Source organism: Arthrobacter sp. LAPM80 (assembly GCF_046736435.1).
GTDB lineage: Bacteria > Actinomycetota > Actinomycetes > Actinomycetales > Micrococcaceae > Specibacter.
The window spans coordinates 57672-173014 of the sequence record NZ_JBCHVD010000006.1 but is presented as its reverse complement, the minus strand read 5'-3'; the positions used below and the strand labels follow the sequence as shown (position 1 = coordinate 173014).

The window sequence follows — 115343 nt, the reverse complement described above, 5'->3', positions numbered from 1 at the left end:
GGAGGCGCACTCCCTGGAGAACTACCTGGGGGATGCCGCGGCGCTTGACCAGAGTGAGGAACCGTCCGTTGCCGCTTCAGGTCGGGCTCTCAGGTCACTTCTGGGGGTTGGCGCCGCGGGGGTGGCCGTCGGCGGGACCAAATGGGTTTATCAGGGCCGCGACGTCGACGACAAGCCCGCAGTCAACAAGCCCGCCAGCGGCAAAGCCACAGACAACAAACCCGCCAACGCCAGGGACAGGCCCAGACCCGGTGCTCGCTAGCGGCGTGAGCCGGACTTGCCCAGGTTGCCGACCACCAAGGAAACCAGGCTGATGATCAAGGCGGCGAAAATCGCGGTCCAGAAGAAATCATCAATCGTAAGGTGCGCAGGCGTGAAGGAAGTGACCCAAGCGGTCAGCCACAGCATGGCGGCGTTGATGACAATGGTGAACAGGCCAAGGGTCAAAAACGTCACGGGCAGGCTCAAAAGCTTCACCACCGGCTTGACCAGGGCGTTGACCACACCAAAGACCAGCCCGATGAACAAGTACGCCAGGACGGTGTTGATGGTGTTCGCGCTGCCCTCGGTGCCGCCGACGTTGTTGGCAACAATCGTGGTGGAGGCAATATTCATCCCCGGGAGGATCCAGCTGGCAATCCACAGGCCAAGGGCATTGATCACTACTTGAAGGATGAATCTTTGCATGGGTTCATGATTCCACAGTCCGCTGACCGCAAGCTGGTGTGCCGGCACTGTCATAAGCTAGTGACATGACCGAGACAAAGAACACAGCACCTTCCGGCGTTCAGCCACGCCCCGTTGTGGGCCGACTGCCCAAATACGCGGCGGGGAAGCCGCCGGCGGCCGTGCTTGGTCTTGAAAGCTTTAAGCTCGCGTCCAATGAGAACCCGCTTGGACCGGTTCCTGCCGTCCTGGAGCTGCTGCGCAGCGGACTCGAAGTCCACCGCTACCCCGACACCAGCTCCACCCTCCTGCGCAACGCACTGTCAGACTTCCTTGACGTCCCAGCCGAGGACATCGTCACGGGTGCCGGAAGCCTGGGCGCGCTGAACCAGATCCTTGCCGCATTCTCCGGCCAGAACGAGGACGGCGCCCAGGACGAGGTTCTTTACGCATGGCGTTCCTTTGAGGCCTACCCCATCTGCATCGGCCTGGCCGGCGCAAAGAGTGTCCAGGTCCCGGTGCGCGCCGACGGAACCCACGACCTTGACGCCATGGCAGAGGCAGTCACCGAACACACAAAGGTTGTCCTTCTGTGCACCCCGAACAACCCTACGGGGCCGGCACTGCGCTCGCAGGAAACCGAGGACTTCATCCGCCGCGTCCCCTCCAATGTGGTGATCGTCATTGACGAGGCGTACCAGGAATTTGTCCGTGCCGACGATGCCGTGGACGGCGTCGAGCTGTACCGCAGGTACCCCAACGTCATGGTGCTGCGGACATTCTCGAAAGCGCATGGACTGGCCGGCCTGCGTGTCGGTTATTCCATTTCGCAGCCGGAGGTCACGCAGTACCTGCGCGCAGCGGCAACGCCGTTCGCTGTGTCGGGCATCGCCGAAAAGGCCGCCGTTGCATCGCTTGAAAACTACAGCCAGGTTGTGGAAAGAGTACAAAGCCTGGTGGATGAGCGCTCACGGGTCGTGGCCGGGCTCAAGGACCTGGGCTGGGACGTCCCGGACGCCCAGGGAAACTTCGTCTGGCTTGAACTTGGCCCGAACACGCAGGAGTTTGCGGCTTTGACCCTTGAGCATGCCCTTTCGGTGCGGGCCTTCGGCGATGAGGGCGTGCGCGTCAGCATCGGCGAAGTTGAGGCAAATACGCGATTCCTTGAAATCTGTGCGGCCTATACAAAACAGCCACGGCGTTCCTAGCGGTTAACGGAGGCATGGTTTGCCTATCTGTACCGCTACAGTTGTAAATCGAAAACGTATATATATGCGCTTTCGGGAACGTATTCCCGAAGGGGCATATATCGATACCAGCGAGTCGGGACAGGGCGCATGATGCCCCTGGGAATCGGCAGACGAGGAGACAGCATGGGCGCCGCCCATCAGGCTGCCAGTGATTCAGCCAGCACAGCTTCGGACGCACCAGTGCGCCCGCAGGCGGGGGAGTCCGCCGGCGTGCTGCAAGAGAACGCCGTAGGCCCGGACGAGGCCGTCCAGCTCCTTGACGAGCACGGGGAGCCCCGCCACGATGCGACCTTCAGCCCCTACATTGAGGCGCTGGACCCGGATGTCCTGCGCGGTTTTTACCGTGACATGGCCACCGTGCGCCGCTTCGACACCGAGGCAACCGCCCTCCAGCGCCAGGGTGAACTGGCCCTCTGGGTCCCTGTCGTCGGCCAGGAAGCGGCCCAGATCGGCTCCGGCCGCGCCATGAACAAGGCCGACTACGCGTTCCCCACCTACCGCGAACACGGCGTGGCCCTGACCCGCGGACTTGACCTGGCCGACCTGCTGAAACTGTTCCGCGGTGTCACCAATGGCGGCTGGGACCCCCGCGAGAAGAACTTCCACCTCTACACGCTGGTGCTGGCAGCCCAGACACCGCACGCCGTCGGCTACGCCATGGGCATCTCCCGCGACCTGGCTGCCGACCCCGCAACGGAACCGGCCGCCGTCGTGGCCTACTTCGGTGACGGATCAAGCAGCGAGGGCGACGTTCACGAGTCGATGATCTTCGCAGCCTCCTTCGACGCGCCCGTCGTATTCTTCTGTCAGAACAATAACTGGGCCATTTCCGTACCCTTCGAGGTCCAATCAAGGGTTCCGCTTGTCAACCGCGCCGGCGGGTACGGAATTCCGGGCATCCGCGTTGACGGAAACGACGTCCTTGCCGTGTACGCCGTGTCCAAATGGGCGCTTGACCATGCACGCGATGGCCACGGGCCGGTGCTGATTGAGGCCTCCACCTACAGGATCGGCGCGCACACCACGGCCGATGACCCCACCAAGTACCGCCTGAACGCCGAAGAGGAAGCCTGGAAGGCCAAGGACCCGCTGGCGCGCATGGAAACCTACCTGCGCGCCGAGAACCTTGCCGATGACGCCTTCTTTGAACAAGTCAAGAACGACGGCGACGAGCTGGCCGCCCACGTCCGCAAGGCAACGCTCGCGCTGGGTGGGGCCGACATCCGCCAAAAGTTTGCCACGGTCTACGCCCAGGCACACCCGCTGGTGGCCGAAGAGCTCGCCTGGTTTGAAAATTACGAGGCGTCCTTCGCCGACGCCGCACCACAGAATTCCAACACGCAGGGCGGTGCCGCATGACCACGATGACCATTGCCAAGGCCATCAACGAAGGCCTGCGTGCCACGCTGGCCAAGGACCCCAAGAGCTTCCTCATGGGTGAAGACATTGGTTCACTCGGCGGCGTCTACCGCGTCACCGAGGGGCTGAAGAAGGAATTCGGCGCCCACCGCGTCATGGACACCCCCTTGGCCGAGTCGGGCATTGTCGGCACGGCCCTTGGCATGGCCCTGCGCGGCCACAGGCCCATCTGCGAGATCCAGTTCGACGGCTTTGTGTTCCCGGCCTTCAACCAGATCACCACGCAGTTGGCGAAGATCCACACCCGTTCCGACGGCCAGCTGAGCGCCCCTGTCGTCATCCGCATCCCTTACGGCGGCGGCATTGGCTCGATCGAGCACCACTCCGAATCGCCCGAGGCGCTGTTTGCCCATACGGCAGGGCTGCGCATCATCACCCCCTCCAACGCCAACGACGCCTACTGGATGATCCAGCAGGCCGTCGAGTGCAAGGATCCGGTGATCTTCTTTGAACCCAAGCGCCGCTACTGGCTCAAGGGCGAGGTCGACACCGAGAACTCACCCGGCGACCCGTTCAGGGCCCACGTTGTGCGCCAAGGCACCGACGCCACCCTTGTGGCCTACGGCCCCCTGGTTCCCGTTGCCCTGGCCGCCGCCAATGCCGCGGCCGAGGACGGGCACAGCGTTGAGGTCATCGACCTGCGTTCCATCTCCCCGATCGACTTTGACACTGTTGAAGCATCGGTCAACAAGACAGGCCGGCTGGTGGTGGCCCACGAAGCACCCACCTTTGGCGGCATCGGCGGCGAAATCGCCGCACGCATCAGCGAACGGTGCTTCTACTCGCTCGAAGCCCCCGCCATCCGCGTCGGCGGCTTCCACATGCCCTACCCCGTGGCGCGCGTTGAAGAACACTACCTGCCGGACATTGACCGCATGCTTGAGGCGTTGGACCGCGCCTTCGCATTCTAGGAAGGCCGCACCATGTCTAAGCCGTCACTTTTCAACCTCCCCGACGTGGGCGAAGGCCTGCTCGAAGCCGAAATTGTCTCCTGGAAAGTCAAGGAAGGCGACGTCGTTGCCGTCAACGACGTCATTGTGGAGATTGAAACAGCCAAGTCCATCGTTGAGCTCCCCTCGCCCTACGCGGGAATCGTGGCCCAGCTGATGGTCGCCGAGGGCGAAACAGTGGATGTTGGCACGCCCATCATCGCCATTGGTTCAGAGGTTTCCGCCCCGGTCTCGCCTGCCGAAGCCGTTGCTGCACCCGCTGCCGCACCGTCCGTTGCCGCACCGTCCGTTGCCGCACCGTCCGTTGCTGCGTCGTCTGTTGCTGCACAGTCCGAGCCCGATGAGCCGGAGTTAAAGCCGCTTGTCGGTTCCGGACCCAAAGCCGACGCCGTCAGGCGCCGCCCGCGGATTGCGGCGGCATCCGCCGTGCCTGCCGCAGCGACGTCCCCCGCCCCGGTCCCGGCGTCGAACGTTGCGGTGCCCGTGACGGCCAAATCGAACCGCGTCCTGGCCAAGCCGCCTGTCCGCAAGGCCGCGAAGGACCTTGGCATCGACCTCAATGACGTTCCCGCGACAGGTGTGCGCGGCGAGGTCACCAAGAAGGACCTGTTCAGCTACCAGGACCAGCGCACCGCCGAGACCGGGCGGGCAGGATCGTTCTGGACGCCGTCGGCCGGCACTGCCATCCTCGATGACCCCCGCATTGAGCGCATCAAGGTCAAGGGCGTGCGCAAGGCGACGGCAAAGGCCATGGTTGACAGCGCGTTCTCGGCACCCCATGTAAGCATCTTTGTCGACGTGGACGCCTCGCGCACCATGGAATTCGTCAAGCGGTTGAAGGCATCGCGCGACTTTGAGGGCATCAAGGTCTCACCGCTGCTGATCCTGGCCAGGGCCGTCATCTGGGCCGCGGCACGCAACCCATCGGTCAATGCGACGTGGGCTGGCGATGAGATCATCGTCAAGCACTTCATGAACCTCGGCATTGCCGCCGCTACCCCGCGCGGGCTCATGGTGCCGAACATCAAGGACGCGCAGGACCTGTCCCTGAAGGAACTGGCCCTTGCGCTGAACGAGCTTGCCGCCACCGCGCGTGCGGGCAAGACCCGACCGGCAGACATGCAGGGCGGATCGCTGACCATCACCAACATCGGCGTCCTGGGCATCGACACCGGCACGCCGATCATCAACCCCGGCGAAGTGGCCATCGTGGCCTTCGGAACCATCAAGCAAAAGCCGTGGGTTGTCGATGGCGAGGTTGTCCCGCGTTGGATCACCACGTTGGGCGGCTCGTTCGACCACCGTGTGGTCGACGGCGACCTGTCGGCGCGTTTCATGGCCGACGTCGCCGCCATCATGGAGGAACCCGCACTCCTGCTGGACTGAACTGGCAGGATCTGCTGGATGGCGGCGGTTTCACAGCAAACATCCAGCGCACGTCCGGCAGCACCGCAAACAGCCGCCGCATTCTGGAACCATGAGAGGCAACCCTTTATCAGGGAAGGACCCTTCGGCGCATTCCAGATTGCGCCGGGGAGGTGCCCTGTCGCTTGCCCGGATCGTTGCCTGGCAGGGCCGGGCGGTACTGGCCGGTTTTGTGGTGGTGCTTGCGGTCGTGGGACTGGCTGCCGTCGCCTACGCCGACGTTCCGCCGTGGGGGGCCGTCAAATCCGTCCAGGTCGATGTCATTGGCGATTCGCTGAGCACGGGCTTCAGGACGCCCGGGGACACCTGGCCGGGGCAGGCGCAGGCGCTTGTCAAGAACATGGGCCTGAAGGCCGACATCACGAACGCCTCAGAGAACGGGGCAGGCTACGTCCAGCCGGGTGAGCTGGGCGACGTGTTTGAGGACCTCGTGAACAGGATCGTCAATTCACAGTCCCAGGTGGTGGTGCTGTTTGGATCCGACAACGACACCGGGGACCCCGGCCTGGCCGCAGCGGCGCAGGCGACGCTGGCACGGGTCAAGGAACTCGCCCCCCATGCAACTGTCATTGTGGTCGGGCCGACCTCCGAATCCGGGGACCCCGGTGAAACGCTGGGGGAGATCCGCCAGGTCGTGTCCCAGCAGGGGGCCGCCATTGGCGCCCGTTTTGTTGACCCCGTTGCCCTTGGCTGGTTCCAGGGAACCGCAGCACAGTTCCTCAGCAGCGACCTCGAGCATCCCAATGTCGCAGGCGAAACGTACCTTGCCCAGCATATGGGCGCCATCCTGGCGCCGGCCATCAAGTCGGCCATGCTCCAGGACCAGCTGCGCCGGAAGATTTCCACCGACGCCGTTTCAGCCGGGTTAGGGAAGCACAGGCGCCCGGCGGCCCAGCCTATTTTACCGTGATGGCCTCCGCCAGCACCGGCGCCAACCGTCTGACGCCTTCGTGCAGGGTTTCCGGCGGAACGGCGCTGAAGGCAAGGCGCAACTTGTTGCTGGGGCGTTGGTGGCTGGAGAAGGCCGCACCCGGAATGAAGACAACCCCCGCATCAATTCCCTTGTGCAGCAGCGGGTAGGTGTCGATGCCCTCAGGAAGTGTCAGCCACACAAAGAAGCCACCTTCGGGTCGGGTCCAGGTGACCCCTGCGGGCATGAATTCCTCCAGCGCCGACAGTAGTGCCGCGCAGCGCTCGGCGTAGAGGGCGCGGTAAGTGTCGATCTGGCCGCGCCAGTCGTAGTCGCGCAGGTACGCGCTGACAAGCAGCTGGTTGAACGTGGGTGGGCACAGTGTGACGGCCTCGCTGGCCAGGTAGTAGCGCTGCTTGAGATGTGCCGGGACCAGCGCCCAGCCAATGCGGAGCCCGGGGGCGAAGATCTTCGAAAATGACCCCAAGTACAGCACGTCATCGGGGTTTGCCGCGCGCAGGGGTGCCGGCAGGACGCCGTCGAACTTCAACAGGCCGTAGGGGTTGTCTTCAAGCACCATAATATTCGCATCGCGGCATATGTCGACGATTTCCTGGCGGCGCTCGGGTGCCAGCATCACGCCGGAGGGGTTGTTGAAGTTGGGGATTGTGTACAACAGCTTGATGCGCCTGCCCTGGCCCTGCAGGTCGGCGATGCGCTCCCGCAGTGCTGACGGGATGATGCCGTGCTCGTCGCCGGCGACAGCCTGGACATCGACCTCGAACGCCTCAAACGTATTCAAGGCCCCTACGTAGGTGGGGTCTTCGAGAAGGATGACGTCGCCCGGGTCGCAAAAGACCTTTGCGGCAACGTCCTGTGCCGATTGGGACCCGGCCGTGATGACCACATTTTCCGGATCGGCGTCGAGGATGCCTTCAGCTGCCATGACCTCGCAAATCTGGGTGCGCAGCTCAAGCGTGCCCTGCCCGCCGCCATATTGCAGCGCCTCAAGGCCGTGGTCGGCAATGATTGATGCGGCAGTGGCGGCTAGGCGCTCCAGCGGCAGCGACTGTAGGTACGGGTTGCCGCCGGCAAGCGAAACGAGACCGGGCTGCATGGAAATATCGAAAACATCACGCACCGCCGACTGCTTGATGTTCGCGGCCCGGGCCGACAACAGGGCTTCGTGCCTGTGGCTGCCGGTTTCGGGCGAGGCGGAGTGGGCCCGGGAGAGGGCATCGACTGCTTCTTCTGACAGGACTTCTGCGGCGGCGTTGGCGTCGGAGGCTTGAGTATTCACGTGCTCAGGATATAACCATTGTTGCTAAATAGGCATCAAAAGTTTTTTAGCAAGCGCCTGCCATTGCGGGTTCAGCGCCCTACTCAACGGTTTCCCGTTGATGGCGAGGCTGCCGGATCTCCCAATGGAGGACACTGCCACATCCTGACTTCTGCGACGCATTGCTCAGCCGCGGCCTGCCGTGCAGCGGCCACGCCGTCACTGGGAGGATGTTTCCGCAGGTGTGTCCTTCAGGAACCGGGCAATCCGCTCCGCCAGGACAGCCGGTTCCCAGCTGTGGTTGGCGGCCGGGATCCGCTCAAACTTGGCCCCGGGGATGTTCGCGGCGATGGATTCGGCGGCGGGGGTCATGATGGGCTCGGTTTGTTCGCCCACCAGGGCAAGCGTTCGCGCACTGATGGCGGAAAAGAGCTCGGCGCGCGGGGCGGACTGGGCCCAGGCCAGCGACTGAGAATCCGGCTCAAGTGACGGCCCCATGGACGTCATGACGGGCCAGCCGGGGCTGTGGCGGGCCCCGTCCAGCCATTCCGGAGGCATGTCCTTCATGAAGTACTCGATGGTTTCATCGGGCGTGCCGCTGGCAATCCTTTCGCGCAGCCCGGCCAAAAATTCGGCGCCGTCGGTGCCCAGCTCTTCGCCCAGTGGCACCTCAAAGAGCACGAGGCCCGAAATCCCGAGCCCCGCAGCGGCTGCTGCGAGGCTGATGGCGCCCCCTGATGAGTTTCCCACCAACGTTACGGGGCCCCCGGCAGTGGCGATGAGGGCGCGGAGATCCTCAATGGTGTCGGCCAGGGTGAACGACGGCGCGATGGCGCTTTCGCCGCGACCCCGCCTATCGAAATTGATCACCGTAAAACCCTCGGCCGCCAACAGTGCGGCCATTGCTGATGTTGCTGAATCGAACGCACGGAACTGCATTGCGCCCCCAACCAGTAGCACGACGGGACCTGCGCCCTGGGAGTCGTACGCGATGCGGGTTCCGTCCGCGGACGTGACATGGCTGCTCATCAAAGCTCCTTGACTGTTCGTGGCTGAGGCGTGCCGGCGGCCGTTCGGGTCGATTTGACGGGCAGCGCCCTTCACCAGTGACGCTACTGCCCGGGCGGGGTCATGTCCATGAATTCCCCCGGAAACGTCGTCGAATTGGGTAACGCAGAAAGGGCTCCGCTGGCAGTACCGCATTCCGGCCATGATTGCTACGAAGGCTGGCACAATCATTACCGCCTATGCCGGGCGCCTGGTGCAGGATTACATGGTGCGCTCTCGCTGTGCATCCGCCGACGAATGCGCACCCGACACCTTCGGCGCCGACGACGGACCCGAGCGCAGGCCCACGATTCGCTGCTGTCAGGCCGTGGATTGCTTTCGCTGCTGATCGGTGCGGACGCGAAAACTGACTAAATCAGCGACTTCCAGTCGTGGGACAGCACCAGGCCGTGCGCCGTCGCCACCGAATGGTGCGTGACCGATCCGCCCGCAACGTTCAGTCCGGCCAGCAGGACGGGATCGGAGCCAAGTGCCCCGCGGACGCCAAGGCTGGCCAAGGCCAGCGTGTAGCGCAGGGTGACATTGGTCAGCGCGTAGGTTGATGTGTTGGGGACGGCGCCGGGCATGTTCGCCACACAGTAAAACAGCGAGTTGTGGACCTTGAACGTTGGATCTGCGTGCGTTGTAGGGTGCGTATCGGCAAAACAGCCGCCCTGGTCAACTGCAATGTCCACCAAAACCGAGCCAGGCAACATCCGGGACACCAGTTCGTTGCTGACAAGCTTGGGGGTCTTGGCGCCGGGAATGAGCACCGATCCGATGACCAGGTCTGCCTGCACCAGCGACCGCTCGATCTCGAAGGCGTTCGAAGCCACGGTCTTCAACCGGCCCTGATAGTGGTCGTCGAGTTCCTGCAGGCGGGCGATGTTGATGTCCATGATTGTCACGTCGGCTCCGGCACCGATGGCCATGGCTGCGGCGTGCGTGCCGGAAACCCCGGCGCCGAGGATGGCCACATTGGCAGGCCGAACCCCGGGGACACCGCCCAGGAGCATGCCCTTGCCGCCGAACGGGGCCGTCAGGTACTGCGCGCCAACCTGCACCGACAGGCGCCCCGCAACGGCAGACATCGGCGCCAGCAGCGGAAGGGTGTTTCCAAGCTGCACCGTCTCATAGGCAATGGCGGTGACGCCGGAAGTGAGCAGGGCGTGGGTCAGCTCGGGCTCCGCGGCGAGGTGCAGGTAGGTAAACAGCACCAGCCCCTTGCGAAAGTGCACGTACTCGCTGCTGACAGGTTCCTTGACCTTGACCACCATGTCGGAGCGCGCCCACAGTTCCGCGGCGTCAACCACGATCTCCGCGCCCGCCGCCACATATTCGACGTCGGTGATGCCCGAGCCCACACCCGCACCGTTTTGGACCAGCACGGTGTGGCCGTTGCGGACCAGCTCATGCACCCCGGGGGCCGTCATGGACACGCGAAATTCATTGTTCTTCACTTCTTCGGGAACACCGATGATCATGATGGTACTTCCTCGCCAAAATCGTTGCCTGGATGATTGCCAAATTCACTGTTGCTGCCCGCCGATCCACGGCCCGCCGGTCCGCTGCCCAGCAGGCTGCGGGTCAGTGCCGCGCCGTCGGCCATAAGCTCGCTTGCGGCACGGCTGAGGTGCCCGTCCCCGGGGGACTGGCCTGTCAGGGATGCGGCGAGCACCGCCCGGCGGACGAGCTCCTTGGTGAACGACGCCGTTGTCCCTGCGGTCTGTGCCGCTGCCGCTGCCAACGCATCGGGGGAGAAACCGATCCCCTGCGAGTAGAGGCGCAGCAGTCCCTCACGCTCATGAAGGGAGGGCAGTGGAATCTCCACGGCCAAATCGACGCGCCCGGGCCGCTGCGCCAGGGCACGTTCAAGCATGTCCACGCGGTTTGTTGTCAGGACAAAGGCCACGTCGGCGTCGTTGGCGAGGCCGTCCATGGCATCAAGGACCTCGAAGAGCAGCGGTTGCGGACCGTAGCTGAAACTTCTGTCCTCGGCGATCAGGTCGCAGTCCTCCAAGACGATCATCGAGGGAGCAAGCGCACGGGCCAGCTTGGCCGCCTCGGATATCCGGGCCAGGGAAGCACCGGACAGGAGTACGGCGGTGGTGCCTTCGCTGCGGCTGAGCAGGTACCGCACAGTGTGTGTTTTTCCCGTGCCGGGCGGGCCGTAGAGAAGAAGTCCGCGTTTGAGGTGTTGGCCGTGGGCCATGAGGGCGGCCGCGTTCCGCCCGATCCCCAGGGTGTGCGCCTCGACCCGCGCCAGGACGCCGTCGGGCAGGATGACATCACCGCTGCCAAGGTCCGGCCGTGCATGGAAGGCCACCCCGCCCACGCTTGGCCCGTAGTCGCTGACAGCAAGGGATATGACCTGGCCCTTGAATACGCTGCGTGTCTCCATGCCTTCGCGCAGTTCCGTCAGCAGTGCGGCGGCAGTTTCGGGCTCAGCCGTGAGAACCTCAAGGGTGGCCTGCTGTCGGCCGAATTGCGGGTTCGCCGCGCGCTGCATCACCGCTGCGGGGGAGCCTGCGCGGCTGAACAGCCGCAGCCCGAGGGAAACCACCTGTCGCTGTTCGTCGGGGCCGACGGCAACATTGCTGTAGTCGGGCTGGGACAGCGGAAATTGGGCCCAGATCAGCGATTGCTGGATCATGTCGCTCAAGGACATGTGGTTGCGCTGGTCGCCGCCGCCGATTCCCACCAGCCGGCTACCCGGGTCCTCTGCCGCCATTTCGGCAAGCAAAATATCAAGATCGACCAGGCGGTGGGCCGGAAAATCCTCCACCACAACGCTCAGCCCGGCCGCGGGGGTGCCAAGGTGGCGCTCCAGGTCCCGCAGCAGCCGCGTGCCGTCGGGCACGGCGGTGGACGCCTGCCTGGCCAGGTCCGCAACTTCGTTGAAATCGGTGAAAAATTTCCCCAAGACATCGTCCATGGGGCTGACCCTAGCAGGGCGGACGGGGCAGCAGGACTATTCGCCCAGCTTTTGTGATGCCAGTTTTTGTGACGCAAGTTTTTGTGACGCAAGCCAGGCCATGATGTCCCGGCGGCTGATGCGCCTGTGGGAGCCGCGGTATTGGACGGCAATCTCACCCCTGTCGGTGAGATTGCGCAGGAACGTGTGTGATATTCCGGCCAGCTCGGCTGCCTGAGATGTGGTGAGAAGGTCGGCGACGCTTGACACCGTCACCGCATCGCCGCGGGAGAGCCGGTGCAGGAGGTCGAGCACTGCCCCGCGGGCGCCGTCGTCAAGGCGGTGGGCGGTGCCATCAACGAAGACGGTCACGTCGCTGCTGCCTGCAAGGGTGCGCGCCAAGGCTGCCTGCTCCCCTGGCGCGAGCGGGGACGTGACCTTGGTGGCGTCTAATGTCATGGAACACATAGTAGCGCGGCCTGTAGGGTATGACCCATGGCACAAGAAATCCGCACTGCACTCATGGGCTACGGCCACGCGGGGAGCTTTTTTCACGCCCCGTCACTGACCTCCGTTGACAAGTTCTCCCTGGATGTCATCGTGACATCGGATCCGCAGCGGCAGGCCGCGGCACGGACCGACCATCCGGGTGCCAGGGTGCTCAGCCGTGAGGAATGGGCCCGGGGCGGGGCGGACAGCTGTGCCGGTGGCGGCACGGGAATTATGGGAAACATAGACCTCGTGGTCGTGGCAACACCGCCGGCCACGCACGTCGGCCTCGCAACAGACGCATTGGAGGCGGGGTGTGCCGTGGTCGTGGACAAACCATTCACGCTCACAAGCTCCGAGGGGGATGCCCTGATTGCGCTGGCCAAGGAGCGCGGGCAGATCCTGACCACTTACCAAAACCGGCGGTGGGATGGGGAGTACCTGACCCTGCAAAAATTGTTGGCCGAAGGCTCCCTGGGGGAGGTGCGCCGCTTTGAGTCGAGGCTTGAACGCTGGCAGCCTGCCATCACAAAGGAGTGGAAGGCCCAATCAGGTGCGGCCGACGGCGGCGGGCTGCTTTTCGACCTTGGCACGCACCTGATCGACCAGGCGCTGCAGCTGTTCGGCCCCGTCAGGGGCGTTTATGGAGAACTCGCGGCCCGCCGCCCGGTGGAGCCGGCCGAGGACGACGTCTTCGTGGCTCTTGAACACGCCAATGGCGTCATTTCACACCTGTGGATGAATCTCAGTGCCGCCCAAAAGGGCCCAAGGCTTCGTGTCCTGGGGTCGAAGGCGGCCTATGTGAAGGAAGGTGCCGACATCCAGGAAAGTCAGATCCAGGCCGGCATCCTGCCCGGAAATCCGGGCTATGGCATTGATCCGCAGGAAAGCTGGGGTGCCCTGGGCAGGGACGGAAGCACCACCGCCGTGCCAACCGAACCGGGAAACTTCACGACCTTCTATGTGCTGCTTGCCGACGCAATTTTGAAAGGGGCGCCCGTTCCCGTGGATCCGGCGGATTCAGTGGCCGGGCTCCGCATCATTGAGCGCATCCGCGACTCCCGGAAACGGGCGTGTGCTAGCGCGTAAGCTGGAGCAAAAGTAGACGACAGCAGCATAACTACCGGGGAAGACGGAAGCCATCGTGAGGCGAAACGAGAGTGGCGGCTACGCCCCGCAACAAGCGGACAACCGCGCCCTGGCCGAACCAACAGCCAATGTCCGCAACCGGTGGACCACGTCCATTGTCGTGATCAACATCGGCATCAATGCCGCCTTCTTCGGCCCCATCCAGGTCTTGCTTGGACAACAGGCCGCAGCCTTCAGTGCGGCCGACAAGGAAGGTATCCTGGCCCTCGTCACCGGCGCAGGTGCCGCGGTGTCCCTTGTGGCCAACCCGCTGTTTGGCACCTTCAGTGACAGGACGACGTCGAGGTTTGGCCGCCGGGTTCCCTGGGTTTTCATCGGGGCGCTGCTGGGAGCCATCGGGCTTGTCGGCCTGGCCGGCGCACCGGGAGTGGCCGCCATGACCCTGCTGTGGTGCCTAGTCCAATTCGGTTGCAACGGGGCGCTCGCAGCCACCACGGCCGCCATTCCCGACCAGGTTCCCGTGCGCCAGCGCGGACGCGTTGGCGGGCTTGCCTCCATGGGCACCACGGTAGGAATCCTTGTGGGTGCGGCCATCGGTGCCGCAGTGGCCGGCAACTTCGCCCTTGGCTTCATCATCTGCGCCGTGGCATTGCTGGCCGGCATGGTGCCCTACCTTTTCCTTGCTAACGACCCCGTGCTTAGTCCACGGGACAAGGCGGCCTTCACCTGGCGCAACTTTGCCATGGGATTTTGGATCTCGCCCAGGCGCTACCCCGATTTCGGGTGGGCCTGGATCACCCGTTTTCTTGTCAACGTGGGCAACCACATGGTGACCCTGTACCTGCTGTTCTTCCTCACGGACGCCGTGGGCTATGCCAATCCTGAATTCGGGGTCCTGATCCTCACCGGGATATATGCCGTCCTGACGCTTGTCACGGCCGTCATCGGTGGACTGTGGACGGACAAGGTTGGCAAGCGCAAGCCGTTTGTCATTGCCTCATCCATCATCATTGCCATCGCCGCACTGATCCTGGCCTTCTTCCCCACTTGGACGGGTTCACTGATTGGTGCAGCCGTCCTTGGCACCGGCTACGGCGTCTACCTAGCCGTTGATTTTGCCCTACTCACCCAGGTGCTGCCGTCCGCGGCCAGCCGGGGCAAGGACATGGGGGTGATCAACGTGGCGAACTCGCTGCCGCAGGTCATCGCTCCTGTCATTGCATGGCCCCTTGTCACCATCCTTGGAGGCTACGTGACGCTCTACGTGGCCGCGGCCATCATCGGCCTGCTCGGCGCCGTCTTTGTCGTGAGGATCAAGGGCGTGGAATAAGCGAACAAGAATGTGACCGAAATCAGTGACAGTGTGTCATTAAGATCTTGACACAGTGTCACCAACTTTGATTAGCTAAGGTTATCATTACCTAATCACGGAGTCAGTCATGTCAGCACCTGCCGTTGCATCCGCACTGCCCAAGGCGCCCGCCGCCCTGTCGCAGGAGCTCAAGACCCACACCGCAGCAGCCCACATGGCCGCCGAGGACGCCGCGTTCGTGGCCGAGCTGATGGGCGGGACCCTTGACGTCGCGGCAATGGTGGCCCTGCTTGACCAGAGCCTGGTCATCTACCGAGCCCTGGAGACAGCCTTGGCCGCCCACGTCGACCACCCCCAGCTCGGTGCGTTCATTGATCCCAAGCTGGCACGAGTTGCTGCCCTCGAAGCGGACATGGCCTACCATCACGGCGCTGACTGGGAAGAGCAGCTCGCCGAGGGACGCATTGTCATTGTGCCCGCCACGACGGCCTACGCCGACGCACTCCTCACGCTGGGACGGGAGTCCATCGAGTTCCTGCTGGCCCACCACTACGTGCGCTACATGGGCGACCTCTCCGGCGGCATGATCATTGCCCGCATGGTGCAGCGCCACTACGGCATTGCCGACGAGGGCCTGAACTTCTACGCCTTTGACGGGATTGCCAAACCCAAGCCGTACAAGGACGCCTACCGCGAGCTCCTGGACACCACGGACTTCAGCCGCGCCCAGAAGAACGCGATCCTTGACTTCGCCGCCGAGTCGTTCGAGCTCAACCGTGCGGTGTTCGTTGACCTGGAGGCCGCCCGCAAGGCCGCATTGGCTGCCTAGCCGCACGCTTGAGTAAAGAACGACGGCGGCCCATAAGTGCCGGCGTCGTTCTTTCCCCAGGCGGGGGGTTGGGTAAGGGGCGCCTTGGCTACTGGCGCTTGGCGACCTGGTAGCGGGTGTCGGCGAAGACTGTGACGAAGCGGGAGCCGGGGAAGCGCTGCTCGGCCTCGGCGGCAGCGCTGGTGGGGGATGCGCCCTGGCGGCCGGAAACGTCGATCAGAACGTATTGGGGCGCAGGGTTCTTGTTGCCGATCCAGTACACCTCGGTGCGGTCGACAAGGTAGCTCATGAGGGAGATGTCGGTTTCCACCGTGACGCCGTCGGGCACGGCGGCCAAGGCGTTTTTAGCGGATTCCACGCTAGTGAGCGGGAAGCTCTTTCCCGGGTCGCCCAGCTTGTCAAAGGCGTACTGGCTGGTCAACACCACCGAAATCAGCAAGATGGTGGTGCCCAGGAGCAGCCTGAGCCGCTCGGAGTTCAGGACCTTGCGCCGGGACAGTGCATCGATGGTGGCGCAGAAAACCACTGGCATGAGCACCGCGCTGTACTGCCATTCCTGGCCCCAGTACACGGGCAGCTCGGAGAGAAAACGCCACGCCAGCGTGGGCAGGACGATCAGTGTCAGCGGCGAGAACAGGCACAAGCCTGCGGTGATTGCCGCCAGCAGGAGCACGGTGGTGACCTTGTCGGCCTGGAAGAGTGATCCCGGATCGCTGAGCAGCCCGCTGATGTTGAGCTGGCTTTGGTAGGCCCATGTGTCTCCCGGGTTCATCGCCGGCAAAATGACCTTCGTGGCCAGGACGAACCAGCCGACACCCCAGACTGAGAGCCACAGGCCCGCCGCGGTCCGGGCGCGCCAGGCCATGACCAGGCCGATGACAAACACTGTCAGGCCGAGGTCTTCCTTAACGAAAACAAGCAACGAGGCCCAAATCCAGGCCGACCGCCAACGCTCCTCGAGCAGGGCAACCAGAACCAGGGCCAGCAACGGCACGGCAAAGGCGACCTCGTGGAACTGCGATTCTATGGCGGATTGCAGGCCCCAGCTCAGCGCGTAGCCAACGCCGATGCAGGCGCCTGTGATGGTGCCGAGGCGCTTGATGGCAAGGTGGCAGACCACAACCACCGAAATGGCCAGCAGCATGTTTTGCACCACGAGCAGGGTGTAGGCGCTGGGGAACAGGCGGTAAAACGGCGCCAGCAGGACAAGAAGCGGGTGGAAATGGTCGCCGAGAAGGTTGTAGCCCTGCCCCTTGAGGCTGACGATGGGCGGCTGGAAATGAGCGTAATCCTTGGCCAGTTGGGTGAAGATGCCCAAGTCCCAGGAGCGGATGGTGAAACTTTGCCACTGGAGCCACGAGAACAGCGAATAGACAACGAATGCCAGGGCGCCCACGACGCCGGAAACAGCCAATGGCGTGGTGGTTGCGCGCCGGAAATCGGCCAGTCGGTGGTGGCCGGCCGGCGCTGGTGTTGGCGTGGCCCGGGGTCTGGTTTTCTGCTCTGTGGTCACAGGGAAAGTCTAGGCCGGGGCCGGGCTATTCCGGGCATTATTAAATGCGCCCGGATCCGCCTAACGGCGGGGGAGCACATCGGTCCTACCGCTCATAGATGGGCCATGACGTCGATCCCGAGCTGGTAGCCGCGGCCCATCGCAGGGCCAATTCCTCGGCGCGCCAGTGGCGTAGGCACCATTAACTACGACGCCGTCGACGTCGCCACCCTGGGTTCTGGTGCCTTCGTCGGCGACGGGCAGATGAATCGCACTGCGCTTTCCGCAGCTGTAGCGCTGACTCTTGCCGATTTCTACCGAGCAGGGACAGTCTTTGACCCGGTAACTTTTGCCGTTTCCTTCGCTGTTCCGCTGTTCCGGTTGTTCCGGTTGCGGTCCTGACCGTGACTGCACCGGAAACCACTGCCCCTGGGTGGGCTCCTTCTGTGACGGTTTTGCTGCTGATGGCCAGACTACATTGACGGGTGCTGTTGCCGAGGGCACGAAGATTGTTCTCACGGAAACTGGTTTTTTATCCTGCGGGCAATCTTGCTCCCGCTGGTTCGCGTCCGCTGATCGCTGCCAGGATGCGTGTGTTGACCTGGCCTGGGCCGATCCCTCCGCTCCCAGCATTGATCCAAAAATGCCCCCACCCTCCTTGGAGATGGGTGCCGGCAGTGTTTCGGCCGGTAGGCCGTGGTGCGCAAGGGAACCGGCTTCACTCCCGCAGCCGAGCTGTCCTTCGACGCCAAGGGAAACATCATAACCAGTGGCGTTGTGACCAACAATCCCAACTGATCCTTCCATTTCCCCGATGCAAGCTATTCCGGCCGTGCCGCTGACACCTGCTGCTCCGGTCCTTCCCGGTGATGCGAGGTGCACCAATGGCCGGGGCCCGATCAATCCGGACGGACGGTTTATGCCGGTTCTGGCGCAAAGGCCGCCCTGGGTGCATTTGAAGCGCTGGGTCATTTGAAGCGCTGGGTCACATGCGTTTGCCTGGCTCCTCAGCAAGGCGGGTCGCTGTTTTTGCCGTGCTGGTTGACGTAGCTGATGATGCGCTCTTCCAAGAGGCTGAACATGATGGTGTCAGCGCTGGGCGCGGTCTGGCGGAGTGCCTTGTTCAACCGCTTCTTCAGCCATTTGGGATACATAGTGCGTTGCGGCTCGGCGTAGGGGGGAGGTTCGTACGCTCCGGTGGGTGTAATCCACCCGACTCGACCGTCCGCCAATGGTTTCGGCGTCCATCCTCGCAGCTGGATGTCCGACCGCTGGGGCTCACGGATGCGCCGGTAGTTCCCGTTCCTGTCCTTGTCATCCTTGAAGTGCTTCAGCAGATGATGCTTGGCGCACGCCGGACGCAGATTCTCCAGGGTCGAGGGTCCGCCGAATTCAAAGGCCCGCAGGTGGTCGAGATCCGTGTCAGTCACGGGATTGGGGCAGTTCGGCACGTAGCAGGCACCTGCGATTGCCTGAAGCACGGCGCGCTCCGCCTCCCGCAGTGTGTAGCGTTGCGGGTTCAGGGGCAGGGGCTCTCCGGTGACAGGGTCCGTCAATACCCGCAGGAACGTGGCCGATCCGGCCAGAAGCTTCCGGGCGATCTCTTCCGGCACAGGACCTGCGGCGGTGCCGACGAGTTCGGCGGGTTCATCGGTGACGCCCAGCAATCCCAGGAACGGGACCTTGAGCAGGACTTCGGCCTGCGGCAGTGGCGGCCCTGACACCACCGCACCCAGGCGCAACAGCTCCAACTGGTCCAGGTATTCCTGCATCGGGTTCTCCTCGATGCCGTCGACCAGCCCATCGGCGTACCCGGAACCGTCGCCGAGTACCAATCCCGCCACAGGATCATCCTCCATGGCGATGTCCTGGTGCGCGATGTGTTCACCTGAAACGACCAGGCGAGGCGGAGCCGTGCCGGAGGTCAGCGCTCCGGGAGGGTGTTGGCCGTCGGTGGACTCAGTTTCGAAACCCGCGGGATCGGCTTCACCTGTGGATGTGAATGTCATTGTGGAAGCTGTGGTCGGGGTGTGTGGCGGTCCTGTCGGCCGGTCCGGAAGTTTGTGGGCCCACACCGGTTCCTGATCAATCAACACCACGCCAAATGCCGATGCCCCACCGAAAGGAAATCCGGGGGTGCTGTCTGTGCCGGTGCCAGTGTTGGTGCCGGTGCCAGAGGCGCGCTCGGCGGTGGAATAGCTATTGACGGGCAGATCCAGGCCCATGAGAAGGATCGCGGCGATGTCGACGCGCAGCTGCGCCAGCGTCCGAAACTCGCCGCCGCCGTCAGCGGTGGCACCTCCGCCCCCGTCAGCGGTGGTGTTCAGCTGCTGATTGCGGGCGTCTTCCTTGACCGCACGCGCGATCCTGGTGCACCGGGTCATGATCGACTCGGCTGCCAGGGACGGCAGATGCAGGGTCAGCCAGGACATGTTGTCCCTGCCGGGCTCATGGACCATCTTCCTTTTCGCGAAGGCCTGCCTGGTGCGGGTGGAAATCGAGGCCGGAAACATGGATTCACGGGCCCGCCGTGCCTTGCCTGAAAACGCCGACGCCGTAGTCCGCACAGCCAGTCGCAGCAACAGTTCCTCAAAGGAAGCCAACTGCTCAACGGAGACGCCCGGGGTTTCCTGCAGCGTGCCGATCTCATTGAGGACGATGCACGCATGCGGCCAGGTGAGTGTCCCGCTCTTTAGTGCGGCCAAGGTGTCCGGGTGGTTCCTGATGAGGTCCACGCTGTGGTGTGCCAGTGCTGAAGCGGTAAGTTCCGGGATCTGTAGTGCCACCGCAATATTGCTGGCGGCACTAGTCTCTGCAACGCTGCCCTGCCACGCATTCAGCTCCACCTCAGCCGCTTCGAGCACCGCAGCACCCATCACCCTTGCGGCCAGCTCCGCTTTGCACGCAGCCATCGCGTCCTCAAGCCGCTTCAAGACAGTCAAGGCGGCAATTCCTGCGTCATACACTGACCGGGCCACTTCCAGCCGCGTCACCACCCCCGGCACGGCGGGCACGATATACGGAGGAACGCCGGCCAAAACGGGACTGTCAGACCCGAAGGGTTCAATGGTGGGAAGAGCAATTCCGGCGAGGATCGCGGCCACATCCTGTGTGGCCCCGCCAGCCCGGTCCCCGGGGAAATCCTCCCGAATACTCATGTATCAAGCATAGGATCGGTGATATGGAAACGCAATAGTTTCCCAGATATATATTCCAATTAATTTTCATCGGCAGAGCGCTCTGATCGGCAGATGCCAAGGATCAATGGCACCATTGCAGGATGGATGCTCAGATCATATGGACGGTTGTTTGCGGCTTGGCCATCATGGTCGGCGTGACGGGGGTGGTCGTTCCGGTGCTACCCGGAAGCGTGCTGATAGGCATCAGCCTGCTGACGTGGGCCTTGGCGCTCGGATCACCGGTGGGTTGGATTGTCTTTGGCATCGGAGTGCTGTTCGTTGCTGCGGGCATGTCCTCCAGCGCGATATTGACGGGCAAGGCGATGAAGAAGCGCTCCATCCCCGGCCGCTCGGTGGCGTTCGGCCTGGTGCTGGGCATCGTGGGGTTCTTTGTGATTCCTGTGGTGGGCCTGCTGATTGGTTTTGCGCTAGGCCTGTTCCTCTCGGAACTGGCCCGGCACAAGGAGGTTCGCCCGGCAGTGGCTTCGTCCGTGGCGGCGCTGAAGGCCACAGGGCTGGGAATCCTGGTTGAATTTGGGTTTGCGTCACTTGCGGCGGGAATATGGACCGCAGGGGTGCTGGTGTATTTCCTGAACCGATAGCGGCGGCCTCAGCGCGGCCGGCTGAAAGGGAGCCGGCTGAAAGGGAACAGCAATAGGGGACGGTATTAGGGAACGGCCAGCACAACGTTGATGCCTGCCATGCGCCCGCCGCAGCGTTCGTCGCCACTTACGCGTGTCCAGTTCAGCGCCGTCGTCTGTGCGGCCAGGACATTGCCGCTGTGGTCATACACCCGAAAGCTCACGGCGGAGGGCGGCTGAGCCCCCACCGTCATAAGCCACGAACCGTCCAGCTGATGCGACAGGACGCTGGTGTTTCCCGTGGATTCCATCACGAACGCCGGCGGTGCGGGCACGCATTCCGCGCCCGTGCAGGCGGTGACGGCGGAGGCGTGGGCGGCGTCGGCCACGCTGCCGCTGAGGGAGAGTGAGACATGGTTGTCCCAGCTGGGCGAAGGGCACGGACTTCCCTCCCGATTCAGGACAATGGTTCCAATCACGACGGCCATACAGAAGGCGGCGACTAGGGGAACCAGGACGAGTTCCACACGGCGGCGGGTACTTGGGACTGCAGGCATGCAGTCATCGTACCCAACGACTCTGACCGTTTCCCGCAAATTTCCATTGCTCTTCCCGGCAGCCGTCGGCGGAAAATACTAGGATCTGTACATGCTTTCCGATGCTCCCTCCATCCCTGCCCAACCCCCCTATCCCTTCCCTGCGGTGCCGGGTCATGGTGGTGGCACCGCGGCCGACGGCGTCCGGCTGCGCCCGGTTGCCATGGCCGACGTCGCGGCGGTCAATGCGTACAGGTCGCTGCCCGAGGTTGCGCGCTACCTGCCGCACGGGCCACAGACAGTGGCCGACACCGAACTGACAGTGTCCTGCATGGTTGCGCAGCAGGGACTCACCACCCCGGGGCAGTGGCTGGACCTTGCTGTTGAACGCGGTCCCTCCCGTGAAGCGGTCGGGGAGGTCCTGCTGAAGTGGGATGCCGCCAATGTGCAGCTCGGGGAGCTTGGCTTCGCCTTCAACCCCGCCGTTCAGGGCCAGGGAATTGCCTTTGCCGCATGCACCGCAGCCCTCGAGATTGCCTTCAAAAATTTCCGCTGGCACCGTGTGGAGGGCATTTGCGATGACCGCAATGAAAAGTCCGCCGCCTTGATGGTCAGGCTTGGCATGCGGCTTGAAGCCACCTTTGTCGAGGCCGACTGGAGCAAGGGCGAGTGGATCACGCTGCGGCACTACGCCATCCTGAATCGCGAATGGCAAGCCCATGGGCGCAACTGAGACCAAACAGGCCCTCGCGGGCTCGGTGGTGGCGCAAAAGCTACGGGCATCCATCATGAATGGCGAGCTGCGCCCCGGCGCGAAGCTGTCCGAGACATCGCTGGGCGCGGCGCTGGGTGTTTCCCGGAACACGCTGCGCGAGGCATTCACCGTGCTGGGTGCGGAGCGGATCATCACGCGCATTCCCAACCGGGGCGTGTTTGTGGCCAGGCCGTCAGCCGCCGATGTGCGCGAGATGTACAGGATCCGGCGGGTGCTGGAGCCGGCGGCCCTGCTCCAGCCCGCCTCGCCGAAGGAGGCGGCGCAGGCCCTCGCCGACGCCGTGCAGCAGGGGCTTGCGGCCAGGGAGCGGCACGACGTGGCCGCAATGGCAGCCGCAAACCAGCAATTCCACGCCCGAGTCGTCGCCCTGGCCCAGAGTCCCAGGCTCGATGCGCTGATGGCCCACGTCCAGGCGGAAATGCGGCTGGTGTTCCACACCATGGCCGACGATCCCGGCTTCCATGCCCCCTTCAGCGTCGAAAATGCGCGGATTTTCAGCCTGTGGAGCGACGGACAGGCAGCCACGGCCGCCGTCGAACTCGGTGAATACCTTGACACGGCGCAGGCCCAAGTACTGGCAGCGATGCCAGCGGAAAGAGATCGATCCCTATGAACGATTCAACGAAAAAGCCCGACGTCGGACGGCGACTCACGCTGCAGGTGCCCATGCGCTGGGGAGACATGGACGCTTACGGCCACATCAACAATGTTGAGGTGCTGCGGATCCTTGAGGAGGCGCGGGTGCATGCCTTTGGGCCGCCCGCGGGGACGGGCATGCCGGGCATTGGCGTCGAGCTGCCCATCTTTTCCGACCTTGAGGCGGACATCCAGGCGTTGGTGGTCGAACACCGGGTGCGGTATCTTTCCCCGCTGAACTACCGCAACATTCCAGCAGCCGTGCACGTCTGGATCAGCTCCGTGAAAGGCGCCAGCTTTACCGTTGCCTACGACATTTACGATCCCGTGACCGAGACGAAATGCGTCATTGCCGAAACGGTCCTGACGTTCTTCCATGAGCCCAGCGGAACACTCGTCCGGCTTTCGCCTGACAAGAAGAATCAGTTGGAGTCGATGAATGGCCCTGCAAACTTCAAGGCCTGAGGGCCGCTGCCCTCGGTGGGAAGTGGAAAACTGTGCCCATTGGTGTTGTTTGCATTGCCGGGAACCGCGCGTGAGACTGGTCACTGACCGTGTTTGGGCAAGATGCGGTGTGAACAACACAACAGCGGTTGAATGACCACGAGGGGCATGAATGTCGGCGCGAACAGAGCAAACCACGCAAGAGGACGCGCTGGCCGGGCAGCTGCTGCTTGAGGTCACCGCCACCATGGGAACTGCCGAGCAAACAAAAACCCGCGCCCTTGACCGCCATGCCAACGCGCACGACGCCTCCCACTTCCTCCTGATCCCGCAGGCTGTGACCGTCCCGGCAAGCGCCGCGGAAGTCGCCAACCTGATGCGGGTCAGCGCCGCACGGGGCCTGCCGCTGACCCTGCGATCCGGCGGCACCAGCCTCAGTGGCCAGGCCGTCAGCGGGGGCCTGCTGGTTGATGTGCGCAAAAACTTCCGCTGCATCGACGTCCTCGACGGCGGAGCCAGGGTCCGCGTCCAGCCGGGGGTGACTGTGCGGGACCTCAATGCGAGGCTGCTGCGATACGGACGAAAGTTCGGCCCCGACCCTGCCAGCGAGGCGGCCTGCACCATCGGCGGGGTTGTGGCCAACAACTCATCCGGCATGGCCTGCGGCACCACCGACAACGCCTACAGGACCCTTGAATCACTGACACTTGTCCTGCCTAGCGGAACTGTCATCGACACGGGTGCCGCTGACGCGTCGGCGCGACTGTGCTCGCTTGAGCCCGAACTCTTCAAGGGCCTGGGGGAACTGGCCGAAAGGGTGCGCGGCAACCCCGCGTCCCGCGCCACGATTTTGCGCCAGTTCGCCATGAAAAACACCATGGGCTACGGGCTGAACTCCCTGCTCGACTTTGATGACCCCGTGGACATCCTGGCGCACCTGGTGGTGGGCAGCGAAGGCACCCTTGGATTTGTGGCCGAGGCTGTTTTCAGGACAGTTCCCCGCCTGGCCCACGCCACGTCGGGGCTGCTCGTCTTCGCGAGCCTCGAGGCAGCCAACACCGCACTGCCGGCGCTCGTTGACAGCGGCGCCGCCACCGTGGAACTCATGGACGCACTCTCGCTCAAGGTGGGCCAGGGGCTCACGCAGGTGCCCGGCGTCGTGCGCGATTTAAAGGTTGAAAACCATGCGGCACTGCTGGTGGAATACCAGGGCGGTGACAAGGACGAGCTGGCCGGGCTCAGCGCCGGGGCCGTGGCCCTTGCGGGGTCGCTGGGGCTGGACAGTGCGGCGGAATTCAGTTCCGACGCCACGATCCGCGCCGAGCTGTGGCACCTGCGCAAGGGCTTGTATGCATCGGTGGCCGGCGCCAGGCCGCAAGGCACCACCGCGCTGTTGGAGGACGTGGTGGTCCCAGTCCCCGCGCTGGCCCGGACGTGCCGTGAACTGAACGCCCTTTTTAAGAAGTACGCTTATGCTAATTCCGTCATTTTTGGGCACGCCAAGGACGGCAACATCCACTTCATGCTGACCGACAAGTTCGCCAGCAAGGGTGAGCTGGACCGCTATGCCGCGTTCACCGAGGATATGGTCGACGTGGTGCTCGGCGAGGGGGGCTCGCTGAAGGCCGAACACGGCACCGGCCGCGTCATGGCGCCGTTCGTGCGCCGCCAGTACGGCGATGAGCTGTATGGTGTGATGCGCAGGATCAAGGAACTTTTTGACCCGGCCGGCATGCTCAATCCCGGCGTTATTCTCGACGACGATCCCGTGGCACATCTGCGCCATATCAAGCTTGCTCCGCCCGCCGTCGACCCCGAGGTGGACCGCTGCGTATCCTGCGGCTACTGCGAACCCGTGTGCCCCAGCAAGAACCTGACACTGACCCCGCGCCAGCGCATTGTCACGCTGCGCGACATGGAACAGGCCCGCGCCGCCGGCAATGCAGCGCTGGCCGATGCCCTGGCCGCCGACTACGACTACGCCGGAGTGGAGACCTGCGCCGTCGACGGCATGTGCCAGACAGCCTGCCCCGTGGACATCAACACCGGAACGCTCGTCAGGCGCCTGCGCACCGACGCCGCCGGCAAGGTGGAAAGCGCCGTGTGGGGGAGTGCCGCCAAGCACTGGGGTGCGCTCACCCACGGGGCCGGGCTGGCTCTGGGCGTTGCCGCGAGGGTGCCGCCCGCCGTCGTGCTTCCCGTGAACAAGCTTGGACGGGCCGTGCTGGGTGCTGACACGCTGCCGATGTATTCCCCCGAACTTCCCGCGGGTGGGAAGGCGCGACGGCGGCCCGCGCCTGCCGGTGTTGCGGCGGCCGTGTATTTCCCGGCCTGCGTGAACGTGATGTTCGGGCCCGCCGGGGAGGATACGGCCGGGGTGCAGGCGAGTTTTGAGCAGCTGTGCGCCAAGGCGGGTGTGGAACTGCTGGTTCCGGAGGGCATTGAGAGTGCCTGTTGCGGGACGCCGTGGTCCTCCAAGGGCATGGCTGCCGGGTTGGCTGACATGCACGCGCGGACGCTGAAATTGCTGCGGGAGGCCACAGGCGACGGCGAATTGGACGTCATTTGCGACGCCTCAAGCTGCACCGAGGGGCTGCTGCACACCATTGAAAGCGAACAGCTGGCCCCCGCGCAGCGGCCGCTGCGCGTGGTTGACGCCGTCGCGTTTACAGCCGAACGGCTGCTGCCGCTCCTTGACGGGAAGTGGGCCCGGGTTGAATCGCTGGCACTGCACCCCACCTGTTCATCGGTGCGGATGGGGCTGAACCCTGCGCTGGTCCAGGTGGCGGAGGCCGCGGCGGAATCGGTGCAGGTGCCTGAGAACTGGGGATGCTGTGGCTTCGCCGGGGACAGGGGCATGCTGCACCCCGAACTGACGGAGTCGGCCACGGCGGCGCAGGCCGCGGATGTAGCGGCGATGGGCGCCGTCGTGCATGCCTCGTGCAACAGGACCTGCGAACTGGGCATGACCCGCGCCACGGGGGAGGATTACCGCCATGTTCTGGAAATCCTTGCCGGCGTAATAGGGGCGTAAGTTCGCCCACGTTTAGGCCTAAAAGTGCACATTTGTGGCTAAAGTGGGGGACAAGACAGGCACAAGCGCGCAATGCGCCGGTGCTTCAGTAGCAACCAAAGGATGAAAAAATGGCTGGAATCATCATTGTCGGCGTAGACGGCAACTCAACGTCCATGAAGGCTGCCCGCGTAGCCGCGGAGCTGGCCAAGGCCACGGGCCGCACCCTGCGTGTTGTCACGGCATTCGGGGAGGACAAGACCGAAAAGGTCGCCATCGGCAATGACGAATGGTTCCTCTCCACCGCGGATGAGGCTGAGCGTGTTGCGCAGCGTGTTGCCGAAGAGCTGAAGATCAGCGGCGTCAAGACCGAGTACTCCTCGGCACTGGGCAAGCCTGCCGACGTCCTGCTGGAAGAAGCCACCAAGCTCAAGGCTGAGATGATCGTTGTTGGAAACGTCCGCATGCAGGGCCTGGCCCGCGTTCTCGGTTCCGTTGCGAACGCTGTTTCACACAACGCCCCGTGCGACGTGTACATCGTGAAGACCGACGGCTAATCCCCTTCGCCTCGTAAAAGACCCCGGCAGCCGTCCGCCGAAAACGGGGTCAACCCGCGAAGACAGCGTATGTTGTGAGGTGTTTCGCGGGTTGACCCAGTCTTCGCCAAGCCACGGGTCAGCGGTAGGTGCGGTGCTGGTTTTCATGGGTTGATGGACCTGGCGTGGCGTCGGCGATCCAGGGACCGGTGCCTTCCGACGGATCGAGCACGCCCTCCTCAAGCCAGGCGAAGCCGCCAGCGAGCAGTTCGGCGCTCAGTGCCCTGTCGGCGTTGTCGGTGTTGTGCCACAGCTCGCTGAACAAGGCCTCCACACGCAGCCGCGACTGCCAGGCAAAGGCGTCGGCAAGCGTCAACGCCGACCGTCCCTGGGTTGCGTCCTTCAGGCGGAGCATTTCAGCCCGGGAGCAGCAGGCCGAAATGGCAAACAGCTCGGCGCCGATGTCAACGATCCGCGCCAGGAATGCCTGCTTGTATTCGAGCTTTCCCTGCCAGCGGCCCATGGCGTAAAACGTCTGCCGGGCCAGCTTCCGTGATTCACGCTCAACAAAGCGCAGGTGCTTGGAGAGCGGCCCGAACTCGTTGTAGGAGCGCGGGTCCATGCCCTTGCCGACAACGAGCTGCGGCAACCACTTGGCGTAGAAGCCGCTTGCACCCACGGCGGCCTTGCCCTTTTCGGCAAGCGTTGCCGTCGTGGAGGCCAGGTCGCCGGCTGCGGCAAGGTGGGCGTCGACCGCCTCGCGGGCAATGAGCAGGTGCATGATCTCCGTTGAGCCTTCAAAGATCCTGTTGATGCGCAGGTCCCGCAGGAGTTGTTCGGCGGGAACGGCCCGTTCGCCGCGGGCTGCCAGCGATTCCGCCTTTTCATAACCCCGCCCGCCGCGGATCTGGACCAGTTCATCGGCGCACTTGTAGGAGAATTCGGAGGACCACAACTTTGCCAGCGCGGCCTCGATGCGCACATCCTTCATGCCCGCGTCGGCCAACGCGGCCGACAGCTCAAACACCGATTCAAGGGCGAAAGCCGTGGCTGCCATGAACGCCAACTTCTTGCCGACTGCCTCATGCTGCCCCACGGGGAGTCCCCACTGTGTTCGGGCCACCGACCATTCACGCGCGATCTTCAGCGACCACTTCGCCGCCCCCGCAGCCATGGCCGGGATGGACAGGCGCCCGGTGTTCAACGTCGTGAGGGCAATCTTCAGGCCCTGTCCCTCCCGGCCCAGGCGATTTTCGGCCGGCACCCGCACCTGGTGGAAGCGCGTCACGCCGTTCTCAATGCCGCGCAGCCCCATGAATTCGTTGCGGTTCTCAACCGTGATGCCGGGGGAATTGGCCTCCACTACGAACGCGGTGATGCCCCCTGTCTTGCGCCCTGCGGGGTCCAGTCCCCGGGAGGGGACGAGTGCCATGACCACGACGAGTTCGGCGATGACGCCGTTCGTTGTCCATAGCTTCACGCCGTCAAGGATGTACTCCGATCCGTCATCCGACGGCACCGCCTGGCAGCCCATGCGGGCGGGGTCGGAGCCGACGTCGGCCTCCGTCAGCAGGAATGCCGTGACGGCCCCTGCCGCACAACGGGGAAGAAAACGCTGTTTTTGTTCAGCTGTACCAAAAACCTTGACAGGCTCGGGCACACCAATTGACTGGTGGGCCGAGACGAGGGCGCCGAAGGCCGGATGGACGCTGCCGAGGATGGCCAGGGCCCGCCCGTAGTAGGTCAGGTTCAGGCCCAGACCGCCGTACTCAACGGGGATCTTCATGCCAAACACGCCCAACTCTCCAAGCCCGGCCAGGTACTCGTCGGGAATCTTCGCATCACGTTCAACCCGGGCCCCGTCCATGGTCCTTGCGTAGGCCTGAACCTTTTGCAGGAAGGCATCCCCGGCGGCGGTGTCCGCGGCTGAGGATTGCGGGTGTGGATGGATCAAGGAGACGTCAAAGTCGCCGAGGTACAGGCCCTTTGCGAAGCTGGGGCGTTCCCAGCTGGTTTCCCTTGCGGCCTCCGCCGCATTTCTGGCCTCCTCGGCAGTGACTTGAACCCCACCCGTAGCAACATTGGTGCTCATGACGTCCTCATTTCCGCCGGTGGCGCGGACCCTGCCGGCTTGCGGATCTGGTTATCGCATTGCTTGCTGCGAGCCTACTCCCCGGTACGGGTCCCGGCTAGGGCCGTGATGGACCTACCCCGCTTGCGGGTTGCCGGGCGCGTGCACGTTCAGCCAGCGGCTTTCCGCAAGCGAAGGGTGAGGATTTGGAAAGGGCGGAGGGAAAGCTGGAAGTCGCCTGCGCCGCCCACCGGGGCACCCACGGTGACGGATCCGGCGTCGTACGGCTGCTCGAGGAGGTTGTTCTCCACGACGGAAGCGACCGGGAACGACGCCGACAACGTGACGGCAGCCCGCGCGCCCAGTGGTTCGTAGAGGCGCACAATGACATCGCCGCTGCGGTCATCGGCCAGCTTGACGGCCTCGATCACGGCGGCCTGCGAGTCGGTGCGGACAAGCGGCTCGATAGCTGTGCCGGAACCTTCGCCCGGAACGCCACGCCACGGCAGGTTCAGCGCATAGCCGGCGGCCACGGCATCGGCCACCTCGGCGCCCACCACTAAGCCGTACGCGAAGGAATGGGGCCCCTGGTCGGTGTTCGGATCGGGGAAGCGAGGCCCGCGCAGCAGCGAGAGCCGCACAGTGGTGAAGCTTGAGCCGCTGGTGCCGGGGTGGCGGGAGACGTCATGTCCGTAGGTGGAATCGTTGATGACGGCCGCCCCGAAACCGGGCTCACCCACGTGGACCCAGCGGTGCGCGCACACCTCAAAGCGGGCGTTGTCCCATGAAGTGTTCTCATGTGTGGTCCGCTGGAGGTGCCCGTATTGCGTCTCAAAACGCGCGTGGTCGGCGTGCACATCGAGCGGGAAGGCTGCCTTGAGCAGCGTCTGGTGCTCGTGCCAGTCGACGTCGGTGAACACGGTAATGACCTTCGAATCCGGAGAAATCCGCACGCGCTGGCTGATGTGCGACTTCCGGAAACTGCGCTTGATGGTGACCTCGACCAGGCCGTCCTGTGTTTCCACGTCCAGCGAATCGAGCTCGCGGATCTCGGTCACAGTGTTCTTATAAAACTCGTCAATGTCCCACGCGTCCCACATGTTGGGGAAGTCGGTGTGGAGCGCCAGCAGGTTGGCGCCCTGCCCGGCCGGCACCAGTTCGCGGTCCGCCGCAACATCGACGATGGAGTCGATGACACCGTCCGCACCGAAGCGGACGGTGATGATCCCGTTGCGTACGACGACGTCAGCACCGTCCCGCTCAACCGTCACCTCCGTTGTGGCCGGGGCCGGGATGCCGGCGCTGAGCGGGGCGATGCCGCGGCGCGGGTAGGGGGAGGCGTTGAAATGGACGAGGCTCCCGTAGTCAACCCCCGTGCCCGGCTGAAGATCCGGGGCCGGGGGCACCAGGACGTTCAGCGCCGCGGAGATGATCTCGTTGAGGTCCTCAGCAATCCGGGCGTATTGTTCCGCAGCTTCGCGGTGCACCCACGCGATGGATGAACCGGGCAGGATGTCATGGAACTGGTTGAGCAGGACAATTTTCCATATCCGCTCCAGCTCGTCATAGGGGTAGTGGATGAGCCCGCGCGCGGCGGCCGTGGCGCTCCACAGCTCTGCCTCGCGCAGCAGGTGTTCGCTGCGCCTGTTGCCCTGTTTTGTCAGTGCCTGTGATGTGTAGGTGCCGCGGTGCAGTTCGAGGTACAGCTCGCCCTTCCATACGGGGGCGTTGGGGTATTCTGCCTCCGCCGCGGTGAAGAATTCCGCGGGACTTTGGATCGTGACTTGCGGGGATCCTTCCATATTGCGGGTGCGCTTGGCCCGGGCCAGCATTTCGCGCGTGGGCCCGCCTCCGCCGTCGCCCCAGCCGAAGGGGACAAGTGAATTCTTCGCGGCGCCCTTGTCGCGGAAATTGCGGACTGCGTGTGCCAGCTCGCCGCCTGAGAGTTGCGAGTTGTAGGTGTCGACGGGCGGGAAGTGTGTGAACACGCGGGTGCCGTCGATGCCCTCCCAGTTGAAGGTGTGGTGCGGGAACTTGTTGACGGTGTTCCAAGAGATTTTTTGCGTCAGGAACCACTTGGCGCCTGCCTGCTTCACGATCTGCGGCAGTGCTGCGGAGTATCCGAAGGAGTCGGGCAGCCACACCTCCTGGCACTGCATGCCGAAGTTTTCGCGGAAGAAACGCTGGCCGTAGGCGAACTGGCGGGCCATGGCCTCGGAGCCCACCATGTTAGTGTCCGACTCAACCCACATGCCGCCCACGGGGATGAAACGACCCTCCGCCACGGCGTCCTTCACCTTGGCGAACACCTCCGGCCTGTGCTCCGCCAGCCACTCGTATTGCTGGGCGGAGGACATCGCGAACTTGAACTCGGGGTTGTCGTTGAGCAGGTTCACCACGCTTGAGGTGGTGCGGGCGACCTTGCGGACAGTTTCACGCACGGGCCACAGCCACGCCGAGTCGATGTGCGCGTGCCCAATGGCGGTGATCTGGTGGGCGCTGGCGTTGGCAGGCTGGGCCAGTACCTCCGCGAGGTGTGTGCGCGCCGCGGCAGCCGTGCCGGGTATGTCTGAAAGGTCGACGGCGTCGAGCGCGCGTTCCAGCGCGTACAGGATGTCCCAGCGGCGCGGATTGCCCAGGTCAAGCTCGTTTTGGAGCTGGTCGAGGACCTCGAGGTCCTGGACGAGTTCCCACACGTCGGCATTGAAAATGTTGATGTCCGCCCGGGCCATGGTGTAGCGGGGGGTGTCGCCGGCCGTGGATTTCTCGCCCAGCTGCGTGGGGATGAAGGGGTTGTCCGTGAACACGAAGGGATTGGCCGCGGCCTCAACATAGAGGTCGATGCGCTCGCCGCCCCGGGCCTCGGAAGCGACGGGAACCCAGGTGTTCAGCGGATTCAGCCCCTTTACCGTGCTGCCGTCCGGGCGGTACACCAGCCCCTCGGCCTGGAAGCCGGGCCACGACTGGCTAAAGCCCAGGTCCACGACGAGTTCAACCTTCTCCCCGCGGGCTTCGGATGGGACGGTGCCCGTGAGATGGATCCAGCTGGTGCCCCACGGCGGGCCCCACATCTGGCCCACATGGAACGGCTCGTAGTTCGGTGAGCCGTCCAAAGCAGTACTTGGCGAAACAGGCTCGCCCTGACCGCCTTCCACATGCCAGGCCGACAACTCCAGCGGGGCCAACGGGGTGTGGATGGCGGGGACGATCCGCTCAACCAGGACCCTTTTGACCCTGTCCTGGATGAGGCCGTGTTTGTCATGCATGGGCGGAAACCTTCCAAACGTGGGAAAAGATCGGCTGTTGTGAAAGTCTAGTGCCGCACCTCACCTCCGGCCCGCATAAGCTGGGGTGTTCCAACGGCGAAGGAGAAAACGTGGACCCTGAGAACACCGTCCCCGACGGAGGAACTGTGTGGGATGCCTCGGAGTTCCTCGAGCGCCCGCTGCTTGAGTGCGCTGTCCCGGGAAGCCGATGGCACAACCTTTGTCATCACCGGCGACATCCCCGCCATGTGGCTGCGCGATTCCTCGGCGCAGATGCTGCCGTTCCTGCGCTTCCTGGGATCCGGCGGTTCCGAAGCCGGCGGTTCCGGTGAGCTGTATGACGTGATTGCCGGACTGTGCAGGCGCCAATTCCAATGCATCGCGCAGGATTCCTACGCCAACGCGTTCAACCGGGAGCCAAACGGCGCCTCCTACGACCCCGACGACGGGTGCGACGACCCCTGGATCTGGGAGCGCAAGTACGAGATCGACTCCCTGGCATTTCCTCTCTGGCTGGCCCACTCGGTGTGGCGCCGGACGTCGCGCACTGACGTTTTCGACGGATCCGTCCACGCTGTCCTGCGCACCATTGTGGAGCAGCTGCGGCTCGAGCAGGACCACGAGAACAACTCGACATACCGATTTGAGCGCAACACTGACCTGCCCAGCGAGACGCTGGCGCGCCAGGGGAGGGGCCCGGCGTCGGGCATCACGGGCATGACGTGGTCGGGGTTCCGGCCAAGCGACGACGCCTGCGTCTACAGCTTCAACGTGCCGGGCAACCTGTTCGCCGCCCAGGCGCTGCGCCTGCTGGCCGAAATTGCGGCCGAGGTGTACGGCGACGGCGGCCTCGCCGCGGAGGCAGCCGCGCTCGCGGGGGAGATTGCCGACGGCGTAGCGAAGTTTGGCGTGGTGCGCCACCCCGTGCGCGGGGACATGTACGCGTACGAGGTCGACGGATTGGGAGGTGCGCTGCTGATGGACGACGGCAACATGCCAAGCCTCCTCTCGTTGCCCATCACCGGCGGGATCGCGGCCCAGGATCCCCTGTACCTGGCCACCCGCGCCTTCATCCTGAGCGGTGAAAACCCGTTTTACTTCGAGGGTTCGCAGGCCGCCGGCATGGGCAGCCCGCACACTCCGCCCGGCTACGTCTGGCCCATCGCGCTCGCCGCACAGGGGTTGAGCACGCCGGACAGGGCCGAAAAATGGCGCCTCCTGCAGCTTCTGCGCGACACCACGGGCGGCACAGGTTTCATGCACGAGGGCTTCAACCCCGAGGATCCTTCCCAGTTCACCCGGCCGTGGTTTTCCTGGGCCAACTCCATGTTCGCCGAACTTCTGCTGGACTATTGCGAATTCGGCGCGATCGCGGCTTCGGCCCCTGAACCTGGCCGCTGGTCCTAGAGTGGAGCAATGAGCACACTTTCCAAAGGCTTGTCAGCACCCGCATTCGCACCCGTCAGGGACCTCTTTGACGCAATGCTCGACGCCGACCCCGGCTACAGCGCGCAGCTCGCCGTGTACGTCGGTGGAGCCAGGGTGGTTGACCTGGTGGGCGGCCCCGATTCCGCAGCCGATTCCCTGACGGGGGTGTTTTCCTGTTCCAAGGGTGTTGCCGCGCTCGCGTTCAGCCTGCTGGTCCAGGACGGGCTTGTCGATCTCGACGCCGCAGTGGCCACGTACTGGCCCGAGTTCGCGCAGAACGGCAAGGGCGCCATCACCGTCCGCCAGCTCCTGTCGCACCAGGCGGGCCTGGTCGGCGTGCAGGGCGGATTCGCCATGGAGGACTACAACGACCTGCCCGCCGTGGCAGACAGGCTTGCCGCCCTGGCGCCCATGTGGCGTCCTGGCAGCGGAACCTTTGGCTACCACGCGCTCACCATGGGCGTCTTCCTCGAGGAACTGTGCCGCCGTGTCACGGGTGAGCGGCTGCAGGACGTGTACAACCGCAGGATCCGGGTGCCGTATGCGGCGGACATGTTCCTTGGCCTGCCCGAATCCGAGGAGGGACGGTTCCGTCCCGTGCTGTTCAAGGACGAGGCAGCCCCGGCGTTCTTTGACCCATTTTCCATCGCGGGCGTCTCAGTCAACGTCCAGGCGGGGAACCTGCTGCCGTTTCCCAACATTCGCAGTGTGCGTGCCGCGGGCAGCACCAGTGGCGCAGGCGTTGGGTCGGCCGACGGGCTGGCCCGCGTGTATGCAGCTGCCATCACGGGGATTGACGGCCTGCCGGCCTATTTGACCCCCGAAACAGTCGCCCTCATGAGCGAGGAACAGGTCTGGGGCCTGGACAGGGTCTTTTGCAACACCAGCACGTTCGCCATCACCTTCATGAAATCCCACCCGCGCATGGACTTTGGCAGCGCGCAGGCCTTCGGCCACGAGGGCGCCAATGCTTCACTTGGCTACGCCGACCCAATGTACGGGATCGGTTTCGGTTATGTGCCAGCCTGTAACGAGGAAGGCGAGACGGCAGGCCGCGCCATGCAGCTCAGCGCAGCCGTGCGGAGTGCCCTGCTGGCGTCCTAGCCTGCGGGATTGGCGCACCCCGGCCAACGTGGACGCGCCAACCCAGTCTCCCCCCGACGCCGCTGACACTGCAACTCACCGAAGACGGGTTACTTCAGGGCGGCAAGCGCCTCCGGGATGGCCCTGTGGAACGTGGGGTACGCATAAATCATTGACGTCAGGGTGGACACCGGGATGCGGGCGTGCACGGCAAGGGCCAGCGCCGACAAAACCTCACCGCCTGCCGGTCCCATGGACGTGGCGCCCACCAACACACCCGTTGCGGTGTCTTCAATGACCTTGATGAAGCCCTGGCTGCCCGAGTCGTGGATCCAGCCGCGCGTGGACGCCGCCAACTCCGTCTGTCCCACCCTGATGGACAAGCCGGCCGCCAGGGCCTGCTTCTCCGTCAGTCCGACGGCGCCAATCTCCGGATCCGTGAAGGTCACCCGCGGCACGGCATGGGACTCGGCGGTGCCCCTGTCGGCCTGCTTATGATGCCGGGCCAAAATGTGCCCGGTAACAATGTTGCCCTGGTACATGGACATGTGGGTGAAAGCCCCGGCACCGGCGGCGTCGCCGATCAGGTACACCCCGTCGGCGACCTGCTGGTATCCGTCGAGGGCCGGTGCCGACCGCCCGTCCCAGGCGATGCCGGCCGCGGCCACGTCAAGTGCGCCCAGTGCCTGGGTGCGGCCCGTGGCGACAAGGAACTTCTCGCCCGAAAGTTGCGAAACCGCGGCAGCTGACGCGCCGGCTGGACCTGTCATCTTGATCCTGAACCGCCCGCGTGAATGCGCAACGGATGCGACGGACCTGTTCCGCAGGATCTTGATGCCCTCGCTGCGGAAAACGTCCTCCAGCAGACGCCCTGACTCGGGTTCCTCCTGCGACAAAAGCCCCGGCCCGCGCAGCAGCATTGTCACCTTGGTGCCAAAACGGGTGAACACCTGGGCCAGTTCGACCGCGATCGCCCCGCCGCCCCAGACAACAAGGGACTTCGGCGCGGTCTCGGCCTGGACGGCCTCCCTGTTGGTCCAGAACGGCGTCCCCGCCAAGCCGGGAACAGAGGGAATGGCCGGGTTGGATCCCGGATTCAGGACCACGGCCAGCCGGGCGCGAAAGGTGCGTTGTCCGCCGTCGGACAGTGAAACGGTGACCTCGCGGGGCCCGCTGAGCCGTCCCGTGCCGCGCACCAGCACCCCGCCCTTGTCGGTGAAGCGCGTGGCGGCGACGGCGTCGTTCCAGTTGTCCGTGGCCTCGGCCCGGATGCGCCGGGCCACGGGGGAGAAGTCGGGGGTCACCTCCACTGTGCCTGCGAGGCCGGGAATGCGCAGCGCCTCGGCCACCACATTGCCCGCCCGGATCATCATCTTGGACGGGACGCAGCCGTAGTAGGGGCATTCCCCGCCCACCAGCCGGGACTCCACCCCCACCACCGACAGACCTGCGGCGGCGAGTTCACCTGCCACGGACTCGCCGCCCGGGCCCATGCCGAGCACCACAACGTCAACTGTCTCCGGTTCATCCGAGGCGGCCATGGGAGCTCCTTACTTGGTGATGCCCTTGTCCTTGAGCCACTGTGCCGCAGCGGTCGCCGGATCCATCTTCTGGTCGCCCTCGACCTGGTCGCGCAGGGAGATCAAGTCCGCCGTGGTCAGGATCTTTGAGACGTTGTTCAGCGCCGTCTTGGCTGTGTCATTGATGCGGTCGGCCTTGACCAGCGGGAGCACCTGCTGGGCCAGCCAGTTGTGCAGCGGATCCTCAAGCACCACAAGCTTGTTGGCGGGAATGTCAGGGGACGTGGTGAAGATGTCGGCGACCTGGATTTCATTTTTCAGCAGCGCCTTGACTGTCAGCGGGCCGCCGCCATCGCTGACGGGGGTGAACGCCTTGGGCACGCAATTGTAGATCTTCGCCAGTCCTGGCAGGCCGTACGGGCGGGTCTTGAATTCCGGCGGTGCGCCGATCGTCAGCTGGTCGCAGACCTTGGCCAGGTCCTCAATGGTTTTCAGGTTGCCGTATTTAGCGGCGGTCTCGGCCGTGACAACCATGGCGTCCTTGTCCTCGGCCTGTGCTGCGTCCAGCACGCCAAGGCCTGCGGGGAGCTTGCCCGGCAGTGCGGCCACGATGCCAGCAGGATCGACCACTGTGTTGGTGGCATCCACGAAGCCAAGGAGGTTGCCGCTGTAGTCGGGCACCACGTCAACGGAGCCGTCCTTGATGGCGTTGACGTACACCTCACGGGCGCCAATGTTCAGTTTGGTGGTGGTCTTCACACCCGCAGCGTTCAGGGCGCCGGCATAGATTTCGGCGATGATGGCGTTTTCGGGGAAGTTCGCTGAGCCCACCACCAGGTCCCCGCCTGAACTGCCGGCTCCGGATGTTGTTGGTGTTGCTAGGGGGGTGCCACCGCACGCGCTCAGGGCAAGGGCCAGGGACAGCCCGGCGGCTGTGCCCAGAAAGATGCGGCGGGTAGGTACGGTTTTCTTCGTCATGACTTTTCTCCCACTAATACCGGATTGAATGCTTCACACTTATGGTGCCACGGCCGGGGAATCGAGCCCCGACCCGGGTGAAACTTTACGCAGCCCCGGCGAAACCAGTGCACGCTGCAGAAGCGCCAAAATGCCGTCCAGTGCGATTGCCACCACGGCAATCACCACCGCACCTCCCAATACCTGACCGTAATCCTGCACGGCGAGGCCGTCAATGATGTACCGGCCCAGACCGCCAAGGCTGATGAACGCGACAACCGCCACAGTCGAGACCACCTGCAGCACCGCCGAGCGGAAACCGCCCAGCATGACGGCAAGCCCGTTGGGGACTTCCACGCCGAACAGGATTTGCGGTTCGGTCATGCCCATGGCGCGCGCCGAGTCCACCACGTCGCGGTCAACCGCCGAAATTCCGGCATACGTGCCCGTCAGGATGGGCGGAACGGCAAGCAGCACAAGCGACCAAATGGCAGGCATGAGCGAGAGCGTGGACGTGGCGATCAGGGCAAACAGGGTCATGATGCCCAGTGTGGGCAGCGCACGCAGCATCCCTGCCATGGAAACCACGACGACGCGTCCCCGGCCGGTGTGCCCAACGTACAGGCCGATCGGTATGGCAATGGCAAGGGAGATCAGCAGGGTCAGGCCGGTGTATCCAAGGTGCTCCACCACGCGGGTGGGAATGCCTGCCGAACTCTGCCAGTTCACAGGGTCAATGAGCCACTGCCAGCCCTGGGTGAACGGGTCGGCCGAGGTGTAGGTCGTGGCGGGATATGAGCTGGCCGGTGCGGTGACGGGGAAACTCACGCGGGCACCGCCGTCGTACGCGGTGCACTCTTGCCGGTGCGCAGCCACGGTGTCAGCAGCCTTTGCACCAGCACCAGCACCACGTCCATCAGCAGAGCCAGCACAAGCGTGCCAAGGATGCCGACGACGATTTCAGTGGGGAAGTTGCGCTGCAGGCCGTCGGTGAACAGGAAGCCAAGGCTGGGAATGCCAAGGAGTGATCCCACTGTCACGAGCGAGATGTTGCTGACCGAGATCACGCGCAGGCCGGCAAAGAGGACGGGGATCGACAGCGGAAGGTCGACGCTCAGGAAGCGCGGCAGCGGCTTGTAGCCCATGGCGGTGGCAGCCTGGCGCAGGTTGTCATCAACCGAGTTCAGGGCATCCAGGGTCGAGCGGACAAGCAGCGCCACGGCGTAAATGGTCAGGGCCACGATGATGTTGGTGAAGTCCAAGATCCTGGTGCCAAGAATGACAGGCAGGACAACGAACAAGGCTAGTGAGGGGACCGTGTACAGAAGCGAGCCGGCGGAGAGGATGATGCCGCCCGCCACCTTGTTCAGCCTTGCCAGCTGCGCCAGGGGGATGGCGATGATGACGCTCAGGACCAGGGGGACCACCGCCTGCACCAGGTGGTAACCGGCGAGGGTAAGGACCTCGGAACGGTTATCAAGGAACCACTGCATCAGGGCCTGCCTTCCCGTGCGGCGTCAATGGCGGCCAGCACCTCCGGCGCCCTGACCAGGCCCCTGACCCGGCCGTCGGCATCGACTGCAACGCCAAGGCCCGAGGGGGAGGAGAGGGCGGCGTCGAGCGCATTGCGCAGTGAATCCCCTGTCTGGAAGAGCGAACCGCCGGGGATCAGTTCGGGTGTGTGTGGGCCGGCGGCGCGGGATCCGGGATGCGTGCCGGGAGCCAGCCAGCCGAGCGGGTAGTTGTCGGCGTTGACCGCCAGTACCCAGCCGGCGGCAGCAACGGCGTTGTTCCTCAGGGCATCGGCATCCCACACGACCCCGTTCGACGGGTGGATCGGCACCGAATCGGCGGTGCTGAACGCCAGGTGCCTGAAGCCGCGGTCCCTGCCCACAAAATTGGCGACAAAGCTGTCAAGCGGGGCACGCAGGATCTCCTCGGGAGGGGCGTACTGGGCGATGCGGCCGCCTGTCGCAAACACGGCAACGCGGTCGCCAAGCAGGGTGGCCTCATCGATGTCGTGGGTAACAAAAATAATGGTTTTCGCCAGCTCGCGCTGCAGCCGCAGCAACTCCTGCTGGAGCTCGGCGCGCACCACGGGATCAACGGCGGAAAAAGGCTCATCCATGAGCAAAACGGGCGGGTCCGCGGCCAGCGCCCGGGCAACGCCGACGCGCTGCTGCTGCCCGCCGGAGAGCTGGTTGGGGTAGCGGGAGGCCATGGCGGCGGACAGCCCCACGGTCTCCAGCAGTTCAAGGGAGCGCGTGCGGGCCTGCGCGCGCGGCACCTTGTTCAGGCGCAGCACGGTGGAGACGTTGTCGATGACAGTGCGGTGCGGGAGCAGCCCGGCGTGCTGCATCACGTAGCCCATGGAACGCCGAAGCTCATGGGCCGGGATGGTGCCGACGTCGCGCCCGCCAACAGTGATGGTGCCCGAGGTGGGCTCCACCATGCGGTTGATCATGCGCAGCGACGTGGTTTTCCCGCAGCCCGACGGGCCAACGAAGACGGTGATTTTGCCGGTTTCAACGTTGAGATTGAGGTTTTCGACGGCCGCCGCCTGGCCCTGGTAGACCTTGCTGACACCCCGAAATTCCACCATCGCGGTGCCGGCGGGTTGCCGGGCTGCGGTGGCGATGCTCTGTGCTGCGGCACTGGTTTCCTGGGCCGCCATGTGCGGGTCCTCACTGTTGGTGACACTAACCTGCTGCCTTCGATCATAGGCAGGGAAAAATTCGAGAGTAAAGCGGACGTCTGCACGCGTTGATCCCACGCCGCGATAATACCGGGGGCCTTCCCCCTGTACGGCTTCGCAGGAGCGTTCGGAGCGGAGGCCGTAGGCGGATTGGATGCGCCGGGAATAGGCTGGTGCCATGGACACACAAGGTCAGGCAGCGGAAGCGGAATTCAGCACCAGGGGCGCGTATGTGACAGGCGATGAATTCACCAGGGACACCCATTACATCGAAACCCGGATCACCCGCGACGGCGCTGACGGCTATCCGGTTCAGGCCGGCAGGTACCGGCTCGTGGTGGCCAGGGCATGCCCGTGGGCGCACAGGTCAACCATTGTGCGCAGGCTGCTGGGCCTTGAGGAGGCCATTTCCATTGGTGTTTGCGGACCCACCCACGATGTGAGGTCCTGGTCCTTTGACCTGGATCCGGGCGGGGTGGACCCCGTGCTGGGCATTGCGCGCCTGCAGGAGGCGCACTTCAAGCGCACGCCCAACTACCCCCGCGGCATCACCGTGCCGGCCATCGTGGATGTGCCAAGCGGGGCCGTTGTGACAAACAACTTCCCGCAAATCACCCTTGACTTCTCCACCGAGTGGAGCCAGTTTCACCGCGAAGGGGCGCCTGATCTGTACCCGCAGGCCCTGCGCGAAGAGATGGCCGTGGTCAACAAGCGGATCTTCACAGAGGTCAACAACGGTGTGTACAGGTGCGGTTTTGCCGGCAGCCAGGACGCCTACGACGCCGCCTATGTGCGCCTTTTCGCCGCGCTCGACTGGCTCGAGGAACGACTTGCCGGGCAGCGCTACCTCATGGGTGATTCCATCACCGAGGCCGACGTCCGCCTGTTCACCACGCTCGTCCGCTTCGACGCCGTTTACCACGGGCACTTCAAGTGCAACCGCAACAAGCTCATCGAAATGCCCGTCCTGTGGGCCTACGCCCGCGACCTGTTCCAGACGCCCGGCTTCGGAGATACGGTGGACTTTGAGCAGATCAAGGCGCATTACTACATCGTCCACACAGACCTGAACCCCACTCAAATTGTGCCGCTGGGCCCCGACACCTCGGGATGGACGACGGCGCACGGCCGGGAAACGCTCGGCGGCTCACCCTTCGGAAACGGAACGGCCCCCACCCGCCCAGTGGACGCATGAGGGGCCAATCACGCGGGGACGCATTCCGCCGTCGGACACCAGGGCGGCAAGTGCGGCACCGTAAGCGGTGACGATGTCCTTGGCGGCCTCGAACGGCACGGCCATGAAAAGATGGCTCCATGAGTGAGTTGGATTCGCAATGGTTGACCGTCGAGGAACGCGCCGCATGGCTGGCGCTGCTGTCCACCACCACGCTGCTGCCGGGGGCACTGGAGGCCCCGCTGCAGCAGGCCGCCAAGCTCTCCCTCTTTGAGTACAACGTCCTGGCCATGCTCTCGGAGGCCGAGTCGGCGACCCTGCCCATGAGCGAGCTGGCCGCCCGGACAAGTGCGTCCCTCTCAAGGCTTTCGCATGTGGTGCGGAAGTTGTCCGGGCGCGGATATGTGGACCGGTCGGTCCATGCCGACGACGCCCGCGTCACCTCGGTGACCATCACCGATGCCGGCCTTGCGCTGGTCCGTGACCTTGCCCCGGTCCATGTTGCGTCCGTCCGGTCCCTGGTCTTTGACCCACTGGACGCAAGGGATGTTGACGACCTGGCCCGCATTGGCCGCAAGCTCATGCGCGGCATCGACGAATCGCACTGGACGCTCCGCACACCCGCCCCGTAGCGGGTTGCACTTGTGGCGCGCCCGGGGCACGTCCACGTGCCGATGGTCACATGAAACAGGCGGACAATAGGTCAGTAAAATGTTCCCTATTGCACAATTGATCCCGTAAGGTAGGTAAGGCTTACATAATAAGTGAGCGCTAAATCGTGGGATCACCGTTAGGAATTGCTATGGAATTCTCTCGTCGCCAGGGCCTGAAGCTGGGCCTGATCACATCACTTGCAGCCCTGGGCGTTGGCCTGACCGGCTGCTCAACGGGTGCTGTCGGCGGGTCCGATCCACAGAAGCAAAACGCGGACGCGGCAACCGGTTCATTCCCCGTCACCATCAAACACATCTACGGTGAGACCGTCCTCAAGACGGCACCACAGCGCATTGCCACCGTCTCGTGGGTCAATGACGACATCTCCATCGCCCTGGGCGTGATCCCTGTAGGCATGCCCAAAAACGAGTGGGGCGGCAACGCCAGTTTCTCCACCGACTGGAAGGACGCCGCCCTGAAAAAGGCGGGTGCCGCCATCGGAACCGGCAAGGCCCCGGCGCAGTATTCGGAGGCCGACGGGATCAACTTCACCGAAATCGCCAAAACCAACCCGGACATCATCCTTGCCGCCTATTCGGGCGTGACGCAGGAAGATTACGACAAGCTCAGCAAGATCGCCCCCGTGATCGCGTACCCGAAGGCGGCGTACGGCACCTCGTGGCAGGATTCCACCACTATGATCGGCGCCGCCCTTGGCCGCCCAGAGGCAGCAAAAACGCTGATTGCCGCCACCGAAAAGACCGTCAGGGACCAGGCCGCAAAGTACCCGCAGATCGCCGGCAAGACCTTCATCTACGGCAACCTGGAGCCCGAGAAGAGCGACGGCGTCAACGTCTACCTCTCGGGCGACAACCGCCCCCAGTTCCTCACCAGCATCGGCATGGTCCTTGCCCCGGTCGTGGTGGAGGCTGAAAAGAAAGCAACAGGATTTTTCCTCCCGTGGTCGGCGGAGAAGGCCAATGAACTCGATTCCCAGGTGTTCCTCAGCTGGGTTCCCGACACCAAGACCAAGGACCAGATAGCCAAGGATCCTCTGCTGGGCCAGATCCCGGCCGTGAAGGGCGGCGCCTTCGTGGCCGACACCAACGAAATGCTGACCCTTGCCATCTCCGCCTCCTCCCCGCTGAGCCTGCCCTGGGCTCTTGACGCCTTCCTGCCGCAGCTGGCAGCTGCCGCAGACAAGGCCTAGGGACAGCCCCATGACAATCGGAGCACTTGCCACAAGGGAAGGTGCGACGCCGGCAACAGCCACGTGCCCTTCCCCTCCGGGGCCGCACGGGTACGGGGTGCCGCGCGGGTACAGCAGGCGCCGGCGCATCCTGTGGCTGGCGGCGGCCCTTGCGCTGATTGTCCTTGCCTCATTGGCCGTTGGCGCACGCAGCATCGCCCCGTCAACAGTCCTTGATGCCGTGTTCCACTTTGACCCGGCCAATGGCGACCATGCCGTGGTCGCATCGCGCGTGGTGCGCACAGTCGCCGGTCTCGTGGTCGGCATGTCCCTGGGCCTTGCCGGCACGTCGATGCAGGGCGTGGCCCGGAACCCGCTTGCCGATCCGGGCATCCTTGGCGTAAATGCCGGGGCATCCCTTGCCGTGGTGGCCGGAATTTTCTTCCTTGGTGCCGCGAGTGTGTCCAGTTACCTGTGGTTCGCGTTCGCCGGCAGCGCCGTTTCCGCCGTCGTGGTTTATGCGGTTGCCAGCCTGGGCCGCAGCGGCGCCACGCCCGTCAAACTTGCCCTGGCAGGCGCCGCGATTGCCTCCGGCATGGGCTCGCTCATGAGCGCCATGCTCGTCTCAAGCCGCGACTCGCTGGAGTTGTTCCGCAGCTGGCAGGTGGGCGCGCTTGTAGGAAAATCGTGGGATTCGATCCTTTCGGTGCTGCCGTTCGTCGGTGTCGGCACCGCGATACTGTTGTGCACCGGCAGGCTTCTAAACACGCTTGCCCTGGGCGAGGACATGGCCCGCGGGCTTGGCCAGCGTCCAGGGCTGGGCCGAGCCGTCTCCGCCGTCGGGATCGTGCTGCTGTGCGGCTCGGCCGTGGCGCTGGCAGGTCCCATTGCCTTCATCGGCCTGGTGGTTCCGCACCTGCTGCGCGCCCTGGTCGGGCCCGACTACCGCTGGCTGCTGCCCCTCTCGCTTCTCGCGGCGCCTGCCGTGCTGCTACTGGCAGACGTCATGGGCCGCGTGATCCTGCTGCCGGGCGAGGTGCCCGCCGGCATCCTCGCCGCCATGATGGGTGCCCCGGTGTTCATAGCCGTGGTGCGCCGGGGAAAGCGGGCCGAGCTGTGAGCACTGTGCAAAAAGCCGTGACCGGCGCCTGGGTGCGCGGGCAGCGCACGGCGCCCCGCCGCCGTCGTGCGTTCACGTTCCTGACGTTGGGCGTGCTGGTGTTTGGGCTGCTGGCCAGCAACATCCTGCTGGGCAGCTACACCGTCACCATTCCCGACTTTTTCGCCATGCTCGGCGGAAGGACCATCCCGGGTGCGAGCTTCATCGTCATGGAGAACAAGCTGCCGCAGGCCCTGCTGGGCTTGCTGGCAGGTGCCAGCTTTGGCATGGCCGGAGCGATGTTCCAGTCGATGCTGCGCAATCCGCTCGCCAGCCCCGACATCATTGGCATCAGCTACGGGGCCAGCGCCGCCGCCGTAGCCGCCATGGTGCTGTTCGGGGCCAGCGGGGCGGGTGTATCGGCCGCCGCGATCGTTGGCGCGTTGCTGGTTGCCCTGCTCGTCACGGCACTGGCGCGCGGCCGTGGCGGCACGGGGCTGATCCTGATCGGCATCGGTGCTGCGGCGTTCATGCAGGCAGCCGTCACGTTCCTGCTCTCGCGGGCAGAGATCAACAACGCCCAGGACGTCATGGTGTGGTTGACGGGTTCGTTGAACTCGGCCAACTGGGAGCGCGTTTCCGTCCTGGCTGTGGCGATTCTGGTGCTCGTCCCCTTCACCGCGGCAGGGTCGCGCAAACTGCGCGGGCTGTCCCTGGGTGACGACACAGCCGCCGGGCTCGGCTTCAACGTGCCGCGCGCCCGCCTGCTCCTGACCCTTGTGGGCGTCCTGCTCGCCGCCTTCCCCACAGCCGCCGCCGGTCCGATCGCCTTCGTGGCGTTCCTGTCCGGTCCCATCGCCAAGCGCCTGAACCGGGGAGTCGCCTCGCTGCCGCTTGCCGCCCTGGTGGGCGCCGCGATTGTCCTGGCCGCCAACCTTGCCGCGGTGAACGCGATTCCCGGGACGTCCCTGCCCGTCGGCGTCGTCACCGGGGCTCTTGGTGCACCGTTCCTGCTGTGGCTGCTGATCTCCGCCAACCGTGCCGACCAAGGAAGCTGAGATGACCAAGCCGTCACCGCGCACCTGCGATTCACAATCCCCCGCAACGTTGTCAGCCCGCGATCTCTCGCTCGGCTACGGCGAGCGTCCCATCGTGGAGAACCTGGGCGTGGAGCTGCCCGCCGGGAAGGTGACAATCATCGTCGGCGCCAACGCCTGCGGAAAGTCGACCCTGCTGCGGGGTCTGGCCAGGCTGCTCAAGCCAAGTGCCGGCGTCGTGCATCTGAAGGGACGGGACATCCATAAGGTCCCCACCCGCGAACTTGCCCGCGAACTGGGCATCCTGGCGCAAACCCCGACGGCGCCCGACGGCATCACCGTCGCGGACCTCGTGGGGCGGGGGAGGAGCCCGCACCAGGGCTGGTTCAGGCAGTGGACAACGGCCGACGACGGCGCCGTGGCCGCCGCGCTGAACGTCACGGGCACGGCGGACCTTGCCGGGCGCAGCATTGACGAGTTGTCCGGCGGGCAGCGCCAGCGCGTGTGGATTGCGATGGCCCTGGCGCAGGAAACCGATGTCCTGCTGCTGGATGAACCGACAACCTACCTTGACCTGGCGCACTAGGTGGAGGTTTTGGATGTTGTTTCCGAGCTGAACGCCCGCCGCGGCATCACCGTGGCCATTGTGCTGCACGATTTGAACCTCGCCGCCAGATACGCGGATCACCTGATCGCCATGAAATCCGGAGCCATCGTGGCCCAGGGCGCGCCGGGCGAGGTGCTGACGGCCGGGCTGGTGCAGGAGGTGTTCGGGCTGGAATCGGTGGTGGTTGCCGACCCCGTGGTGGGCACGCCCATGGTGGTGCCCATTGGCCGGCGTGCGGCGCTCCTGGCCGATGCGGCCGCACGGAAGATATCAGATTTTGACGTTGTTGCCGAAGCGGAGGAAGTGCGGGTATGAGTTCAATGGTCCAGGAAAGCACTGTCGCGGAGGAGGATGAGGTCCGGCCGCTCCGGGCCTTTGAGCTGCGTGTCAGTTCCGTGCACCAGCTGACCCCGCACTTTTGCCGGATCACGTTTACAGGTTCCGACCTTGAACTCTTCGGCTCCAACGCCGACGGGGAAACCCTGGACCTTCGGGTCAAGGTCATGATTCCCGCCCCGGGCCGTGAGCTGCCCGAACTCAACCATGTCCGCGGTTCCCTGAAGGAGGACTGGTACCAAAACTGGCGCGCCCTGGATGAGTCGGTGCGCGGGGTGATGCGCACCTACACGGTCCGCGCCCTGCGGCCGGGGGCTCCGGCCGGCGGTTTCAAGCCTGGTGTCCGCGCCGAACTGGACATTGATTTTGTGCTGCACCTCGAGGGCGGGTCGGGCCCTGCGGCCGAGTGGGCCGCAGGGGCGAAGCCGGGGGACACCATGAGAATCATCGGCCCCTGCGCGCGCTGGGGCGAGTGCGTTGGCATTGAGTTTGCCCCCGGCGACGCTCGGCGCCTCCTGCTCGTGGGTGACGAGACAGCCGTTCCAGCCATTGCTGCCATCGTGGAGTCACTGCCGGCCCACATCGGCGGTGAGGTGGTCCTTGAGGTGCCATCGGCGTCGGACTTCCTTGACCTTGCAACGGACTCAGACGTGAAAATTTGCTGGCTGGCCCGCGGGGACAAGCCCCACGGTGAACAGCTGTCCAGGCAGGTCCGTTCGATCATTGCACCCGCGGCGTGCGAGCGGGGCCAGGAGCCCGAGGACGTGGACATCGACGGCGGCATCCTGTGGGAGACCCCGGGCGCGTCCCCCGGCCATGGACTCTATGCCTGGCTGGCCGGGGAGGCCGCGACCATCCGGGACCTGCGCCGCTACCTGGTGCGCGAGGTCGGCATGGACAGGAACTCCGTTGCGTTCATGGGCTATTGGCGCCGGGGCCAGGCGCTGCCGTAGCTGCTGTGTTTCGCGCTGCGCCGCCTGAGGCTTTTTTGACATCCGCGCCCGTCCCCCGTTTATGCGCCCCGTGGACCGGGCGCATAAACGGGGGACGGGCGCGAAAAGTGGTTTCGGTGCTGGCATGGGTGCGCTCAGTCGTGGAGCTGGCCCAGGATTCTCGCCAGTTCGGCGCGGTCGTTTTCATTGAGACGGGAAAAGTACTCGTTGGCCTTGTCGCGCCGCTGCGCCTGCACGTCCGCGAAAAGTTCCTTCCCCGCATCAGTGGCAACGATCAGGGTGGCCCGCCTGTCTGTGGGGTCCGGGTCCCTGCGCACCAGTCCCTTGGCCTCGAGTTGGTCGACCACCTCTGTGGCCGAGCGCGGTGCGATGCGCAGCCGTTCCGCCAGGTCCTTGAGCCTGACATCACCGGAACCGGAGTCGGAACCGGAGCCGGCATCGCCGGGGACCGCCGCATGAGGCCGGCGCCGCATTAAGGTCATGAGCGCACGCCACTGGTGCGGGGTCAGTTCCCAGGGGGCAAGTTGCTCGGCCCAGGTGCGGCGCAATCCGCGGAATGCTGCGTGAAACAGGTCGCCAAGGTCGGGCGTTTCGTCGGTGGGTGCCATGCACGTAAGCATACTAAGTTTGACACCCAACCACATAGTGAGGTAACCTCTGCATTAGTTGGTGCGAGCAACGCGCCCCGCACACCATCTGGAGGTGGCGCCCATGACGGAGAGCATCCGCACACAAAAAACCCGTTCTCAAAAAACCGGCCGTGAAGACCCCGGCCCCACAAATTTCAACGCTCGCGGAGACCTCAACTCCCGCGGACCTGGCCGCATTAATCCCGCCGACAGGAAGCAGATCAGGCTTCACCCCGTTGGCTTGAAGCGCATCGCAGCCCTGTTCGCGCCGCACAAGGCGAGAATTGCCGTCGTCGTACTTCTCATCAGTGTCTCCAGCCTTGTTGGACTGGCGCAACCCTTCCTGGTCCGCGGCATCATCGACACCGCACTACCCACCAAGGACCTGCCACTGCTGGCCCTGCTGGCTGGCGCCATGATCGCCGTGGCAGCCCTGACAGCGTTTATCGGCGTTATTCAGACGTGGATGACAACGGACATGGGTCAAAAAATCATGCACACGCTGCGCACCCGGCTGTTTACGCACCTGCAAAAGCAGTCGCTCGCGTTCTTCACCAGGACCCGCAGCGGCGAGGTGCAATCGCGCCTGAACAACGACATCTCAGGCATGCAGTCCGTCATCACCTCAACCGCCACGGGCATTGCCTCGAACGTGACGACCGCCGTGGCCACCGCCGCGGCCATGATCGTGCTCTCCCCGCAGCTCTCCTTGCTGTCCCTGATAGTGATCCCGCCGTCGGTCTGGTTCTCCCGCCGCGTGGCCCTGCTGCGGCGCGACATTACCGGGGCCATGCAGGCCGAACTGGCCACCATGAACACCTATGTCGAAGAAGGCCTGAGCATCTCCGGGGTGCGCCTGGCCAAAACGCTCGGCACCACCGGCCGTGACGCCGCCCGCTACACCGAAAGTTCCCAGCGGCTGATCGGTTTGGAACTACGTTCACAGCTGGCCGGCCGCTGGCGGATGGCCACCATGGGCATCATCTTTTCCGCCATCCCCGCGCTGATTTACTTCGTCGGCGGACTGCCCGGTACCACGTTAAGCATCGGTACCATCGTGGCGTTCACCGCACTGCAATCCACCATTTTCCGCCCCATCATGGGCCTGCTCAACCTCGGCGTTCAGTGGGTCAGCGCCATGGCCTTGTTCAGCCGCATCTTCGAATACCTGGACATGGTTCCGGATATCACGGCCCCTGCCGCGCCGGTTGAGTTGGATCCTGCCACGGTGCGCGGTGAGGTTCGCTTTGACAACGTCCATTTCGCGTACGACGACGGCCCTGACGTCCTGCGTGGAATCGACCTTGCGCTTCCCGCGGGCACAACCACAGCCGTGGTTGGCCCCACAGGTTCGGGCAAGTCAACGCTGGGTGCGCTGCTGCCCCGTCTGCACGATGTCACGGCCGGGCGCGTCACGATTGACGGCGTGAACGTCAGGGACATCGCCCCTGACGTGCTGGCCCGGATTGTGGGCGTCGTGTCCCAGGAAAGCTACCTTGTGCACGCTTCTATCCGCGAAAACCTGCAGCTGGCTGCCCCGGATGCCGACGATGCAACCCTCTGGAAGGCCCTCGCATCGGCCCAAATTGACGACCTTGTGGCAGGTCTTTCCGAAGGGCTTGACACCCTGGTGGGAGCCCGCGGGCACCGCTTCTCGGGCGGCGAGCAGCAACGGCTGGCCATTGCAAGGACCATCCTGCGCAACCCCCGGGTACTGGTGCTCGATGAAGCAACCTCGGCCCTGGATAACACCACGGAGGCCGCAGTTCAGCTCGCCCTTGACCATCTGGCCCTTGGCCGCACCACGCTGACAATTGCCCACAGGCTGAGCACCGTGGAGGACGCGGACCAGCTCGCCGTGCTCGCAGGCGGGGAACTCGTTGAAGTCGGCACGCCGTCGGACCTGCAGGGTGCAGGGGGAGCGTACGCCGCACTCATTGCAGCGGGCGAGGAGCTCGAACCGGTCGCGTAAACGACCCGCCGAGGAGCCCATGACACCGAAATGGTCATCCGCGGTTGATATATCAGCAGCGGATGACCGTTTCGACGTCCCGGCTGTCCCTACGCTGCAGCCGCCCGCCGTGAGACGAGCACTGTCGCCAGGCCCAGGGCGCAGGCCACCGCGAACGCCATGATGTAGCCGGACTCGCCGATTCCGAGCAGGGCCGCAAAAATGGCCCCCACGACGCCAAGGACAGTTGCCGTCAGCAGGGTCTCGCTCAGCTGCAGCGCCGACGCGTTCGTGCCCTGCTCGCTCGGGGCCGACTCGGCCAGCACCAGCACCGACTGGGTCGGGTACGCAACACCAATGCCGAATCCCGCCGCGGCCCAGCCCACCCAGGCAATCCACACGGGCCAGCCGGGCAGCAGCACGAGCACGGAAATCAGCATGCCGAGCAGCATGAACGACGCGCCCCACCGAATGCACGTCCCGGGCGCGAGTTTTCCGCGGGCGCCGAGGCCGGCACCCACGGCCCAGGCCACCCCGCCCACTGTCAGCGACAAGCCCGCCAGCCACGCGGTCAGGTTCCGCTGGTCGATCATGAACAGCGGAAGGTAGACGTCGGCAACCGTGAATGCTGTGCCCATGAGCCCGCGCATCAGGATCAGTGACGGCAGCCCGCGCGCCGCCCGCAACGTGCCCTTGGGCAGGAGGATGTTCACCGCCACGGCAAGAAGCACGACGGCGGCGCCCAGTTGGGCGGGCCACCACGGTTGGGTGCGTGCGCTGGCATGGCCGAGCAACAGCACCGCCGCCGAGGCCACGACGGCCCACTGGGGCTTGCGCCACAGCTTCCTCGGACGGTCCCCGGCCAGCGGAACGGACTCGTTCATCCGCGTTCCACGGCTCCCTCGCACCACCATGGCCACGGCGACAAGGGCCAGGACCGGAACCGTGCCAAACACCCAGCGCCACCCAAAGTGGTCCGTGACAACACCGCTCAGGGCCGGCCCGATAACGGATGGCAGCAGCCAGGCGGCGGCAAGCGCGCCGAACATTTTGGGGCGCAGGTGGGCCGGGAACACCCGCGCGATGCCCACATACAGGGCCACGCCGTCGAGCCCGGAACCCAGCCCTGTCAGCGCCCGTGCGGCAACCAAAAATTCCATGGTGGGTGCGAACGCGGCAAGGAACATGCCGGCAACGTAAATGCCGACACCTGTCAGCAGCGGTTTCGCCGGCCCCGAGCTGTCAATCCACAGGGCCGCGAGCGTCATCGAGACAACGGAGGTTGCCATGGTGATGCCGAAGGCCAGTCCGTACAGCGGCAGTCCGCCTAATTCCCTGGCGGCCGCCGGCATTGCGGTGGTGATGGCCGCCGTTGAATAGGCGACCATGAAGGCCAGGCCGAAGAATCCCATCGTGGCGCCACGGTACTGGCTGCCCCAAATGGTGGCCGGGGAACTCACGCGGGGAATGAGAGAAACGAAGTCATAGGATTAGCCTAGTTAACGATTGGGCGAAAAAGAGACCGCACGTGGAACCGGCCCCGGGCCGGACCCGCGGCAAGGAGCAGCGTGGAATTCTCGGCACGGTACGTGGCATTGGGCGACTCATTCACCGAAGGCCTGGGCGACACCGACCCTGCCCTTCCCAACCAGGTCCGCGGGTGGGCGGACAGGACGGCCCAGCAGCTTGCCCTGGCCCACCCGGAGGAGTCCTTGGGGTACGCAAACCTTGCCATCCGCGGCAAGAAAATGAACCAGATCCTCACGGAGCAAATCGATGCAGCCGTGGCCATGAATCCAACACTTGTCACCATTTACTCAGGCATCAATGACATCCTGCGCCCCAAGGTGGACATTGATGCCATGATCGCCAACTATTCAGATGGCATCGCCAAATTGGCGGCGACAGGTGCCCGGATCCTCATCTTCACCGGGTACGACGCCAGCAGCTCCAAGGTGTTCGCGAGCATCCGGGGCCGCACGGCCGTCTACAACGAACTTGTCCGCGAAGTGGCCGAAAACCATGGCGCCGAACTTGTCGACTACTGGCGCTTTCGCGAGTACGACGACTGGCGCCTGTGGGGCATCGACCGCATGCACATGTCCACCCCGGGCCACGTCAACATGGCCAACAGGGTGCTTGAGCAGCTGGGTGAAACAGTGCACATCCCCATGCCCGCACTGCCGCCCATCACCGTCAGGACGACGGCGGAAACCCTCAGGGACAATGCCGCCTGGACCAAGGAATACGTTGGTCCCTGGGTGAGCCGGCGCCTGCGCGGGGTGTCCTCCGGAGATAACCTCAGCGCCCGCTGGCCCTCCCTGCGCCCGCCCACATTTCCCCAAGACTAAGGTGTGACGCCGGAGCCTGGCCTGTGCAGGGCCGACGGGGACATCACGTCAGCGCCGGCTTCCGCGTTCATCGGGCCGGTGTGGTATGCCAATTAGGGTAAAACGGCCCCCAGCAACTAGACTGGGTAGGCGCTAGGTAGCGCGGAGCGTGTGCAATTGCTCCGGTTTGCGGTGATTATGCTCCCGTTGGCCGGTAGTTAGGGGCTCAAGTTGCGTGCATTCGGGTATTCGCTTCGATGGCCTTTTCCTCATCATCATGTAAATGGCGGTTGGGAACAATGCTGTCCAAGGGCGGACGCTGCCTCGTTGCACGGTTTACAGCAGTGAACCGTTTCCATTCATTTTTTAGGAGTGATCATGGCAGCACATTGCCAGGTGACTGGAGCCGAGCCGGGCTTCGGACATAGCATTTCGCACTCGCACCGCCGCAACAAGCGTCGGTTCGATCCGAACATTCAGAAGAAGCGCTACTGGGTTCCGTCCCTGCGCCGTAATGTAACCCTGCAGGTTTCTGCACGGGGTATCAAGGTCATCGATGTACGCGGTATTGACTCCGTCGTTACTCAGATTCTGGCACGTGGGGTGAAGCTCTAATGGCGAAAGACAAGGACGTACGTCCGATCATCAAGCTCAAGAGCACCGCGGGTACCGGTTTCACGTACGTAACCCGCAAGAACCGTCGTAACACTCCGGACCGCTTGGTTCTGAAGAAGTACGATCCCAAGATCCGTCAGCACGTCGAATTCCGAGAGGAGCGCTAAGACTATGGCTAAGAAGTCCATGATCGCGAAGAACGAGCAGCGCAAGGTCATCGTAGAGCGTTACGCCGAAAAGCGTCTCGCCCTGAAGAAGGCCCTCGTTAGCCCGACCTCCACTCCGGAAGAGAAGGAAGCAGCCCGTTTGGGTCTGCAGAAGCTCCCCCGCAACGCATCGCCGGTACGTGTTCGTAACCGCGACGCCATTGACGGCCGTCCCCGTGGAACGCTCCAGAAGTTCGGCATCTCCCGTGTACGCTTCCGCAAGATGGCGCACGCTGGCGAACTGCCCGGTATCAAGAAGTCCAGCTGGTAATCACTGATTTTCAGCTCTAAAAGGGTGGTGACCGTAACGGTCGCCGCCCTTTTTGCTGCCCTTTTTTCAAAAACATGGGAATCTCCGGACCGGGCATCCATCATCATTTCGTGGTCGCTTCTTGGCAGGCCGTGCTGTGACGGGGCCGGCAAGCGCCGAAAAAGGACCCTAAAGGTCTCGGCTGAGAGCGAAATCTCCCTGCAATCCGGGAAATTTGTCTTTGAAAACGCTGAAAAACGCCGAAATTTACCGGAATGGCGCGGATTTGCTGGTAAGTTCGCTAGCAGTGGTTGACACGCAACCGCGTGGAATTGGATTCACTTTACGTCCAGGAGGACAAACATGGCTAAGAATCGTAGCGAACTGGTTGCTGAAGTTGCCGCAAAGGCCGAGACCAGCCAGACCGCAGTAAATGGCGTTCTGGATGCACTCTTCTCGGTATTCGAGAGCTCCGTTGCAGCCGGCGAAAAAATCACCATCCCGGGCTGGCTCTCCGTTGAGCGCACCGACCGTGCAGCTCGCACCGGCCGCAACCCGCAGACCGGCGAGACCATCCAGATCGCAGCAGGCCACAGCGTGAAGCTCTCCGCTGGTTCCAAGCTGAAGGCTGCTGTCAAGAAGTAATTTCTTCACAGAACCCAGGTGTGGGCGGTCGGCGAAAGCCGGCCGCCCACACTTGTCTAAGGCTCCGGCGGATGGCACCGCCACCGGGGACTGCGCAGCCTCCCCGACGCTTTTTTGGCGTCCCGGCACTTTCCTGAGAGATCGCTGATTCGCCCGATGTTCACCGGGTGCAGGAGAATAAAGGGGTGTCACCCCTAGATCCCTCCCCCGCCACCACTGTCCATCCTGCTCCCACCTCCCACGGAGGTGCCTTTGCCGACGGCATTCGCAGCCGGTGGTGGTGGTTGGGGCTGGTTGCCGCGGTGGCCGCCGTCGTGCTTTCCCTCCTGTGGACAGGTGCAACGGCCGTGGCCGAGCTGGCCGATCCGGGCGCCTTCACGCGGTGGGGGCTGCCGTTGGCAACCACCATCCACAACCTTGCGCTGTCTGCCCTGATCGGGTCCCTGGTGTTTGCCGTGGTGATCCTGCCCAAGGACCTCAAGGCGCACAGGCCGCGCTCCGGTGTGCACAAGGTCGACGCCGCCAAACGCGACCACATCCCCGAACACCCCGCCTTTGCCCGGGCCATGGCACTGGCAATGGTGGCCGGCGGGATATGGACTGTCTCGGCCATTGCCGTGTTGGTCCTGACCTACTCGAGCATTTCCGGGCTCCCGCTATCGGGCACCTCCGATTACACCAACATGCTGGTGTTCTTCATGACCGAGCTGCCTGTGGGCCAGGCCTGGCTCATCGTGACCATCGTTGCCGCCGTCGTCACCACACTCGTCATTGGCCTGCGCAACATCAGCGCCCTGGCTGTGCCGCTGGTGCTTGCCCTGCTGTCCTTCATCCCGCAGGCGTTGATTGGCCACTCGGCCTCAAGCGCCGATCACGAGGGTGCCGTGAATTCGCTGTTCCTTCACATCACGGGCGCGTCGCTGTGGGTCGGTGGAATCATCGCACTGGTGGTGGTTTCTGGTGTTCTTGGCAAGCTCACGGCCCAGACCATCAAGCGGTTCTCGGCACTGGCCCTCTTTGCCTTTGTCGCGGTGGTCGGTTCCGGGGTCATCAATGCTGCCATCCGCATCAACAACTGGCACGACCTCTTCTACTCCACCTATGGGCAGCTGATTCTTGCCAAGTTCGCCGCCACCATGGTCCTTGGCGTGATTGGTTGGATGCACCGCGAGTGGATCATTCCGCGCCTGTCCGGCGGAAGTCAAAGCAACGGCACCGCAAACACGCGGCGCCTGTTGTGGCAGCTGATCTTTGTTGAGCTGGTGATCATGGGCATTGTCAGCGGCATTGCCGTCGGGCTGAGCCGATCGGCCCCGCCCCGGTCGCGTGAGCTGTCGACGGAGGCACTGACCCCGGCCCAGATCCTCACCGGGTACCCGCTGCCGCCGGAACTTGAATTTTCCCGGTGGTTCAGCGAGTGGCGCATGGACTGGCTGTGGGCGGCCTTCGCTGTCCTGGCAGGCGCCGCGTACATCGCGGGCATTGTGAAGCTGCGCAAGCGCGGTGACAAGTGGTCGGTTCTACGCAGCATCTCCTGGTTCGTGGGACTTCTGGTCCTGGTCTACATCACCTCCGGTGGCCCCGCCGTCTACGGGGCAGTGCTTTTCAGTGCCCACATGGTTGAACACATGGCGCTGATGGTTGTTGCCCCGCTCTTCCTTGCGCTGGGTTCACCGATCTCCCTGGCCCTGCAGGCGCTGACGCCACGCAGGGACGGCTCCCGCGGCATCCGCGAATGGATTCTTGTCCTGGTCCATTCCAAGTACTCCAAGGTCATCACGCACCCGTTGTTTGCTGCGGCGAACTTCTCCGGCTCCCTGATCCTGTTCTACTACTCACCGGCATTCAACCTGGCCATGCGTTACCACGTGGGCCATGAACTGATGATCATCCACTTCACCCTTACCGGCTATATTTTCGTGCAAAGCATGATCGGTTCGGACCCGCTCCCCACCCGCGCACCCTACCCGCTGCGGTTGCTGCTCCTGCTGGCCACCATGGCCTTCCACGCGTTCTTCGGCGTGTCCCTCATGATGGCCACCTCACTGCTCTCGGGCGAGTACTTCGGCAACATGGGCCGCCCGTGGGGCGATGGGGCCCTCGTCGACCAGCAAACGGCCGGTGGCATTGCCTGGGGAGTGGGGGAGTTCCCCACCCTGATGATCGCCCTGGGCGTGGCCTACATGTGGTCAAAGTCTGACGCGCGGGAAACCAAGCGCAAGGACAGGGCGGCCGACAGGAATAAGGACGCCGAACTCGGCGCTTACAATGACATGTTTGCCCAGCTCGCAGCGCGCGACGCCGCACGGACGCCGTCGAACAGCGGCCCCGCCATGCCAAACCTGCCCCACATCACCAGCACCAGCACCAAGACCAGTGAGCCGGGAACCCCGGCCGGTACACAAGGAGAACCGAACTAGTGGAATCCTCAACGAAGACCAGCCCCGTCCGCGTCAGGGCATCGGAACTAGCTGGCCGCGGCTGGCTAAACACCGGCGGCGCCGAGCTGGACCTGGAAAAACTGCGCGGCAAGATCGTGCTCTTGGATTTCTGGACGTTCTGCTGCATCAACTGCCTCCACGTCCTTGACGAGCTGCGCCCCCTCGAGGAGCAGTACAAGGACGTCCTGGTCACTGTTGGCGTGCATTCGCCCAAGTTTGAGCACGAGGCCGATCCCGTCGCCCTGGCCGCTGCCGTGGAGCGCTACGACATCCACCACCCAGTCCTGGACGATCCCGAGCTCATCACGTGGCAGGCGTATTCCGCCCGCGCCTGGCCCACCCTGGTCGTCATCGATCCCGAGGGCTACATCGTCTCGCACCTTTCCGGTGAGGGACACGCCGCCGGCCTGGCATCCTTCATTCCGGAACTCATTGCCGAGCACGAGGCCAAGGGCACCCTGCACCGCGGCGACGGGCCGTACGTTGCCCCCGAGCCCGTCTCCCGCGACCTGCGCTTCCCCGGCAAGGTCCTGCCGCTGACCGACGGCAACTTCCTTGTTTCCGACACCGGCCACCACCGCCTGGTCGAGATGGGCCCGGACCTGACCACGGTGGTCCGCACCATAGGTTCCGGCACCAAGGGCTTCCTCGACGGCTCAGCCGCCGACGCGCAGTTCAATGAGCCGCAGGGCCTGGCGCTGCTTCCGGCCGGGCTGGCGGCAGAGGTCGGGTACGACGTCGTCGTGGCCGACTCGGTGAACCACCGCCTGCGCGGCCTGGACCTGTCCACGGGGGAGGTGCGCACCCTGGTCGGAAACGGCGTGCAGCGTCTTCTTGAGGCAGGCCCCGCCCGCGTGAATGACGACGGCGGATCCGCCTCCGAGACAAGGCTCGGCACCACGCCGCTACAGATTTCGCTCTCCTCACCGTGGGACGTTGCGTACTCCTCGACGCTGAAAACCATTGTCATCGCGATGGCCGGAACGCACCAGATCTTCGACTTCGACCCTGCCAGCGGCGCCGTCACGGTCGTTGCCGGCAACGGGCTTGAGGGTCTGCTTGACGGACCGGGCGGACAGGCGTGGTTCGCCCAGCCCTCCGGCGTCACGGAGGACGCACAGGGCAATATCTGGGTTGCCGACTCCGAGACCTCGGCCCTGCGCGTGCTGAAATTCGCCGACGACGGCGCCGTGAACGTCGAAACCGCCATCGGCGAGGGCCTCTTCGACTTCGGCTTCCGCGACGGCGATGCCGCCCAGGCCCGCCTGCAGCACCCGCTGGGCGTTGCCGTGCTGCCCGACGGCTCCGTGGCCGTGGCCGACACCTACAACGGCGCCGTACGCCGCTACGACCCCGCCAGCAAAACCGTCAGCACGCTGGCGCGCGGCCTGGCCGAGCCCAGCGATGTGCTGCTCGATGAGTCGGGTGAGGTTCCGCTGCTGATTGTGGTCGAGGCCAACAAGCACCAGCTCATCCGCCTTCCCCTGCCCAAGAACGCACTCCAGGTGGACGAAGGTGCAGCCCAGACGCAGCGCCCCAAGACGCCCATTGCGCCCGGGGAACTGGCGCTGAGAATCAACTTCGCGGCTCCCACGGGGCAGAAGCTCGATGACAGGTGGGGCGATCCCACGCAGCTGAAGGTGTCCTCCACGCCGCCTGAACTGCTGATCAGCGGTGGCGGCACCTCGGTGGGCCTGTCCCGGACCCTGGTGCTGGCGGGTGATGTGCCCGAGGGCGTGCTGCACTTCACGGCCCGCGCCGCGGCGTGCGACGGTCCCGAAGACGCCAATGGCGAGATCCCGGACCACGCAGCCTGCCACCTGTACCAGCAGGACTGGGGCATCCCGGTGCTCATGAGCGCCGACGGCGCCGACGAACTGGCGCTGGACCTGCGCGGGGTCTAGCCTCCCGCGAACGCTCCGTCGGACGACGCCGGACCGCCCGCCCGCCGTCGAACGTACAGTAGGTGGCAATGTTTTTCGAAAACATTGCCACCTACTGTACGTTCAGGCGCGGAGGGGTTCGCTCAGTAGCTGAGCACCGGGGTCACCGAAACAGTGTTTCCCGTGATGGACAGCTTGGCCGAGAAGCCGAATTCCGCAACGTTCTTGACCTCGGACTCGAGCCCCGTGAAAAGGTCCTGTTCCTGATATTGGACCTGGGTCTTCACGCTGAGCGGGGCAAGGATCCACTGGCCGCCGAAGGGTGAAATGGTGATGGCCGGGTACTCCAGGACTTTCCAGGCCACCGCTGACGTCACACGGTTGTCGGTGACATTGCTCATGGGGCAGCCGGTGGGCATCAGCACCGCCTGCTTGGCGCACGCGTCAAGGTACTTGCGGATGGTGCCGTCAACCTGCGCCAGGAGGTCGCTGGTGGGTCCGGTTGCAAGTCCGACGGCGGGAACCGGCATGTCCGGGCCAGTCACAGTGCGCGTCACCGGGGGAGCGGCGAAGAGCGGGGAACGGTATTCAAGTTCGTAGCTGCCCGGGTAAAACACGACAAAGGAGTTTCTGCTGTTGGGCATGTTGGCGTCGGCGCCGTTGATCCTTGCGGTGTTCGCGTTGACCACCGATGCGTTGATGGTTGGCAACGTGGTGGGAGTCATTTCCCAGCTGTCAAAGAACAGCCACTGCCTGGGGCCGCGGGTGAGCAGGAAATCAGTGCTCAGCGGCGCATCGGCGACCGTGTAACTGACTGTGACAAGTTTCTTGTTGCCGGGCGCGGCGACTGCCTCGGCGATGGTCACGTTTTTAAGTGGTTTCTGAGACAACGCCAGGGCCGCCCCGTTAAGGGCTGCGGCGTTGCCGCCTGGCACCTTGGCCCGCAGCAGGCCCAGAGCCTTGGCTCCGTTGCCTTCCTTCAAGGCGCCCAAGTAATTGGCAACTGTGCTTTCCGGGCCAAAATCCTTGCTGTTGACCATGCTGATGGTGACAATTGAGGCGGCCACGGCCAGCATGAAGATGAGCAGCCACGCGGCGGCAATCTTGATGAGCTGGGTCCCGTTCTTCACGCCGTCAACAATACCGGCATTGGGCCGCCCGCCCTGAATCGGGGCTTCTTTGACAGTACTCACCCGGCCGTCCCCGCCGTGTCATTCGTCACGGCTGTTCCCGCGCGGTTACCGCGCGCCCGGGTCAGCGCTTGCGCTTTCGCGGTGCCGTGCCAAACATGTCACGCATCAAGTTCCGGCCCAGGGAGCTGCCCATGGAACGGATCATGCTCTTGACGCCTCCACCCAGCGCCCCGCCCAAGGCGCCGATGACCTCCGAGGCCATGCCGCCGCCGTCGTTCGCGGGAACCGGAAGCGCAACCGGAGGCGGCGGGGGAAGCGGCGTGCCCACGGCCGGTCCCGTGCTGGGAACTGTGGCTGGCGCCTGCAGCTTTTCGTAGGCTGAGACGGGGTCGACGGCGGTACCGTACGTTGGCAGCAGGGCCGAACCGGCGATCACTGCCTTGATTGCGTCCTCCGTACTGGGTCCCATGAGCGAACCGGGGGCGCGCATGCGGGTGAGCGCAACGGGCGTCGGGGCGCCATTTTCATTCATGACTGTGACAACTGCCTCACCGATGCCCAGGGAGGTGAGGACCTCTTCGAGGTCGTAGTCGCTGGTGGGGAACGTTGACACCGTGGCCTTGAGTGCCTTGGCGTCATCCGGTGTGAAGGCGCGCAGGGCGTGTTGGACGCGGTTGGCCAGCTGGGCCAGGACGTCGCCGGGGACGTCCTTGGGGGTCTGAGTGACAAAGAAGATGCCAACACCCTTGGACCTGATCAACCTGACAGTTTGGGTGATGGCGTTCAAGAATGCCTTGCTGGCGCCTGTGAATAGCAGGTGGGCCTCGTCGAAGAAGAATACCAGCTTGGGTTTGTCGGCGTCGCCCACCTCGGGGAGGTCGCGGAAGAGGTCGGCCAGCAGCCACATGAGGAACGTGGAAAACAGCAGGGGCTTGTCCTGGATGCTGGGCAGTTCCAGGCACGTGATGACGCCGCGGCCGTCGGGAGCTGTGCGCAGTAGCTCGGCGGTGTCGAATTCGGGCATGCCAAAGAACTCACCCATGCCCTGCGCGTCGAGGGTGATCAGGTTGCGCAGGATGACGCCGGCTGTGGCCTTTGAGAGTCCGCCAAGTTCGGTCAGATCCGCCTTGCCTGGCTCGGAGGTCAGGAACTGGATGACGGCGCGCAGGTCTTTGAGGTCATACAGCTCAAGGCCTTTGGTGTCCGCGTAGTGGAACACCAGCTGCAGGCTCGATTCCTGTGTTTCGTTCAGGCCCAGCACGCGGGCCAGCAGGATGGGGCCAAACGATGTGATGGTTGCACGCACGGGTACGCCGTTGCCATTGCCGCCCAGGGCAAGAAACTCCACGGGGAACGCCTTGGATTCCCAGTGCTGGCCCAGCGCCTGCGTGCGTGCCGTGAGTTTTTCGCTGCCCTCCGCCGCAGTGGCCAGGCCCGTGAGGTCACCCTTGATGTCGGCCATGAAGACGGGCACGCCTGCCGTTGAGAGCTGTTCGGCCATCATGTGCAAGGTGACTGTCTTGCCGGTTCCCGTTGCGCCTGCCACGAGGCCGTGCCGGTTCATCATGGCAAGCGGCAGGGAAACCTGCGCCTCGGGTCGGGCCTGACCGTCCACGATGGCCGCGCCGAGGGCGATGGAGGAGCCGGTGAATGTGTAGCCGGCCGTAAGCGCCGCGATCAACTCTGCTGGGGTCTTGGTAGCCATGAGGAAATAGTACCGTGCATCACATTCGGTTGCCGGGAACGGCTCGGGCTGGCGGGTATTGTGGCGTGTCAGCCCAGCAGGAACGCCACGGCAAACATGGCGGGAATGGCCAGAACGGTGGTTGCGAGCACTGTGTCCTTGGCGACGGTGACACCCACCTGGTAGCGCTGAGCCGTGACGTAGATGTTCTGAGCCGTGGGCAGTGCCGCGGCAACCACGACGGCGAACAGCACGGCCCCGTCCATGCCGAGGAGAAAGTGCCCCAAAAGGTAGGCGAGGAGTGGGTGCACGACAAGCTTGAACGAAGTGGCGAGCAGGATGTCGCTCCGCCGTCCGTCGGCTGCCGACAAGGGCTTTCCGGTGCCCAGGGACATGCCGAAGGCGATCAGGATGGCGGGAATGGCGGCGCCCGCGATGAGGTGGAGCGGCTCGGCGACGAGGGTCGGCAGCTTCCATTGTGTGGCGGCAAGGATGAGGCCGGCAATGGTTGCCAGGATCATGGGGTTGCGGATGATCTGCACCAGCACCCGCCCCGGGGTGGCGCGGCGGCCGCTGGTGAGGCTGTCAAGGAGCATCAGGTAGCACGGGGTGTAAATGGCCAGCTGAAAAACCAGGACGGGCGCAATCAGCGCTGCGTCGCCCAAAACGTAGGCGGCGATGGGTATGCCGAGGTTTGCTGCGTTGGCCGTTGACGAGGACATGGCAGAAAGCAAGGATTCGGCCAGGGGGCGTTTGAGCCAGAATCTGATGATCAAAAGGAACACGCCGCCGGTGAGGAAGGCGCTGACGGCCGCGACAAGCAGGGGTTCGGCGAAAACCGTCCTCAGTTCGGCGCGGGACAGGGTTTCCACCAGGAGCGCGGGGCTGGCAACGAAGAACGACAGGCGGCTCAGGACCACTTGCGCATTCTCGCCCAGCACCTTTTGCCGGCCGACGAACAGGCCCACAAGGATGACGAGCCAGACGACGGAGAACCCCTCGATGACTGCCAGCACTGGGGTCCTTGTACCTGGGGGCTAGCGGCTTTGGGCCAGGGCCGGGCGCAACAGGCCCTCGGTGATCGCTTCCGCCGGATCGGTGCCAAGATGCACGATCCTGTTGTCCGCGTCGACGTGGACCACTGAAGGTACAAAGTCGAGGGCTTCGGCCGTTGTCATCTGGGCGTACGTCATCAAGATGACGAGGTCGCCAACACCGACAAGGTGGGCGGCCGCGCCGTTGATGCCGATGACGCCCGAGCCGCGCTCGCCGGCGATCGTGTAGGTCTCCAGGCGGGCGCCGTTGGTGATGTCCACGATGGCGACAAGTTCGCCCGGCAGGATATCGGCGGCGTCTAGCAGGTCCGCGTCCACTGTCACCGAGCCGACGTAGTGCAGGTCGGCATGGGTGACTGTTGCGCGGTGGATTTTTGATTTAAACATTGTTCGGATCATAACGGCACCAGTCTACCGCGCAAGGGGAAGAGGTTGCTGTGAGTGGGGTCACCGCCCGCCGACAGGGGTGAGTTTGCGGCCCATGATGGCCCGGGTCAGGGCGTCAACGACCTCGGTGTTGGCCAGCGGGTTGCGAATCAGCGTGAAGTCCACATCGCCCACCGGCGGCAGGTCAAAGCGTTCGGTGATGACCGTCAGGTCCGCCGGAACCAACGACGCCGGCATGACGGCAATGCCGATGCCGGCCCGCAGGGCTGCGAGGACTCCGCTGATTTGTTTCGTGGTGCATGTGACGCGCCAGGTCCGGCCGGCGTCCTCGAGTGCATTCAGGGCGAGTTTGCGGCTCAGGCTCGGCGCCGGGTAGGCAATGACTGGAACGGGTGCGCCCGGCTCGAGGACTGTTTGTTCCAGCCCCACCCAGGTGAAGGTGTCGCGCTTGACCACCTCGCCTTCCTGCGCGCCCGACACCCACTTCACAAACACCAGGTCAAGGGCGCCAGCCTTCAGGCGGCGGTGCAGCTGGTCGCTCTGGCCAACGGTGAGCTCGAGGTTGATCTGTGGATACAGTTGGCGGAATTCACGCAGGATCCGGGGCAGGCCCGTGATCGCGAGGTCGTCCGCCGTGCCGAAACGCAGCCGCCCGCGCATGGCGGCGCCGGAAAAGTACCGTGTTGCCACATCGTTGGCGGCAAGGATGGTGCGGGCGAAACCTGCCATGGCATCGCCGTTGTCCGTAAGCCGCACCTCACGGGTGTCCCGCGAGACGAGCATGCGCCCGGCCGCGTGTTCCAGCTTGCGCACGTGCTGGCTGACAGTGGGCTGGCTGATGCCGAGGCGTTCGGCTGCCCGGGTGAAATTGTGTGTTTCGGCCACGGCCAGGAAGCTCTTGAGCTGGATGGGATCGAAAATGGGGGCGTCTGTCACGGCGGAGTTCCTTGCAACTATTACGTATCTCAATAGTATTTATAGGCATCATACTCTTTCGACATAAATCGTCGCCGCCTAGGGTTGCAAGGGTAAGGCTCCATCCATCCCCCCGAATCTCAGGACCAACGCATTGAAGCCCGCACCAGCCCCGTCGAATGCCGCCCTGACAGCACCCATCAACCTAGTGACGACGCGCCCGCCGTGGAGTCAAACCTTCTCCTCGCTGAAAATCCGCAACTACCGCATCTTTGCCTCGGCGAACATTCTTGCCGTCATTGCCCTGTGGATGCAGCGGGTTGCACAGGACTGGATGGTGCTTGAACTCTCAGGCTCAGTCACCGCCGTCGGAATCACAGTCTTCATGCAATTCCTTCCCTCGCTGGTCCTGATGCCGCTGGGCGGAATATTGGCCGACAGGTACTCCAAGCGCCTGATCCTGATGCTCAGCCAGGGTGCCGCCGGTGTGCTTGCCGCCATCATGGCAGTCCTGGCGCTGACGGGGCATCTTCAGGTGTGGCACATCTATGTCATCGCCTTCGTCCTGGGACTAGTTGTGGTGGCTGACCAGCCCGCGCGGCAGGTATTCGTCAACGAGCTGGTAGGCCCGCGCCAGCTGCGCAACGCAATCAGCCTGAACTCCTCCATCTTCCAAATGGGCGGCATGATCGGCCCCGCCGTCAGCGGGGTGCTGATCATGGCCGTTGGCGGCGGCTGGGCTTTTGCCGCCAACGCGCTCGCCTGCACCATCACGGTGATGTCTTTGATGTTGATCCGCCCCGCTGAGCTGGTCAAGATGCCGCCGGTGAAGCGTGGCAAGGGACAGCTGATGGAAGGCATCCATTACGCACTGGGCAAACCGACCATTTTGTGGCCGGCAGTCATGGCAGCCGTCTTCGCCGTATTTGGCCTAAGCCTTGCGGTACTGATGGCCGCTTACGCCAACAACGTGTTCGACGCCGGTGCCGGAGGCTACGGCCTGCTGAACACTCTCGTTGCGCTCGGCGCCTTGGGCGGGGCGCTGGCCTCCACCCGCATTGCCACCTTGCGGTTGCGCGGGGTCATGGCGGCTGCAGGTTCCTATGGTGCGCTGCTGCTCATTGCCGCATGGGCCCCCACCATGGTCACCTTTGGTGTGGTCATGGTGGTGGCAGGATTCGCGTCGATGCTGTTCCTCACCAGCGCCAACCAGCTGGTGCAAATGTCCACCAACGTTGCCATTCGCGGACGTGTCATGAGCCTGTACATCATGGTGCTCATGGGTGGACAGGCGCTGGGGGGCCCGCTCATGGGCTGGCTGGCCGAACACGCCGGTGTGCAGTGGGCCATGGTGGTTGCCGGGACCATGCCGCTGCTGGCGGCATTGGTGATTGGCCTTGTCCTGGCCCGGCGCGGACAGCTGAAACTGCAACTGAATCTTCGCAACGTTCGGCAACCGCTGTTTATTGTGCCGAAGGCTGGTTGAGCCGCCCCTTCTCGCATCGCTTCCGTGAAGCCGGGTCCGGGGTTAACGAGGGGCCCGGATTCATTGTCGTGCCGCAGCCTCTGGGCGCATAATGAGACGGTATGGGCACGCCCTGACGACCGGACAGAACCACCTTGTGTGTCCGCCCCCGCGCATCGCCCAGAAGGCGCATGTCATGGATAATTTCCCCTCCGTTTCACTCGGCCAAGCGGGTGTGGTCAAGGTGGCGGCGTTCTGCGGTGCAGCATGAACGCGCACAAGCTGCCCAATCCCGTCATTGAGTCATATTCCGTGCTGCTGAAAAGTGTGCGTGCGCAGGGGCTGATGCGCCGTCGTCGAACATTCTATGCAGTGGTATTTTCGGTGTTGTTGCTGATCCTGGGGGCATCCGGTGCCGGCTTCGTGTTGTTGGGCCGGAGCTGGTTCCAGCTGGTGATTGCCGCCGTGCTGGGCGTGCTGTTCACCCAGTTCGCATTTCTGGCGCATGAGGCAGCCCACCACCAGGTGTTTGCCTCGGGCGCGGCCAACGACTGGACGGCAAGGATACTGGGGCCGCTGCTGGTGGGCATGAGCTATGCCATGTGGGTGCAAAAGCACACGGCGCACCACCAAAATCCCAACGTCAAGGGCAAGGACCCCGACATTAACACAGGCGTGGTGGCGTTCCACGAGGAAGGTGCGGCGACAAAGCGCGGACTTGCCGCCGTCGTGACCCGCCACCAGGGCACGTTGCTGTTCCCGCTGATCCTGTTCCTTGGCTTCAGCCTTGTCTTCGCCTCGGCCAAGACCTTGTTTGGCCAGAGGGGAGTTCGGTACAGGTACGTGGAGATCGGGCTGCTTGTCCTGCGGTTTGGCAGCTACCTGACGCTGTTGTTCCTGCTGCTGCCGTGGGGCATGGCAGTGGCCTTTGTCGGCGTGCAAATGGGTGTGTTTGGGTTCTACATGGGTGCCGCATTTGCGCCGAACCACAAGGGCATGCCCATTCTGGAAGCCGGCAGCCGGGTGGATTTTTTGACCCGCCAGGTGGTGACAAGCCGCAATATTCGTGGCGGATTCTTCATGGACACCCTCATGGGCGGGCTGAACCACCAGGTGGAACACCACCTGTTCCCGGACATGGCCCGGCCCGAACTGCGCCGTGCCAACGGCCTTGTCCGCCGGTGCTGTGAACGCAACGGCATCGAGTTCACCGAGACGTCACTGCTCGAGTCCTACGCCATTGTGGTTGCCTACCTGAACAGAGTTGGGTTGTCGGCCGCTGACCCGTTTGACTGTCCGCTGGTGCGCCAATACCGCTAAAAAGCCGGGGCGCGCCAGCCTTCCGATCAGTCAGCCAGGGGCAGGTGCGGGTAGTCTTCCTGCCGATGCTGGAACGTGAGGATGGCAGGGTTCTGGATGACGCCGTCGTGAATTTCAATGGCGCGGGAAATGGTGTCGCTGCCTGTCCAGGCCTGCGGGCCGCCCAGCACAGTTTCAATGAACGGCAGCAGGGCCTCGCTGATCTCCCACGTGGCCGAATTCCACAGGTACGACGGCGTGTGGTCCACGGCGTAGTAGTTGACGTTCTCGCCCACAGTGAAGATCGGGTCGGCAAAGGTGGTGTTGCGCGCCCAGCTAAAGCCCATGCCCTCATCGCAGGAGACGTCCACAATCAGGCTGCCGGGCCGGAACGCGTCAAGGTCCGCCTCCGTCAGATACGTCATTGGCGCGTTGGGGTCCTGCAGGGTGCAGTTGACCACGATGTCCGCCTCGGCTAGGAACCAGCCCAGGGGCGCCTCGCCGTCGTCGAGCATGACGAAACCGGCGTTGGGAGGCTCGGGCGCGAAATCGAACTGCACCATCTCGGCCGAGTGGATCGGCGAGGCGACGGCGGCCACGTTGCGGCTCGTCAGCACCGCCACGTCATGGACGCCCAGGGCGCTCAGGGCCGTCACCGCGCCGCGTGCCGTGGCGCCAAAACCGATCACCGCAGCCTTGAGCCTGCGTCCGTAATCCCCGGTGGATCCGATCAGCGACAGCGCATGCATGACGGAGGAGTAGCCGGCCAATTCGTTGTTCTTGTGGAAGACATGCAGGCCAAAACCGCCGTCGGACGCCCAATGGTTCATCGCCTCAAAGGCGATCAGGGTCAGCTTCTTATCAATGGCCAGCTGTGTAATGGCGCGATCCTGGACACAGTGCGGCCAGCCCCACAGAATTTGCCCGTCCCGCAACTCGGCCAGGTCGGCGGCCTGCGGTTTTGGCAGCAGCACGACGTCGGCCTGCGCTATGACCTCCGCGCGGGAGGCGACGGTGCCCACGAGGGTGGCCAGGACGTCGTCGGACATGCCAAAACGGAGCCCGTAGCCTTCCTCGACAATCATCTGCGCACGGATTTCCGGCTCAATGCGGACGAAATGATCCGGGTGGATGGGTGCGCGGCGTTCATCCGGCTTGCGCGACTTTGCCAAAACTCCCAGGCGCAACCCGGCTGCTTCGGTATCTTGTGATGCGGTGTTGCCCATGTCAGCTCCCTTAAGATGGGGCCCCAATGCCCCAAGCCTGACAGTACACGCACGCGCCGTTAAACAACTGTTGCCCCTGCATAAATCCAGGGGCAACAGTCACACAGAGCGGGCGACGGGAATCGAACCCGCGTATCGAGCTTGGGAAGCTAGCGCTCTACCATTGAGCTACGCCCGCAGTGAAACGTCGGGAGCCCGCGGGCTCCCTTGTTCCGGTATTGATTCTAGCCCGTGCACACGGGTGGTTTTGACCAGTGACACGCGCGTGTCCGACGGCGGAAAAGCCGGTGGTGCGGCTGCGGGGCTGCGCCTACAGCTTTCAGTTGATGATTGAGGCGTTCACCGCGGCGAATTCGGCGTCGCTGAGGGCGCCGGGCCAGCCTCGGGAACGGGCAGCAGTGCCCAAAAGGCAGGGGCGGTTTCACCCAGGGGTGAGTCCACGCAAAAGGGGGGGTGCCGGCACAAGCTATCGTTCCGCCGTCGTGCGGGTCCCAACAGGGAGAGAGGGCCGCTAAAAAACCGGTTCGGGCTCGGGCTCCGGTTTCTTCCCCTGCAAGAGTCGCACGACGGGCTCAACATAACGGGCGGCGATGGGGCCGCTGACAGCCATGATCAGCACGTAGGTCGTGGCCAAGGCTGCGAGCTCATTCGGCACCGCACCTGACGCAACGGCCAGGCCTGCGATGACGATCGAGAATTCACCGCGCGCAATCAGTGCGGCACCTGCGCGGGCGCGGCCGGGCACCGCGATTCCCTGCCGTTGGGCGGCCCACCACCCCGTCGCAATCTTGGTCATGGCCGTGACAACGGCCAGTAGCAGTGCCACACCCAGAACAGGGGGGATGGTGCGCGGGTCGGTGTTGAGTCCGAAAAGCACGAAGAACATCGCGGCAAAAAGATCGCGCAGGGGTTCAAGGACGCGGGTGGCATTCTCGGCCGTGCCGCCGGAAATGGCGATGCCCAGCAGGAACGCACCAACGGCGGCCGAGACCTGCAATGCCGACGCCAAACCGGCCACCAGCAGGGCGGCACCGAGCAGCTTCAGCAGGAACGATTCCCTGTCTGGGCTGTCCAACACGTTCGAGACCATGTGCCCATAGCGCAGGGCGCCGACAAGCACGATGGTGATCACTGCTAGTGAAATTCCGAGGGCTGTAAGCCCGCCCAGGAAGGAAACACCCGCCAAGACGGCCGTCAGGATGGGAAGGTAGGCGGCCATGGCAAGGTCTTCAATGACCAAAATGGCCAAGACGACCGGTGTTTCACGGTTTCCCAGGCGGCCAAGGTCACCGAGGACCTTCGCGATGATGCCGGAGGAGGAGCTGTAGGTGATGCCGGCCATGACCAGTGCACCCACGGGTCCCCAGCCTAGGATCAAGGCAACGGCAACCCCCGGGAGCATGTTCAGCACCAGGTCCACAAGCCCTGCCATCCAGGACTGCCTCAGGCCCGTTACGAGTTCCTTGGCCGTATATTCCAGACCAAGCATAAGCAGGAGCAGGATGACGCCAATTTCGCTGGCAATGTGCGCAAAGCCGTCGATGCCGCCAAGGTTGACCAAGCCGCCTTCACCAAAGGCAAGGCCGCCCAAAAGATACAGAGGGACGGGGGACATGCCAATGCGCCCCGCCAAACGACCCAAGAATCCGAGCCCGAAAAAGACTATTCCGAGCTGAATGAGTGAGAGGGTCGTTGGATTCATGGCTGCCTTACGCCCTGGACTGCAAAATGAGGGCAGCCTCCGCCAGTCCTTCGTCAGTGCCGACAATGACAACCATGTCGCCCACGTGCAGGACCTCATCCGGGCGCGGTGAACCCACCACGTCGCCGTCGCGCAACAACGCCACAATGGAGGCGCCTGTCCGGGTGCGCATCTGGGTTTCGCCCATGGTGCGACCCGCAAACGCAGAGCCCTTGCGGATCATAATCTGGTGCGTGCTGACGCCGGAAACGTTTTCCTGTTCGGCGCTGAGCTGGGCAATGAGCTGGGCCGAACCCAGCAACTGTCCCAGTGCTGCGGCCTCGTCGGCGCCAAGGGGGATGGACTCGGCGCACGCATCGGGGTCGTCCACGCGCGAGAGGATCAGCTCGGTCCGCCCGTCACGGTGCGTCACAACACCCACGCGCCGACCGGTTGCAAGCTTTAGCTCCCTGCGCACGCCAATCCCCGGAAGAGGAGTCTCTTCAATATTCATGCCTATTACCTTAGCCGCGGAATGCATTTGATGCCCCTGTTAGCAACGCTGTCGGAGGCAAAATTAGTCCGGTGCGTAAATTACGGGCCGGGACGGCAAACCCCTTGTCGCGGGGTTCGCCGCATGAATACGCTATTTTTAGAAGGTGCTGATCTCTGACCGCGACATACGTGCCGAAATTGACGCCAAGCGCATTGTCTTGGACCCCTTTGACCCCGCCATGGTGCAACCATCGAGCGTCGACGTGCGCATCGACAGGTTCTTCCGCCTGTTCGACAACCACCGCTACGCCCACATCGACCCTTCCGAGGAGCAGCCCGGGCTGACCCGCATGGTTGAAGTTGCGCCGGATGAGCCCTTCATCCTGCACCCCGGCGAGTTCGTGCTGGCCTCAACCTATGAAACCGTGACGCTTCCTGACAACATTGCCGCACGCCTCGAAGGAAAGTCCTCCCTTGGACGTCTGGGCATCGTGACCCACTCAACAGCAGGCTTTATAGACCCCGGATTCTCCGGCCACATCACCTTGGAACTTTCCAATGTGGCAACCCTGCCCATCAAGTTGTGGCCCGGCATGAAAATTGGCCAGCTGTGCTTCTTCCAGCTGTCCTCCCCGGCCGAGAACCCCTACGGAACCGGACCGTACCTGAACCGCTACCAGAACCAGCGCGGCCCGACGGCGTCCAAGTCCTTCCAGAATTTCCACATCACCAAGATCTAACACGCCGCTTTCGCGAAAATGACACCGCTTGCGGGATTCGACACCGTTCTACCGGTGTCGAATCCCGCAAGCGGTGTCATTTAACGTGGTGCGGGGACTTGACCGGCAGCATCAGCAGCAGGCCCAGCAGCAGGACGGCCAGAATGCCGAGGATGCCCCAACGTTGTGCCCCGAAGATGAGGATGGATAAACCGAAAAGCTGCGGGGCAAGGAAGGACACGGCGCGGCCGGTAGTGGCGTACAGGCCAAAAAGTTCACCCTCCTGGCCTTCGGGCGCTAACCGGCCCATGAAAGTCCGAGCCGAGGACTGCGCCGGGCCTACGAACAGGCACAGGATCAGCCCGAACACCCAGAACGCGTTTTTTCCGTCGAGAAAGAGCAGTGCGGTGCCTGAAACCAGTAGCCCGACCAGGGAGGTCAGGATGACCGCCTTGGGGCCGAATTTGTCATCGAAGAAGCCAGCCGACAAGGCGCCAATCGCCGCCACAACGTTCCCTGCAATGGCGAAGATCAGCACATCGCCGGTCTTGAAGCCAAAGGATCCGACAGCCAGCACCGCGCCGAACGTGAAAATCGCGGCGAGCCCGTCACGGAAGATTGCACTTGAGACAAGGAAATACACGGTGTGGCGCTCGGTGTTCCAGAGCCTGGCAATGGTGTGGAAGAGCTCCCTGTAGGACTGGAAGAATCCCACTTTTGGCATATTCGGATCCGGCTTGGTTTCGGGGATGGCGAGCATCACCGGGATGGAAAAGACCAGGATCCACAGGGCCGAGAACACCGCCACTGCACGGTACGTCATGCCGTCGGCGCTGGTGATGCCAAAGATGCCGACCTCGGGCTTGATCAGGGCGAAATACACGATCAGCAGTGCGACGATTCCGCCGAGGTAACCGGCAGCCCAGCCAAAACCACTGATCCTCCCGATGCTCTTCCGGGTGGAAATCTGCAGCAGCATCGCATTGTAGTTCACGCCTGCGATCTCGAAGAATACATGGCCGGCGGCGATCAGCAGGCAGCCAAATAACAGGAATGACTCATGCGGCTGGACAAAGAAGCAGGCGGCCGTCAGCAGCACCACAATGAGCGTGTTGATGCCCAGCCACAGCTTGCGCCGTCCGCTGTGGTCTGTGCGCTGGCCGGCAACCGGCGCCAGCAGGGCGATGGCCAGCCCGGAGATGGACAGCGCGAAGGCAAGGGTCGCGGTGGCCTCGTCGGCACCGCCAAATGCGTCACCCGTGAGGTACAGGGCCGTGAAGATGAACGTTGTCATGACCGCGTTGAAGGCCGCCCCGCCCCAATCCCACAGCGCCCACGCGGTGATCTGCCACGTGGTCCCGGGCAGTTTGGCGGGGGCGGCGGGCAGGGAGGCCGCAGCGGGAGGGTACTCAGTCATAGGGCACATGCTATCCGGCGCGATAGTCCGAAGCTGTCACGCCGCAGCCGCCACGGCGGATGAACTTTTAGTTGCGGCATGCCTGTTTCGGACTCCAAGAGCGGCATTTCCCCGGGTCGGTATTGGTAGGGTCGAGGGGTCGGGGCCCGACGTTACAGCCCGTGATTCGCTCATTTCCAGCCCGAAACATGTGGAGCCCTAGTGCTGTTTGTCGTGTGTGCACACTTCATAGTGGCCATTTTCGCGCCCATTTTGTTTTCCAGGTTGGGCCGGTCCGCCTTCTATTTCCTGGCGGCAGTCCCTGGAATCAGCTTTATCTGGCTCGTGGCGCAATACAAAAATGTGTATTCCGACACGCTGCCCATCCCCTCCTTGGACATTGACTGGGTTCCCGTCCTTGACCTGAACCTTTCCTTCCGCATGGATCAGCTGTCCTGGCTGATGTCACTGCTGGTGTTGGGGATCGGCGCGCTGGTGCTGGCCTACTGTGCAAGGTACTTCAAATCGGACGACGCCGGACTGGGCGGCTTTGGTGCCCAGCTGCTGGCCTTCGCCGGGGTCATGTTTGGCCTGGTGACTGCCGACAACCTCATTCTTTTGTTTGTTTTCTGGGAACTGACAACCATCCTTTCCTACCTGCTGATCGGCTACGCCCGCACCCGCGTCGCGGCACGGCGTGCGGCATTGCAGGCCCTGATCGTCACGACCTTTGGCGGACTCGCCATGCTGGTCGGACTGATCATGGTGGGCGAAAGCGCCGGCACCTACAGCATCTCCGGGGTCCTGGCGAAGGCACCGGAGATGGTGGCCTCAGTCGGAAGTCCGCGCGTGGTCCTGGACATCGGTGTGGCCTTGATCCTTATCGGTGCCGTCACCAAATCGGCCCTGCTGCCATTCCACTTCTGGCTGCCAGGCGCCATGGCGGCGCCGACCCCCGTCAGTGCCTACCTGCACGCTGCGGCCATGGTGAAGGCCGGCATCTACCTCATAGCCCGCCTGGCGCCAGGATTCTCGCAGACCGAGTACTGGCAACTCATGATCGTGGCGCTCGGGCTGGGCACCATGCTTCTTGGCGGTTGGCGGGCCCTGCGCCAACACGACCTCAAGCTGATTCTGGCCTACGGCACAGTGAGCCAGCTGGGATTTATAGCGTTGGTGGTCGGCCTCGGTGGGCAGGAGGCGGCCATGGCCGGCATGGCCATGGTGCTGGCCCACGGCCTGTTCAAGGCGTCGCTGTTCCTGGTCGTCGGAATCATTGATCACCAAAGCGGCACGCGCGACATCCGTGAACTGTCGGGGGTCTTTAAGTCGGCACCCAAGCTGGGAGTCGTGGCCCTCGTCGGTGCAGCTTCCATGGCCGGCCTGCCACCCTTGGCCGGATCCGTTGCCAAGGAAGGCATCTTCCAGGCGTTCATCGCCTCGGCGGAGCACGGCCCGGCAGGACCTGTTGTCGGCTGGATTGTCCTGGCCGGCATGGTGGTTGGCTCGGCGTTGACCTTTGCCTACAGTGCCAGATTCATGTGGGGCGGATTCGCCGCCAAGTCCAAGGGCATGGCCACCGTGTTCAAACCCGTTGGCTGGCTCTTCCTGGCAGCACCGGCACTGCTGGGAGTGCTGACACTGGCCTACGGCATCGTCCCACATGTCGTCGAAGGCTGGATCAAGCCCTACAGCGTCCAGTTCCCGGCATATGATCCGCACGGCATACATCTTTTGCTGTGGCACGGCTTCACCCCGGCGCTGGGCTTGACGGCCATCGTCGTCGCCGCTGGAATCGGAATGTTCGTGCTGCGCGGGCGGATGGAGGCCTTCCAAGCCCGGATCCCTTCGGTCGTTGACCTTGAGCGTGGCTACCGGCAATCCATTGTGCTCCTTGACGCGGTGGCCATTTGGGTGACCGGTCGGACCCAGCGCGGTTCGCTGTTCTTCTACCTTGCCGTCATCTTGTCCACAGCCATCGCCTCGATCCTGGCGGTGTTGTTCCTCACCGAGCAGCACTGGACCAACGACGTGTACTTCATAGACCCCGCCTCGCCCTTCCAGCTGATCGCCGGTGCTGTCATGGTCATTGGTGCCATTGCGGCCGCACGGGCGGACAAGCGCTTCATGGCAGTGCTCATGGTTTCCGTCACTGGATACGGCATTGCACTGATCTTTGTGCTGCAGGGCGCACCTGACCTGGCCCTGACCCAGGTGCTGGTGGAAACCATCATCCTCGTGGCATTTGTACTGGCCATGCGTTCACTGCCGGCACGCTTGGCGGAGCGGGAAACCGCCGGCAACCATCGTGTCCTCCGGATCATTCTGGGTGTGGTTTTCGGTGCGACCATGGTGGTGGTGGGTGTCGCGGCGATGGGTTCGCGCATCCACGAACCCGTGAGCCTTGGGTTGCCGAAGCTGGCCTATGAAGGCGGCGGAGGGCTGAACGTTGTCAACGTGACGCTGGTGGACATCCGTGCCTGGGACACTTTCGGTGAAATTTCCGTCCTTGCCATTGCGGCCACGGGTATTGCCAGTTTGATCTTTGTGCGCGGACGCGGCCAGCGACTGCCCCGCGCGGAAACGGTGGCAACAGGCAGCATCGGTAAGGTGCAATCACCGGGCTTCGAGCCAACCGTTGCAATTGCCAGAAAATTCACTGCCTCATCCAGCAACCCCTGGCTCGTGGCAGGGCGCACGCTGGCTCCGGAGCGGCGATCGATCATCATTGAAGTGGTCACAAGACTGGTTTTCCACAGCATCATCGTCATTTCCATTTATCTGCTGATGGCCGGTCACAACGGCACCGGAGGCGGCTTTGCCGGTGGCCTGGTGGCAGGGCTCGCCTTGACCATCCGCTACCTGGCCGGTGGCCGCTTTGAACTGCAGGAGGCCACCCGAATTTCAGCCGGAACCCTGCTGGGCCTGGGCCTGGCCATGGCCGCCATGACCGGGATAATCCCGCTGTTCCTTGGCGGGGAGATCTTCCAAAGCGCCATCATTGCCTTTGATCTACCCATCTTCGGGCACGTGAAGTTTGTCTCCTCTACGCTCTTTGACATCGGCGTCTACCTTGTAGTTGTGGGCCTGGTGGTTGATGTTTTGCGCAGCCTGGGCTCGGAGATTGATCAACATGAAGAGGACGGCATGGCGGGCATCGAGCTGATCGAGGACGAAGAGCCGTTGGAGGCCGGACGATGAGCGTCAACCTCACCCTGCTCCTTGTCATGGGCGTGCTTTACGCCGTCGGAATTTACCTGCTGTTGGAGCGCAGCCTGACCCGTGTCCTGCTGGGCCTGATGCTGCTGGCCAATGCGACGAACCTGCTGCTGCTGGCGACGGGCGGCTATGCCGGGCTGGCGCCAATTTACAATAAAAACATTCCTCCTACGGAATTCAACGATCCGCTGCCGCAGGCGTTCATCCTGACCTCTATTGTGATTTCCTTCTCCGTGACAGCATTCATGCTGAGCCTGATTTACCGGTCCTGGCTGCTAAACCGGGCCGATCACATCCAGGTGGACAGTGAGGATCTCCGCGTTGCCAAACAGGAACTGTACGACGACGAGGAAGACTCCGAAATTGCCGTCGAGGTCTCTGACTTCCACGAGAACAACCAGCCGCTGGAGCGGCGTGAAACCATTCCGGGCATTCGGCTCGTAAAGGTTACGCCGTCATATTCGCAGCCCCAGAATCGGATCAAACGCGGTTCTGACAAGCAGGGGGAGGGGAAGGAATGAACGTCGCAAGTCTTGCCCCGCTAGCTGTGGCGCTGCCATTCCTTGGCGCCGCCCTGGCTTTCGTGCTGATCAGGCACCCTCCGGCGCAGCGCCGCGTCAGCCTTGGCACCATCAGCGTCACCCTTGCCCTAGAAATTTGGGTGCTGGCCAGTGTCTGGAGCTCGGGCCCCGTCGCGGTCCATCTCGGCGGCTGGTCGCCACCTTTTGGCATCGTCCTGGTTGCCGACCAGTTTTCCTCCCTGCTTTTGGTGATCTCCTCGGCGGTGAGCCTTGCGGTTTTGGCCTACGCCACCGGTCAGGGCGCCGCTGACGGTGAGGAAGGTGGACCCCTGTCGGTCTTTCACCCCACCTATTTGATCCTTGTGGCTGGCGTTTCCAACGCTTTCCTGGCCGGGGACTTGTTCAATCTGTATGTGGGCTTTGAAATCCTGCTGACGGCCAGTTACGTGCTGATGACGCTCGGCGGAACGGGTTCCCGCATCAGGGCCGGCATCACCTATGTGGTGGTCAGTGTTGTCTCCTCGCTCCTGTTCCTCATCGCCATCGCCATGGTGTACGGCGCTACAGGAACCGTCACACTGGCTGACCTTGCCCTCAAGCTGGGCGAATTGGACCCCGGCACCCAAGACCTTTTACATGTGCTGCTGTTGGTGGCGTTCGGTATCAAGGCAGCCGTCTTCCCGCTGTCGTTCTGGCTTCCAGACTCCTACCCCACAGCCCCGGCCCCGGTCACAGCAGTGTTCGCCGGATTGCTGACCAAGGTGGGCGTTTACGCCATCATCAGAACGGAGACCCTGCTCTTCCCCTCCGATAGTTTCAATTCGGTGCTGCTGGTGGTCGCCCTGCTGACAATGATCGTGGGAATTCTGGGCGCCATCGCCCAAACAGACATCAAGAGAATGCTCTCCTTCACCCTGGTGAGCCACATCGGGTACATGATCTTCGGCGTCGGGCTTTCATCGGTGCTTGGCCTGGCCGCCACCATCTTTTACGTCATCCACCACATCACGATTCAAACGTCCCTGTTCATGGTGACGGGGCTGATTGAGCGGCGCGGCGGCTCGTCCTCGATCAGTCGGCTGGGCGGGCTGGCGAAACTGTCGCCCATCCTGGCCTTGCTGTACTTCATCCCGGCCATGAACCTTGCAGGCATCCCACCGTTCTCCGGCTTCCTGGGCAAGCTGGGGCTCCTGCAGGCAGGCGTGGCCGACGGCTCGCAGCTGGCCTACACGCTGGTGGTCGGCGGCGTGGTGGCAAGCCTGCTCACCTTGCTGGTGATGGCCCGTGTATGGAACCGCGTGTTTTGGCGCAGCACCGCCGACGCCGAGGACCCGGAACCCGTACTGCTGGCCACCGCGCCGGATGCCTCGGGCAAACAGAGCATGCGGGCCCTGCGCACCAGCAAGCATGTGGATGCCACGGAGGGACGTTTTTCCGGAGACATCGAAGTTCCCATCCTGCCTAAGATGATGGTGTATTCCACTATGGGCCTTGTGGTCCTTGGCGTTGCCATGTCGGTCTTTGCCGGACCACTTTTCCACCTGAGTCAGGACGCTGCCACGAGCATGCTTGAGCGCACACCGTACATCGAGGCTGTTCTTGGTACTGGGGCGGTGACGCCATGAGCCTCTCCGAGAACGCGGGGCGCAAGCGCGGTGTCCTGCAAAAACTGCCGCTGCTGATTTGGCTTGTCATTGTGTGGGGCGCCCTATGGCAGGACTTCAGCGCGGGAAACCTGATTTTTGGTGCGTTGATAGCCCTTGGGGTGTCGCAGGCATTCCACCTTCCGTTGGTTGAACTGAGCGGTCGTTTCAACGTATTGCGGGCGCTGGCATTCCTGCTGTGGTTCCTTAAGGAAGTCACGATTGCCAGTTTTCAGGTGCTTTACTGGGCGGTTGCGAAAGGCCCGCGGATCCGCAACGCCATCATTGCCGTGCCGTTGCGCAGCCCCTCGGACCTGCTCATGACCGCAGTGGGCCATGTCCTGTCGCTGATCCCTGGTTCGCTGGTGGTTGAGGTCGATCGGGGTTCGGCAACGCTCTACGTCCATGCCATGAATGCGCCAACGCCGGAAAGCGTGGAGCAGGTCAGAGCCAACATTCAAGGCATCGAGGCCAGGCTCATCCAGGTCATGGGCACCAGTGCCGAGCTTGCCGCACTGAGAGCGGAACGGGCGGGATCGCCCCTGCTGCCCCACGCAGGTATTGTGCCGGCGGATGCTCCACAGGGTGATGCGCCACCGGGTGATGCGCAGGACCAGGTAGACGGGGAGGCGAAGTAACAGCCATGCAAAGTGTTGTCATTATTGTTATAGCGTTGCTGTCGCTGGCCGCGGCGGGCACGATTTACCGGATCGCCACCGGGCCGTCACTGCTTGATCGGGTGATTGCCTCCGATGTGCTGCTGGCCATCTTTGGTGCCGCCCTGGCCATGGAAATGGCCATGAACCAGCACACCGACAACCTGGCCTTGTTGGTGGTGCTGATGGTCATCGGCTTCATCGGTTCCGTCACGGTTGCCCGTTTCGTGGCACACAAGAAAGAGGACGGATGAACACCTTCCTGGACGTTCTTACGGCCATCTGCCTGCTACTTGGTGCTCTCATGAGTGTGGCCGCGGCCATTGGCTTGTTACGTTTTCCTGACCTGATGAGCCGTATGCACGCGGCTACCAAGCCACAGGTTTTGGGGCTGTTGCTGATGCTGACGGCCATGGGCCTGCAAATACGGTCGTGGTCGTTGCTGCCCATCCTGATTGTGGCGTGGATTTTCCAACTGCTCACGGTTCCAGTCTCCGCGCACATGGTGGGCCGCGCAGGCTACCGCACCAAGCACCGCCGGCCCGAAATGCTCAGCGTCGACGAGCTCGACCAGGTCGTGGCAGCCGTGGTCGAAGGCGAGGGCGAGCCCTAGCCTTCTTCGTCTATGACGCACTTACTGCAGCGGAAAGCGCTTGCTCAGACCTCTTCGGGATGCTTGTTGAAGCGCGCGATGGCCTTCTGGGTTGTGCGGCCGGCGAGGGTCTGGATGATAGCCGCCACGATGGATGAGACGAGCGCGAATGTCAGTGCCGAGCGGAGGCTTGTCTCCAAATCAGCGCCGTCCTTGGGTGGCTTGTGGCCGGTACTTTTCTCCCACACCCTGTCAACCAGCTTGCTGGCCACAAATCCCGCGCCAAGGCTCACTCCGGTTCCGAGCAATTTGAAGACGATGTTCATGAAGGACTCCTCAGTGTTTGGTGGACCCGTGAGGGCAATAACCTTAGGGCCAGCCTATCCGCTTCCATGCCGGCGGCCAGGGTTCCCCACGCCGCAGTCGGCTGGACGATGGCTTGCAAAAGGGCCAAAAGCGGCGCCGCGGCATGACCTCTAGCGGGCGCGCCGTTCACGGTGCAATGCCACGCGTAATCAATTGACGTGCGTTACGTCACATCAGTATAGTTGCGATCAAAATGTGATCCATATCAATCTTTGATTTCATGTGCTTGAAGTCGCTAAGGGGAACAGTGTGAAACGCGCTTTAAAAAATGCCGCCACCGGGGCCCTTGCCCTGGCCATCATCGCCGGGGGAGGCTTGGCTGCGCTATCGCCAGCCGCACTTCCCGCAGCCGAGGCGGCCACGTCGCCGGCGCAGATCCTGCCTACCCCGCAACAGGCCAGCACTGCCGGGGTATCGGTTCCGCTAACCGGGACGGTGAAGGTGGCTGTTGGCGCCAACACCGACGCTGCCGCCAAGAAAGCCCTGGGCCAGGTCATCGCCAAGGCCGGTGGAACCGCTGCTTTCGTAACCAGCGGCACCGATGCCACTGTTTTCCTGGGCACCACGGCCGACAATGCCGCACTCCCCGCCGCGCTTACAGCTGTTGGCTCCGCCAGCGCCGATCCACTTGCGGCGGACGGTTACGTCATTGCCACCGGCAACATCGCGGGCAAGCCCTCCCTGTTGCTTAATGGCAAGGATGCCACCGGCACGTTCTACGCCGTGCAGAGCCTGGGCCAGGTTGTTGCCAACGGCGCGGCCCCGGCCATGACTGTCAAGGACTGGCCGCTGATGTCCATCCGCGGCGGCATTGAAGGTTTCTATGGCATCCCGTGGTCCCACCAGGCGCGCATGGACCAGTTCGAGTTCTACGGCAAGCACAAGATGAACACGTACATCTACACGCCCAAGGACGACAACTACCTGCGCTCAAAGTGGCGCGATCTGTACCCCGCAGCGGAATTGGCGGACCTGAAGGAATTGGTGGACAAGGCAAACGCCAACCATGTGAACTTCACCTTTGCACTGTCCCCGGGCAACGACGTTTGCTATTCATCGGACGCTGATTTTGCCAGTACCATTGCCAAGTTTGAGCAGTTGCGCAACATTGGTGTGAGCAGCTTCTACGTTGCCCTCGATGACATCAACCCTGTTCTGAACTGCGCCGCGGACAAGGCAAAGTTCACCAACACCGGCTACCGGAGCCTTGCCGACGGACAGGCGTTTTACCTCAACCGCATTGTCAACGACTACATCAAGGTGCACAAGCTGCAGCCGCTGCAGACCGTTCCCACCAACTACGCCGGTTCCGCCGCTGACCCGTACAAGGACCAATTCGGCCTGGCCACGGATGATTCCATTCTGATTCAGTGGACAGGTGAAGGGGTCTTCTCCGACACCATCACGGAAGCCTCGGTTACCAAGGCAGTCCAGACCTACAACGCAGAGCACTTCTACATCTGGGACAACCTGCCCGTCAACGACGGCCAGCGCGGCCGCCTCTTCCTCAATCCGCTGGAAGGACGCGATCCCAACCTGTACAAGCACATTGACGGCATCACCTCGAACCCGATGATCGAGGCCTATGCCTCAATGATCGCCCTGGCGGGTTTTGGTGACTACTCCTGGAACAGCCCCGTCTACAACGCGGCAACCACGCAGTCCGCCATCATCACCGAGCTTGCAGGCCCCGACGTGGCAGTCCGCAAATCTCTTGAGACATTCGTGGACCTGAACCAGAGTTGGAAGCCCTATCGCCCCACCTCCAAGACGGCTCCGGCGCTGACAGCGGATATTGCCTCATTCTGGACCGCCTTCGACGCGGGCAACGCGGCAGGCATGGCGCCCCTGAAGGACCGCCTGGCAATCATCAAGGCCGGCCCCACAACCCTGGCGACCATGGCCATGGGAGGCTTCTACGCAGACTCCAAGCCGTGGATTGATGCGGCCGCCCATTGGGCCACGGCCATGCAGGAGCAAATCTCCATGCTTGAAGCCATCAAGAACGGCAAGGGCGTTGCCGCCACTGACGGCGCACTGGCTGCAAATTCCGAGATGGCCCTCGCCAAGCGAGCGACCGTATCCGACGTCGGCCCGAACAACATTGGCACCAAGGCGAACGTCATCGTCCCTTCTGTGGGTGACGGCCTGTTTGAAATCTTCACGACAGCCGCAAAGCAGCGCTACAACACCTGGTTGAACCTGACCCCCGTGGCATCGGCCAACCGTTTCGCGGCCACTGCGACATCCTCCCTGCCCACGTATCAGAGTTACGCCACCTCTCGGATGGTGGACGGGGACGCCAGCAGCCTGTGGTGGTCAAGCGCCCCGCCGGTTGTCGGTTCCAGCGTGACCATCGACCTGGGCGCCGTGAAGGACGTTGGCAAGGTCGTGATCCAGCAGGCCGATTCTGATTCCAATACAGGCGACATGTTCTACCACGGACGCGTTGAGTACTCCACGGACAACGCCGCCTGGACGGCCGCAGGAACCTATGACAGCAAGCCGCGCATCGAGCAGAGCTTCGACACACCAGTCAAGGCCCGCTACATCCGCCTTGTTGCCACGGGGACCAACACGGGAGGGCAGTGGATCAAGATCCGTGAATTCCAGGCGTTCGAAGCCACGCAGAAGTTGAGCACGAACCTGCCAGGGGCCAACGGCACAGGGGCTGAGAGTGCGTTCGACGCCAGCATCGGCACGGCCTTCGAGTCGGCCGCCGTGCCGGTTGCGGGATCGCAGCTGAGCTACATCATGGATGCCCCGGCCGCCATGAAATCGGCCGTTGTGGTTGGCAATGTGGCCGGTGACCTGCAGGTGAAGGTCGACGGCGCATGGGTCACCCTGGGTGCCTTGAACCCGGCGCTGAGTTTCCAGGAAGCCGTCCTGAACCAGGCAACCGTCGAGGGTGTCCGCATCCTGTTCACCCCGGGTGCAGTCAGTGCCGCCGGCGACAAGCCTGTCGTGTACGAACTCGGACTGCGGGCCACGGGCCCGGTGGCGGGTGGCCCCTACGTTGGTGACGTAGTTGAACCGACCCCAACACCTTCACCTAGTGCTACGCCGAGCGCTACTGCGTCGGCTACCGCAACAGCAACGGAATCCTCCACTCCGACGGAGTCTGCCAGTGCCAGCAACAGTGCCACGGCCAGCGCCAGTGCGACGTCGGAGAACACCGGCACGCCGACCATGACTGCAACCAAGACCGCAAACGGTGCAGCCACCACTGCGACCACCACAGCCGCGACTGGTGATGACCTCGCCAGCACGGGCTTCAACCTTGGTGCGGCCGGCGGGATCGCCATGCTCCTCATGCTTGGCGGCCTGATCCTTGCCCGCCGCCGCTCGGTGCGCCAGCACTAGGAACCAGCACCAGGAAAGCACTGCGGGAGTCCGCCCCAACGGGCAGGCTCCCGCGGTGCTTTTTTGTGCGCCGTGCCGGGCGCCGCCCGGCCCGGCCGCCTCGACGCAAGGGGGCATTTATAAGACACATTGGCCCCCCGGCATGCAGCGGGGGTATGCTGAAGCCGCAATTCAAACACGACAGGGGAGCGTCCACCCATCCTGGGTAGCGGCGCTGAGAGTGCGGTTCGCCGCAGACCCTCGAACCTGCTCCGGTTAGTACCGGCGAAGGGAGTCGAGTTCTCTTCGGCTGCGCGGAAATACCGTTGCGGCCGCCCCTCCTGAAAAGGAGGACTCATGAACAAGTCACTGGCCGGCGAAAACGCCGCGCAAAACAAGCACAACCAGGCATCGCGCAAGAGCAGCTGGCGGGTTGTTGACATCGTTGTGGTGTCGGTCCTCGGTGCCGCCGTGGGTGTCATCTTCTGGCTATGGTCCGCCGGCTACGGCCTGATTAGCGCGTTCACCATCGCCTTCCCGCCCGTTGCCGGACTGTATGGCGGCGGCTGGCTGATTGCAGGCGTCCTGGGCGGTCTGGTAATCCGCAAGCCCGGTGCCGCACTGTATTGCGAGCTGATCGCGGCAAGTGTTGAAGGCCTGCTGGGCACGCATTTTGGCTTCACTGTGCTGCTTTCCGGCCTGGTCCAGGGCCTCGGCGCGGAGGCGGCGTTTGCCCTGTTCCGTTACCGCAAGTTCACGCTCCCCGTTTCCGTGCTCGCGGGGGCGCTTGCAGGCTTGGCCATGGGCCTGAATGACAGCTTTCTCTGGAACATCGTCTGGGCCTTTGAATGGAAGCTGGTCTACGTGGTCCTGGCCATTGTTTCTGGGGCCGTCATTGCCGGGATCCTCTCCTGGCTCGCGGTGCGCGGCCTGGCCCGGACCGGTGCACTGGCCAACCTGCCCTCCCGCGGAGCCGCCACGGAACGGGTGGTTTAGCCGTGGGTTCCAACAGGAACGACGGCGCCGGGAACCGGGGGGCTCCGGTGCGGGTCACCGCCCGGGGCTGGGGATTCCAGCATGCGGGCCGCCGGGGCCGGGCCGTCCACGGCCTTGATCTGAACATCGCGCCGGGGGAGCGGGTCCTGCTGCTCGGCCCCTCCGGCGCGGGCAAGTCAACGCTGCTGCACGCCCTGGCCGGTGTGCTGGGCGAGGACGAGGAGGCCAACGAGGTAGGTGAACTGCTCATTGACGGCCGTCCCGTGGCGGAATCCCGCGGCCGGGCCGGTCTCATGCAACAGGACCCCGACTCCCAGGTGGTCCTCTCGCGCATTGGCGACGATGTCGCGTTCGGCGCCGAAAACCTTTCCGTCCCGCGGGAGGAAATCTGGCGCCGCGTGCATGACGCCCTTGAATCCGTGGGCCTTGACCTGCCCCTGGACCACCCGAGCTCCGCACTTTCAGGTGGTCAAAAACAGCGCCTCGGCTTGGCCGGCATGCTCGCCATGCGCCCCGGACTGCTGCTGCTTGACGAACCCACCGCCAACCTCGACCCCGCCGGAGTCATGGAGGTGCGCGATGCGGTCCGCCGCAGCCTCGACGAAACCGGCGCAACCCTCGTGGTCGTCGAGCACAGGGTCTCCGTCTGGCTCGACGTCGTTGACAGGATCGTCGTCCTGGCCCCCGACAGGCTCGGCGAACCCGGCGGTGTCCTCTTCGACGGCCCGCCCGCCGCGGTCCTGGCGCAAAGCCGCGATCTTCTGGCACGCGCCGGAATTTGGGTGCCCGGATATGTCCCCCACGTCCGGCCCCGCGTCAATCCAGGCTTGCGCATCCCCATGGACGACGCCGGAACCGGCCTGTTGCTTGAAGCGTCGGCTCTTGCCGTCTCCCGCACCAAGGGACGCAGGCGGCACCCGGTGGTGCCGGCCGCAATCGTGCCTTCCATCAAGGTTATGGCGGGGGAGGCGCTGAGTGTGACAGGCCCGAACGGGTCGGGAAAATCTACGCTTGCGCTGACAGTTGCAGGCTTGCTGCCGCCGGTTGGCGGGGAGCTTGCGGCACTGCCCGGGCTGTCGCGCGGGGCCGGATCCTCGCCGTTGAAATGGCGTGGGCGGGAACTGATCAGCCGGATCGGCACTGTCTTCCAGGAGCCCGAGCACCAGTTCATTGCCGGCAGCGTCAGGGATGAGCTGATGCACGCGCCGAAGCTGCTTGGCCGCGGCGAGGAGGCGGTCGGGGAACTGTTGGTGCGCCTGCGGCTTGAGCATCTTGCCGGGGCGAATCCTTTTACGCTGTCCGGCGGTGAGAAGCGCCGGCTCTCTGTTGCGACGGTGCTTGCGGCGAGTCCGCAGGTGCTGGTGCTCGATGAGCCGACGTTTGGTCAGGACGCGAACACCTGGGCGGAACTGGCGTCGCTGCTGACCGAACTCCTGGATGCGGGCACCGCCGTGGTCTCGGTGACGCACGATGCCGCCTTCACCGCCGTGCTCGGAGGAGACCGGTTGGTGCTGGGCAACCCCGAGCCGGCAGGTCGCGTGGCTGCGCACCAGGCGGTGATGGGGCTGTGAGTGTTGACATCATTGCCACACCGCGCTCCGATGCGTGGCTGGCCCGTGCTAATCCGTTGGCGAAGTTGGGCGCCGGAATGGCAGTCACCATTGTGCTGCTGATCAGTGTCGATTGGGTGTCTGCCACGGCAGCCTTGGTGCTTGAATGTGCGTTGCTGCCGCTCGCCGGTTTGAGTGCGCGCATGCTGGCGCTCCGGGGCTGGCCCATCTTGGTTGCCGCTGTTGTGGGCGGTTACGGGACAGCCCTGCTGGCACCAAAGACGGGGGAGATGCTGCTCGCACTGGGACCTGTCACCTTTACAACGGGTTCGCTGGAGGCGGGTGTGGCCATCGCATTGCGTGGACTGGCCATCGCCCTCCCCGGCATCATCGTGCTTGCCTCCACCGACCCCACCGACCTGGCCGACGCGCTCGCGCAAAAGTTGCGGTTGCCGCATCGCTTTGTCTTGGGTGCCCTCGCAGCCATGCGCCTTGTGGGCCTCCTGGTGGCTGAGTGGCAAACCCTGGGCATGGCCCGGCGTGCCCGCGGGGTGGGCGGGGAACCCGGATTTTTCCGCGGCATCAAGGCCCAGCTTGGCCAGGCCATGTCCCTGCTGGTGCAGGCAGTGCGGCGGGCATCGCGGCTTGCCGTCACGATGGAGGCCAAGGGCTTCGGTGCGGGACCGCGCACCTGGGCGCGGGAATCCAGCTTCGCCCGGCACGACCTCGCCGTGGTGGGCGCAGGAGTGGTGATTGCGGCAATGTCCGTGGGCGCCGCCGTGGTGCTTGGCACCTGGAATCCGGTGTTTGGCTGACGCTGGGGAACATGCGGCGACACAACCGGGAACCATCCGTTGTGTCGCCGCCGGAAGGGTTGGCGCGTCGCTCGCCTATGCGGTCTTCATCCTGGTGACGAACCCGTGCGACGTGCTCACAGCCGTCGCGGAACGCATCACGAATCTGGCCGCCGGTCGCATTTTCAGCTCAGGGGTCTGCCTCTCCGGCGCCCGCATTGCAGCCGTGGCTCGGCACGGGCGGCGCGGCATTCACTCCCTCGTGGTTTGCCATGTCGGGCCGGGGGCGGGGTACGGTAGAGGAAGTAAATGACTCAAACATATTTACGCCATCGAATTTATCGCACGTAACGGTTATTAATTAACGTTTTTCGCGAGAACTGTCCAAAGCGTCACATTTGTCCTGCTAAATATGCATCTCATGATATAAAAGTTACATGACTCAAATGGCTGCAGAAACCGTTGGCGTATTGGTGCGGGATGCACGCAATGAAAAAGGCTGGACCCAGGGAGAATTGGCAACCCATTTGGGCACGAGTCAAAGCGCCGTGGCCCGGATGGAACAGGGCAAGCAAAACCTGAGCCTGAAGATGATCCAGCGCATGGAATCCCTGCTTGAAGCCAACCTGTTCAGCATTGGCGCGGCAAGCAAGAGCGCAGTGACCCATCTGCGCGTCCACGGCGGCCGTGAACTCTCCGGCAGCGTCGCTGTCAACACCAGCAAGAACGCCGGCGTCGCCCTGCTTTGCGCCAGCCTGCTGAACCGCGGCACCACCACCTTGCGCCGCTTGGCCCGCATCGAAGAAGTCAACCGCATCGTGGAACTGCTCACGTCGATCGGCGTCGAGTGCACCTGGCTTGAAGACAACGACCTGCAGATCCGCCGCCCCGCCGTGCTCGATTTGGCCGCCATGGACATTGCCGCCGCCAAGCGCACCCGCAGCGTCATCATGCTGTTGGGCCCCCTGTTGGATGAAGAAGACACCTACCGCATTCCCTATGCCGGTGGCTGCGACCTCGGAACCCGCACCGTGGAGCCGCACATGCAGGCCCTGCGCGAATTCGGCCTCACCGTGAAGGCCCACGACGGTTTCTACCAGGTGCAGGCTCCCGTCAGCGACACCGAAGACCGCACCTTTGTGCTGACCGAGCGCGGTGACACCGTGACCGAAAACGCCATCATGGCCGCCGCGCACCGCGAAGGCACCACCGTGATCCGCAATGCCAGCCCGAACTACATGGTCCAGGACCTCTGCTTCTACCTTCAGGGCCTGGGCGTCGGTGTTGACGGCGTTGGCACCACCACACTGACCATCAAGGGCAAGTCCCGCATCGATGTGGACATTGAGTACGCGCCGTCCGAGGACCCCATCGAGGCCATGAGCCTGATCACCGCCGGTATCGTGACGAAGTCCGAGGTCACCGTGACACGCGTTCCCATTGAGTTCATGGAAATTGAACTCAAGGTGCTCGAGCAGATGGGCTTCCGCTACCTCAAGTCCCCCGAGTACATGGCCCGCAACGGCAAGACCCGCCTGGTGGACATCACCACCTTGCCGTCTGAGCTGAAGGCCGCACCGGATAAGATCCACGCCATGCCGTTCCCGGGGCTGAACATTGACAACCTGCCGTTCTTCGCCGTGATCGCCTCGTGCGCCGAGGGTACAACGCTCATCCACGACTGGGTCTACGAGGGCCGCGCCATTTACCTGACGGAACTGAACCGCCTCGGCGCCGGCGTCCGCCTGCTTGACCCGCACCGCATCGACATCAAGGGCCCCGTCGCCTGGCGTGCAGCGGAAATCGGCTGCCCTCCGGCCCTTCGCCCCGCCGCCTGCATCCTGCTGGCCATGCTGGCCGCGAAAGGCACGTCCGAACTGCGCAACATTTACGTGATCGAGCGCGGCTACGAGGACCTGGCCGAGCGCCTAAACACCATCGGCGCCGAGATCGAGTACTTCCAGGACTGATCCGCGCATAAAGTACGACTCCGCGCATAAAGTACGACGTCGGCGGGTGACCGTCAAGGGAAGGGGCCCCGCCGCCGTCGTGCTTCCAGCCTCAACGAGGCGGGCCGGCTAGATTGCGGCCAGGGCCCCGGCCAGATCGGACTTGAGATCCTCGAGGTCCTCCAGCCCGACCGACAGGCGCAGGAAACCGTCGGACAGCCCGATCGCGGCACGACCCTCGGGACCCATGGCGCGGTGCGTCGTGGTGGCCGGGTGGGTGATGAGGGACTTCGCGTCGCCGAGATTGTTGGAGATGTCGATGACCTGCAGCGCATTCAGCAGTGCAAACGCCGCATCCTTCCTGGTCCCACCGGCAGGAGCAGCAAGCTCGAAGGTCAGCACAGTGCCGCCGGCCTTCATCTGCTTTTTGGCCAGCTCGAATTGCGGGTGCGATGGCAGGTGCGGGTACAGCACGCGCGCAACCTGCGGCTGCGCCTGAAGGAACTCACCCAGGGCCAGCGCGTTGTTGCATGAATGGTTGACGCGCAGGCTCATGGTTTCAAGGCCCTTGGTCAGCACCCAGGCATTGAATGAAGACAAGGCGGGCCCGGTGTGGCGCATCAGGTTCCTGACGGGGCCGTCAATGAATTCCTTCGTGCCAAGGATCGCCCCGCCCAAAACCCGGCCCTGCCCGTCAATGTGCTTGGTGCCCGAGTACACGATGATGTCAGCGCCGAAGTCGCCGCAGCGCTGCAGCAGCGGGGTGGCGAACACGTTGTCGGCCACCACCTGGGCGCCGGCGGCGTGGGCGAGGTCGCACACCGCCTGCACGTCAACGATTTCCTGCATCGGGTTCGACGGCGACTCAAAGAACACCGCCGTGGTGGGCACCGACAACGCCTCGCGCCACTGCTGAAGATCCGGTCCGTCAACGAACACCGTCTCCACGCCCCAGCGCGGGAGCAGTTCGTTCAGGATCACGAAGCAGGAGCCAAAGAGCGAGCGAGCAGCCACCACGCGGTCCCCGGCAGCCAACAGCGCACCCAGGGCCGTGAACACGGCCGACATGCCCGACGCCGTCGCAAAGCACGCCTCCTTGCCCTCGAGCAGGCGCAGCCGTTCCTGAAACGTTGCCACCGTCGGGTTGCCGTAGCGCGAGTACACGAACCTGTCGACCTCGCCGGTGAACGCCTGCTCGGCGGCCTCGGCGGACTCGTACACAAAGCCGGAGTTCAGGAAAAGGGCTTCGGAGGTTTCCTGAAAGTTGGTGCGGTCAAGCCCGCCACGCACGGCCCGGGTGTCCTGGGCCCACGTGGCTGCGTGCTCGTTAAAGTTGCTCAATTGCGTTTCCTTGGCTGTCGCTGGTGGTGCGTACTTGTTTTAAGCACGACGGCGGCACAATCGTCGGACGATTGGCGTACCGCGGTGCTGTGTGGGCGGTGCGTTGGGGCTCAGTGGCGTGTCAGTGCCAGGGCAGGTTGCGGTTCTTCCAGCCGTTGGCCACCCTGTCGCCGTAGCTGTCGGGCACGCCCTCAAAGCCCTCGAGAATGTTGTAGGCCGTGTAGCCGGCGGCCGTTGCGGCCTCGGCTGCGGCAATGGAGCGCGCTCCCGAACGGCACAGGAACACGAGTGGCTTCCCGGTGGGCACGGCTGCCTGCAGCTGGGTCAGGAACTGGGGGTTGTTCGTTCCGTCGGCCAGGTTCCACTGGATGAAGACAGGCTCGGTGTCCAGGGTTGAGGTGTCGGGGACGCCGATGTGGGCCCATTCGCCGTCGGTGCGCACGTCAACGAGGACGGCCCCGGCAGCCACCCGGTCCCAGGCCGTGTCGGGGGCTAGGTCGCCGGCGTAGCTCATGCGATGCCCTCGCCATCGAACTCCAGCTCGGCGTCGAGGTCATCAACGGCATTGGCGACTGCGGCATCGCTGGTGGCAATTGCCTGCGGGAGAACCACTGCCTGGGCCGCGATCACCGAGGTGCCGTTGAACGTCACCGCGGGCCCGCCGTGCAGGACGTAGCCGTCTGCCAGGGCTTCGGAAATACGCTCACAAAAGGAGCGGTCGTCGGGGCCGGTGATGAGCCGGTAGGCCAGGGGGGATTCTTCCGCGGACATGATGTCTCCTCATTGCAAGTGGCTGGCATTTGCAAGCGGACGCTGGTGGCGGTGCTTAATACAAAGGGCTCCACCGCAGGAGGGTTCGCGCTTGCAAACATCAGCCGTTGGTAGCTGGGTTTGCCGAGTATTCACCTGAGGCACCCCGCCGGAAAGAGGGTTGCCGGCCAGCAAGTCAGGGCTTTGTGCTGGCACTCATTACTCCCCTTGAAAGTAGCACATCCACCCCCGCAGGCACCCACTAGTTCCAGAGTGTGGCACAACGTGACGCCGGGGATGCGGGGCGGTGACGCCGTGAACTGGCAGAATAGGCTCCATGACCTCCAGCCGCGCCTTTGCCGCCGTCCGTTTCCTGTGCGGGGCGGTGACGCTCATTGCCGTCGGAACCCAGCTGGGTATCCACATCGGCCACGGCTTCAGCGTGTTGAACTTCTTCAGCTATTTCACCAACCTCTCCAACATCTTCGCCGCCGTCGTCCTTGTCGTGGACTCGGTGCTGACGTGGCGCGGGAAAGATTTGGGGCCGGCGTGGGCTTTGCTGCGCTGCATCTCGGTGGTGTGCATGGCCCTGGTTGGCATTGTCTTTAGCGCGCTGCTGAGGGACGTCGATCTGGGCTCCCTGCTTCCGTGGATCAACACCTGGCTGCACTACGTCATGCCTGTCGCGGTGGTGGCCGATTGGCTGATCCAGCCGCCCCGCCACGGAATCCCGCTCAAGCGCGTGGCCGTCGCGGTGGTGTTTCCGCTGGCATACCTGGCCTATTCCCTGACCCGCGGCGCCGCCACAGGGTGGTACGCCTACCCGTTCCTGAACCCGTCGGACGGCGGATATGCGGGCGTGCTGCTGACCTGCCTTTTCATCGCCGTGGGTTTTGTGGCGATGACGCTGCTCATCATGGCACTGGGCAACCAGCTGCGCAGGAAATTGCCCGTGGCGTAGTTCAGAGGGTCTGTGCCAGCAGCGCCGAGAGTTCTGCGCTGAGCCGTTCCCGGATGTCCCTGGTGCCGATTTCCGCACCGTCGATGGTGTTCACTGGTGCCAGCAGACGCATGCTTGAAATGAGCCACACGGCGTCGGCGTCGAGCAGGTCCGCGGGGGTCACGGGGCCGTAGCCAAGCTCCCATCCTGCAGCCTTCGCCGCGGCAAAAAGTGCGCCCTGCGTTGTGCCGGGCAGGATCCCGGTGTCAAGGTGGGGGGTGATGAGCCGCTTGACGGGGACGCCCGAGTCGTCGGATATGTGTGCCAACAGAACGGACGACGTGGGCCCCTCCAACACGAGCGAGTCGCCACTGGTGAAGATAACGTCATCGGCGCCCAGCTTGTGGGCGTGGCGCAGGGCGGCCATGTTCACCGCATAGGAAAGGGTCTTGGCACCCATGAGCAGCCACGGGGCGCGCGCGGCAAGGTCGCTGTCGTAGCCGCGGTCAAGCAGGAGAACGTCCAGCCCCTTGGCGCGCTGCTCGGCCAGTGCAGGGGAAACGGCTGAAACCTGCACCCAGGCTGTGGGGGCGTTGGCGCCCTCGGGTCCGCGTGTGGCGATCAGCCGCACTACGCACTGGTCTTCAGCAAGCGCCGAGGCGACTGCATCTGATGCCTGCGGCGACGTGTCGGCGTAAGCCGTGAGCGCCGTCGTGATTGCGCCCTGCCAGAGGTCGGCGGCGGGAATCGCCAGGTCCATGATCTGGGCCGAAACGGCAAGTCGGTCCAGGTGGGCCTGGATCTTGCGTGGGACCCCGTTGATCGCGAGCATGGACTCAAAAACGCCGTCCCCCCGCGTGACGCCCTGATCGGTGGCCAAAATGGCCGGCGATGCGGCGTCGGCCAGGCGGCCTGCGGGGTGGGCGGGGTCCAGAAATACCAAAACTGTCATGCTTTAGAGCTTATCCCCACGCCTGGGCCAGGACTGACTTGCCAAAGGTGAAGGCACGGACCAGGCCGATAACGCCCAAAATGATGACCATGATGAACAGGCCCAGCAGCACCTCGAGCACACGCATACCGGCAGAAATGCAGTGGCTGAAGATGCCCACCGCAACCTTGATAGCGCCGGTGATGAGGAAGTTGATGCCAAGGATCATGGCAACTGCCCCGCTGGCGGCATACGCGATGCGCAGGCCCTTGAGCGGCTGCTGTGGGAGCTTCTGCGGGTCCAAGGAAAAGACGTCGATAGTGACATGGGCGCGGCCTGAGCTGCTCATGGTGTGCTTTCCTTCGCCCGTTGGAATATACGCCCGGCATAGCGGCCGGATGCTTTCTTCGGGGGTGGAATCTGCAGCACCCTCGGTGTCACACTCGTGGGGCAGGCAGTACTCGGGCTCTGGCGCTGGGGCGGATAGGCTGGTGGCATTCGCAGTTATAAGGAGCCGAGGATCAAGGCCCCTGGGGGAAGGGGAAGACTGGATGATTTGGACGGCATTTAATCTGCCCACGGGCGCATGGTTTTCCCTCATCGTTCTGTTCGTTGATTTGGCCATCCGCATCGTGGTGCTCGGCATCATCCCCGGAAACCGGCGGCCCACCACGGCCATGGCATGGCTGCTGTGCATCTTCTTCCTTCCGTACCTCGGCCTGGTCCTGTTCCTCATGTTCGGCAACTTCCGGCTCTCACGACACCGGCGTGAAAAGCAGGCCGCCGTCAACCAGCGGATTGTGGAGGGAACCAAGGGCATTGCCTCCCAGGTGGGGTCCTACGAAGGGCCGGTCTGGGTGAAGTCCGCCATGGAGCTGAACCAGAACCTTGGCTTCTTCCCCGCACTTGGCGGCAACACCGTCCAGTTGATCCAGGGGTACCAGGAGTCCCTTGACGCCATGGCCGATGAGGTCAGCCGCGCCACCGAATTTGTCAACGCCGAATTTTACATCATGAGCTCGGACAGCTGCACCGACAGGCTTTTTACGGAGTTGGAAGCCGCGGCCGAACGTGGCGTGCGCGTGCGCGTGCTCTTTGACCACATCGGTTCCCTGCGGGTTCCCGGCTACCGCGGCATGATCCGCCGGCTCAAGGCCAGCAAGATCCAGTGGCGCCGCATGCTGCCGCTGCTGCCGGTCAAGGGACAGTGGCGCAGGCCCGACCTGCGCAACCATCGCAAGATCCTTATCGTTGACGGGCGGGTCGGGTTTACCGGCTCCCAGAACATCATTGAGCCGTCCTACCGCAAGAAACACCACCGCAAGATTGGCCGAAAGTGGGTCGAGCTGATGTCGCGGCTGGAAGGGCCCATAGTGGGCACCCTGAACGTCATGTTTGCCACCGACTGGTCCTCGGAAACTGAGGAAACCCTTGAATCGCAGCTTGCCACGTCCCACTGGGATTCCTTCTCCGGCGGTTCGCTGTGCCAGGTGGTGCCCAGCGGCCCGGGGTTCGTCACCGAGAACAACCTGCGACTGTTCAACACCTTGCTGTACTCGGCGGAAGAGCGCATCACCATCTCCAGCCCTTACTTTGTGCCCGACGATTCGCTGCTCTACGCCATCACGACGGCGGCCCAGCGCGGGGTCCGGGTGGAACTTTTCGTATCGGAATCGGGTGACCAGTTCCTTGTCCACCACGCCCAGCGGTCCTACTATGAGGCGCTCTTGAAGGCCGGCGTGCGGATATTCCTGTATCCCAAGCCGCTGGTCCTGCACGCAAAGCACTTCACTGTGGACTCGGACGTTGCCGTGATCGGGTCCTCCAACATGGACATGCGCAGCTTCTCCCTCAACCTTGAGGTCACCGTCATGATGATCGACGGCGACGTGGTTCGCCAGATGCATGCCGTCGAGGACCGCTACCGGGCAGTTTCGCGTGAGCTGAAACTTCAGCAGTGGGTCAACCGGCCCGTCCTGGCCCGCTATGTGGACAACGTGGCCCGCCTGACAGCCACCCTGCAATAGCGGCTGCGGACCGGCGCCCGCCGGTGCGCATGGCTCCTGAATCCCCCGCACATGGGGCCAGGGCGCCCGGATGCGAGGCCGCCCACCCACATATCAGCTTCCCGGGAACTCGGATCCCAGGGTGGACAGCACGCCGAACGCCTTGGCCTGGATTTCCTGCCATTCGGCCTCGTCCTGGGAGTCTGCCGTGATGGCGCCGCCGATTCCCAGCGAAAGGTGCGTCCCGCCGTCGTGCGTGTCCTGGAGGACAAGGGTGCGGATCACCACCGACAGGTCGGTGGCGGCGTTGAGTGAAAAGTAGCCCAGGGCGCCGGAGTAAATGCCGCGGGGGCCGGCTTCCAGCCCATCCAAGATGGCCATGGTGCTGATTTTTGGGGCGCCCGTCATGGAGCCTGCGGGGAAGGCCGCGGCCACGGCCTGGGCGCGCGAACTGCCTGGGGCCAGCTGCGCCTCGATGGTGCTGACCATTTGGTGGACCGTGGCGTAACTTTCGATCGCGAACAACCGGGGGACCGTGAGCGACTGCGGCAGGGCAAAGCGGGAGAGATCGTTGCGCAGGAGGTCCACGATCATGACGTTCTCGGCCCGGTCCTTCAGGGACGTTGAGAGGTCGGCCTTGAGTGCGGCGTCCATGGCCGGGTCGGCGTCGCGGCGGCGCGTGCCCTTGATCGGCTCCGCGCGCATCAACCCCGCCGAGTCAATCCGCAGGAAACGTTCGGGCGACGTGCTGCAAATGCTCAGGGATTCCAGGCGCATGAACGCGCCAAACGGCGCGGGGCTGCGCCTGCGCAACGCCTTGTACGTCGCCCACGAATCCACTTTTTCGGGCGTGTCAGCCTCCAAGTGCGTGGTCAGGCACACCTCGTAGGAGTTCCCGTCGTGAATTTCGGCCTGCGCCGCCGCGATCATGTCCTTGTAGCGCCGCTCGCCGTCCCGCGCCGTGAACCGGGGGGCTTCGGTGCTGCCTTCCCGGCCGGGGTCCGATGGCGGACGCCCGGGTTGCGCTGCACGCACGGCGGCACTGACCGTGGCAAGGAAGTCCGCCGCTTCATTGCCCGAGTTGGGGTGGTGGGCGGCGCTAAGCGTCAGGACGTACAGGCACTGTTCCTGGTGGTCGAGCACCACTGCTTGGCCAGCAAACAGCAGCGCCGCGGCGGGCAGGATCGCCGCCTGGTTTGCCGCCCGGGATGCAGGTTTCGCGGCTGCACCGCCGGTCTCGGCCTTGAGTTCGTAGCCAAGGTAGCCGAGCCAGCCAAGGGTGAAGTCGCCGGGGTAGTACGCAGGGGCCCTGACGGCCCTGCGGCCCCACACCGCATCAAGCCAGCGGAAGAACGGTCCGCGGATGCGGGTCGTGACCTGTCCGGCGGTCACTGTCGTCACGCCGTTGTCGTGGCGTGCGAGTTGCCCGAATATCCCGGAGTCGTCGGCCATGATGGAGAACCGTGACCGGGCTGCGGAAGCGCCTGCCTGCGCTGAGGGAGTTTCGGCAATGGAGCTGTCGAGCCACACGGCATGTGCGCTGTTGCCATACAGGGTGTTGAAAAGTTCCTCCGCGGGAGGCAGCCCGTCGATGCGGACGGCGGAAAATTCAAGTCCTCGGCGCCTGGCCAGTTCCGGGCCCAGTACGTGTTCGAGGGCAGGGTGCTGCGTGAGTGCATCAAGGACAAACTCCGGGGCATTGGCCACGCCATGGGTGCCGTCAACGATGATGTCGGCCAGGGCGGCCGCGGCGCTGCTGGCGTTCGGATGTTCAGTTCCCTCGCCGGCGTCCTCACCGAGCAGGCGTTCTTCCTGGTCGGCCCATCTGTCCCAGAACGGAGCGAAGGTGTCGCCGTCACGCTCCAGCGCGCGGCGCTTGCGGGTCCGGGCAGGCGCATCGACCCAGATCACGGCGTCGAGGAAGCTGGCAGCCCTGCCATGGGACGAGCCGACCCCTTCCACGAGCACCACCTCTGCCGCCTCGGTGGTCCGGGAGGCGCCGTCGTTCTCGGCTGTCCAATCCCAGGACGTCCAGGTGGCGGGAAGTCCCTTGTGCAGCGGGCGCAGGACCGAATCGATGTACCGTTCGATGCCACCGGCCAGGCCGTCCCAGCCGGGGTAAATGTCCTCGAGGTGGAACAACGACACGGTGCGGTGGCGTCGGAGCAGCGCCGCCAGCTCCACCGCGACGGTTGTTTTGCCCGCGCCCGAGCGGCCGTCAACGGCGATGATGATGGGCCTAGCCACGGGCGTGCGCCAAAATGCCGGGGATGGCTGCGTCGATCAGGTCCCAACTGACCTCAAAATCCTTGGCGTTGCCGTACCAGGGGTCGTAAATGCCCTGTTGTTCGGGGCTCCCGCCGGCCGCATCGGGGTCGAAGGAGCGCAGCATGCGGACCTTGGCTGCACCCGCAGCGTCCGGCGCCAGGGCGCGCAGGGCGTCATAGTGCTCGGTGTCCAGTGCAAGGATGAGGTCGCGCTCGGCGTACCAGCTGGAGTTGAACTGGCGGGCGGCGTGGCCGTTGACGGCAATGCCGTGGCGCGCAAGGACGGCCTTCGCCCGCGGGTCGATCGGGTTGCCGACTTCCCATGCCGTTGTTCCGGCGGAGTCGACCACCACCTCCAGGCCAGCTTCCTGCGCGGCGCTTGCCAACATGAATTCGGCCATGGGGGAGCGGCAGATATTGCCCGTGCAAACGGTAATGATCCGGTAGGGGTTGGTCATTGAACCAGTGTATCGGCGTCAGCGAAAGGGGGCTGGGCGGCTACACCAGCGCCAACAGGATGCCCACAGCAATGAACAGGATGCCGAAGATCCGGTTGAGGATCAGCTGCCCGCGCTCGCTGGTTGTCAGGTGTTTGAGCTGCTTGGCGCCCGCGGCGAAGATGAACCACATGACGATGATGTCGATGACCACCACGGTGGCTGTCAGGATGATGTACTGCGGCAGCAGCGGCTGATCTGGCCGGATGAACTGGGGCATGAACGCCAGGAAGAAGACAATCGCCTTGGGGTTGAGCAGGTTCACCCACAGGCCGCGGCGGAACATCGAGAAGCCGGATTCGACGGCGCCCGGTGCATCCCCGCCGTCGTCCTCCTCGGCCTTGGCGGCCAGCTTCCGGATGCCCAGGTACACCAGGTAGGCGGCGCCAACGTAGCGGATCAGGTGGAACAGGAACGGCGAACTGGAGACGAGGATGCCCACGCCGGCCGCGACGATGATGACGTGGACAACCAGTGCCAGCTGCTGGCCAAGGATGCCCCAGAAGGATCGCCGGAACCCTGAAGCCAGGGCGTTGGACATGGTGTTGATGGCGCCTGCACCGGGGGTCAGGGAGATCATGGCGCCGGCGCCGGCAAGGGCGAGCCAAAGAGAAAATTCCACCCGCCCAGCCTACGGGTCGGATGCTTCCCTCCGACGGTCGTGTTCACGTTTCGGACGGCGCCGGGCCTGCCGTGTTCAGGAGCGCGCGCTCCAGCCGCCTGTCGGTCACGAGCCAAAGCGCCGCAACGAGGGCGTAGGCCGCCAATCCAAGCAGGGGTGATATGAACGTCAGCGCGCACCCGCAGGGAGCCTCACGCCGGTTCTTGTCCATGTGGACTCCTTGACTGGTGGGCCGGTTTACGCCCGGGTGATGATCTCCGCGTTGGGCATGCTGAACCAGCCGTCCTCCGATGCGCCCCATGACCGCCAACCCGCCGAGATCCGCTCCAGTTCCGCGGTGTCCGCCAATCCGTAAGCCACGGCCTGCTCGGCAAACGCCGAACCCACTGTCCGCTCGGCCCAGACCCCGGACAGCCACGCCCGCTGCTCCGCCGTCGCGTACAGCCAGTTGGCGCTCGACGGCGTGATGTCGGTGAATCCCGCAGCCCGCGCCCAGTGGACCAGCCGCCGGCCCGCATCCGGTTCAGCCTGATTGTGCCGGGCGACCTGCTGGTACAGGGCCATCCATTCATCGAGTTCGGGCAGTTCCGGGTACCAGAACATGCCGTGAAAGTCGGCATCTCGCACCGCGACGATGCCACCTGGCTTGGCCACACGCCGCATTTCCTGCAGGGCGTTCACCGGGTCGGTCAGGTGCTGCAGGACCTGGTGGGCGTGGACAACATCGAAGGTATCGGCGGGGAAATCGAGGTTGTAGATGTCGCCAGTGTCAAAGGTGAGGTTCTGCAGGTGCGCGCCGGCGGCCAGGGCGGTGGCGGAGGCGACAACCTCGGGTGAGCGGTCAAGGCCCAGCACCTCGCCGGGTGCCACCAGCCGGGCGAAATCGGTGGTGATGGTTCCGGGCCCGGCGCCCACATCAAGGACCCGGAGCCCGTGCCTGAGGTGCGGAACCAGGTACGCCGCGGAGTTTTCCGCCGTCCGCGATGTGTGCGACCGCAGCACGCTCTCACTGTGGCCGTGTGTGTAGACATCCTGGTGGGACCCGCTGGATTGCTCGCTCATACAAGGGAGCGTACGCCCGACGCCGCGCGCCGGCGGCTTCATGACCACGATTTGGTCATCCGCTGGTGAAATATCACCCGCGGATGTCCGTTTCGACAGCGGATCTCGACGGAGGGTTGTGGAGGACCGGCGACGTGCGTGTTCGCCAAAAGTGAAAGTTGAGTCTGATGCGCTCAACTTGGCTTGACAAGGATCCGAGGCTGAGTAAAGTTGAGTGCAGAACGCTCAATACCGCTGGTTGAGCGAAACCGCACCCCACCGGGGAAGTGGAGAAGTTTAGGCAGCGGCTCATGAAAGGGAACCACACTTATGTCACGTGCTGTAGGTATTGACCTCGGAACCACCAACTCTGTTGTATCCGTCCTGGAAGGCGGCGAGCCCACTGTCATCGCCAACGCCGAAGGCGGCCGCACCACCCCGTCAGTTGTTGCCTTCTCCAAGTCCGGTGAAGTCCTCGTAGGTGAAATCGCCAAGCGCCAGGCAGTCAACAACATCGACCGCACCATCGCCTCCGTCAAGCGCCACATGGGCACCGACTGGACTGTCGCCATCGACGAGAAGAAGTACACGGCGCAGGAAATTTCCGCTCGCATCCTGATGAAGCTCAAGAACGACGCCGAAGCGTACCTTGGCGAAAAGGTCACCGACGCCGTCGTCACCGTGCCGGCCTACTTCAACGATGCTGAGCGCCAGGCCACGAAGGAAGCCGGCGAAATTGCCGGCCTGAACGTGCTGCGCATTGTCAACGAGCCCACAGCCGCTGCCTTGGCCTATGGTTTGGACAAGGGCAAGGAAGACGAACTTATCCTGGTCTTCGACTTGGGTGGCGGAACGTTCGACGTTTCCCTGCTCGAAGTTGGCAAGGATGAAGACGAATTCTCCACCATCCAGGTTCGCGCAACCTATGGCGACAACCGCCTCGGCGGCGACGACTGGGACCAGAGGATCGTTGACTTCCTGCTGAACCAGCTCAAGGTCAAGGGTATTGACCTGTCCAAGGACAAGATCGCCCTGCAGCGCCTGAAGGAATCTGCTGAACAGGCCAAGAAGGAACTCTCCTCCTCCTCCAGCACCAACATCTCACTGCAGTACCTCTCGGTGACCGCTGATGGTCCGGTGCACCTAGACGAGCAGCTGACCCGTGCCAAGCTCCAGGACCTGACCAAGGACTTGCTCGAGCGCACCAAGAAGCCGTTCAACGACGTCATCAAGGAAGCCGGCATCAAGGTTTCCGACATCGATCACATTGTGCTCGTCGGTGGCTCAACGCGTATGCCGGCCGTCGTGGAACTGGTCAAGGAATTGGCTGGCGGGAAGGAGCCCAACAAGGGCGTCAACCCGGATGAGGTCGTGGCCGTTGGTGCCGCACTGCAGGCAGGCGTCTTGAAGGGTGAGCGCAAGGACGTTCTGCTCATCGACGTCACGCCGCTGTCCCTGGGCATTGAGACCAAGGGTGGGGTGATGACCAACCTGATCGAGCGCAACACGGCCATCCCGACCAAGCGCAGCGAGACCTTCACCACCGCCGATGACAACCAGCCGTCGGTGGCCATCCAGGTCTTCCAGGGTGAGCGTCAGTTCACCCGCGACAACAAGCCGCTGGGCACGTTCGAGCTGACCGGCATCGCCCCGGCCCCGCGCGGCGTCCCGCAGGTTGAGGTCACCTTCGACATCGACGCCAACGGCATCGTGCACGTCTCCGCCAAGGACAAGGGCACCGGTGTTGAGCAGTCAATGACCATCACGGGCGGCTCCTCGCTGTCCAAGGATGACATTGAGCGCATGGTCCGCGAAGCCGAAGAGCATGCTGCAGAGGACAAGGAACGCCGCGAGGCAGCCGATCTGCGCAACTCCGCAGAGCAGCTGCACTACTCGGTGGACAAGGTTCTTGCCGATAACGATGACAAGCTCTCCGACGAGGTCAAGAACCCGGTCAAGGAAGACGTCACCGCGCTCAAGACCGCCCTGGCCGGCGACGATGACGCAGCCGTAAAGACCGCGTTTGAGAAGCTGCAGGCTTCGCAGTCATCCTTGGGTGAGGCCATCTACGCCGCCGCTCAGGCTGAGGGTGCAACGGCCGACGCCGGTGCCTCCTCGGAGGGTGCACCATCGGAGGCTGGCGCTGACGAGGACATTGTTGACGCCGAGATCATCGACGAAGACGAAAAGAAGTAACCATGGCTGAGTCCGTAAACCCCGAAGAGGTTCCCGAAAACGGAGCCCCCGAAGGCGACGCACTGTCCCAGGCCGAAGAGATCCTCAACGGTGTTGAGGTTCCGGCCGAGGAGGCCGTGGCGCCGAGTGCCAGTGATGAGGCTGCGGAGCTGAAGAACGATCTTCTCCGTTTGCAGGCCGAGTACGTCAACTACCGCAAGCGCGTTGAGCGCGACCGGGCAGTTGCCGGCCAGATGGCAGTCATCGGCGTGCTGAACTCGGTGCTGCCAGTCATGGACGACATCGACGCGGCACGCGCCCACGGCGACCTGGTCGATGGCCCGTTTGCGGCCATCGCCACGAAGTTGGAAACAGTGTTGAGCACCTATGGCTTGGTGAAGATTGACGCCGTTGGCGTCCCATTCGACCCCACTGTCCACGAGGCACTGATCCAGCAGCCCGGCGCCGATATCGAGGTTGACACCGTCAGCCAGGTCCTGCGCAACGGTTACAAGTCCGGTGAGCGCATTCTGCGCGCCGCTCAGGTGATCGTGGCAGTACCGGAAATATAATCCTCGGGCGCCCGACGCCCTCCCGGGCTGAATCCGCTGGCGCGGATTCAGCCCGGGGTCCCTTGGGCGCGGAGGCCCAACAGCAGTTCCTACAAACTTTTAGAAGGGAGGCGTCTTGGCAAGTCAGGACTGGGCAGAAAAGGACTTCTACAAAATTCTCGGTGTGGCCAAAGATGCATCGGACGCCGACATCAAAAAGGCATACCGGAAGTTGGCACGGAAGCACCACCCGGACACCAACTCTGGTGATCCCGCCGCGGAAAAGATTTTCAAGGACGTCTCCGAAGCGTACTCGGTGCTCTCCAACAAGGAAGACCGCGAGCAGTACGACGCCATCAGGGCCATGGGCGGCGGCGCCCGTTTCAGTGCCGGTGGCGGCGGACACAACGGCGGCGGCGGCTTCGAGGACGTCTTCGGTGACCTCTTCGGCGGCGGCCGCGGAGCCACCCGCGGCAATCAAGGGTTCGGCGGCGGCTCCGGCGGCCTGCCACCGGAGTTCGCAGACCTCTTCGGAGGTGGCGGCGGTGGCTTTGGCGGCGGAGGCGGCTTCAGGCCAACACCGACCAGGGGTGCCGATCGCACAGCGAGCACCAGCATTTCCTTTGCCGGCTCCATCCACGGAACCAAGATTGTGCTTCGTGAACCCAATGGCGACACGATCGACGTGCGGATTCCCGCCGGCATCAAGGACGGGCAAAAGGTCCGTGTCAAGGGCAAGGGCCAGCCTGGTGCTGCGGGCCCCGGCGACTTGATGGTCACCGTGAACGTCAAGCCGCACGGCTTCTTCGTCCGCGACGGCAACGACATCCGCATCCACGTCCCCGTGACGTTCCCCGAGGCCGCACTCGGCGCCGACATCAGCGTCCCCACGCTGACAGGTGACACCGTGCGGGTCAGGGTTCCCGCGGGTACTCCGTCGGGGCGGACCTTGCGCGTCAAGGGTGCCGGAGTGAAGAGCAAGAAGGGCGACGGCGACCTGCTGGTCACGATTGACGTGGCAGTTCCGCAGAAGCTCAGCAAGGAAGCCGAGGAGGCTGTGCGCGCGTTTGCGGCGACCACCGCCGACGGCAACCCCCGCGAGGCGCTGAAAGACAAAGCCAAACTGTAATCCCGGCTCTCCCGGAGCTCGCAAGTCCCCGGCACCTTGGGGCCGGGGACTCGCGTTCCGGGCCCCATTGTTCTGCCTGGAAAGGAGGTCACCATGAATGTTGACCCGTACGCGCCTATCTTTGTGATCTCCGTGGCCGCCAAGTTGGCGGACATGCATCCGCAGACGCTGCGCCAGTACGACCGTTTGGGCATTGTCATGCCAACAAGGGCTCCGGGCAGGGCGCGGCGCTACTCCCAGCACGATGTGGACATGCTCCGCGAGGTGCAGCGGCTGTCCCAGTCGGGGGTGTCGCTGGAGGGCATCCGGCGCATCATGCAACTGGAAAACCAGGTCGAGTTGCTGCGCTCGAAGGTGCTTGAACTCAACGAACAGCTCGAGGCCGTGACGGCGGAGATGCAGTCGAGGCCTCCCCGTTCGGGCAACCGTGTTTTTGCTGCCGGTCTGACCGGCGGCGACATCGTTGCCCTGGCCCGCGGCCAGCGTCCGCGCCCACGCAGCCAGGCCGTCGTCGTCTGGCGCCCGCAGCGCTGACCGGCCCTTCCCGCGAACTAGCCCGCAGTAGTCTAACCCGCAGTAGTCCCGGCCCGCTCCCCAATCTCCTTCCTGGAACGGGGCCCTCGCGGGCGTGGCCCCCGAAAATTTTGCCGCTGTTGGCGAGGGTTGGACGCCGCCCTCGGCAGGCCGGATTGGGCCATCCGGCGCATCGGATATTGTGGTGTCGTGTGCTCGAGCAGCGCCTGGCAGAGGTATTCATCGTTCCGGCTCCCAATGCAGAAGAATTGCAAAGCCGTGGAGCAAGAGGCTGAATCTACCTCAGCAAGTGAGGACCAGGGAAGGCCTAAAATGAAACGCGTGACCATCACGGACATCGCAAAGCTGGCCGGAGTTTCTCCAGGTGCGGTGTCATTCGCCCTGAACGGCCGGCCCGGCGTCAGCGAGCAGACCCGCCGGCGCATCCTCAGCATCGCCGCGGAGCATCAGTGGGTGCCCAGCTCCGCCGCCCGCGCGCTTGTCGGTTCGCGGGCTGGCGTGATCGGCTTCGCCGTGAACCGCTCGGCCAGCACACTGGGCACGCAGGCTTTCTTCACGGACCTCATCGCCGGTATGCAGTCGGTTCTGGCCGAATACCGCATCGCGATCCATGTGGTGCTCGTCAGCTCGATCGAGGAAGAGGTGGGCACCTACCGCCACTGGCGTGGTGCCCACCAGGTCGACGGCGTGATCGTGATCGATCCGCGCGATGAGGACCCCCGGCTCACCGCCCTGCGGGAGATGGAACTGCCCGCCGTCGTCATCGGAAGCCACACGTCCGAGCCCGGGCAACCCGCCACAATCCTCCTTGATGACAGCCAGGTGGCCCACACCCTCTTCGACTATCTGGCCACCCTGGGCCACCGCTCGATCGCCTTCGTGGCGGGCCCGGCTGAGTTTCAGCACACACGGATGCGCATGGATGTCCTCGCGGCCCTGAGCGGGCAGGGCGTCAGCGGTGAAGTGATTTCCACTGATTTCTCGCCCGCGGCGGCGGCGTCGACCATGCGTCGTCTCCTCAGCCGGGCGGAGCGGCCCACTGCGGTGGTCTTTGACAATGAGATGATGGCGATCGCCGGGCTTCGCGCCGCGCAGGAAATGCGCCTTTCCGTACCGCAGGATCTTTCAATCGCCTCGTTCGACGACTCGGTCGTCGCCGGCCTCGTACGTCCCTCCATCACGTGCATCACCCGCGACACCTTCGGGCTCGGGGCTGATGCCGCCAACTTCCTGCGCGAACAGATCGATGCGGCCCAGGTGCTGCCGGATCGGATCGGTGCCCTGCCGCAGCTCACAGTCCGCGAGAGCACAGCCGGCCCAAGCTGACGAGATAGGGCAGTGGGGGGCCGCGCTGATCCGAGGCGCCCCACTGTCCGGGCCATTCCCCGATCAGGGCGAGACGATCGTGTTCTGGGAGGAATACTCGATCCCGCCGGTCACGGCCGGCCTGAGAAGTTCGGTGATCCCGCGCGCGGCGAGGACTTCGGGCCGCCGCGCATCAAGGGATGTCACCATGGCCGGGTTGGCGCCAGCCGTGCAGGCATCCACCCACGCCTGGAAGATTGCACCACCGGGACTCATCGCGCCTCGGCTGACCGGTGTCTCGTTCTCATCCACTTCAACCACAATTCCAAGCGGGCGTGTTGGCAGGGTCCTGCGTTCGCGCAGTTCGGGGATGAGCTCGGCGAAGCGGCGCCCGATTGGCTTGATGCTGTTGTCCTGGTCCACGAGTCCGAGCGTGTACTCGAGCTCGGGGAAGTCCGCCATCTTGCGGCTGACGTCGTGCGAGCACCACCAGGTGACGCCCCAGAGGTTATCGGTCCGCGCTGCGGAGCGCAGGGTTGCTTCCAGGAAGTCAGGCGTCTCTTCCGGGGTGAGGCAGTTCGACGGCGCCCCGACCTCCTGCAGCCAGATCGCACGGTTCGGATCCGTGGCGAAGCCGCGGGCGAGTTCGATCATGTATTCGGCGTGGCGATCGGAGGCGATGGAGCGGCCACCGTACCGCTGCGCGGTGCCGTTGAAGATCCACGAGTGCACGGTGCTCATGGCGCCCAGCCTTGAGGCGTGCACGGGGGTGAAGCCGTGCCCGTCCATGTACCAGGCGGCGTCGTACTCGCTGTGCACGTGCCCCTGGTTCGGCGCGGCCGCCTGGGCCGCCTCGAGCAGTGTGGTGATCCAGTTGGCGGCCTCATCCGGGGTCACCGGCCACGGCGAGGGATGGTTCTGCGCCGAGAACTGGTTTGTCTCGTTGCCCAGTGTGAAGCCGAGGAAGTTCGGGGCGTTACCCAGATGTTCGCCGAGCCGGGTCACCAGATCCACCTGGCCGCTGAGGGCCTCCGGGTGGGTAAACATGTTCTTGTTGTGCCAGGTTTGCAGCCACGGGGGGACGAAGTCGAAGCTGGACAGGTGCCCCTGGATGACATCGACGCTCGCATCCATGCCAAACTCGGCGGCAACATCCACCACGGCGCGGACGTCAGCAAGTGCCTTTTCCCTGATCAGTGTGCGGTTTGGCTGGAGCAGCGTCCACAGGGGCATGACGCGCACATGGTCAAGGCCGATCTCAGCCAGCCCCGCGAAGTCGCGCCGTACGTCGTCGAGGTTTAGTTCCATCCACGCATGCATCCAGTCGGTGGCGGGCGTGTAGTTCGCGCCGAAGCGCAGCGGGGTGGTGAGGCGGGTCATCGCATTCCTTCTGGAGGCACTGGTGCCGAACGGTCCCATGAGGTTCTGGACCATTCGGGTGCGGGCAGGCAAACTACGCCAACTATATCGTTTTAGTAATGCGTAGTGATAGACGTCTCGCGCCGAAGTTCCGGCTCTTGTCTTCGACGAAGGGGCCCACCCATGCCGTTTGCTGCGGGCCAGTTTTTAGCAGGTCAGTCGCGGAAGAGGCCCGCCAGGTCGGTCGCCGTGAGTGCGCCGCCCGACAGCGAGTCCCCACTCATCACGTCGGAGAACAGCTGCGACTTCTTGGCCTTGAGCGCCATGACCTTTTCCTCGATGGTGTCCTTGGCAACCAATCGGTACACCATGACATTTTTCTTCTGGCCAATGCGGTGCGTGCGGTCCACGGCCTGCGCCTCGGACGCCGGGTTCCACCACGGGTCAAGAATGAATACGTAGTCGGCCTCCGTCAGGTTCAGCCCGAACCCGCCAGCCTTGAGGCTGATCAGGAACAGCGGGGCGTCGCCGGTCTTGAACTCATCCACGACGGCGGACCTGTTCCGGGTGCCACCGTCAAGGTAGGTGAAGTCAATGCCCTCGGCAATGAGGCGGTCGCGCACCTTGCCAAGGAAGCCCGTGAACTGGCTGAAGATCAGGGCCCTGTGGCCCTCCTTCACCACGTCCTCAAGCTGTTCAAACAAGACATCCAGCTTCGAGGAGCGAACCCCTGCCTGGGTCTCGTCGACCAGCGAGACGTCCAGGCTGAGCTGGCGCAGCAGCGTCAGCGACTGGAAGATGGTGAAGCGGTTCTTGTTTACGTCCTCCAACAGGCCAAGGATCTTGGCGCGTTCACGCTGCAGGTGTGTCTGGTAGATCTTTTGGTGGCGCGGGTTCAGTTCCACTTCCAGGATTTGTTCCTGCTTGGCGGGGAGGTCCGCGATGACTTGTTCCTTGGTGCGGCGCAGCATGAGCGGCTTCACCCGGGCCCGCAGTTTTGCCAGCAGCTCGGAGTCGGCGTTCTTTTCAATGGGGCGCTGGTAGAACTCGGCAAAACGCTTGGGGCTGGGGAACAGTCCCGGAGCCACGATGGACAGCAGGGCCCACAGTTCCATGAGGTTGTTTTCCATGGGCGTACCCGTGACGGCCAGCTTGAACGGCGCCTTCAGCTTGCGGGCGCACTGGTAGGCCTTTGACTGGTGGTTCTTCACGAACTGGGCCTCATCCAGGATCAGTCCGGCGAATGGCTGGACCCCGTACTCGGCAAAATCGATGCGGAACAGGGCGTAGGAGGTGATGACAATGTCGGCACCGGCAAAAAAGGCTGCGGCGTTCAGGCCGCTCTTGGCGAAGGTTTCCGAAACCGTGACAACCTTCAGTCCCGGCGCAAACTTGATGCTTTCACTGGCCCAGTTGCCCACCACCGAGGTGGGTGCGACCACAAGGAAGGGGTGGTTGCCCGAACCGGACCCGGAGCCAACACTGTCCCCCGTGCCTGCCTCGGCAGCCGCATCGGTGCCAATGCCGGCAGCCGCGTCGGCCTTGACCTGGCACATCAGCGCCAGCGTCTGGACTGTCTTGCCCAGGCCCATGTCATCGGCGAGCACGCCGCCGAGCCCGTAGCTGTACAAAAAGTGCAGCCAGTTGAAGCCCTCGAGCTGGTAGGGGCGCAGTGTCGCATTCAGCCCGGCGGGGGCAGGCAGCGGAACGGGAGGTCCGCCGTCGAGCAGTCCGGAAATGGCCGTGCGCCAGGCCTGCGCCTGTTCATCGACGATGCCCAGCTGGGCCAGCTCGTCCCACAGGCCGGCCTGGAAGCGGCTGATGCGCAGCTCGCCGTCCTTGTTGTCGTTGAGGCTGCGGGCCTCCTCAATCAGGGCGCGCAGCTGGTGCAGTTCGGGGCGGTCGAGTGAGAAGTAGGCGCCGCTGGGCAGCAGCATGCGCGAGTTCCCGGCGGCCAGGGCCGAGAACACCGCGGCGAAGGAGACGAACTGGCCCTCGAGCGTGATGACGATGCCCAGGTCAAACCAGTCGCGCTCGTCGGTGGCCTTGGTCGAAATGGTGACGATGGGGGCCTCGGTGACCTCCCTGTAGCTGGCGATGTCGCCGCTCGTGTCCACCTCAACCCCGTGCAGGGACGCCAGCCTGGGGAGCACGGTTTCGGTGAACGTGAGCGTGTCAAGGCCCGAGAGTGATGCGGAACCGGCAAGTGAGGGCTCGCCCCAGGCGTGGTTTGCGGCCACACCCATGGCTGTGATGTCCTCCCACGGTTTCCCGACGCTGGCGATCAGCCGAGCCTCGGCACCGGTGTCGCGCACCGCGTGCTCGCCCAGCTCAGGCCACAGCGGCAGCGAGGTGACCCGGCTGCCCGCCGGGTAGTGCCATTCCCAGTGCAGGCGCACGGTGTGGTCGCTGCCGTACGCCGCGAGCAGTGACAGCGTCGGCTCCACATAGGCCGGAAGCTCCACCGAGTGGTCGGCTGAAACCACCGGCGCGGCCTGCTTCAGCTGCGGATAAAACTGGGTGAGGAACTTCTCCCGCGCCTGCTCCGGGACGTGGACAGTCTCCTTGCGCAGCGCAAAATCGAGCATTTGTGTCGAGGCGTCGGCCGGCAGGGGGGCCAGGGTGATGTTTCCACTCACGACGGCGTTGCGTCCGGCGGCGGCGTTCCCTGCGGTCGCGCCGGGGGCGGCCTGATCGCTGAAAAAAAGCCCGCTGACGGGGTTGCCGATCCTGCCCAGGACCTCCGCGTCGATGGTGATGCCCTCCACCTCAACTAGGGGTCCGACGTCGAGGCCGCCCGATTCGGCCTGGGTCACGTCGAGTTGGAGGGTGGCTTCCGCGCCGGCAATCCTGACAGGGTCGCCGCTGCCTGACTGGATGAGCGCAATGCCGTTCTTGTGTGCACCGGCGAACAGCTGCCAGAGGTTGCGGCCTGCAAAGTCGTTCAGGGACAGCCACGCGCCGGCATTTCCGTGGTTGTATTGACGCGGACTGTGTGAGGAAAGGAATTCACTGAGCCATTCAAGCTGGGTGCGGTCGTGGGCGCCGCCGTAGTTCAGATAGCCAAGGGTTGCCCAGCTGACGCCTGTCTTGACCCATTTTCCGCGCGACCCCATGACCACGGGGCGGACGTTAAGGACAGGTTCGGAGGGAACAGTGCTCCCGCGGCCGCGATAGGAAAAGCGCGGCGGCGGGACATGAAGCTCAAATTGCAAGGCAAGGGCCGGGGTGTCGTGGCTGGGTGCCGCCGTGGTTGGCGGGAGCAGGGCCGACAGGGCAGCTTCCCATGAATCGACATCCGGCGCTCCGGGGGTGTTGGCCGGTGTCGCAGCAGCGGACTTGCCATCCTTGGCCTTGGCCAGCAGCGTCTCGAGGAACGTTGGTTCCCGGGGGGCCTCTTCGGGGACAAAAAAGTCGGTGAATGCCGGGTCTTCCTCGGCTGCGGCGATCAGGGCCACCACGTGCTTGCAGTTTTGCCGGACGGGGCAGTTGCAAATGCCCACACGGCAGCTGAGAACGCCGTCGTGCCCGCGGACAAGCTTGGCGGTTGAACGGTAGAGGCTGGTTCCTTCGACGGTGCCCGAGAGCAGCCCAGTCGCCGGTTCCAGGGTGATCGAATCAACCCGGCCCTGCGCGGCATAGGTGCGGCCGGCAGCTATGGACTTGTCGGTGAACTCGGCGATCCGCGTGAGAAGGTGCGAATCAGCGGAGGAATACGTCACAGAAGGATCTACCTAACGTAAGTGTGCGGCCACGGGAAAACCCCATCCAATCAATCTTAGGCGTGATTGGCCTGCCGAAGTACCTTCTTGACGTTAGATGGACCCATCCGAGACTACGCCACTGGCAACGTTGCCAGCAGTGGGCTCCTTGCGCACCTGGGTTTTCACGAAGAACACTGTGAAGACCATGGCGATGATGGCGGTGGCGACCAGCAGGGACAACCCGATGGCGTACTTATAATTCTCGGCGCCCGGGTTGTACGTCATACCCATCACCAACGGCGGGAAGTAGCCGCCGAGACCGCCGGCGGCACTGACGATGCCGCCTACAGTTCCCATTTTGCCTTCCGGGGACAATTTGCCCACCCAAGCAAAAACGCCACCGGTGCCCAGGCCAAGTGCTGCCGCCAGAGCAATGAAGATGGGGCCCGCTTCAACGTCGGCTGCTGGTTCCAGGGCCACAAGGAAGCCCAAAATTGCCACGCCTACCAGCGAGGCAATCACTACGGGCTTGGACCCTATTTTATCTGCCAGTACGCCACCAATGGGGCGGGCGAGCACGGCAGCTAAGGCAAAACCGGCTGTTCGGGCCCCGGCTGAGCTCGGGTCAAAGGCGTAGACGTCGCGCAGATAGGTGGGCAGGTACGTTGCGAAGGAGACAAAGCCGCCAAAGACCACCGCATAGAGGAAACACAGTTTCCAGGTGACAGCCAGCTTTGAGGCCTCCATGAGCTTGGGCAGCACGGGTTCCTTGCTGGGTGCCCAATCGGGTGCGTTCTTCATGAAGAACCAGACAAGGACTGCCATGACAGCCAGCAAAAACGCAACGAGCAGGTGGGTTGGCACGTAGCCGATGGACTTCACCAAACGCGGGTTCAGGAACGCAGCCAGAGCGGTTCCGCCCATGCCGGCACCAAAGATGCCGGTGGCGAAGCCGCGTCTGGACGGTGGGTACCAGGTGCTGACAAAGGGGATGCCGACGGCAAACACCGTGCCCGCCACACCGAGCAGGAATCCGCCAATGAGGACAACCGCGAAGGAGTTCAGCGACCCTCCCCAAGCGACCAGGAGAACTGTGGGAATAGTGGCTAGCAAAACGAAGGTGAAAAGGGCGCGTCCACCGTATTTATCCGTCATGGCGCCCACCACAATGCGCCCCAACGAACCCACAAAGATCGGCATGGCCACCAGAACACCCATGGTCCCTGCGGAGAGTTCCATGGTGTGGGCGTAGTGCGTGCTCAGGGTGGCTATCATGTTCCAGGCCCAGAAGGCCACCACCGATGCGGCCGTGGCCATGACCAAGTTCGTGCTCTGGCCCTTGACTGCTGGTGGGGGAGGCGCCGGTGCGGATGTTTCTCGTGCCATGCTCTCTCCTGGGCTAGCGGTGCTGGGTGTCGCGGTCGTGGGTGCCAACGTCGGACCAGCCGTGGCGGTTTGCCACGCTGGCCCCCTTGTCCCGCGAGCGGTAAACAATGTAGGGCCGGAACAAGTAGTGCAGGGGGGCTGTGAAGGCGTGAACCAGGCGGGTGAAGGGCCACACGATAAACAGCAGCATGCCCACGACGGTGTGGATGTGGAAGGAGAAAGGTGCGGCGGCCATGGAGGCAATGTCCGGCTGGAAAATAAAGAGCGAGCGGAACCATGGCGAGACAGTGTCACGGTAGGTGAGGCCGTGTTCGTCAAAGAACACGCTGGCCAGGGTTGTCCACAAACCAAAGACGATGGCAGCAACCAACACCACATACATGAGCTTGTCATTCTTGGTGGTGGCCATGAAGACGGGCCCGGTCTTGCGGCGGCGGTAGATCAACAAGATGATCCCGCCAAGGGTGCCAACACCAGCTATGGAACCAACGAACAAGGCATTGAAGTGGTACAGGCTCTCGCTCATACCCACCGCTTCAGTCCATGACTTCGGGATCACCAGGCCAAAGAAGTGCCCGGCAATGACGGCTAGCAGCCCAAAGTGAAAGACGGGTGAGCCAATGCGCAGCAGCCTGGATTCATAGAGCTGGGAGGAGCGGGTGGTCCAGCCAAACTGGTCGAATTTGTAGCGCCAAATGGAACCGCCCACCAAGATGACAACCATGATGTACGGCAGCACACCCCACAAAAAGATGTCCATTACTCATGCTCCTTTCATGGGCAGCAGCCGCGGGTCGTACGGGTCAAGGCCCACGGATTCGGTGGGTGGGCCGAAACCTGCCATCCGCATGACGGCTTGTTCATCCGCCGGGGAGGCCCCGGGCAGCGTGTTGCACACGGCTTGCACGATCTCCGTGTGCGCCAAGTTATCCCGCAGCAACCCAAACTTGATGAGTTCAAGGCTGGGCCGGTACTGCTGCAACAGGTGCTTGCCCGAGGCCATGTCAACGGTTGCGGCGTATTCCAGCACCATGGGCAGAAAGTCAGGCAATTCACCGCGCGTGTTCACCAAGGCGTCGGAACCGCGGTACACCTTCTTAAACGCACCCAGCACCTCACCGCGGCGACGGGTGTCCCCGTCAGTCCAATAGGAAAGGTGCAGGGCGTGGCGCTTGCCCAGGTCGAATTCTTCGACGTACTGGCTCTGCAACACCATTAGGTCTTTGTGCTCGAAGGAATCAAGCACGACGGCGAACGGGGCCAGGGCTCCGGGGAACTCCCCAAGTGCCGCCCGCATCAACGGAACCCGTTCCAGCAACAGCTCATCCGGGTAGGACAGGCACCACGCCGCAGCCAGAAACGTGACCTGATCCTTGCGGCTCATGAACCGCCACCGCCTTCGAACGACTCCTCACGGTCACCCTCACGGCCCGGCTCGGTGGGGTGATGTTGCGGGAACAGCCCGGCAGGGGCGCCGTTGCCGTCCCAGTTGAGCAGGTTCACGCGCCCGCGCAGCGTGTCAGCTCCCGCTACTGAGTCGGAGGTTTGACGGTCCCGCAAGGCGTTGAACGTTTCCACGGCGACAGGTGTGGGGCGCCCGCTTGCTTCCCCGAACGGGGAGTCCCCCATGGCACCCATGCCGGGTCCGCCGTCGAAGTCCAGGGAACAGCCCATTTCCTCCAGGTCATGTGCCTGCTCGGCGTGCGCCTTGGGGATCACATAGCGTTCTTCATACTTGGCGATCGCCATCAGCCGGTACATTTCATACATGGTTTCCCCGTCCATCCCCACCGAGGCAGGAATGGATTCGTCGGGATCGCCGCCCAGGGAAATGCCGCGCATGTAGGCACGCATGGCGGCCAGCTTGAGCAGCACGCCCGTGACAAGCTCGGTGTCCCCGGCCGTGAACAGCTCCGCCAGGTACTCCACCGGAATGCGCAAGGCGTCAATGGCGCCGAATAGAACGCCCGAATCCTCCGCGTCGTGGCCCTGATCGCGGAGCAGGTCAACTATGGGAGAGAGCGGCGGGATATACCAAACCATGGGCATGGTGCGGTATTCCGGGTGCAGCGGAAGAGCCAGCTTGTACACCTTCGTCAGCGCGTACACGGGCGACTTTTGGGCCGCCTCGATCCAGTCCTCGGCGATTCCTTGCTCGCGGGCAGCCTTGATCACGGCGGGATCGTTGGGGTCCAGCAGCACGTCCATCTGTGCCTGGTACAAATCCTGCGGATCGGTGACCGATGCTGCGGCGGTGACGGCGTCGGCGTCGTACAAAAAAAGCCCCAGGTACCGCAGCCGGCCTACGCAGGTTTCAGAGCAGACGGTGGGCAGGCCCACCTCGATGCGCGGGTAGCAGAACGTGCACTTCTCGGCCTTGCCGGTCTTGTGGTTAAAGTAAATCTTCTTGTACGGGCAGCCGGTCATGCATTGGCGCCAGCCGCGGCACTGGTCCTGGTCAACCAGCACAATGCCATCCTCCACGCGCTTGTAAATGGCGCCGGAAGGGCACGAGGCCATGCAGGACGGGTTCAGGCAGTGCTCGCAAATGCGCGGCAGATAGAACATGAACGTCTGCTCAAACTCAAATTTGATCTTGTCCTCGGACTCGCGGCGCACCTTCTCCACGATCGGGTCCAGGTGGCCCATCTGCTCGGTGCCGCCCAGATCGTCATCCCAGTTGGCGCTCCACGTGATCTTCGTGTCCTTGCCGGTGATCAGGGACTTGGGCCGGGCCACAGGAAAGTCATCGCCCAAGGGCGCGTCAACGAGGGTCTTGTAGTCGTAGGTCCAGGGCTCGTAGTAGTCCTTGAGCTCGGGCTGCAGAGGGCTGGCGAAGAGGCCGAACAGCTTCTTCACGCGCCCGCCCGCCTTCAATTTCAAGCGGCCGCGCTTGTTCAGCTCCCAGCCGCCCTTCCACTTCTCCTGATCCTCATAGCGGCGCGGGTAGCCCTGTCCGGGACGGGTCTCCACATTGTTGAACCAGACGTATTCCACCCCTGCCCGGTTGGTCCAAGCCTGCTTGCACGTGACAGAGCACGTATGGCAGCCAATACATTTGTCCAAGTTCATGACCATGCCCATTTGAGCCATTACACGCATTAGTACTGCACCTCCTGGGAACGGCGCCGAATAGTGGAAACGTTGTCTCGCTGGTTTCCGGTGGGGCCAAGATAGTTGAACGCGTAGGTCAGCTGCCCGTAGGCGCCAATCAGGTGAGATGGCTTGACTAACAGCCGGGTCAGGGAGTTGTGGATGCCGCCGCGACGGCCGGTGGCTTCAGACTTGGGCACATCGATGGTGCGCTCCTGTGCATGGTAGACGTACACCACGCCCTCCGGCATGCGGTGGCTGACCACGGCGCGGGCAACGAACACGCCGTTCATGTTCACCGCCTCCACCCAATCGTTGTCCTTGACCTTGATGGACTTGGCGTCCTGCGGGCTCATCCACACCGTGGGACCGCCACGGGAGAGCGAGAGCATGAGCAGGTTGTCCTGGTATTCGGAGTGGATGGACCATTTGGAGTGTGGGGTCAGGTAGCGGACCACCACCTCCTTTTCCCCGTTGGGTCCGAACTTGGGCTCACCGAACAGGCGCTGCATGTCCAGCGGTGGCCGGTAGATCGGCAGGGCCTCGCCAATGTCGATGATCCAGTCGTGGTCAAGGAAGAAATGCATGCGTCCGGTCAGCGTGTGGAAAGGCTTGAGACGTTCGATGTTTTGGGTGAACGGTGAATAACGCCGCCCGCCCGTCTCCGAACCGGACCACTCGGGGGAGGTGATGACAGGCACCGGCCCGGCCTGGGTCATGGCGAAGGAAATGATCTTTTCCTCTGACCCTTCGGCCAGGTCCGCCAGTTTTACGCCCGTGCGCTTTTCCAATTCCTTGAAACCTGCAACGGCCAGTTGGCCGTTGCAGGTGCCGGAGAACGTCAGGATGGCCTCGGCCATTTTCGCATCAGTGTCGATGGCCGGGCGCCCGTGCGCGACGCCGCCCAACATGACACCGTTTGCCTTGGACAGGTGGTCCAGAGCTTTGTCCAGTTTGTAGTTGACGTTCTTGACGGTGAAGCCGAGTTTGTCTGCCAGCGGCCCGACGGCGGCCAGCTTGTGGGCGATGGCCGTGTAGTCGCGCTCCACCACAGTGAAGTTAGGCATGTTCGCCCCCGGCACGCCCTCGATGCCTTCCTCACGCCAGTCGCGCACAACGCCGCCGGGCTGGGCGATCTGCCCCACGGTGTCGTGGATCATGGGCACGCTCACCAGGTCCTTGCGGGTGCCCAAGTGCTTTGCCGCCTGCCGGGAGAATTCCTCGGCCAACAGGTGAAACATCTCAAAGTCAGTCTTGGTTTCCCACGGCGGGTCGATGGCGGGGGTGAAGGCGTGCACAAACGGGTGCATGTCAGTGGAGGAGAGATCGTGCTTCTCGTACCAGGTGGCTGCGGGGAACACGACGTCGGAGAGCAGCGTGGTGCTTGTCATGCGGAAGTCCGCGGACATCAGGAAGTCCAGTTTTCCTTCCGGACCCTGCTCGTGCCACGTGACGGTTTTGGGCTTCAGCGAGGCCTCGCTGTCCTGGCCCATCACGTTGTTGTGCGTTCCGAGTAAGTTGCGCAGGAAGTACTCGTTGCCCTTGGCGGAGGAACCAAACAGGTTCGAGCGCCACAGGATCAGCGTGCGCGGCCAGTTTTCGGGGGCGTCGATGTCCTCGATGGCAAGATCGAGATCCCTATTCTTCAGGGACTGTGCCACCCACGTCTTCTCATCGGGGGCCTCACCGGCGGCAACGGCCGCTATCGCTTGATCGGCGATATCCAGCGGGTTTTTATCAAAGAACGGGTAAAACGGCATCCAACCAAGACGGGCGGACTGCGCCAGGGCGTCGGCCGTGTGCATGCCGTCCAGGCTGCCCGTGGACAGGGGCGACTTCAGCGCATCCGCCGAATACCCGTCCTGGCGCCACTGGTCGGTGTGCATGTACCAGTAGCCGGTGCCGATCATGGTCCGCGGCGGACGTGACCAGTCCAGGGCGTTGGCGAGTGAGACCCAGCCGGTGAGCGGGCGCGTCTTTTCCTGGCCCACATAGTGGGCCCAGCCGCCGCCGTTGCGCCCCATGCAGCCTGTCAGCATGACAAGGGACAAAATGGCCCGGTAGGTGGTGTCGCCGTGGAACCACTGGCAGATGCCGGCACCCATGATGATCATGGAGCGGCCCTTGGATTGCTCAGCGTTGCGGGCAAATTCGCGGGCCACCCGGATGCAGGCCTGGGCGGGGACGGATGTGATCTCCTCCTGCCACGCCGGGGTGTACGGGGTGGACGTGTCGTTATAGTCCTTGGCCCAGTCGCCGGGAAGGCCGGGGCGGCCCACGCCGTATTGCGCCAGCATGAGGTCATACACCGTGGTGACCAGGTACCCGCCCACCACCGTGGTGGGGACGCCGCGGCGCAGAATGGAACCTGCCCCTGTGGGATCCTCAAAGCACGGCAGGAGGATTTCCGCCGACTCCGTGGAGACTTCAGCCAGGCTCAAGGCCGGTTCAATGCCCGTCAAATCAAGGTTCCACTTGCCCTCGCCGGTCTTTGAATAGCGGTGGCCCAGGGTCCCGTTGGGGATGATGGCAGCCCCGGAGACCTTGTCAAAGAGCATGGTCTTGAACGCGGCGTCCTCCTCGAGCTCGTTGCCGGGGACGAAGTCAGCGGTGAGGAATTTGCCGGCGTTGTACGTCCCGTCGTCGTTCTTCTCCAAGCGCACCAGGAAAGGAAGATCCGTGAACTGGCGTACGTAGTCCTGGAAGAACGGGACCTGCCGGTCCACGAAGAATTCCTTGAGCGTCACGTGCCCCATGCCCATGGCCAGGGCTGCGTCGGTGCCGGCCTGGGCGGGAAGCCATTCGTCGGCGAACTTCGTGTTGTCGGCGTAGTCGGGGC

The 115343-nt window shown here is 63.9% G+C and carries 97 protein-coding genes, 1 tRNA gene, 1 pseudogene and 2 riboswitches (2 of these 101 cut by a window edge); of the genes and pseudogenes, 53 read left to right on the top strand and 46 right to left on the bottom strand.

The window, feature by feature from the left end; translation table 11 throughout:
• On the top strand, positions 1-262 hold the end of the coding sequence (locus AAGW05_RS08600) for a hypothetical protein (protein WP_411804091.1). 1322 nt of this gene lie to the left of the window's left edge; 262 of the gene's 1584 nt are visible here — the last part of the coding sequence; its start codon lies beyond the left edge, outside the window; the stop codon is at positions 260-262.
• On the opposite strand, the gene AAGW05_RS08595 is transcribed toward AAGW05_RS08600, so the two are convergent.
• On the bottom strand, positions 259-687 hold the full coding sequence (locus AAGW05_RS08595; RefSeq protein ID WP_411804090.1) for a phage holin family protein: 429 nt from the start codon (positions 685-687) through the stop codon (positions 259-261). The genes AAGW05_RS08600 and AAGW05_RS08595 overlap by 4 nt on opposite strands.
• 65 nt (positions 688-752) lie before the next feature.
• On the opposite strand from AAGW05_RS08595, the gene AAGW05_RS08590 reads away from it, so the two are divergent.
• The 5 genes from AAGW05_RS08590 (at position 753) to AAGW05_RS08570 (ending at position 6620) form a co-directional block, all read left to right on the top strand.
• Positions 753-1874 (top strand): histidinol-phosphate transaminase, encoded by a 1122-nt coding sequence (locus tag AAGW05_RS08590; protein WP_411804089.1) that lies wholly within the window; start codon positions 753-755, stop codon positions 1872-1874.
• Positions 1875-2039: 165 nt separating this feature from the next.
• A complete protein-coding gene (pdhA, locus tag AAGW05_RS08585) occupies positions 2040-3275 on the top strand; it encodes a pyruvate dehydrogenase (acetyl-transferring) E1 component subunit alpha (RefSeq protein WP_411804088.1) in 1236 nt (411 codons plus the stop codon).
• Positions 3272-4246 carry an alpha-ketoacid dehydrogenase subunit beta gene (locus AAGW05_RS08580; RefSeq protein WP_411804087.1) on the top strand — a complete coding sequence of 325 codons (975 nt, stop codon included), beginning with the start codon at positions 3272-3274 and terminating at the stop codon, positions 4244-4246. Before pdhA ends, AAGW05_RS08580 begins: the two co-directional genes overlap by 4 nt.
• A gap of 12 nt (positions 4247-4258) precedes the next feature.
• Positions 4259-5671, top strand: coding sequence for a dihydrolipoamide acetyltransferase family protein (locus AAGW05_RS08575; RefSeq protein WP_411804086.1), 1413 nt, complete (start codon positions 4259-4261; stop codon positions 5669-5671).
• A 91-nt stretch (positions 5672-5762) separates the two neighbouring features.
• Complete coding sequence (locus tag AAGW05_RS08570) at positions 5763-6620, top strand: SGNH/GDSL hydrolase family protein (RefSeq protein WP_411804085.1); 858 nt, start codon at positions 5763-5765, stop codon at positions 6618-6620.
• Here AAGW05_RS08570 and AAGW05_RS08565 read toward each other — a convergent pair.
• The 5 genes from AAGW05_RS08565 to AAGW05_RS08545 form a co-directional block, all read right to left on the bottom strand.
• Positions 6607-7920, bottom strand: coding sequence for a PLP-dependent aminotransferase family protein (locus tag AAGW05_RS08565; protein WP_411804084.1), 1314 nt, complete (start codon positions 7918-7920; stop codon positions 6607-6609). The two genes, AAGW05_RS08570 and AAGW05_RS08565, sit on opposite strands and share 14 nt — an antisense overlap.
• Before the next feature lie 198 nt (positions 7921-8118).
• Positions 8119-8928 carry an alpha/beta fold hydrolase gene (locus AAGW05_RS08560; RefSeq protein WP_411804083.1) on the bottom strand — a complete coding sequence of 270 codons (810 nt, stop codon included), beginning with the start codon at positions 8926-8928 and terminating at the stop codon, positions 8119-8121.
• Positions 8929-9317: 389 nt separating this feature from the next.
• On the bottom strand, positions 9318-10430 hold the full coding sequence (gene ald, locus AAGW05_RS08555) for an alanine dehydrogenase (RefSeq protein ID WP_411804082.1): 1113 nt from the start codon (positions 10428-10430) through the stop codon (positions 9318-9320).
• Positions 10427-11881 (bottom strand): ATP-binding protein, encoded by a 1455-nt coding sequence (locus AAGW05_RS08550; protein WP_411804081.1) that lies wholly within the window; start codon positions 11879-11881, stop codon positions 10427-10429. Before AAGW05_RS08550 ends, ald begins: the two co-directional genes overlap by 4 nt.
• 36 nt (positions 11882-11917) lie before the next feature.
• Positions 11918-12319: a helix-turn-helix domain-containing protein gene (locus AAGW05_RS08545; RefSeq protein ID WP_411804080.1), complete on the bottom strand. Its 402-nt coding sequence runs from the start codon at positions 12317-12319 to the stop codon at positions 11918-11920.
• A 36-nt stretch (positions 12320-12355) separates the two neighbouring features.
• On the opposite strand from AAGW05_RS08545, the gene AAGW05_RS08540 reads away from it, so the two are divergent.
• The 3 genes from AAGW05_RS08540 (at position 12356) to AAGW05_RS08530 (ending at position 15579) form a co-directional block, all read left to right on the top strand.
• Entirely contained in the window at positions 12356-13438 is a 1083-nt protein-coding gene (locus AAGW05_RS08540; protein WP_411804079.1) for a Gfo/Idh/MocA family oxidoreductase, read from the top strand.
• Between the two features lie 55 nt (positions 13439-13493).
• The gene (locus tag AAGW05_RS08535; RefSeq protein ID WP_411804078.1) at positions 13494-14768 is read left to right on the top strand and encodes an MFS transporter; all 1275 of its coding nucleotides are present in this window, start codon (positions 13494-13496) and stop codon (positions 14766-14768) included.
• A gap of 109 nt (positions 14769-14877) precedes the next feature.
• Positions 14878-15579 carry a heme oxygenase (biliverdin-producing) gene (locus AAGW05_RS08530; protein ID WP_411804077.1) on the top strand — a complete coding sequence of 234 codons (702 nt, stop codon included), beginning with the start codon at positions 14878-14880 and terminating at the stop codon, positions 15577-15579.
• An 88-nt stretch (positions 15580-15667) separates the two neighbouring features.
• On the opposite strand, the gene AAGW05_RS08525 is transcribed toward AAGW05_RS08530, so the two are convergent.
• Complete coding sequence (locus AAGW05_RS08525; RefSeq protein WP_411804076.1) at positions 15668-17092, bottom strand: DUF2079 domain-containing protein; 1425 nt, start codon at positions 17090-17092, stop codon at positions 15668-15670.
• 986 nt (positions 17093-18078) lie between these two features.
• Positions 18079-20229, bottom strand: coding sequence for an HNH endonuclease signature motif containing protein (locus AAGW05_RS08520; protein WP_411804075.1), 2151 nt, complete (start codon positions 20227-20229; stop codon positions 18079-18081).
• Positions 20230-20351: 122 nt separating this feature from the next.
• On the opposite strand from AAGW05_RS08520, the gene AAGW05_RS08515 reads away from it, so the two are divergent.
• Positions 20352-20852 (top strand): DUF456 domain-containing protein, encoded by a 501-nt coding sequence (locus AAGW05_RS08515; protein WP_411804074.1) that lies wholly within the window; start codon positions 20352-20354, stop codon positions 20850-20852.
• A gap of 65 nt (positions 20853-20917) precedes the next feature.
• Here the strand turns inward: AAGW05_RS08515 and AAGW05_RS08510 are convergent, their stop codons facing one another.
• Positions 20918-21388 carry a hypothetical protein gene (locus AAGW05_RS08510; RefSeq protein WP_411804073.1) on the bottom strand — a complete coding sequence of 157 codons (471 nt, stop codon included), beginning with the start codon at positions 21386-21388 and terminating at the stop codon, positions 20918-20920.
• 91 nt (positions 21389-21479) lie between these two features.
• On the opposite strand from AAGW05_RS08510, the gene AAGW05_RS08505 reads away from it, so the two are divergent.
• From AAGW05_RS08505 to AAGW05_RS08485, 5 genes are all read left to right on the top strand, one after another.
• On the top strand, positions 21480-22100 hold the full coding sequence (locus AAGW05_RS08505) for a GNAT family N-acetyltransferase (RefSeq protein ID WP_411804072.1): 621 nt from the start codon (positions 21480-21482) through the stop codon (positions 22098-22100).
• Entirely contained in the window at positions 22087-22755 is a 669-nt protein-coding gene (locus tag AAGW05_RS08500; RefSeq protein WP_411804071.1) for a GntR family transcriptional regulator, read from the top strand. The genes AAGW05_RS08505 and AAGW05_RS08500 overlap by 14 nt, the downstream gene beginning before the upstream one ends.
• Positions 22752-23243 carry an acyl-CoA thioesterase gene (locus tag AAGW05_RS08495; protein ID WP_411804070.1) on the top strand — a complete coding sequence of 164 codons (492 nt, stop codon included), beginning with the start codon at positions 22752-22754 and terminating at the stop codon, positions 23241-23243. Before AAGW05_RS08500 ends, AAGW05_RS08495 begins: the two co-directional genes overlap by 4 nt.
• Before the next feature lie 151 nt (positions 23244-23394).
• Positions 23395-26256: an FAD-binding and (Fe-S)-binding domain-containing protein gene (locus AAGW05_RS08490; protein WP_411804069.1), complete on the top strand. Its 2862-nt coding sequence runs from the start codon at positions 23395-23397 to the stop codon at positions 26254-26256.
• Positions 26257-26366: 110 nt separating this feature from the next.
• On the top strand, positions 26367-26792 hold the full coding sequence (locus AAGW05_RS08485) for a universal stress protein (RefSeq protein ID WP_411804068.1): 426 nt from the start codon (positions 26367-26369) through the stop codon (positions 26790-26792).
• A gap of 118 nt (positions 26793-26910) precedes the next feature.
• Here the strand turns inward: AAGW05_RS08485 and AAGW05_RS08480 are convergent, their stop codons facing one another.
• The gene (locus AAGW05_RS08480; RefSeq protein ID WP_411804067.1) at positions 26911-28863 is read right to left on the bottom strand and encodes an acyl-CoA dehydrogenase family protein; all 1953 of its coding nucleotides are present in this window, start codon (positions 28861-28863) and stop codon (positions 26911-26913) included.
• 149 nt (positions 28864-29012) lie between these two features.
• Positions 29013-32108 carry an alpha-mannosidase gene (locus AAGW05_RS08475; protein ID WP_411804066.1) on the bottom strand — a complete coding sequence of 1032 codons (3096 nt, stop codon included), beginning with the start codon at positions 32106-32108 and terminating at the stop codon, positions 29013-29015.
• A 153-nt stretch (positions 32109-32261) separates the two neighbouring features.
• Between AAGW05_RS08475 and AAGW05_RS08470 the strand changes: the two genes are divergently transcribed.
• Together AAGW05_RS08470 and AAGW05_RS08465 are read left to right on the top strand one after the other, a co-directional pair.
• A complete protein-coding gene (locus AAGW05_RS08470) occupies positions 32262-33515 on the top strand; it encodes a glycoside hydrolase family 125 protein (protein ID WP_411804065.1) in 1254 nt (417 codons plus the stop codon).
• A 9-nt stretch (positions 33516-33524) separates the two neighbouring features.
• Positions 33525-34640: a serine hydrolase domain-containing protein gene (locus tag AAGW05_RS08465; RefSeq protein WP_411804064.1), complete on the top strand. Its 1116-nt coding sequence runs from the start codon at positions 33525-33527 to the stop codon at positions 34638-34640.
• An 89-nt stretch (positions 34641-34729) separates the two neighbouring features.
• Here the strand turns inward: AAGW05_RS08465 and AAGW05_RS08460 are convergent, their stop codons facing one another.
• The 5 genes from AAGW05_RS08460 to AAGW05_RS08440 form a co-directional block, all read right to left on the bottom strand.
• Complete coding sequence (locus AAGW05_RS08460; protein WP_411804063.1) at positions 34730-36160, bottom strand: dihydrolipoyl dehydrogenase family protein; 1431 nt, start codon at positions 36158-36160, stop codon at positions 34730-34732.
• A 9-nt stretch (positions 36161-36169) separates the two neighbouring features.
• A complete protein-coding gene (locus AAGW05_RS08455) occupies positions 36170-37117 on the bottom strand; it encodes an ABC transporter substrate-binding protein (RefSeq protein WP_411804062.1) in 948 nt (315 codons plus the stop codon).
• 39 nt (positions 37118-37156) lie between these two features.
• A complete protein-coding gene (locus AAGW05_RS08450) occupies positions 37157-37834 on the bottom strand; it encodes an ABC transporter permease (protein WP_411804129.1) in 678 nt (225 codons plus the stop codon).
• An 86-nt stretch (positions 37835-37920) separates the two neighbouring features.
• Positions 37921-38589 (bottom strand): ABC transporter permease, encoded by a 669-nt coding sequence (locus tag AAGW05_RS08445; RefSeq protein WP_411804061.1) that lies wholly within the window; start codon positions 38587-38589, stop codon positions 37921-37923.
• A complete protein-coding gene (locus AAGW05_RS08440; protein WP_411804128.1) occupies positions 38589-39698 on the bottom strand; it encodes an ABC transporter ATP-binding protein in 1110 nt (369 codons plus the stop codon). Before AAGW05_RS08440 ends, AAGW05_RS08445 begins: the two co-directional genes overlap by 1 nt.
• Positions 39699-39969: 271 nt before the next feature.
• On the opposite strand from AAGW05_RS08440, the gene AAGW05_RS08435 reads away from it, so the two are divergent.
• The 7 genes and pseudogenes from AAGW05_RS08435 (at position 39970) to AAGW05_RS08405 (ending at position 46840) form a co-directional block, all read left to right on the top strand.
• Positions 39970-40986 (top strand): glutathione S-transferase family protein, encoded by a 1017-nt coding sequence (locus AAGW05_RS08435; RefSeq protein WP_411804060.1) that lies wholly within the window; start codon positions 39970-39972, stop codon positions 40984-40986.
• 119 nt (positions 40987-41105) lie between these two features.
• On the top strand, positions 41106-41597 hold the full coding sequence (locus AAGW05_RS08430) for a MarR family winged helix-turn-helix transcriptional regulator (RefSeq protein WP_411804059.1): 492 nt from the start codon (positions 41106-41108) through the stop codon (positions 41595-41597).
• 170 nt (positions 41598-41767) lie between these two features.
• The gene (locus tag AAGW05_RS08425) at positions 41768-42829 is read left to right on the top strand and encodes an ABC transporter substrate-binding protein (RefSeq protein WP_411804058.1); all 1062 of its coding nucleotides are present in this window, start codon (positions 41768-41770) and stop codon (positions 42827-42829) included.
• A gap of 10 nt (positions 42830-42839) precedes the next feature.
• The gene (locus AAGW05_RS08420; protein WP_411804057.1) at positions 42840-43928 is read left to right on the top strand and encodes a FecCD family ABC transporter permease; all 1089 of its coding nucleotides are present in this window, start codon (positions 42840-42842) and stop codon (positions 43926-43928) included.
• Positions 43925-44965, top strand: coding sequence for a FecCD family ABC transporter permease (locus AAGW05_RS08415; RefSeq protein ID WP_411804056.1), 1041 nt, complete (start codon positions 43925-43927; stop codon positions 44963-44965). Before AAGW05_RS08420 ends, AAGW05_RS08415 begins: the two co-directional genes overlap by 4 nt.
• A gap of 1 nt (position 44966) precedes the next feature.
• Positions 44967-45866: pseudogene (locus AAGW05_RS08410) on the top strand (ABC transporter ATP-binding protein).
• Positions 45863-46840: a siderophore-interacting protein gene (locus AAGW05_RS08405; protein ID WP_411804055.1), complete on the top strand. Its 978-nt coding sequence runs from the start codon at positions 45863-45865 to the stop codon at positions 46838-46840. The pseudogene AAGW05_RS08410 and the gene AAGW05_RS08405 overlap by 4 nt, the downstream one beginning before the upstream one ends.
• Positions 46841-46974: 134 nt before the next feature.
• Here AAGW05_RS08405 and AAGW05_RS08400 read toward each other — a convergent pair whose 3' ends face one another.
• Positions 46975-47448 (bottom strand): MarR family winged helix-turn-helix transcriptional regulator, encoded by a 474-nt coding sequence (locus tag AAGW05_RS08400; RefSeq protein ID WP_411804054.1) that lies wholly within the window; start codon positions 47446-47448, stop codon positions 46975-46977.
• A gap of 103 nt (positions 47449-47551) precedes the next feature.
• Between AAGW05_RS08400 and AAGW05_RS08395 the strand changes: the two genes are divergently transcribed.
• On the top strand, positions 47552-49441 hold the full coding sequence (locus AAGW05_RS08395) for an ABC transporter ATP-binding protein (RefSeq protein ID WP_411804053.1): 1890 nt from the start codon (positions 47552-47554) through the stop codon (positions 49439-49441).
• Between the two features lie 89 nt (positions 49442-49530).
• Here AAGW05_RS08395 and AAGW05_RS08390 read toward each other — a convergent pair whose 3' ends face one another.
• Positions 49531-50880, bottom strand: a complete 1350-nt coding sequence (locus AAGW05_RS08390) for an MFS transporter (RefSeq protein ID WP_411804052.1) — start codon at positions 50878-50880, stop codon at positions 49531-49533.
• Positions 50881-50988: 108 nt separating this feature from the next.
• Here AAGW05_RS08390 and AAGW05_RS08385 point away from each other — a divergent pair, with 108 nt between their 5' ends.
• From AAGW05_RS08385 to AAGW05_RS08355, 7 genes are all read left to right on the top strand, one after another.
• Positions 50989-51771, top strand: a complete 783-nt coding sequence (locus AAGW05_RS08385) for an SGNH/GDSL hydrolase family protein (RefSeq protein ID WP_411804051.1) — start codon at positions 50989-50991, stop codon at positions 51769-51771.
• Positions 51772-52128: 357 nt separating this feature from the next.
• Positions 52129-52365 carry a 50S ribosomal protein L28 gene (rpmB, locus tag AAGW05_RS08380; RefSeq protein WP_411804050.1) on the top strand — a complete coding sequence of 79 codons (237 nt, stop codon included), beginning with the start codon at positions 52129-52131 and terminating at the stop codon, positions 52363-52365.
• On the top strand, positions 52365-52532 hold the full coding sequence (gene rpmG, locus AAGW05_RS08375) for a 50S ribosomal protein L33 (RefSeq protein ID WP_044574616.1): 168 nt from the start codon (positions 52365-52367) through the stop codon (positions 52530-52532). The genes rpmB and rpmG overlap by 1 nt, the downstream gene beginning before the upstream one ends.
• A 4-nt stretch (positions 52533-52536) precedes the next feature.
• A complete protein-coding gene (gene rpsN / locus AAGW05_RS08370; protein WP_411804049.1) occupies positions 52537-52842 on the top strand; it encodes a 30S ribosomal protein S14 in 306 nt (101 codons plus the stop codon).
• A gap of 342 nt (positions 52843-53184) precedes the next feature.
• Complete coding sequence (locus tag AAGW05_RS08365; RefSeq protein ID WP_411804048.1) at positions 53185-53466, top strand: HU family DNA-binding protein; 282 nt, start codon at positions 53185-53187, stop codon at positions 53464-53466.
• 185 nt (positions 53467-53651) lie between these two features.
• Positions 53652-55886 carry a cytochrome c oxidase assembly protein gene (locus tag AAGW05_RS08360; protein ID WP_411804047.1) on the top strand — a complete coding sequence of 745 codons (2235 nt, stop codon included), beginning with the start codon at positions 53652-53654 and terminating at the stop codon, positions 55884-55886.
• Positions 55886-57811: an NHL domain-containing thioredoxin family protein gene (locus AAGW05_RS08355; RefSeq protein ID WP_411804046.1), complete on the top strand. Its 1926-nt coding sequence runs from the start codon at positions 55886-55888 to the stop codon at positions 57809-57811. Before AAGW05_RS08360 ends, AAGW05_RS08355 begins: the two co-directional genes overlap by 1 nt.
• Positions 57812-57933: 122 nt before the next feature.
• Here AAGW05_RS08355 and AAGW05_RS08350 read toward each other — a convergent pair whose 3' ends face one another.
• The 5 genes from AAGW05_RS08350 to AAGW05_RS08330 form a co-directional block, all read right to left on the bottom strand.
• A complete protein-coding gene (locus AAGW05_RS08350; RefSeq protein WP_411804045.1) occupies positions 57934-58983 on the bottom strand; it encodes a hypothetical protein in 1050 nt (349 codons plus the stop codon).
• Positions 58984-59044: 61 nt separating this feature from the next.
• A complete protein-coding gene (locus AAGW05_RS08345; protein WP_411804044.1) occupies positions 59045-60628 on the bottom strand; it encodes a helicase HerA-like domain-containing protein in 1584 nt (527 codons plus the stop codon).
• A gap of 68 nt (positions 60629-60696) precedes the next feature.
• Complete coding sequence (locus AAGW05_RS08340) at positions 60697-61623, bottom strand: AEC family transporter (protein ID WP_411804043.1); 927 nt, start codon at positions 61621-61623, stop codon at positions 60697-60699.
• A gap of 21 nt (positions 61624-61644) precedes the next feature.
• On the bottom strand, positions 61645-62061 hold the full coding sequence (gene panD / locus AAGW05_RS08335) for an aspartate 1-decarboxylase (protein ID WP_411804042.1): 417 nt from the start codon (positions 62059-62061) through the stop codon (positions 61645-61647).
• Between the two features lie 48 nt (positions 62062-62109).
• Entirely contained in the window at positions 62110-62970 is an 861-nt protein-coding gene (locus tag AAGW05_RS08330; RefSeq protein WP_411804127.1) for a LysR substrate-binding domain-containing protein, read from the bottom strand.
• Positions 62971-63118: 148 nt separating this feature from the next.
• On the opposite strand from AAGW05_RS08330, the gene AAGW05_RS08325 reads away from it, so the two are divergent.
• Positions 63119-64450, top strand: a complete 1332-nt coding sequence (locus AAGW05_RS08325) for an MFS transporter (RefSeq protein ID WP_411804041.1) — start codon at positions 63119-63121, stop codon at positions 64448-64450.
• A 246-nt stretch (positions 64451-64696) separates the two neighbouring features.
• On the top strand, positions 64697-65749 hold the full coding sequence (locus AAGW05_RS08320; protein WP_411804040.1) for a fatty acid desaturase family protein: 1053 nt from the start codon (positions 64697-64699) through the stop codon (positions 65747-65749).
• 26 nt (positions 65750-65775) lie between these two features.
• On the opposite strand, the gene AAGW05_RS08315 is transcribed toward AAGW05_RS08320, so the two are convergent.
• From AAGW05_RS08315 to AAGW05_RS08300, 4 genes are all read right to left on the bottom strand, one after another.
• Positions 65776-66954 (bottom strand): N(5)-(carboxyethyl)ornithine synthase, encoded by a 1179-nt coding sequence (locus AAGW05_RS08315; RefSeq protein ID WP_411804039.1) that lies wholly within the window; start codon positions 66952-66954, stop codon positions 65776-65778.
• A 107-nt stretch (positions 66955-67061) separates the two neighbouring features.
• A tRNA-Gly gene (locus tag AAGW05_RS08310) sits at positions 67062-67132 on the bottom strand.
• Positions 67133-67465: 333 nt separating this feature from the next.
• Entirely contained in the window at positions 67466-68656 is a 1191-nt protein-coding gene (locus tag AAGW05_RS08305; protein ID WP_411804038.1) for a cation:proton antiporter, read from the bottom strand.
• A 7-nt stretch (positions 68657-68663) separates the two neighbouring features.
• Positions 68664-69149 (bottom strand): cation:proton antiporter regulatory subunit, encoded by a 486-nt coding sequence (locus AAGW05_RS08300; protein WP_411804037.1) that lies wholly within the window; start codon positions 69147-69149, stop codon positions 68664-68666.
• Between the two features lie 145 nt (positions 69150-69294).
• On the opposite strand from AAGW05_RS08300, the gene dcd reads away from it, so the two are divergent.
• Positions 69295-69870 carry a dCTP deaminase gene (dcd, locus tag AAGW05_RS08295; RefSeq protein WP_411804036.1) on the top strand — a complete coding sequence of 192 codons (576 nt, stop codon included), beginning with the start codon at positions 69295-69297 and terminating at the stop codon, positions 69868-69870.
• 76 nt (positions 69871-69946) lie between these two features.
• Here the strand turns inward: dcd and AAGW05_RS08290 are convergent, their stop codons facing one another.
• Positions 69947-71266, bottom strand: a complete 1320-nt coding sequence (locus AAGW05_RS08290; protein WP_411804035.1) for an MFS transporter — start codon at positions 71264-71266, stop codon at positions 69947-69949.
• 201 nt (positions 71267-71467) lie between these two features.
• Between AAGW05_RS08290 and AAGW05_RS08285 the strand changes: the two genes are divergently transcribed.
• The 6 genes from AAGW05_RS08285 to mnhG are packed head-to-tail and all read left to right on the top strand — an operon-like array spanning position 71468 to position 77897.
• Positions 71468-74446 (top strand): Na+/H+ antiporter subunit A, encoded by a 2979-nt coding sequence (locus tag AAGW05_RS08285; protein WP_411804034.1) that lies wholly within the window; start codon positions 71468-71470, stop codon positions 74444-74446.
• The gene (locus AAGW05_RS08280) at positions 74443-74985 is read left to right on the top strand and encodes a Na(+)/H(+) antiporter subunit C (protein WP_411804033.1); all 543 of its coding nucleotides are present in this window, start codon (positions 74443-74445) and stop codon (positions 74983-74985) included. The genes AAGW05_RS08285 and AAGW05_RS08280 overlap by 4 nt, the downstream gene beginning before the upstream one ends.
• Entirely contained in the window at positions 74982-76610 is a 1629-nt protein-coding gene (locus AAGW05_RS08275; protein WP_411804032.1) for a Na+/H+ antiporter subunit D, read from the top strand. Before AAGW05_RS08280 ends, AAGW05_RS08275 begins: the two co-directional genes overlap by 4 nt.
• Entirely contained in the window at positions 76607-77266 is a 660-nt protein-coding gene (locus AAGW05_RS08270) for a Na+/H+ antiporter subunit E (protein ID WP_411804031.1), read from the top strand. The genes AAGW05_RS08275 and AAGW05_RS08270 overlap by 4 nt, the downstream gene beginning before the upstream one ends.
• A gap of 5 nt (positions 77267-77271) precedes the next feature.
• The gene (locus AAGW05_RS08265) at positions 77272-77538 is read left to right on the top strand and encodes a monovalent cation/H+ antiporter complex subunit F (protein ID WP_411804030.1); all 267 of its coding nucleotides are present in this window, start codon (positions 77272-77274) and stop codon (positions 77536-77538) included.
• Positions 77535-77897, top strand: a complete 363-nt coding sequence (gene mnhG, locus AAGW05_RS08260) for a monovalent cation/H(+) antiporter subunit G (RefSeq protein WP_411804029.1) — start codon at positions 77535-77537, stop codon at positions 77895-77897. The genes AAGW05_RS08265 and mnhG overlap by 4 nt, the downstream gene beginning before the upstream one ends.
• 44 nt (positions 77898-77941) lie before the next feature.
• Here mnhG and AAGW05_RS08255 read toward each other — a convergent pair whose 3' ends face one another.
• On the bottom strand, positions 77942-78202 hold the full coding sequence (locus AAGW05_RS08255) for a DUF4235 domain-containing protein (RefSeq protein ID WP_411804028.1): 261 nt from the start codon (positions 78200-78202) through the stop codon (positions 77942-77944).
• A 289-nt stretch (positions 78203-78491) separates the two neighbouring features.
• Here AAGW05_RS08255 and AAGW05_RS08250 point away from each other — a divergent pair, with 289 nt between their 5' ends.
• The 5 genes from AAGW05_RS08250 to AAGW05_RS08230 all read left to right on the top strand — a co-directional run bounded on the left by AAGW05_RS08250 (position 78492) and on the right by AAGW05_RS08230 (position 86894).
• Positions 78492-81605 (top strand): beta-N-acetylglucosaminidase domain-containing protein, encoded by a 3114-nt coding sequence (locus tag AAGW05_RS08250; protein ID WP_411804027.1) that lies wholly within the window; start codon positions 78492-78494, stop codon positions 81603-81605.
• Between the two features lie 172 nt (positions 81606-81777).
• A riboswitch (TPP riboswitch) is annotated at positions 81778-81895 on the top strand.
• A 46-nt stretch (positions 81896-81941) separates the two neighbouring features.
• The gene (locus AAGW05_RS08245; protein WP_411804026.1) at positions 81942-82580 is read left to right on the top strand and encodes an ECF transporter S component; all 639 of its coding nucleotides are present in this window, start codon (positions 81942-81944) and stop codon (positions 82578-82580) included.
• 2 nt (positions 82581-82582) lie between these two features.
• Complete coding sequence (locus tag AAGW05_RS08240) at positions 82583-84151, top strand: ABC transporter ATP-binding protein (protein WP_411804025.1); 1569 nt, start codon at positions 82583-82585, stop codon at positions 84149-84151.
• Positions 84148-84945, top strand: coding sequence for an energy-coupling factor transporter transmembrane component T family protein (locus tag AAGW05_RS08235; protein ID WP_411804024.1), 798 nt, complete (start codon positions 84148-84150; stop codon positions 84943-84945). Before AAGW05_RS08240 ends, AAGW05_RS08235 begins: the two co-directional genes overlap by 4 nt.
• 416 nt (positions 84946-85361) lie before the next feature.
• Positions 85362-86894, top strand: coding sequence for a UDP-N-acetylglucosamine 1-carboxyvinyltransferase (locus AAGW05_RS08230; protein WP_411804023.1), 1533 nt, complete (start codon positions 85362-85364; stop codon positions 86892-86894).
• Positions 86895-87002: 108 nt separating this feature from the next.
• Here the strand turns inward: AAGW05_RS08230 and AAGW05_RS08225 are convergent, their stop codons facing one another.
• The 3 genes from AAGW05_RS08225 to AAGW05_RS08215 form a co-directional block, all read right to left on the bottom strand.
• On the bottom strand, positions 87003-88214 hold the full coding sequence (locus AAGW05_RS08225; RefSeq protein ID WP_411804022.1) for an O-succinylhomoserine sulfhydrylase: 1212 nt from the start codon (positions 88212-88214) through the stop codon (positions 87003-87005).
• 121 nt (positions 88215-88335) lie between these two features.
• Positions 88336-88728, bottom strand: coding sequence for a rhodanese-like domain-containing protein (locus tag AAGW05_RS08220; protein ID WP_411804021.1), 393 nt, complete (start codon positions 88726-88728; stop codon positions 88336-88338).
• Positions 88725-88985: a DUF1737 domain-containing protein gene (locus tag AAGW05_RS08215; RefSeq protein ID WP_411804020.1), complete on the bottom strand. Its 261-nt coding sequence runs from the start codon at positions 88983-88985 to the stop codon at positions 88725-88727. The genes AAGW05_RS08220 and AAGW05_RS08215 overlap by 4 nt, the downstream gene beginning before the upstream one ends.
• Before the next feature lie 82 nt (positions 88986-89067).
• Positions 89068-89188, bottom strand: a riboswitch (SAM riboswitch).
• A 113-nt stretch (positions 89189-89301) separates the two neighbouring features.
• On the opposite strand from AAGW05_RS08215, the gene AAGW05_RS08210 reads away from it, so the two are divergent.
• Positions 89302-89925, top strand: coding sequence for a Pr6Pr family membrane protein (locus AAGW05_RS08210; RefSeq protein ID WP_411804019.1), 624 nt, complete (start codon positions 89302-89304; stop codon positions 89923-89925).
• A 1-nt stretch (position 89926) separates the two neighbouring features.
• Here the strand turns inward: AAGW05_RS08210 and AAGW05_RS08205 are convergent, their stop codons facing one another.
• Together AAGW05_RS08205 and AAGW05_RS08200 are read right to left on the bottom strand one after the other, a co-directional pair.
• Positions 89927-90856 (bottom strand): aminodeoxychorismate lyase, encoded by a 930-nt coding sequence (locus AAGW05_RS08205; RefSeq protein ID WP_411804018.1) that lies wholly within the window; start codon positions 90854-90856, stop codon positions 89927-89929.
• A 10-nt stretch (positions 90857-90866) separates the two neighbouring features.
• Positions 90867-91184: a hypothetical protein gene (locus tag AAGW05_RS08200; RefSeq protein ID WP_411804017.1), complete on the bottom strand. Its 318-nt coding sequence runs from the start codon at positions 91182-91184 to the stop codon at positions 90867-90869.
• Positions 91185-91386: 202 nt separating this feature from the next.
• Here AAGW05_RS08200 and cls point away from each other — a divergent pair, with 202 nt between their 5' ends.
• Positions 91387-92862 carry a cardiolipin synthase gene (cls, locus tag AAGW05_RS08195; protein WP_411804016.1) on the top strand — a complete coding sequence of 492 codons (1476 nt, stop codon included), beginning with the start codon at positions 91387-91389 and terminating at the stop codon, positions 92860-92862.
• A 93-nt stretch (positions 92863-92955) separates the two neighbouring features.
• On the opposite strand, the gene pabB is transcribed toward cls, so the two are convergent.
• The 5 genes from pabB to AAGW05_RS08170 are packed head-to-tail and all read right to left on the bottom strand — an operon-like array spanning position 92956 to position 97289.
• On the bottom strand, positions 92956-95088 hold the full coding sequence (pabB, locus tag AAGW05_RS08190) for an aminodeoxychorismate synthase component I (protein ID WP_411804015.1): 2133 nt from the start codon (positions 95086-95088) through the stop codon (positions 92956-92958).
• Positions 95081-95566, bottom strand: a complete 486-nt coding sequence (locus tag AAGW05_RS08185; protein ID WP_411804014.1) for a low molecular weight protein-tyrosine-phosphatase — start codon at positions 95564-95566, stop codon at positions 95081-95083. Before AAGW05_RS08185 ends, pabB begins: the two co-directional genes overlap by 8 nt.
• A gap of 40 nt (positions 95567-95606) precedes the next feature.
• Positions 95607-96227 (bottom strand): LysE family transporter, encoded by a 621-nt coding sequence (locus AAGW05_RS08180; RefSeq protein ID WP_411804013.1) that lies wholly within the window; start codon positions 96225-96227, stop codon positions 95607-95609.
• A gap of 43 nt (positions 96228-96270) precedes the next feature.
• Entirely contained in the window at positions 96271-96438 is a 168-nt protein-coding gene (locus tag AAGW05_RS08175; protein ID WP_411804012.1) for a hypothetical protein, read from the bottom strand.
• Between the two features lie 26 nt (positions 96439-96464).
• Positions 96465-97289 (bottom strand): methyltransferase domain-containing protein, encoded by an 825-nt coding sequence (locus AAGW05_RS08170; RefSeq protein WP_411804011.1) that lies wholly within the window; start codon positions 97287-97289, stop codon positions 96465-96467.
• 309 nt (positions 97290-97598) lie between these two features.
• On the opposite strand from AAGW05_RS08170, the gene dnaK reads away from it, so the two are divergent.
• The 5 genes from dnaK to AAGW05_RS08145 all read left to right on the top strand — a co-directional run bounded on the left by dnaK (position 97599) and on the right by AAGW05_RS08145 (position 102983).
• Entirely contained in the window at positions 97599-99464 is a 1866-nt protein-coding gene (gene dnaK / locus AAGW05_RS08165) for a molecular chaperone DnaK (RefSeq protein ID WP_411804010.1), read from the top strand.
• A 2-nt stretch (positions 99465-99466) separates the two neighbouring features.
• Positions 99467-100015: a nucleotide exchange factor GrpE gene (locus AAGW05_RS08160; RefSeq protein WP_411804009.1), complete on the top strand. Its 549-nt coding sequence runs from the start codon at positions 99467-99469 to the stop codon at positions 100013-100015.
• Positions 100016-100130: 115 nt separating this feature from the next.
• Complete coding sequence (locus AAGW05_RS08155; protein WP_411804008.1) at positions 100131-101123, top strand: DnaJ C-terminal domain-containing protein; 993 nt, start codon at positions 100131-100133, stop codon at positions 101121-101123.
• Between the two features lie 93 nt (positions 101124-101216).
• Positions 101217-101657, top strand: coding sequence for a heat shock protein transcriptional repressor HspR (locus tag AAGW05_RS08150; protein ID WP_411804007.1), 441 nt, complete (start codon positions 101217-101219; stop codon positions 101655-101657).
• 312 nt (positions 101658-101969) lie between these two features.
• Positions 101970-102983, top strand: a complete 1014-nt coding sequence (locus AAGW05_RS08145; RefSeq protein WP_411804006.1) for a LacI family DNA-binding transcriptional regulator — start codon at positions 101970-101972, stop codon at positions 102981-102983.
• A 63-nt stretch (positions 102984-103046) separates the two neighbouring features.
• Here the strand turns inward: AAGW05_RS08145 and AAGW05_RS08140 are convergent, their stop codons facing one another.
• The 7 genes from AAGW05_RS08140 to AAGW05_RS08110 form a co-directional block, all read right to left on the bottom strand.
• On the bottom strand, positions 103047-104342 hold the full coding sequence (locus tag AAGW05_RS08140) for a glycoside hydrolase 5 family protein (protein WP_411804005.1): 1296 nt from the start codon (positions 104340-104342) through the stop codon (positions 103047-103049).
• A gap of 194 nt (positions 104343-104536) precedes the next feature.
• The gene (locus AAGW05_RS08135; protein ID WP_411804004.1) at positions 104537-108043 is read right to left on the bottom strand and encodes an SNF2-related protein; all 3507 of its coding nucleotides are present in this window, start codon (positions 108041-108043) and stop codon (positions 104537-104539) included.
• A gap of 93 nt (positions 108044-108136) precedes the next feature.
• Positions 108137-109411, bottom strand: a complete 1275-nt coding sequence (locus AAGW05_RS08130; RefSeq protein WP_411804003.1) for an MFS transporter — start codon at positions 109409-109411, stop codon at positions 108137-108139.
• A gap of 13 nt (positions 109412-109424) precedes the next feature.
• Complete coding sequence (narI, locus tag AAGW05_RS08125) at positions 109425-110171, bottom strand: respiratory nitrate reductase subunit gamma (RefSeq protein WP_411804002.1); 747 nt, start codon at positions 110169-110171, stop codon at positions 109425-109427.
• A gap of 3 nt (positions 110172-110174) precedes the next feature.
• Entirely contained in the window at positions 110175-110795 is a 621-nt protein-coding gene (gene narJ, locus AAGW05_RS08120; protein ID WP_411804001.1) for a nitrate reductase molybdenum cofactor assembly chaperone, read from the bottom strand.
• Complete coding sequence (narH, locus tag AAGW05_RS08115; protein WP_411804000.1) at positions 110792-112513, bottom strand: nitrate reductase subunit beta; 1722 nt, start codon at positions 112511-112513, stop codon at positions 110792-110794. The genes narJ and narH overlap by 4 nt, the downstream gene beginning before the upstream one ends.
• Positions 112513-115343: the 3' portion of a nitrate reductase subunit alpha gene (locus AAGW05_RS08110; RefSeq protein ID WP_411803999.1), read on the bottom strand. Its footprint extends 883 nt past the window's final position; the window shows 2831 of its 3714 coding nt (coding positions 884-3714); its start codon lies off the right edge, out of view; it ends in the stop codon at positions 112513-112515. The genes narH and AAGW05_RS08110 overlap by 1 nt, the downstream gene beginning before the upstream one ends.

What these genes read in the sequence shown, in the direction of transcription:
- AAGW05_RS08465 (WP_411804064.1), top strand. Translation starts at nt 33,525, where the DNA reads ATGAGCACACTTTCCAAAGGCTTGTCAGCACCCGCATTCGCACCCGTC.
- AAGW05_RS08455 (WP_411804062.1), bottom strand. Translation starts at nt 37,117, where the DNA reads ATGACGAAGAAAACCGTACCTACCCGCCGCATCTTTCTGGGCACAGCC.
- AAGW05_RS08345 (WP_411804044.1), bottom strand. Translation starts at nt 60,628, where the DNA reads ATGGCTACCAAGACCCCAGCAGAGTTGATCGCGGCGCTTACGGCCGGC.
- AAGW05_RS08560 (WP_411804083.1), bottom strand. Translation starts at nt 8,928, where the DNA reads ATGAGCAGCCATGTCACGTCCGCGGACGGAACCCGCATCGCGTACGAC.
- AAGW05_RS08500 (WP_411804071.1), top strand. Translation starts at nt 22,087, where the DNA reads ATGGGCGCAACTGAGACCAAACAGGCCCTCGCGGGCTCGGTGGTGGCG.
- AAGW05_RS08365 (WP_411804048.1), top strand. Translation starts at nt 53,185, where the DNA reads ATGGCTAAGAATCGTAGCGAACTGGTTGCTGAAGTTGCCGCAAAGGCC.
- panD (WP_411804042.1), bottom strand. Translation starts at nt 62,061, where the DNA reads ATGATCCGAACAATGTTTAAATCAAAAATCCACCGCGCAACAGTCACC.
- narH (WP_411804000.1), bottom strand. Translation starts at nt 112,513, where the DNA reads ATGCGTGTAATGGCTCAAATGGGCATGGTCATGAACTTGGACAAATGT.
- AAGW05_RS08550 (WP_411804081.1), bottom strand. Translation starts at nt 11,881, where the DNA reads ATGGACGATGTCTTGGGGAAATTTTTCACCGATTTCAACGAAGTTGCG.
- AAGW05_RS08530 (WP_411804077.1), top strand. Translation starts at nt 14,878, where the DNA reads ATGTCAGCACCTGCCGTTGCATCCGCACTGCCCAAGGCGCCCGCCGCC.
- AAGW05_RS08495 (WP_411804070.1), top strand. Translation starts at nt 22,752, where the DNA reads ATGAACGATTCAACGAAAAAGCCCGACGTCGGACGGCGACTCACGCTG.
- AAGW05_RS08485 (WP_411804068.1), top strand. Translation starts at nt 26,367, where the DNA reads ATGGCTGGAATCATCATTGTCGGCGTAGACGGCAACTCAACGTCCATG.
- AAGW05_RS08575 (WP_411804086.1), top strand. Translation starts at nt 4,259, where the DNA reads ATGTCTAAGCCGTCACTTTTCAACCTCCCCGACGTGGGCGAAGGCCTG.
- AAGW05_RS08445 (WP_411804061.1), bottom strand. Translation starts at nt 38,589, where the DNA reads ATGCAGTGGTTCCTTGATAACCGTTCCGAGGTCCTTACCCTCGCCGGT.
- rpsN (WP_411804049.1), top strand. Translation starts at nt 52,537, where the DNA reads ATGGCTAAGAAGTCCATGATCGCGAAGAACGAGCAGCGCAAGGTCATC.
- AAGW05_RS08270 (WP_411804031.1), top strand. Translation starts at nt 76,607, where the DNA reads ATGAGCCTCTCCGAGAACGCGGGGCGCAAGCGCGGTGTCCTGCAAAAA.
- cls (WP_411804016.1), top strand. Translation starts at nt 91,387, where the DNA reads ATGATTTGGACGGCATTTAATCTGCCCACGGGCGCATGGTTTTCCCTC.
- AAGW05_RS08440 (WP_411804128.1), bottom strand. Translation starts at nt 39,698, where the DNA reads ATGGTGGAATTTCGGGGTGTCAGCAAGGTCTACCAGGGCCAGGCGGCG.
- AAGW05_RS08160 (WP_411804009.1), top strand. Translation starts at nt 99,467, where the DNA reads ATGGCTGAGTCCGTAAACCCCGAAGAGGTTCCCGAAAACGGAGCCCCC.
- AAGW05_RS08130 (WP_411804003.1), bottom strand. Translation starts at nt 109,411, where the DNA reads ATGGCACGAGAAACATCCGCACCGGCGCCTCCCCCACCAGCAGTCAAG.
- AAGW05_RS08290 (WP_411804035.1), bottom strand. Translation starts at nt 71,266, where the DNA reads ATGACTGAGTACCCTCCCGCTGCGGCCTCCCTGCCCGCCGCCCCCGCC.
- AAGW05_RS08200 (WP_411804017.1), bottom strand. Translation starts at nt 91,184, where the DNA reads ATGAGCAGCTCAGGCCGCGCCCATGTCACTATCGACGTCTTTTCCTTG.
- AAGW05_RS08275 (WP_411804032.1), top strand. Translation starts at nt 74,982, where the DNA reads ATGAACGTCGCAAGTCTTGCCCCGCTAGCTGTGGCGCTGCCATTCCTT.
- pdhA (WP_411804088.1), top strand. Translation starts at nt 2,040, where the DNA reads ATGGGCGCCGCCCATCAGGCTGCCAGTGATTCAGCCAGCACAGCTTCG.
- AAGW05_RS08255 (WP_411804028.1), bottom strand. Translation starts at nt 78,202, where the DNA reads ATGAACATCGTCTTCAAATTGCTCGGAACCGGAGTGAGCCTTGGCGCG.
- narI (WP_411804002.1), bottom strand. Translation starts at nt 110,171, where the DNA reads ATGGACATCTTTTTGTGGGGTGTGCTGCCGTACATCATGGTTGTCATC.
- AAGW05_RS08175 (WP_411804012.1), bottom strand. Translation starts at nt 96,438, where the DNA reads ATGGACAAGAACCGGCGTGAGGCTCCCTGCGGGTGCGCGCTGACGTTC.
- rpmB (WP_411804050.1), top strand. Translation starts at nt 52,129, where the DNA reads ATGGCAGCACATTGCCAGGTGACTGGAGCCGAGCCGGGCTTCGGACAT.
- AAGW05_RS08425 (WP_411804058.1), top strand. Translation starts at nt 41,768, where the DNA reads ATGGAATTCTCTCGTCGCCAGGGCCTGAAGCTGGGCCTGATCACATCA.
- AAGW05_RS08280 (WP_411804033.1), top strand. Translation starts at nt 74,443, where the DNA reads ATGAGCGTCAACCTCACCCTGCTCCTTGTCATGGGCGTGCTTTACGCC.
- ald (WP_411804082.1), bottom strand. Translation starts at nt 10,430, where the DNA reads ATGATCATCGGTGTTCCCGAAGAAGTGAAGAACAATGAATTTCGCGTG.
- AAGW05_RS08515 (WP_411804074.1), top strand. Translation starts at nt 20,352, where the DNA reads ATGGATGCTCAGATCATATGGACGGTTGTTTGCGGCTTGGCCATCATG.
- AAGW05_RS08150 (WP_411804007.1), top strand. Translation starts at nt 101,217, where the DNA reads ATGAATGTTGACCCGTACGCGCCTATCTTTGTGATCTCCGTGGCCGCC.
- AAGW05_RS08595 (WP_411804090.1), bottom strand. Translation starts at nt 687, where the DNA reads ATGCAAAGATTCATCCTTCAAGTAGTGATCAATGCCCTTGGCCTGTGG.
- AAGW05_RS08140 (WP_411804005.1), bottom strand. Translation starts at nt 104,342, where the DNA reads ATGACCCGCCTCACCACCCCGCTGCGCTTCGGCGCGAACTACACGCCC.
- AAGW05_RS08210 (WP_411804019.1), top strand. Translation starts at nt 89,302, where the DNA reads ATGACCTCCAGCCGCGCCTTTGCCGCCGTCCGTTTCCTGTGCGGGGCG.
- AAGW05_RS08315 (WP_411804039.1), bottom strand. Translation starts at nt 66,954, where the DNA reads ATGGGCAACACCGCATCACAAGATACCGAAGCAGCCGGGTTGCGCCTG.
- AAGW05_RS08205 (WP_411804018.1), bottom strand. Translation starts at nt 90,856, where the DNA reads ATGACAGTTTTGGTATTTCTGGACCCCGCCCACCCCGCAGGCCGCCTG.
- AAGW05_RS08540 (WP_411804079.1), top strand. Translation starts at nt 12,356, where the DNA reads ATGGCACAAGAAATCCGCACTGCACTCATGGGCTACGGCCACGCGGGG.
- AAGW05_RS08215 (WP_411804020.1), bottom strand. Translation starts at nt 88,985, where the DNA reads ATGTCCGCGGAAGAATCCCCCCTGGCCTACCGGCTCATCACCGGCCCC.
- AAGW05_RS08220 (WP_411804021.1), bottom strand. Translation starts at nt 88,728, where the DNA reads ATGAGCTACGCCGGCGACCTAGCCCCCGACACGGCCTGGGACCGGGTG.
- AAGW05_RS08405 (WP_411804055.1), top strand. Translation starts at nt 45,863, where the DNA reads ATGAGTTCAATGGTCCAGGAAAGCACTGTCGCGGAGGAGGATGAGGTC.
- rpmG (WP_044574616.1), top strand. Translation starts at nt 52,365, where the DNA reads ATGGCGAAAGACAAGGACGTACGTCCGATCATCAAGCTCAAGAGCACC.
- AAGW05_RS08460 (WP_411804063.1), bottom strand. Translation starts at nt 36,160, where the DNA reads ATGGCCGCCTCGGATGAACCGGAGACAGTTGACGTTGTGGTGCTCGGC.
- AAGW05_RS08430 (WP_411804059.1), top strand. Translation starts at nt 41,106, where the DNA reads ATGAGTGAGTTGGATTCGCAATGGTTGACCGTCGAGGAACGCGCCGCA.
- AAGW05_RS08170 (WP_411804011.1), bottom strand. Translation starts at nt 97,289, where the DNA reads ATGAGCGAGCAATCCAGCGGGTCCCACCAGGATGTCTACACACACGGC.
- AAGW05_RS08435 (WP_411804060.1), top strand. Translation starts at nt 39,970, where the DNA reads ATGGACACACAAGGTCAGGCAGCGGAAGCGGAATTCAGCACCAGGGGC.
- AAGW05_RS08185 (WP_411804014.1), bottom strand. Translation starts at nt 95,566, where the DNA reads ATGACCAACCCCTACCGGATCATTACCGTTTGCACGGGCAATATCTGC.
- AAGW05_RS08490 (WP_411804069.1), top strand. Translation starts at nt 23,395, where the DNA reads ATGTCGGCGCGAACAGAGCAAACCACGCAAGAGGACGCGCTGGCCGGG.
- AAGW05_RS08400 (WP_411804054.1), bottom strand. Translation starts at nt 47,448, where the DNA reads ATGGCACCCACCGACGAAACGCCCGACCTTGGCGACCTGTTTCACGCA.
- AAGW05_RS08395 (WP_411804053.1), top strand. Translation starts at nt 47,552, where the DNA reads ATGACGGAGAGCATCCGCACACAAAAAACCCGTTCTCAAAAAACCGGC.
- AAGW05_RS08470 (WP_411804065.1), top strand. Translation starts at nt 32,262, where the DNA reads ATGCCTCGGAGTTCCTCGAGCGCCCGCTGCTTGAGTGCGCTGTCCCGG.
- AAGW05_RS08545 (WP_411804080.1), bottom strand. Translation starts at nt 12,319, where the DNA reads ATGACATTAGACGCCACCAAGGTCACGTCCCCGCTCGCGCCAGGGGAG.
- AAGW05_RS08245 (WP_411804026.1), top strand. Translation starts at nt 81,942, where the DNA reads ATGAACAAGTCACTGGCCGGCGAAAACGCCGCGCAAAACAAGCACAAC.
- AAGW05_RS08480 (WP_411804067.1), bottom strand. Translation starts at nt 28,863, where the DNA reads ATGAGCACCAATGTTGCTACGGGTGGGGTTCAAGTCACTGCCGAGGAG.
- mnhG (WP_411804029.1), top strand. Translation starts at nt 77,535, where the DNA reads ATGAACACCTTCCTGGACGTTCTTACGGCCATCTGCCTGCTACTTGGT.
- AAGW05_RS08510 (WP_411804073.1), bottom strand. Translation starts at nt 21,388, where the DNA reads ATGCCTGCAGTCCCAAGTACCCGCCGCCGTGTGGAACTCGTCCTGGTT.
- dnaK (WP_411804010.1), top strand. Translation starts at nt 97,599, where the DNA reads ATGTCACGTGCTGTAGGTATTGACCTCGGAACCACCAACTCTGTTGTA.
- AAGW05_RS08145 (WP_411804006.1), top strand. Translation starts at nt 101,970, where the DNA reads ATGAAACGCGTGACCATCACGGACATCGCAAAGCTGGCCGGAGTTTCT.
- AAGW05_RS08305 (WP_411804038.1), bottom strand. Translation starts at nt 68,656, where the DNA reads ATGAATCCAACGACCCTCTCACTCATTCAGCTCGGAATAGTCTTTTTC.
- AAGW05_RS08580 (WP_411804087.1), top strand. Translation starts at nt 3,272, where the DNA reads ATGACCACGATGACCATTGCCAAGGCCATCAACGAAGGCCTGCGTGCC.
- AAGW05_RS08475 (WP_411804066.1), bottom strand. Translation starts at nt 32,108, where the DNA reads ATGCATGACAAACACGGCCTCATCCAGGACAGGGTCAAAAGGGTCCTG.
- AAGW05_RS08265 (WP_411804030.1), top strand. Translation starts at nt 77,272, where the DNA reads ATGCAAAGTGTTGTCATTATTGTTATAGCGTTGCTGTCGCTGGCCGCG.
- AAGW05_RS08520 (WP_411804075.1), bottom strand. Translation starts at nt 20,229, where the DNA reads ATGAGTATTCGGGAGGATTTCCCCGGGGACCGGGCTGGCGGGGCCACA.
- AAGW05_RS08590 (WP_411804089.1), top strand. Translation starts at nt 753, where the DNA reads ATGACCGAGACAAAGAACACAGCACCTTCCGGCGTTCAGCCACGCCCC.
- narJ (WP_411804001.1), bottom strand. Translation starts at nt 110,795, where the DNA reads ATGAGCCGCAAGGATCAGGTCACGTTTCTGGCTGCGGCGTGGTGCCTG.
- AAGW05_RS08420 (WP_411804057.1), top strand. Translation starts at nt 42,840, where the DNA reads ATGACAATCGGAGCACTTGCCACAAGGGAAGGTGCGACGCCGGCAACA.
- AAGW05_RS08570 (WP_411804085.1), top strand. Translation starts at nt 5,763, where the DNA reads ATGAGAGGCAACCCTTTATCAGGGAAGGACCCTTCGGCGCATTCCAGA.
- AAGW05_RS08320 (WP_411804040.1), top strand. Translation starts at nt 64,697, where the DNA reads ATGAACGCGCACAAGCTGCCCAATCCCGTCATTGAGTCATATTCCGTG.
- AAGW05_RS08230 (WP_411804023.1), top strand. Translation starts at nt 85,362, where the DNA reads ATGACTCAAATGGCTGCAGAAACCGTTGGCGTATTGGTGCGGGATGCA.
- AAGW05_RS08505 (WP_411804072.1), top strand. Translation starts at nt 21,480, where the DNA reads ATGCTTTCCGATGCTCCCTCCATCCCTGCCCAACCCCCCTATCCCTTC.
- AAGW05_RS08300 (WP_411804037.1), bottom strand. Translation starts at nt 69,149, where the DNA reads ATGAATATTGAAGAGACTCCTCTTCCGGGGATTGGCGTGCGCAGGGAG.